The sequence below is a fragment of the Streptomyces sp. NPDC004435 genome, assembly GCF_042873895.1.
Taxonomy (GTDB): domain Bacteria; phylum Actinomycetota; class Actinomycetes; order Streptomycetales; family Streptomycetaceae; genus Streptomyces.
On the sequence record NZ_JBIAMB010000012.1, the window covers coordinates 55,311 to 167,524 of the forward strand.

The 112,214-nt window shown below is 72.8% G+C and carries 101 protein-coding genes, 2 tRNA genes and 1 pseudogene (2 of these 104 cut by a window edge); 59 read left to right on the forward strand and 45 right to left on the reverse strand.

Annotated features, from left to right (window positions below):
• The 3 genes and pseudogenes from ACFYT9_RS22225 to ACFYT9_RS22235 form a co-directional block, all read right to left on the reverse strand.
• Positions 1-444: the start of an isopenicillin N synthase family dioxygenase gene (locus ACFYT9_RS22225; protein WP_389166408.1), read on the reverse strand. 465 nt of this gene lie to the left of the window's left edge; only the first 444 of its 909 coding nucleotides appear in the window; the start codon lies at positions 442-444; its stop codon lies off the left edge, out of view.
• Entirely contained in the window at positions 437-889 is a 453-nt protein-coding gene (locus tag ACFYT9_RS22230; RefSeq protein WP_389166751.1) for a nucleoside deaminase, read from the reverse strand. Before ACFYT9_RS22230 ends, ACFYT9_RS22225 begins: the two co-directional genes overlap by 8 nt.
• Positions 890-967: 78 nt before the next feature.
• Positions 968-1,177: pseudogene (locus tag ACFYT9_RS22235) on the reverse strand (GntR family transcriptional regulator); the annotation flags it as partial.
• A gap of 163 nt (positions 1,178-1,340) precedes the next feature.
• Here ACFYT9_RS22235 and ACFYT9_RS22240 point away from each other — a divergent pair.
• Together ACFYT9_RS22240 and ACFYT9_RS22245 are read left to right on the forward strand one after the other, a co-directional pair.
• A complete protein-coding gene (locus tag ACFYT9_RS22240) occupies positions 1,341-1,499 on the forward strand; it encodes a hypothetical protein (protein ID WP_376596078.1) in 159 nt (52 codons plus the stop codon).
• Entirely contained in the window at positions 1,496-1,834 is a 339-nt protein-coding gene (locus ACFYT9_RS22245; RefSeq protein ID WP_389166410.1) for a hypothetical protein, read from the forward strand. The genes ACFYT9_RS22240 and ACFYT9_RS22245 overlap by 4 nt, the downstream gene beginning before the upstream one ends.
• Before the next feature lie 49 nt (positions 1,835-1,883).
• Here the strand turns inward: ACFYT9_RS22245 and ACFYT9_RS22250 are convergent, their stop codons facing one another.
• Positions 1,884-2,501 carry a flavodoxin family protein gene (locus tag ACFYT9_RS22250; RefSeq protein ID WP_389166412.1) on the reverse strand — a complete coding sequence of 206 codons (618 nt, stop codon included), beginning with the start codon at positions 2,499-2,501 and terminating at the stop codon, positions 1,884-1,886.
• Between the two features lie 196 nt (positions 2,502-2,697).
• Positions 2,698-3,174, reverse strand: a complete 477-nt coding sequence (locus tag ACFYT9_RS22255) for a PLDc N-terminal domain-containing protein (protein ID WP_389166414.1) — start codon at positions 3,172-3,174, stop codon at positions 2,698-2,700.
• A 90-nt stretch (positions 3,175-3,264) separates the two neighbouring features.
• Between ACFYT9_RS22255 and ACFYT9_RS22260 the strand changes: the two genes are divergently transcribed.
• Together ACFYT9_RS22260 and mqnP are read left to right on the forward strand one after the other, a co-directional pair.
• Entirely contained in the window at positions 3,265-4,722 is a 1,458-nt protein-coding gene (locus ACFYT9_RS22260; protein WP_376603597.1) for a menaquinone biosynthesis decarboxylase, read from the forward strand.
• Positions 4,719-5,621 carry a menaquinone biosynthesis prenyltransferase MqnP gene (mqnP, locus tag ACFYT9_RS22265; protein WP_376603595.1) on the forward strand — a complete coding sequence of 301 codons (903 nt, stop codon included), beginning with the start codon at positions 4,719-4,721 and terminating at the stop codon, positions 5,619-5,621. The genes ACFYT9_RS22260 and mqnP overlap by 4 nt, the downstream gene beginning before the upstream one ends.
• Positions 5,622-5,652: 31 nt before the next feature.
• Here the strand turns inward: mqnP and ACFYT9_RS22270 are convergent, their stop codons facing one another.
• Positions 5,653-6,279 (reverse strand): rhomboid family intramembrane serine protease, encoded by a 627-nt coding sequence (locus ACFYT9_RS22270; protein ID WP_389166417.1) that lies wholly within the window; start codon positions 6,277-6,279, stop codon positions 5,653-5,655.
• A gap of 95 nt (positions 6,280-6,374) precedes the next feature.
• Between ACFYT9_RS22270 and ACFYT9_RS22275 the strand changes: the two genes are divergently transcribed.
• Positions 6,375-7,067: a UbiX family flavin prenyltransferase gene (locus tag ACFYT9_RS22275; protein WP_376603591.1), complete on the forward strand. Its 693-nt coding sequence runs from the start codon at positions 6,375-6,377 to the stop codon at positions 7,065-7,067.
• Here ACFYT9_RS22275 and ACFYT9_RS22280 read toward each other — a convergent pair.
• A complete protein-coding gene (locus ACFYT9_RS22280) occupies positions 7,064-7,189 on the reverse strand; it encodes a hypothetical protein (RefSeq protein ID WP_360313107.1) in 126 nt (41 codons plus the stop codon). The two genes, ACFYT9_RS22275 and ACFYT9_RS22280, sit on opposite strands and share 4 nt — an antisense overlap.
• 124 nt (positions 7,190-7,313) lie before the next feature.
• Between ACFYT9_RS22280 and ACFYT9_RS22285 the strand changes: the two genes are divergently transcribed.
• Positions 7,314-7,769, forward strand: a complete 456-nt coding sequence (locus tag ACFYT9_RS22285; RefSeq protein WP_365717696.1) for an Lrp/AsnC family transcriptional regulator — start codon at positions 7,314-7,316, stop codon at positions 7,767-7,769.
• Positions 7,770-7,860: 91 nt separating this feature from the next.
• Complete coding sequence (gene mqnE / locus ACFYT9_RS22290) at positions 7,861-9,024, forward strand: aminofutalosine synthase MqnE (protein WP_389166420.1); 1,164 nt, start codon at positions 7,861-7,863, stop codon at positions 9,022-9,024.
• Between the two features lie 118 nt (positions 9,025-9,142).
• Here the strand turns inward: mqnE and ACFYT9_RS22295 are convergent, their stop codons facing one another.
• The gene (locus ACFYT9_RS22295; RefSeq protein WP_389166423.1) at positions 9,143-9,676 is read right to left on the reverse strand and encodes a GNAT family N-acetyltransferase; all 534 of its coding nucleotides are present in this window, start codon (positions 9,674-9,676) and stop codon (positions 9,143-9,145) included.
• A gap of 155 nt (positions 9,677-9,831) precedes the next feature.
• On the opposite strand from ACFYT9_RS22295, the gene ACFYT9_RS22300 reads away from it, so the two are divergent.
• The 4 genes from ACFYT9_RS22300 to ACFYT9_RS22315 all read left to right on the forward strand — a co-directional run bounded on the left by ACFYT9_RS22300 (position 9,832) and on the right by ACFYT9_RS22315 (position 14,593).
• On the forward strand, positions 9,832-10,098 hold the full coding sequence (locus tag ACFYT9_RS22300; RefSeq protein WP_387273408.1) for a DUF4229 domain-containing protein: 267 nt from the start codon (positions 9,832-9,834) through the stop codon (positions 10,096-10,098).
• A gap of 365 nt (positions 10,099-10,463) precedes the next feature.
• A complete protein-coding gene (locus tag ACFYT9_RS22305; RefSeq protein ID WP_389166426.1) occupies positions 10,464-11,798 on the forward strand; it encodes a dicarboxylate/amino acid:cation symporter in 1,335 nt (444 codons plus the stop codon).
• A 122-nt stretch (positions 11,799-11,920) separates the two neighbouring features.
• The gene (locus ACFYT9_RS22310) at positions 11,921-12,538 is read left to right on the forward strand and encodes a TetR/AcrR family transcriptional regulator (RefSeq protein ID WP_376601424.1); all 618 of its coding nucleotides are present in this window, start codon (positions 11,921-11,923) and stop codon (positions 12,536-12,538) included.
• A 192-nt stretch (positions 12,539-12,730) separates the two neighbouring features.
• Complete coding sequence (locus ACFYT9_RS22315; protein WP_389166429.1) at positions 12,731-14,593, forward strand: AMP-dependent synthetase/ligase; 1,863 nt, start codon at positions 12,731-12,733, stop codon at positions 14,591-14,593.
• A 73-nt stretch (positions 14,594-14,666) separates the two neighbouring features.
• Here the strand turns inward: ACFYT9_RS22315 and ACFYT9_RS22320 are convergent, their stop codons facing one another.
• Entirely contained in the window at positions 14,667-15,329 is a 663-nt protein-coding gene (locus ACFYT9_RS22320) for a pyridoxal 5'-phosphate synthase (RefSeq protein ID WP_389166432.1), read from the reverse strand.
• Between the two features lie 181 nt (positions 15,330-15,510).
• A complete protein-coding gene (locus ACFYT9_RS22325; protein WP_389166435.1) occupies positions 15,511-16,686 on the reverse strand; it encodes an acetyl-CoA acetyltransferase in 1,176 nt (391 codons plus the stop codon).
• 106 nt (positions 16,687-16,792) lie between these two features.
• Here ACFYT9_RS22325 and ACFYT9_RS22330 point away from each other — a divergent pair, with 106 nt between their 5' ends.
• Positions 16,793-17,971 carry an acyl-CoA dehydrogenase family protein gene (locus ACFYT9_RS22330; RefSeq protein ID WP_387273420.1) on the forward strand — a complete coding sequence of 393 codons (1,179 nt, stop codon included), beginning with the start codon at positions 16,793-16,795 and terminating at the stop codon, positions 17,969-17,971.
• Positions 17,971-18,444 (forward strand): nitroreductase/quinone reductase family protein, encoded by a 474-nt coding sequence (locus tag ACFYT9_RS22335; RefSeq protein WP_389166438.1) that lies wholly within the window; start codon positions 17,971-17,973, stop codon positions 18,442-18,444. The genes ACFYT9_RS22330 and ACFYT9_RS22335 overlap by 1 nt, the downstream gene beginning before the upstream one ends.
• Before the next feature lie 238 nt (positions 18,445-18,682).
• On the opposite strand, the gene ACFYT9_RS22340 is transcribed toward ACFYT9_RS22335, so the two are convergent.
• Complete coding sequence (locus ACFYT9_RS22340) at positions 18,683-19,330, reverse strand: TetR family transcriptional regulator (RefSeq protein WP_360313073.1); 648 nt, start codon at positions 19,328-19,330, stop codon at positions 18,683-18,685.
• A gap of 278 nt (positions 19,331-19,608) precedes the next feature.
• Between ACFYT9_RS22340 and ACFYT9_RS22345 the strand changes: the two genes are divergently transcribed.
• Both ACFYT9_RS22345 and ACFYT9_RS22350 read left to right on the forward strand, forming a co-directional pair.
• A complete protein-coding gene (locus ACFYT9_RS22345; protein WP_376603179.1) occupies positions 19,609-20,499 on the forward strand; it encodes a VOC family protein in 891 nt (296 codons plus the stop codon).
• Between the two features lie 125 nt (positions 20,500-20,624).
• The gene (locus ACFYT9_RS22350) at positions 20,625-22,982 is read left to right on the forward strand and encodes a PQQ-binding-like beta-propeller repeat protein (protein WP_387278309.1); all 2,358 of its coding nucleotides are present in this window, start codon (positions 20,625-20,627) and stop codon (positions 22,980-22,982) included.
• Between the two features lie 6 nt (positions 22,983-22,988).
• Here the strand turns inward: ACFYT9_RS22350 and ACFYT9_RS22355 are convergent, their stop codons facing one another.
• Positions 22,989-23,609 carry a hypothetical protein gene (locus ACFYT9_RS22355; protein ID WP_387278310.1) on the reverse strand — a complete coding sequence of 207 codons (621 nt, stop codon included), beginning with the start codon at positions 23,607-23,609 and terminating at the stop codon, positions 22,989-22,991.
• A gap of 164 nt (positions 23,610-23,773) precedes the next feature.
• On the opposite strand from ACFYT9_RS22355, the gene ACFYT9_RS22360 reads away from it, so the two are divergent.
• On the forward strand, positions 23,774-24,376 hold the full coding sequence (locus ACFYT9_RS22360; RefSeq protein WP_389166443.1) for a hypothetical protein: 603 nt from the start codon (positions 23,774-23,776) through the stop codon (positions 24,374-24,376).
• Here the strand turns inward: ACFYT9_RS22360 and ACFYT9_RS22365 are convergent.
• The 3 genes from ACFYT9_RS22365 to ACFYT9_RS22375 are packed head-to-tail and all read right to left on the reverse strand — an operon-like array spanning position 24,354 to position 26,728.
• Complete coding sequence (locus tag ACFYT9_RS22365; RefSeq protein WP_387278314.1) at positions 24,354-25,139, reverse strand: enoyl-CoA hydratase/isomerase family protein; 786 nt, start codon at positions 25,137-25,139, stop codon at positions 24,354-24,356. The genes ACFYT9_RS22360 and ACFYT9_RS22365 overlap by 23 nt on opposite strands.
• The gene (locus tag ACFYT9_RS22370) at positions 25,136-25,567 is read right to left on the reverse strand and encodes a Zn-ribbon domain-containing OB-fold protein (RefSeq protein ID WP_389166446.1); all 432 of its coding nucleotides are present in this window, start codon (positions 25,565-25,567) and stop codon (positions 25,136-25,138) included. Before ACFYT9_RS22370 ends, ACFYT9_RS22365 begins: the two co-directional genes overlap by 4 nt.
• Before the next feature lie 18 nt (positions 25,568-25,585).
• Complete coding sequence (locus ACFYT9_RS22375; protein ID WP_389166449.1) at positions 25,586-26,728, reverse strand: lipid-transfer protein; 1,143 nt, start codon at positions 26,726-26,728, stop codon at positions 25,586-25,588.
• Positions 26,729-26,829: 101 nt separating this feature from the next.
• Here ACFYT9_RS22375 and ACFYT9_RS22380 point away from each other — a divergent pair, with 101 nt between their 5' ends.
• Positions 26,830-28,380, forward strand: coding sequence for a FadD3 family acyl-CoA ligase (locus ACFYT9_RS22380; RefSeq protein WP_389166452.1), 1,551 nt, complete (start codon positions 26,830-26,832; stop codon positions 28,378-28,380).
• A 178-nt stretch (positions 28,381-28,558) separates the two neighbouring features.
• Positions 28,559-29,233 carry a hypothetical protein gene (locus tag ACFYT9_RS22385; protein ID WP_389166755.1) on the forward strand — a complete coding sequence of 225 codons (675 nt, stop codon included), beginning with the start codon at positions 28,559-28,561 and terminating at the stop codon, positions 29,231-29,233.
• 30 nt (positions 29,234-29,263) lie between these two features.
• Here the strand turns inward: ACFYT9_RS22385 and ACFYT9_RS22390 are convergent, their stop codons facing one another.
• On the reverse strand, positions 29,264-30,754 hold the full coding sequence (locus tag ACFYT9_RS22390) for a DUF2079 domain-containing protein (protein WP_389166455.1): 1,491 nt from the start codon (positions 30,752-30,754) through the stop codon (positions 29,264-29,266).
• A gap of 114 nt (positions 30,755-30,868) precedes the next feature.
• Between ACFYT9_RS22390 and ACFYT9_RS22395 the strand changes: the two genes are divergently transcribed.
• Positions 30,869-31,543, forward strand: coding sequence for a response regulator transcription factor (locus ACFYT9_RS22395; RefSeq protein ID WP_376599455.1), 675 nt, complete (start codon positions 30,869-30,871; stop codon positions 31,541-31,543).
• Positions 31,536-33,038, forward strand: coding sequence for a sensor histidine kinase (locus ACFYT9_RS22400; protein WP_389166458.1), 1,503 nt, complete (start codon positions 31,536-31,538; stop codon positions 33,036-33,038). The genes ACFYT9_RS22395 and ACFYT9_RS22400 overlap by 8 nt, the downstream gene beginning before the upstream one ends.
• On the opposite strand, the gene ACFYT9_RS22405 is transcribed toward ACFYT9_RS22400, so the two are convergent.
• From ACFYT9_RS22405 to ACFYT9_RS22415, 3 genes are all read right to left on the reverse strand, one after another.
• Positions 33,014-33,145 (reverse strand): hypothetical protein, encoded by a 132-nt coding sequence (locus ACFYT9_RS22405; protein ID WP_387278329.1) that lies wholly within the window; start codon positions 33,143-33,145, stop codon positions 33,014-33,016. The genes ACFYT9_RS22400 and ACFYT9_RS22405 overlap by 25 nt on opposite strands.
• A 305-nt stretch (positions 33,146-33,450) precedes the next feature.
• A complete protein-coding gene (locus ACFYT9_RS22410; RefSeq protein WP_389166461.1) occupies positions 33,451-33,651 on the reverse strand; it encodes a hypothetical protein in 201 nt (66 codons plus the stop codon).
• 215 nt (positions 33,652-33,866) lie between these two features.
• Complete coding sequence (locus ACFYT9_RS22415) at positions 33,867-37,172, reverse strand: BTAD domain-containing putative transcriptional regulator (protein WP_389166464.1); 3,306 nt, start codon at positions 37,170-37,172, stop codon at positions 33,867-33,869.
• Positions 37,173-37,346: 174 nt separating this feature from the next.
• On the opposite strand from ACFYT9_RS22415, the gene ACFYT9_RS22420 reads away from it, so the two are divergent.
• Positions 37,347-38,573 (forward strand): amidohydrolase family protein, encoded by a 1,227-nt coding sequence (locus ACFYT9_RS22420; RefSeq protein WP_389166467.1) that lies wholly within the window; start codon positions 37,347-37,349, stop codon positions 38,571-38,573.
• Positions 38,574-38,601: 28 nt separating this feature from the next.
• Here ACFYT9_RS22420 and ACFYT9_RS22425 read toward each other — a convergent pair whose 3' ends face one another.
• Together ACFYT9_RS22425 and ACFYT9_RS22430 are read right to left on the reverse strand one after the other, a co-directional pair.
• Positions 38,602-39,015 (reverse strand): PIN domain-containing protein, encoded by a 414-nt coding sequence (locus ACFYT9_RS22425; protein WP_389166470.1) that lies wholly within the window; start codon positions 39,013-39,015, stop codon positions 38,602-38,604.
• A complete protein-coding gene (locus tag ACFYT9_RS22430) occupies positions 39,012-39,233 on the reverse strand; it encodes a type II toxin-antitoxin system VapB family antitoxin (protein WP_376599468.1) in 222 nt (73 codons plus the stop codon). Before ACFYT9_RS22430 ends, ACFYT9_RS22425 begins: the two co-directional genes overlap by 4 nt.
• 160 nt (positions 39,234-39,393) lie before the next feature.
• Between ACFYT9_RS22430 and ACFYT9_RS22435 the strand changes: the two genes are divergently transcribed.
• From ACFYT9_RS22435 to ACFYT9_RS22460, 6 genes are all read left to right on the forward strand, one after another.
• Complete coding sequence (locus tag ACFYT9_RS22435; protein WP_389166757.1) at positions 39,394-40,311, forward strand: TIGR03619 family F420-dependent LLM class oxidoreductase; 918 nt, start codon at positions 39,394-39,396, stop codon at positions 40,309-40,311.
• Between the two features lie 11 nt (positions 40,312-40,322).
• Positions 40,323-41,084 carry an SDR family NAD(P)-dependent oxidoreductase gene (locus ACFYT9_RS22440; RefSeq protein ID WP_387278337.1) on the forward strand — a complete coding sequence of 254 codons (762 nt, stop codon included), beginning with the start codon at positions 40,323-40,325 and terminating at the stop codon, positions 41,082-41,084.
• A 102-nt stretch (positions 41,085-41,186) separates the two neighbouring features.
• Entirely contained in the window at positions 41,187-42,311 is a 1,125-nt protein-coding gene (locus ACFYT9_RS22445; protein WP_387278339.1) for an LLM class flavin-dependent oxidoreductase, read from the forward strand.
• A 194-nt stretch (positions 42,312-42,505) separates the two neighbouring features.
• Entirely contained in the window at positions 42,506-44,233 is a 1,728-nt protein-coding gene (locus tag ACFYT9_RS22450; RefSeq protein ID WP_376598785.1) for an amidohydrolase family protein, read from the forward strand.
• Positions 44,230-45,690 carry an aldehyde dehydrogenase family protein gene (locus ACFYT9_RS22455; protein WP_387278342.1) on the forward strand — a complete coding sequence of 487 codons (1,461 nt, stop codon included), beginning with the start codon at positions 44,230-44,232 and terminating at the stop codon, positions 45,688-45,690. The genes ACFYT9_RS22450 and ACFYT9_RS22455 overlap by 4 nt, the downstream gene beginning before the upstream one ends.
• 292 nt (positions 45,691-45,982) lie before the next feature.
• Positions 45,983-47,548, forward strand: coding sequence for an APC family permease (locus ACFYT9_RS22460; RefSeq protein WP_376598766.1), 1,566 nt, complete (start codon positions 45,983-45,985; stop codon positions 47,546-47,548).
• Positions 47,549-47,640: 92 nt separating this feature from the next.
• Here the strand turns inward: ACFYT9_RS22460 and ACFYT9_RS22465 are convergent, their stop codons facing one another.
• Entirely contained in the window at positions 47,641-47,856 is a 216-nt protein-coding gene (locus ACFYT9_RS22465) for a hypothetical protein (protein ID WP_376598768.1), read from the reverse strand.
• A 58-nt stretch (positions 47,857-47,914) separates the two neighbouring features.
• On the opposite strand from ACFYT9_RS22465, the gene ACFYT9_RS22470 reads away from it, so the two are divergent.
• From ACFYT9_RS22470 to ACFYT9_RS22480, 3 genes are all read left to right on the forward strand, one after another.
• Entirely contained in the window at positions 47,915-48,382 is a 468-nt protein-coding gene (locus ACFYT9_RS22470) for a GNAT family N-acetyltransferase (RefSeq protein WP_389166476.1), read from the forward strand.
• Between the two features lie 160 nt (positions 48,383-48,542).
• Positions 48,543-49,376, forward strand: a complete 834-nt coding sequence (locus ACFYT9_RS22475) for an LLM class F420-dependent oxidoreductase (RefSeq protein WP_387277358.1) — start codon at positions 48,543-48,545, stop codon at positions 49,374-49,376.
• Positions 49,377-49,518: 142 nt separating this feature from the next.
• Complete coding sequence (locus tag ACFYT9_RS22480) at positions 49,519-52,062, forward strand: bifunctional FO biosynthesis protein CofGH (protein ID WP_389166760.1); 2,544 nt, start codon at positions 49,519-49,521, stop codon at positions 52,060-52,062.
• 23 nt (positions 52,063-52,085) lie between these two features.
• Here the strand turns inward: ACFYT9_RS22480 and ACFYT9_RS22485 are convergent, their stop codons facing one another.
• The gene (locus tag ACFYT9_RS22485; protein ID WP_387277354.1) at positions 52,086-53,147 is read right to left on the reverse strand and encodes a tyrosine-protein phosphatase; all 1,062 of its coding nucleotides are present in this window, start codon (positions 53,145-53,147) and stop codon (positions 52,086-52,088) included.
• A 178-nt stretch (positions 53,148-53,325) separates the two neighbouring features.
• Here ACFYT9_RS22485 and ACFYT9_RS22490 point away from each other — a divergent pair, with 178 nt between their 5' ends.
• Positions 53,326-54,420: an ADP-ribosylglycohydrolase family protein gene (locus tag ACFYT9_RS22490; RefSeq protein WP_389166480.1), complete on the forward strand. Its 1,095-nt coding sequence runs from the start codon at positions 53,326-53,328 to the stop codon at positions 54,418-54,420.
• 93 nt (positions 54,421-54,513) lie between these two features.
• Here ACFYT9_RS22490 and ACFYT9_RS22495 read toward each other — a convergent pair whose 3' ends face one another.
• The gene (locus ACFYT9_RS22495) at positions 54,514-55,302 is read right to left on the reverse strand and encodes an SDR family oxidoreductase (protein WP_387277350.1); all 789 of its coding nucleotides are present in this window, start codon (positions 55,300-55,302) and stop codon (positions 54,514-54,516) included.
• 82 nt (positions 55,303-55,384) lie between these two features.
• Between ACFYT9_RS22495 and ACFYT9_RS22500 the strand changes: the two genes are divergently transcribed.
• Complete coding sequence (locus tag ACFYT9_RS22500) at positions 55,385-56,218, forward strand: hypothetical protein (protein ID WP_389166483.1); 834 nt, start codon at positions 55,385-55,387, stop codon at positions 56,216-56,218.
• A gap of 196 nt (positions 56,219-56,414) precedes the next feature.
• Here the strand turns inward: ACFYT9_RS22500 and ACFYT9_RS22505 are convergent, their stop codons facing one another.
• From ACFYT9_RS22505 to ACFYT9_RS22515, 3 genes are all read right to left on the reverse strand, one after another.
• On the reverse strand, positions 56,415-56,615 hold the full coding sequence (locus ACFYT9_RS22505; protein WP_376598780.1) for a DUF397 domain-containing protein: 201 nt from the start codon (positions 56,613-56,615) through the stop codon (positions 56,415-56,417).
• 335 nt (positions 56,616-56,950) lie between these two features.
• On the reverse strand, positions 56,951-57,811 hold the full coding sequence (locus ACFYT9_RS22510; RefSeq protein ID WP_389166486.1) for a helix-turn-helix domain-containing protein: 861 nt from the start codon (positions 57,809-57,811) through the stop codon (positions 56,951-56,953).
• Between the two features lie 364 nt (positions 57,812-58,175).
• Positions 58,176-58,874, reverse strand: a complete 699-nt coding sequence (locus ACFYT9_RS22515) for a GPP34 family phosphoprotein (RefSeq protein WP_376598784.1) — start codon at positions 58,872-58,874, stop codon at positions 58,176-58,178.
• A gap of 183 nt (positions 58,875-59,057) precedes the next feature.
• On the opposite strand from ACFYT9_RS22515, the gene ACFYT9_RS22520 reads away from it, so the two are divergent.
• The 3 genes from ACFYT9_RS22520 to lepB all read left to right on the forward strand — a co-directional run bounded on the left by ACFYT9_RS22520 (position 59,058) and on the right by lepB (position 64,873).
• Positions 59,058-61,550, forward strand: coding sequence for a serine hydrolase (locus tag ACFYT9_RS22520; protein WP_389166489.1), 2,493 nt, complete (start codon positions 59,058-59,060; stop codon positions 61,548-61,550).
• A gap of 477 nt (positions 61,551-62,027) precedes the next feature.
• Positions 62,028-64,007, forward strand: coding sequence for an MFS transporter (locus ACFYT9_RS22525; RefSeq protein ID WP_389166491.1), 1,980 nt, complete (start codon positions 62,028-62,030; stop codon positions 64,005-64,007).
• 89 nt (positions 64,008-64,096) lie between these two features.
• Positions 64,097-64,873, forward strand: a complete 777-nt coding sequence (lepB, locus tag ACFYT9_RS22530; protein WP_387277343.1) for a signal peptidase I — start codon at positions 64,097-64,099, stop codon at positions 64,871-64,873.
• 386 nt (positions 64,874-65,259) lie between these two features.
• Here lepB and ACFYT9_RS22535 read toward each other — a convergent pair whose 3' ends face one another.
• Both ACFYT9_RS22535 and ACFYT9_RS22540 read right to left on the reverse strand, forming a co-directional pair.
• Positions 65,260-65,712 carry a hypothetical protein gene (locus tag ACFYT9_RS22535; RefSeq protein WP_389166494.1) on the reverse strand — a complete coding sequence of 151 codons (453 nt, stop codon included), beginning with the start codon at positions 65,710-65,712 and terminating at the stop codon, positions 65,260-65,262.
• 144 nt (positions 65,713-65,856) lie between these two features.
• Positions 65,857-65,932, reverse strand: a tRNA-Arg gene (locus ACFYT9_RS22540).
• Positions 65,933-66,012: 80 nt separating this feature from the next.
• Between ACFYT9_RS22540 and ACFYT9_RS22545 the strand changes: the two genes are divergently transcribed.
• Entirely contained in the window at positions 66,013-67,698 is a 1,686-nt protein-coding gene (locus tag ACFYT9_RS22545; RefSeq protein WP_389166497.1) for a class I adenylate-forming enzyme family protein, read from the forward strand.
• Positions 67,699-67,707: 9 nt separating this feature from the next.
• On the opposite strand, the gene ACFYT9_RS22550 is transcribed toward ACFYT9_RS22545, so the two are convergent.
• Positions 67,708-68,979, reverse strand: coding sequence for a M6 family metalloprotease domain-containing protein (locus ACFYT9_RS22550; RefSeq protein ID WP_389166500.1), 1,272 nt, complete (start codon positions 68,977-68,979; stop codon positions 67,708-67,710).
• Positions 68,980-69,385: 406 nt separating this feature from the next.
• Between ACFYT9_RS22550 and ACFYT9_RS22555 the strand changes: the two genes are divergently transcribed.
• The gene (locus ACFYT9_RS22555; RefSeq protein ID WP_389166502.1) at positions 69,386-70,042 is read left to right on the forward strand and encodes a TetR/AcrR family transcriptional regulator; all 657 of its coding nucleotides are present in this window, start codon (positions 69,386-69,388) and stop codon (positions 70,040-70,042) included.
• 227 nt (positions 70,043-70,269) lie between these two features.
• Positions 70,270-71,814 carry an MFS transporter gene (locus tag ACFYT9_RS22560; protein ID WP_389166505.1) on the forward strand — a complete coding sequence of 515 codons (1,545 nt, stop codon included), beginning with the start codon at positions 70,270-70,272 and terminating at the stop codon, positions 71,812-71,814.
• 50 nt (positions 71,815-71,864) lie between these two features.
• Here ACFYT9_RS22560 and ACFYT9_RS22565 read toward each other — a convergent pair whose 3' ends face one another.
• On the reverse strand, positions 71,865-72,377 hold the full coding sequence (locus ACFYT9_RS22565) for a MarR family winged helix-turn-helix transcriptional regulator (protein WP_376600906.1): 513 nt from the start codon (positions 72,375-72,377) through the stop codon (positions 71,865-71,867).
• Positions 72,378-72,482: 105 nt separating this feature from the next.
• Here ACFYT9_RS22565 and ACFYT9_RS22570 point away from each other — a divergent pair, with 105 nt between their 5' ends.
• Positions 72,483-73,271 carry a dioxygenase gene (locus tag ACFYT9_RS22570; protein WP_389166508.1) on the forward strand — a complete coding sequence of 263 codons (789 nt, stop codon included), beginning with the start codon at positions 72,483-72,485 and terminating at the stop codon, positions 73,269-73,271.
• 65 nt (positions 73,272-73,336) lie between these two features.
• Here ACFYT9_RS22570 and ACFYT9_RS22575 read toward each other — a convergent pair whose 3' ends face one another.
• Positions 73,337-74,347 (reverse strand): questin oxidase family protein, encoded by a 1,011-nt coding sequence (locus ACFYT9_RS22575; RefSeq protein WP_389166510.1) that lies wholly within the window; start codon positions 74,345-74,347, stop codon positions 73,337-73,339.
• Positions 74,348-74,737: 390 nt separating this feature from the next.
• Between ACFYT9_RS22575 and ACFYT9_RS22580 the strand changes: the two genes are divergently transcribed.
• On the forward strand, positions 74,738-75,742 hold the full coding sequence (locus tag ACFYT9_RS22580) for an RNA polymerase sigma factor RpoD/SigA (protein WP_376600911.1): 1,005 nt from the start codon (positions 74,738-74,740) through the stop codon (positions 75,740-75,742).
• Between the two features lie 283 nt (positions 75,743-76,025).
• Here ACFYT9_RS22580 and ACFYT9_RS22585 read toward each other — a convergent pair whose 3' ends face one another.
• Positions 76,026-76,985 (reverse strand): helix-turn-helix transcriptional regulator, encoded by a 960-nt coding sequence (locus ACFYT9_RS22585; RefSeq protein ID WP_387280597.1) that lies wholly within the window; start codon positions 76,983-76,985, stop codon positions 76,026-76,028.
• A gap of 61 nt (positions 76,986-77,046) precedes the next feature.
• Between ACFYT9_RS22585 and ACFYT9_RS22590 the strand changes: the two genes are divergently transcribed.
• Positions 77,047-78,585: an MFS transporter gene (locus ACFYT9_RS22590; protein WP_387280598.1), complete on the forward strand. Its 1,539-nt coding sequence runs from the start codon at positions 77,047-77,049 to the stop codon at positions 78,583-78,585.
• Positions 78,586-78,660: 75 nt separating this feature from the next.
• Here ACFYT9_RS22590 and ACFYT9_RS22595 read toward each other — a convergent pair whose 3' ends face one another.
• The 4 genes from ACFYT9_RS22595 to ACFYT9_RS22610 form a co-directional block, all read right to left on the reverse strand.
• The gene (locus ACFYT9_RS22595) at positions 78,661-79,437 is read right to left on the reverse strand and encodes a DUF6227 family protein (RefSeq protein WP_389166515.1); all 777 of its coding nucleotides are present in this window, start codon (positions 79,435-79,437) and stop codon (positions 78,661-78,663) included.
• Between the two features lie 142 nt (positions 79,438-79,579).
• Complete coding sequence (locus ACFYT9_RS22600) at positions 79,580-80,665, reverse strand: P1 family peptidase (RefSeq protein ID WP_389166517.1); 1,086 nt, start codon at positions 80,663-80,665, stop codon at positions 79,580-79,582.
• 129 nt (positions 80,666-80,794) lie between these two features.
• Complete coding sequence (locus ACFYT9_RS22605) at positions 80,795-82,003, reverse strand: low temperature requirement protein A (RefSeq protein WP_389166520.1); 1,209 nt, start codon at positions 82,001-82,003, stop codon at positions 80,795-80,797.
• A gap of 34 nt (positions 82,004-82,037) precedes the next feature.
• Positions 82,038-82,736 (reverse strand): sirohydrochlorin chelatase, encoded by a 699-nt coding sequence (locus ACFYT9_RS22610; protein WP_389166523.1) that lies wholly within the window; start codon positions 82,734-82,736, stop codon positions 82,038-82,040.
• Positions 82,737-83,001: 265 nt separating this feature from the next.
• On the opposite strand from ACFYT9_RS22610, the gene nirB reads away from it, so the two are divergent.
• The 10 genes from nirB to ACFYT9_RS22660 all read left to right on the forward strand — a co-directional run bounded on the left by nirB (position 83,002) and on the right by ACFYT9_RS22660 (position 96,821).
• Positions 83,002-85,905, forward strand: a complete 2,904-nt coding sequence (gene nirB, locus ACFYT9_RS22615; protein ID WP_389166526.1) for a nitrite reductase large subunit NirB — start codon at positions 83,002-83,004, stop codon at positions 85,903-85,905.
• A gap of 464 nt (positions 85,906-86,369) precedes the next feature.
• Positions 86,370-87,791: a NarK family nitrate/nitrite MFS transporter gene (locus tag ACFYT9_RS22620; protein ID WP_376601507.1), complete on the forward strand. Its 1,422-nt coding sequence runs from the start codon at positions 86,370-86,372 to the stop codon at positions 87,789-87,791.
• A gap of 175 nt (positions 87,792-87,966) precedes the next feature.
• On the forward strand, positions 87,967-90,237 hold the full coding sequence (gene pflB / locus ACFYT9_RS22625; protein ID WP_389166529.1) for a formate C-acetyltransferase: 2,271 nt from the start codon (positions 87,967-87,969) through the stop codon (positions 90,235-90,237).
• Between the two features lie 265 nt (positions 90,238-90,502).
• Positions 90,503-91,333 carry a pyruvate formate-lyase-activating protein gene (gene pflA / locus ACFYT9_RS22630; RefSeq protein WP_389166532.1) on the forward strand — a complete coding sequence of 277 codons (831 nt, stop codon included), beginning with the start codon at positions 90,503-90,505 and terminating at the stop codon, positions 91,331-91,333.
• 87 nt (positions 91,334-91,420) lie between these two features.
• The gene (locus tag ACFYT9_RS22635; RefSeq protein ID WP_389166535.1) at positions 91,421-92,545 is read left to right on the forward strand and encodes an MFS transporter; all 1,125 of its coding nucleotides are present in this window, start codon (positions 91,421-91,423) and stop codon (positions 92,543-92,545) included.
• Positions 92,546-94,858, forward strand: a complete 2,313-nt coding sequence (locus ACFYT9_RS22640; RefSeq protein ID WP_389166537.1) for a molybdopterin oxidoreductase family protein — start codon at positions 92,546-92,548, stop codon at positions 94,856-94,858.
• Between the two features lie 6 nt (positions 94,859-94,864).
• Positions 94,865-95,509 (forward strand): 4Fe-4S dicluster domain-containing protein, encoded by a 645-nt coding sequence (locus tag ACFYT9_RS22645; protein WP_376597811.1) that lies wholly within the window; start codon positions 94,865-94,867, stop codon positions 95,507-95,509.
• The gene (locus tag ACFYT9_RS22650) at positions 95,506-96,147 is read left to right on the forward strand and encodes a ubiquinol-cytochrome c reductase iron-sulfur subunit (protein WP_387277228.1); all 642 of its coding nucleotides are present in this window, start codon (positions 95,506-95,508) and stop codon (positions 96,145-96,147) included. The genes ACFYT9_RS22645 and ACFYT9_RS22650 overlap by 4 nt, the downstream gene beginning before the upstream one ends.
• Positions 96,144-96,560, forward strand: coding sequence for a hypothetical protein (locus ACFYT9_RS22655; protein WP_389166540.1), 417 nt, complete (start codon positions 96,144-96,146; stop codon positions 96,558-96,560). Before ACFYT9_RS22650 ends, ACFYT9_RS22655 begins: the two co-directional genes overlap by 4 nt.
• A 42-nt stretch (positions 96,561-96,602) precedes the next feature.
• Positions 96,603-96,821, forward strand: a complete 219-nt coding sequence (locus ACFYT9_RS22660; RefSeq protein WP_389166542.1) for a hypothetical protein — start codon at positions 96,603-96,605, stop codon at positions 96,819-96,821.
• Positions 96,822-96,840: 19 nt separating this feature from the next.
• Here the strand turns inward: ACFYT9_RS22660 and mscL are convergent, their stop codons facing one another.
• The 6 genes from mscL to ACFYT9_RS22690 form a co-directional block, all read right to left on the reverse strand.
• A complete protein-coding gene (gene mscL, locus ACFYT9_RS22665) occupies positions 96,841-97,374 on the reverse strand; it encodes a large conductance mechanosensitive channel protein MscL (protein ID WP_376597804.1) in 534 nt (177 codons plus the stop codon).
• A gap of 72 nt (positions 97,375-97,446) precedes the next feature.
• Positions 97,447-98,031: a hypothetical protein gene (locus ACFYT9_RS22670; protein ID WP_389166544.1), complete on the reverse strand. Its 585-nt coding sequence runs from the start codon at positions 98,029-98,031 to the stop codon at positions 97,447-97,449.
• Between the two features lie 99 nt (positions 98,032-98,130).
• Positions 98,131-99,042 (reverse strand): S-methyl-5'-thioadenosine phosphorylase, encoded by a 912-nt coding sequence (locus tag ACFYT9_RS22675; RefSeq protein WP_389166546.1) that lies wholly within the window; start codon positions 99,040-99,042, stop codon positions 98,131-98,133.
• 284 nt (positions 99,043-99,326) lie between these two features.
• Complete coding sequence (locus ACFYT9_RS22680; RefSeq protein WP_376597800.1) at positions 99,327-99,644, reverse strand: FmdB family zinc ribbon protein; 318 nt, start codon at positions 99,642-99,644, stop codon at positions 99,327-99,329.
• A 68-nt stretch (positions 99,645-99,712) separates the two neighbouring features.
• Positions 99,713-101,029 carry an MFS transporter gene (locus ACFYT9_RS22685; RefSeq protein ID WP_389166549.1) on the reverse strand — a complete coding sequence of 439 codons (1,317 nt, stop codon included), beginning with the start codon at positions 101,027-101,029 and terminating at the stop codon, positions 99,713-99,715.
• Between the two features lie 275 nt (positions 101,030-101,304).
• A complete protein-coding gene (locus ACFYT9_RS22690; protein WP_387277217.1) occupies positions 101,305-102,831 on the reverse strand; it encodes a potassium/proton antiporter in 1,527 nt (508 codons plus the stop codon).
• Between the two features lie 269 nt (positions 102,832-103,100).
• On the opposite strand from ACFYT9_RS22690, the gene ACFYT9_RS22695 reads away from it, so the two are divergent.
• Entirely contained in the window at positions 103,101-105,830 is a 2,730-nt protein-coding gene (locus ACFYT9_RS22695; RefSeq protein WP_389166553.1) for a penicillin acylase family protein, read from the forward strand.
• On the opposite strand, the gene ACFYT9_RS22700 is transcribed toward ACFYT9_RS22695, so the two are convergent.
• A complete protein-coding gene (locus tag ACFYT9_RS22700) occupies positions 105,820-106,410 on the reverse strand; it encodes a 5-formyltetrahydrofolate cyclo-ligase (protein ID WP_389166555.1) in 591 nt (196 codons plus the stop codon). The two genes, ACFYT9_RS22695 and ACFYT9_RS22700, sit on opposite strands and share 11 nt — an antisense overlap.
• A 116-nt stretch (positions 106,411-106,526) precedes the next feature.
• Here ACFYT9_RS22700 and galU point away from each other — a divergent pair, with 116 nt between their 5' ends.
• The 7 genes from galU to ACFYT9_RS22735 all read left to right on the forward strand — a co-directional run bounded on the left by galU (position 106,527) and on the right by ACFYT9_RS22735 (position 111,980).
• Positions 106,527-107,438, forward strand: coding sequence for a UTP--glucose-1-phosphate uridylyltransferase GalU (gene galU / locus ACFYT9_RS22705; protein WP_389166558.1), 912 nt, complete (start codon positions 106,527-106,529; stop codon positions 107,436-107,438).
• Positions 107,439-107,628: 190 nt separating this feature from the next.
• Positions 107,629-108,876, forward strand: a complete 1,248-nt coding sequence (gene glp, locus ACFYT9_RS22710) for a gephyrin-like molybdotransferase Glp (protein ID WP_389166763.1) — start codon at positions 107,629-107,631, stop codon at positions 108,874-108,876.
• A 59-nt stretch (positions 108,877-108,935) separates the two neighbouring features.
• The gene (gene moaC, locus ACFYT9_RS22715) at positions 108,936-109,421 is read left to right on the forward strand and encodes a cyclic pyranopterin monophosphate synthase MoaC (RefSeq protein WP_376597788.1); all 486 of its coding nucleotides are present in this window, start codon (positions 108,936-108,938) and stop codon (positions 109,419-109,421) included.
• On the forward strand, positions 109,418-109,978 hold the full coding sequence (locus ACFYT9_RS22720) for a molybdenum cofactor biosynthesis protein B (protein ID WP_376597787.1): 561 nt from the start codon (positions 109,418-109,420) through the stop codon (positions 109,976-109,978). The genes moaC and ACFYT9_RS22720 overlap by 4 nt, the downstream gene beginning before the upstream one ends.
• Positions 109,975-110,595: a GNAT family N-acetyltransferase gene (locus tag ACFYT9_RS22725; protein WP_376597786.1), complete on the forward strand. Its 621-nt coding sequence runs from the start codon at positions 109,975-109,977 to the stop codon at positions 110,593-110,595. The genes ACFYT9_RS22720 and ACFYT9_RS22725 overlap by 4 nt, the downstream gene beginning before the upstream one ends.
• Before the next feature lie 177 nt (positions 110,596-110,772).
• Positions 110,773-111,819 carry a gephyrin-like molybdotransferase receptor GlpR gene (gene glpR, locus ACFYT9_RS22730; RefSeq protein ID WP_387277206.1) on the forward strand — a complete coding sequence of 349 codons (1,047 nt, stop codon included), beginning with the start codon at positions 110,773-110,775 and terminating at the stop codon, positions 111,817-111,819.
• Between the two features lie 87 nt (positions 111,820-111,906).
• Positions 111,907-111,980: transfer RNA gene (locus ACFYT9_RS22735), tRNA-Ala, on the forward strand.
• A 154-nt stretch (positions 111,981-112,134) separates the two neighbouring features.
• On the opposite strand, the gene ACFYT9_RS22740 is transcribed toward ACFYT9_RS22735, so the two are convergent.
• A protein-coding gene (locus ACFYT9_RS22740; RefSeq protein WP_389166562.1) for an FG-GAP repeat domain-containing protein crosses the window boundary here: on the reverse strand, positions 112,135-112,214 show its 3' portion. The gene runs 1,645 nt beyond the window's last position; only the last 80 of its 1,725 coding nucleotides appear in the window; its start codon lies beyond the right edge, outside the window; the stop codon is at positions 112,135-112,137.

Genomic DNA, 112,214 nt, shown 5'->3' on the forward strand with positions numbered 1-112,214 from the left:
GTCGAGCACCCGGTCGGACAGCGCCTTCATCTCCGCGAGGTACGTCTCCACCAGCGGCCGCAGCCCGGGCACCTGGGCGGGCCAGGTGTTCGGCAGGAACCACTCGGCGTCCACCGCGGGGTCGCCGGTCGGCTCCTCCGCCGCGAAGGACAGCGACTCCTTCAGGTCCGGCGGCGTCGCCGTGCCCTCCGCGTACCCGTTGGCCTCCGCGCCCGGCCCGAGCCAGCCGCGCCCGCCGACCCGTACGGCGTACGGCTCCTTGGCGGCGGCCGACAGGTGGAAGAAGGTCCGCGCCGTCTCGCGGATGGCGCCGCGCAGCCCGGGGTCCACCCCGTGCCCGGCGACGAGCAGGAACCCGGCCTCGCGCAGGGCGCGGTCCACGGCGGGCAGCTGCGGGCCCGGGTCGCGGGCCAGGTCGATGGTGGGGAGCCGTGCCTCAGTCATGGCCGATGTCCTCGTTCCACAGGTCGGGTCGGGCGGCGACGAACTCCCGCATCAGCCCGACGCACGCGGGGTCGTCCAGCACGACGACCTCGACGCCGTGTTCGGCCAGCCAGTCGTGCCCGCCGCGGAAGGTCTCGGCCTCCCCGACGACCACCCGCGAGATCCCGAACTGCCGGACGAGGCCGGAGCAGTACCAGCACGGCGACAGGGTGGTCACCATGGTCGTCCCCCGGTACGACCGCTGCCGCCCGGCCTTCCGGAACGCGTCGGTCTCCGCGTGCGCCGACGGGTCCCCGTCCTGCACGCGCCGGTTGTGCCCGCGCCCGAGCAGCGTCCCGTCCGCCCCGTAGAGCGCGGCGCCGATCGGGACCCCGCCCTCGCGGAGCCCGGCCCGCGCCTCGTCGAGCGCGGTGCGGAGCCAGTGGCGGGCCAGTTCTTGGTCCATGCGGGGAGCCTTCCCCGGCGGGGCGTCGGGATCACCCGGGGGCTGGGCGGTGTCCCCGACCGGTGTGACGTAGGACCCCTTGCCCGGCACGGTGTAGACGAGCCCGTGTCTGGCCAGCTCCCGTATGGCACGGCGGGCGGTGAGTACGGCGATGCCGTACTCCTCGGCGAGGCGAGCCGGTGCCGGAACCATCCGGTCGGGGGCGTACTCACCGCTCGCGATCTTTGCCGCGATCACGTCTGCCAGTTGCATGTACAGCGGGCGTCCCGACTGCGGGTCCAGGCTCATACGTCAACCTTAGATAGTCATACTAAGACACGTATGGATGGATCTAGCTGCATCACTGTGTAGCAAGGTGCAGTGCGGACTAGGTTGATGAGCACATCGAGAACCCCGGCGACCGCTGGAACGGCCCCGGGGCGCGGCCACCAACTTCCAAGGAGTTGACGACGTGCAGAACCTTATCGCGCACGCCCTGATCCCCTTCCTGCCTCTGCTCCTCCTCCTGCTCGTACCCTCGGCGCCACGGCGCCGCCGGTGGACCTTGTGGCTGGCCACGGTCGGGGTCGACGTCGACCGGCGGAACATCCACGCCGGGGTCGCCCGATGAGCCGCTGCGGGGCCCGGCGGTCCGTGTACGCCGTCGCGGAGACGGTCCGGCCCGTGTGGGGCGGCTCGGTCTGCGTGCTCGACGTGGGCCACGACGGGCTGCACCGCGACCGCGCGGGGGACGGCTGGTGGGTGACGCCGGAGATCGCCGACGCGGTGAGCGTGACCTTGGCGGCCCGCGCCCCGGCAGCGGAACCCGAGCCGGAGTTCCGCTCACCGCGCTGCGTCGTCGGCCGCCACGACCGCTGCCGTGACCACGCGCCCCGCGACAGCGGCGTACCGGGAGTCCGCTACCTCGTGTGCCGATGCGCGTGCCACCTCGGCGGACAGCCGTGAGGCGCCATGCCCCGAGCCGCCCCGGCCCCGGCCCGTGGCGTGGTCCGTCTTACGCCCCCACGCCCGCCGGCTCCTCGTACGGGAAGCGGGCGAAGGGGGCCTCGCGCTCGAAGAAGGTCTTCGCGTCGGTCATCGCGCGGGCGTCGGCGCGGACCCGGCCGGGGCGGGAGCCCGTGCCGGTGAGGACGCCGCCGAAGCGCATCCGCAGGTAGGCCGCCGACAGGCTCAGGCCGGTGACCAGGCCGTCCGCGACGGCGTGGTCGTCGTCGGACATGACCGTGACGCCCCACAGGGTGCCGCCCGCCATGCGCTCCTTGAAGTCCGAGTCCGGCACGTTCAGCCAGCCCGACCAGTAGTCGAGGTAGCGCTTGGTCTGCGCGGAGAGGCTGTACCAGTACAGCGGGGAGACGATCACGACGTCGGTGGCCTCCACCGTGGCCCGCAGCAGCTCCTCCTCGACGCCGCCGGGCCGGTGGTCGGCCTCGTGCCGGCCGTCCTGGAAGTCGGGCAGGTCCAGCCGGTTCAGATCCACCCAGTGCTGCCGGACCCCGGCCGGCAGGTGCGCGGCGGCCTCGCGGGCCAGCAGCTCGGAGTTGCCGTCGGCGCGTGAGCTGCCGAGGACGAAGAGGAACGAGCGGTCCGAGCCGGGGGTCGCGTCGGATGACATGGGGGCTCCTGGTTCGTGGACGTGCGCGGGCGGGCTGTTTCCCCTGCCAACTAGCCCTCGCACGCGGGTATTCCGCCCGCGCCCATCATTTTTTCCGAACGCGACCCCGCGAGCGCTGCGGCAGGGGTGGCGGACGTACTCCAGGAGCGGCGGCTCCGTCAGGCGCCGCGCCCGGAGGCGCGGCGCGGGGCGGGCGTCACGCGCCCCTCTCCTCCTCGCCGTCCTCGCGGCGCTTCGGCTCGTCCTCGCGGCGGCGCAGGTCCGCCTCCCAGTCCTCGAACAGGGCGTCGTCGTCCTGGTCCTTCTTCTCCGGTGTCTCGGCCTTCTCGGCCTTCTCCGGCGTCGCCGGCGTCTCCGGCGTCTCCGGCTTCTCCGCCTTCGCGGGCTTCTCCTCGGAGAGGGACTTCAGGAACTCCGGGTTGTCGTCCGGCGCCACCCAGCCGCCCCCGCGGCCGCCCCGGCCGCCGAAGCCCCCGAACCCGCCGCCGGCGGGCTGCCGCTTCTTGCCCGCGACGAGCCAGACCACCGGGCCGACCACCCAGAACAGCAGGATGATGATGACCCAGGCGACCTTGGGCAGGTGCTTGATCTCGTCCTCAGGAGTGTTCAGGCAGTCGATGAAGGCGTAGATCGTCAGCGCCAGCGGCAGAAGGATCATCAGTGCCCTGAGCATGTGGAGCGGCCCCCTGGAAACGGTGGCGGGGGCGCGTCGAGTCGGCCCCGGTGACACCTCCAGCGTAGCCGGTGACCGATACTTGCCCGTATGGCTTACGACGATCTCCGCTCGCTGCTCAGGGCGCTGGAGCGCGAGGGCGACCTCAAGCGCATCAAGGCCGAAGTCGATCCGTACCTGGAAGTCGGGGAGATCGTCGACCGGGTGAACAAGGCAGGAGGGCCCGCGCTTCTCTTCGAGAACGTGAAGGGCTCCGCCATGCCGCTCGCGATGAACGTGTTCGGCACCGACCGCCGGCTCCTCAAGGCCCTCGGCCTGAAGTCGTACGAGGAGATCAGCGAGAAGATCGGCGGGCTGCTCAAGCCCGAGCTTCCGCACGGCTTCGTCGGCGTCCGGGAGGCCTTCGGCAAGCTCGGCTCGATGGTCCACGTGCCGCCGAAGAAGGTGAAGTCCTCGGACGCGCCCGTGCAGGAGGTCGTCCTCACCGGCGACGACGTCGACCTGGACAAGCTGCCCGCGCTCTTCACCTGGCCCAAGGACGGCGGCTCCTTCTTCAACCTGGGCCTCACCCACACCAAGCACCCGGAGACCGGCGTGCGGAACCTGGGGCTCTACCGGCTCCAGCGCCACGACAAGCGCACCATCGGCATGCACTGGCAGATCCACAAGGACAGCCGGAACCACTACGCGGTCGCCGCCGAGCGCGGCGAGCGGCTGCCGGTCGCGATCGCCTTCGGCTGCCCGCCGGCCGTCACGTACGCCTCCACCGCCCCGCTCCCCGGCGACATCGACGAGTACCTCTTCGCCGGCTTCGTGCAGGGCAAGCGGATCGAGATGGTCGACTGCAAGACCGTGCCGCTCCAGGTCCCGGCCAACGCCGAGGTCGTCATCGAGGGCTGGCTGGAGCCGGGCGAGATGCTGCCGGAGGGCCCCTTCGGCGACCACACCGGCTTCTACACCCCGCAGGAACCGTTCCCCGCGCTGAAGATCGACTGCGTCACCATGCGGAAGCGCCCGCTGCTCCAGTCGATCGTGGTCGGCAGGCCGCCGACCGAGGACGGACCGCTGGGCCGGGCGACGGAGCGTTTCTTCCTGCCGCTCCTCAAGATCATCGTGCCGGACATCGTCGACTACCACCTGCCGGAGTCGGGCGGCTTCCACAACTGCGCGATCATCTCGATCGACAAGAAGTACCCGAAGCACGCGCAGAAGGTCATGCACGCCATCTGGGGCGCGCACATGATGTCGCTGACCAAGCTGATCGTCGTGGTCGACAAGGACTGCGACGTGCACGACCTGCACGAGGTGTCCTGGCGGGCCCTCGGCAACACGGACTACGCCCGTGACCTGACGGTCGTCGAGGGCCCGGTGGACCACCTGGACCACTCCTCGTACCAGCAGTTCTGGGGCGGCAAGGCGGGCATCGACGCCACGAAGAAGCTGCCGGAGGAGGGCTACACCCGGGACGGCGGCTGGCCGGACATGGTGGAGTCGGACCCGGCGACGGCGGCCCTGGTGGACCGCCGCTGGAAGGAGTACGGGCTGTGACCACCGCGGCCGTACCGGGCGCGCAGCCGGGGCGTACCAAGGCCTTCCTGCGGCTCGTGATGATCGAGCACTCGGTCTTCGCGCTGCCCTTCGCCTACATCGCCTCGCTCACCGCGATGTTCCGGCTGGACCGGAAGATCGACTGGTGGACGCTGTTCCTGGTGACGGTGTGCATGGTGGGGCTGCGGACCTTCGCGATGGCCTGCAACCGGATCATCGACCGGGAGATCGACGCGCGCAATCCGCGCACGGCGGGCCGGGAGCTGGTCACGGGCGCGGTGTCGGTGCGGTCGGCGTGGACCGGGGCCGGGATCGCGGTCGTCGTCTTCCTCGGCGCGGCCGCGCTGCTGAACCCGCTCTGCCTGGCGCTCGCGCCGCTGGCCGTCATCCCGATGGTCGTCTACCCGTACGGGAAGCGGTTCACGAACTTCCCGCACGCGATCCTCGGCCTCGCCCAGGCGATCGGCCCGATCGGCGCCTGGCTCGCGGTGACCGGCGAGTGGTCCTGGGACGCGGTGATCCTGGGCCTCGCGGTCGGCATCTGGATCGGCGGCTTCGACCTGATCTTCGCCTGCCAGGACGTGCAGGCGGACCGGGCGCACGGCGTGATGTCGGTGCCGGCCCGCTTCGGCATCCCGGCGGCGCTGTGGGGCGCCCGCGCCTCCGCGGTCGTCACCACGGGGCTGCTGGTCTGGTACGCGCTGGCCACCGACGCGGGGATCTTCTTCTGGGCCGGCCTGGTGATCGTGGTCGCGGCCTTCTGCTACGAGCACTCGATCGTGAAGCCGCACGACCTGTCGCGGCTGAACCGGGCGTTCTTCACGACCAACGGCTTCATCGGGATCTCGCTCTTCGTGTGCGCCCTGCTCGACCTGCTGGTCCGCGGGCTGACGCTCTGACCCCGGGCCCCGGGCCCCGGGGCCCGTGCGCTCAGGCCGGGAGCGCGGCCGGGCCCGGGCGGCGGCGCAGCAGGAAGGCCGCGCCCGCGCCCGCGAGCAGTCCGAAGAGGTGGGCCGCCCAGCTGACGCCGGCCTGGGGGACCAGGCCGGCGAGCATGGTGCCGCCCCACAGGGCGGCGACCGCGAGGCCGACGGCCACCTCCAGCGGGCGCCGGTTCACGAAGCCGCGGGTCACGAGGTAGCCGAACAGGCCGAAGACGACGCCGGAGGCGCCGGCCGTGTTGCTGTACGAGGGGGAGAAGAGCCAGACCCCGAGCCCGTCGGCGACCACGATCAGCGCCACGACGCCGAGGAAGCGCCGGATCCCGCCGAGTGCGGCGAGGACGCCGAGGACCAGCAGTGGGACGCTGTTCGAGGCGACGTGGCCGAAGTCGAAGTGGAGGAAGGCGGCGGGCACGAGGTGCGCGAGCTCGGAGGTCTCGCGCGGGGTGATGCCGTACGTGTCGAGGGCGCCGCCGGTGGCGAGGTCGACCGCCTCCAGGACCCACAGCAGCGCGACCCAGCCGGCCATCAGTCCGACGGCGGCCTTCGCCCGGTCGGCCCGACTCCACTGCGGTATCCGCGAGCCGCCGCCGGTCGCGCTTCCGTTCCAGGTCATCGCAGCCCCCCTGCGCGTCGCGTGTGCCCCCTGCGGCAGACGTCGGGGGCACCTTACCGACAGCCCGTCCCGCCCCGCCGGATAGGCTCGGCGGCGTGGAGCCGAACAACAGTGAGCAGCGTCGACCCTGGGTGGTAGGGGTGTCCGGGGCGTCGGGGACGCCGTACGCCGCTTCCGTGCTCAGGGGGCTGCTGGCCGCGGGGGAGAGCGTCGATCTGGTGGTGTCGCGGGCCTCGCGGCTCACGCTGCTCGACGAGACGGGGATCGCCTTCCGGGACGCGCACTGGCGGGAGGACCTGGCGGCGTGGCTGGCGCGGGGGGCGGACGGAAAGCCCGACGCGTACGGCGGCGTGGACGTGAGCGACGTGCGGTACTGGGCGGCCGGCGACCTGGCGGCGGGGCCGTCCTCGGGGTCGTACCCGGTGAAGGGGATGCTGATCGTGCCGGCCTCGACCGCCGCGGTGGCGGGAGTGGCGCTCGGTCTGTCGAAGGACCTCTTGCAGCGGGTGGCGAGCGTGACGCTCAAGGAGCGGCGTCCGCTGGTGGTCGCGGTGCGGGAGACCCCGCTGAGCGGGCAGACGCTGAAGCAGATGGTGGCGCTGGACGAGGCGGGCGCCGTGGTGCTGCCCGCCTCTCCGGCGTTCTACGCGGGGGCGACGCACATCCAGGATCTGGTGGACTTCGTCGCGGGGCGGGTGCTCGACGCGGCAGGGGTGCCGCACGAGCTGTACCGCCGGTGGCGGGGGGAACTCGGAGGAGGAGCTCCGGGGGTTCCCCGTGCCGGTTAGCGCTTCTTCGCGGCCTTCTTGCGGGCGCGCTTCGAGGCGTCGGTGGGCTGGTGGGCACGCGAGCGGTTGGCCAGGTCCTGCAGCTCGCGCATACGGGCGTAGGCCATCTCGATCGTGTACACGGTGTTCTCACTCCTGAAAGATCGTCTTTGATCTGCTGAAAGATTCGCAGGGTGTTGGCCCTGCATGCCTTAGATTCTACACCTAAACTTGCGGTATCGCTGGACAATGGAAGGTCGTATACCTATGGACGCCGTGGACAGGCAACTCATCCAGGCCCTGCGCGAGAACGGCCGCGCCTCGTACGCCGAGCTGGGCCGGCTCGTCGGGCTCTCCGGCCCCTCCGTCACCGACCGCATCAACCGCCTGGAGGCGGCCGGAGTCATCACGGGCTACCGCGCCACCGTGGACGCCGCCTCGCTCGGTCTGGGCGTCACCGCCCTCATCGGCATCTCGCTCTCCGACGCCGCCGACCACGAGGACGTGGCCCGCCGGCTGAAGGACCTCGCCGAGATCGAGGACTGCTGGTTCATCGCCGGCGACGACTCCTTCATGCTCAAGGTCCGCGCCAACGACGTCGACGGCCTGGAGAAGACGATCCGCCGCCTCAGCGGGACCAAGGGCGTCTCCCGCACGCGCACCACGATCGTGCTCTCCACCAAGTGGGAGAACCGGGTCGGGGACCTCCCCGAGGAGGACTGACGCGGAGCGGCAATGGCGGTCCCCCCGCCCGGAGGGCGGGGGAGTACGGTGGGCGGAGCCTGATTCACGGAGATATGGGAGGCGGCCGGAGATGGACGCTGGGCTCAAGCGGGAGCTGGAGCAGAAGGTGCTCGCCGGTGAGCGGCTGAGCCGCGAGGACGGCATCGCCCTCTACGACTCCGACGACCTCGCCTGGCTCGGCGGGCTGGCCCACGAGGTCAGGACCCGCAAGAACGGCGACGTGGTCCACTTCAATGTCAACCGGCATCTGAACATGACCAACGTCTGCACCGCCTCCTGCGCCTACTGCTCCTTCCAGCGCAAGCCGGGCGAGAAGGACGCCTACACGATGCGCATCGAGGAGGCCGTCCGCCTCGCCAAGGCGATGGAGAACGAGAACCTCACCGAGCTGCACATCGTCAACGGGCTCCACCCCAACCTGCCCTGGCGGTACTACCCGCGCTCGCTCTCCGAGCTGAAGAAGGCGCTGCCGAACGTCTCGCTGAAGGCCTTCACCGCCACCGAGATCCACCACTTCGAGACGATCTCGGGGATGTCGGCCTCCGACATCCTCGACGAGCTGATCGAGGCCGGTCTGGAGTCGCTGACCGGTGGCGGCGCCGAGATCTTCGACTGGGAGGTCCGGCAGCACATCGTGGACCACCGCACCCACTGGGAGGACTGGTCCCGGATCCACCGGCTCGCGCACTCCAAGGGCCTGAAGACCCCCTCGACGATGCTGTACGGGCACATCGAGGAGCCGCGCCACCGCGTCGACCACGTGCTGCGGCTGCGGGAGCTCCAGGACGAGACCAACGGCTTCCAGGTCTTCATCCCGCTGCGCTACCAGCACGACTTCGTGGACATGCAGGACGGCAAGGTCCGCAACAAGCTCCAGGCGCGGACGACGATGGCGACCGGTGCCGAGGCCCTGAAGACCTTCGCGGTCTCCCGGCTCCTCTTCGACAACGTGCCGCACGTCAAGGTCTTCTGGGTCATGCACGGCGTCCAGACCGCCCAGCTCGCGCTCCAGCACGGCGCCGACGACATGGACGGCTCGGTGGTCGAGTACAAGATCACGCACGACGCCGACAACTACGGCACGCCGAACAAGCTCACCCGCGACGACCTGCTGGAGCTGATCCGCGACGCCGGCTTCCGGCCGGTCGAGCGGAACACCCGGTACGAGATCATCCGCGAGTACCCGGGCCCGGACGCGGACCGGCGCGAGACGCCGCAGGCGATGCGGGTCTGAGTCCCGTGGTCCCGGTCCCGTAGGGGTCCCGGTCCCGTAGGGGTCCCGGTCCTGTAGTGGTTCCGTACGACGAGGAGGCCCGGTGGGGGACGCCCCCGCCGGGCCTCCTCGCGTGCGCTCAGGTCAGCGGCAGCACCATGGTGATGTCGTCGCGGTCGTCGCCGGGGGCCACGCGGATGGCGCCGGGGACGCGGCCGACCTCCTGGTAGCCGGCCTTGGCGTAGAAGCCGTCGACGCCGGTGCCGCCGCGGACGCCGAGCCGGATGGCCTCGATCGCCTCGAAGCCGGGGGCGGTACGGGCGGTGTGCTCGACGGCCGCCATCAGGTCGCGGCCGTACCCCTTGCCCTGGTGCCTCGGGTGGACCATCACGGTGTACAGCCACACCCAGTGGGTCATCAGGCGGTGGCTGTTGAAGCTGATGAAGGCGGTGGCGGCGACCTCGCCGTCCTCGCCCCGGCCGACGACCAGCCGCTGGGTGCCCTTGGCCATGTTGGCGAAGTGCTGGATGAGGGAGGGGCGGATCTCCTCGGAGGTGACGGGCGGGACGAAACCGACGGCGCCGCCCGCGTTGGAGACGTCGGTCCAGAGGGCGAGGATCCCGTCGGTCAGGGCCTGGTCGACAGCGGGGTCGGCCTCAAAGGTAAGGGTCATAGCTCCATAGTAACTATTACCCCCGGCGAGGCTCAAGGGATTTCGGCCGCGCTCGGCCCGGCCCCGCCTCCGGCGGGTTCCCGTCGCCGTGCTTCACTGGGGGGCGCTCGTCCCGTAATGGGAAGGTTCGGAACCTCGGAACGAAAGAGTGGGTCATGCTCCGCTACTCGCTGATGCGGCTCGGCATCTTCGCCGGGTGCTTCCTCGCCCTGTGGGGCCTCGTCTACGTCGGCGCGCTGCCGCGCGGCCTCGGCGACTCCAACCTCCTGTGGGTCCTCCTCCTCTCCGTCGTCGTCTCTGCCCCCCTGAGCTTCGTCCTGCTCCGCAAGCAGCGCGACAGCATGAGCGCCGGCATCGTCGAGAAGGTCGACCGCGCCAAGGGCCGCCTCCACGACAACCGCACCCGCGAGGACGCGCTCTGAGCCGCCCCGCCGTGTAGGGACCGCGTAAGGTTCCTCACAGATCCTGCACCCCTGGTGTGAGCTTCACGGCTCCCACCAGGGGTGTTGTACGTTCCGGGCGGGGGTGTCCGGAAGTCGATCTCAAAGAACAGCTTTGAGGTTCTCAAAGTTCAAGTGTTAACGTGTCGGCCATGACGACAGCAGTGCGCCTCTCCGACGCCCCGGGCATCCCGCTCGTGGCGCGCCTGCACGTCGATCTCTGCCGCTGTATGTCCGCGGCCTGTTGTCGCGTGCTCTGATCCGGCATCATGCAGCGGCCCGCGTGAAAACGCGTGTGTGCCGCACCCCCGTCCCCGTATTCCCCGATACGTACCTGTGGAGTGCCCGTGTCCGCGTCCGCCACCGAGGCCAAGCCCTCGTCCCGGATACCGAAGTTCCCCTTCTGGGCCCAGATCGTCGCCGGTCTCGTGCTGGGCGTCCTGCTCGGCTGGATCGCCCGCAGCCAGGACGTCTCCTGGCTCAAGGAGACGCTGATCCAGGTCGGCGGCATCTTCGTCCAGCTGCTCAAGCTGGCCGTCGCGCCGCTCGTCTTCTTCGCGATCCTGGTCTCGATCACCAACCTCCGGAAGGTCAACAACGCGGCCCGCCTCGCCGCGCAGACCCTCCTCTGGTTCATGATCACCTCGCTCGTCGCCGTGGCCATCGGCATCACGATCGGCCTGCTCACCAACCCCGGCGCCGGCACCGGCCTCACCCCGGCCGACGGCAAGGCCCCCGAGGGCCAGGGCAGCTGGATCGACTTCCTCACCGGCATCATCCCGACGGACGTCATCACGCCCTTCACCGAGCTGAACGTCCTCCAGATCGTCTTCATGGCCGCCGTCGCCGGCATCGCCGCCCTCCAGCTCGGCGAGAAGGCCCAGCCGATCCTCTCCCTCTCCGAGTCGATCCTGGAGCTGCTCCAGAAGGCCCTGTGGTGGGTCATCCGCCTCGCCCCGATCGGCACCGCCGGCCTCATCGGCAAGGCGATCGTCAACTACGGCTGGGACCTGCTCGGCAAGTACGCGACCTTCACCGCCGACGTCTACATCGGCTGCGCCCTGGTCCTCTTCGGCGTCTACCCGCTGCTGCTCGCCACGGTCGCCAAGGTCAACCCGCTCCAGTTCTTCAAGGGCGCCTGGCCCGCCATCCAGCTGGCCTTCGTCTCCCGCTCCTCGGTCGGCACCATGCCGGTCACCCAGAAGGTCACCGAGCGCCTCGGCGTCCCGAAGGAGTACGCCTCCTTCGCCGTCCCGTTCGGCGCCACGACCAAGATGGACGGCTGCGCCGCGATCTACCCGGCGCTCGCCGCGATCTTCATCGCGCAGATCTTCGACGTCCAGCTGGGCATCAAGGAGTACCTGCTCATCGCCTTCGTCTCGGTGATCGGCTCGGCCGCCACCGCCGGTCTCACCGGCGCGACGGTCATGCTGACGCTGACCCTCTCCACCCTGGGCCTCCCGCTGGAGGGCGTCGGCCTCCTCATGGCGATCGACCCGATCCTCGACATGATCCGGACCGCCACCAACGTCGCCGGCCAGGCGCTGGTCCCGGTGATCGTCTCCGCCCGCGAGAAGATCCTCGACCTCACCGCGTACGAGAACGCCTCGGCGTCCCCGATCGACGGCCCCGAGGACACCCGCGAGGCCGCCCCGGAGAAGGCGGTCGCGACCGCGGCCTGACCCCTCCCGGTACACCGCCGTGCCCCTCGCCCCCGTCCGGGCGGGGGGCACGTAGGCTTTTCGCGGGCGAAACAGTGGATCTCGGAAGCGGGGCGGACAGAGGCGTGGCGGGGACCAGGAGACTGCCGCGGGCCGTGCGGGAGCGCCAGATGATGGACGCCGCCGTGGCGTGCTTCGCCCGGCAGGGGTACCAGGCGGCGTCGATGGACGAGATCGCCGAGCTGGCCGGGGTGTCGAAGCCGCTGGTGTACCTGTACCTGAACTCCAAGGAAGACCTCTTCACCGCGTGCATCCGGCGGGAGGCCCAGGCGCTGCTCGCGGCGGTCGCCGAGGTCGTGGCCGACGCGTCGGCGCCGCCTGACGAGCGGCTGTGGGCGGGACTGCTCGCCTTCTTCGGGCACGCCGCCGACCATCCGGACGCCTGGGCGGTGCTCAGCCGGCACGCGCGGACGCAGGGCGAGCCGTTCGCGACCGAGGCGGCGCGGATGCGGGAGGAGATCGCCGACTTCGTGACCGGCCTGATCGGGGAGGCGGCGCGGGAGGCCCGGGGGCCGGTCGTCATCGGTGAGCGGGACGTGGCCGCCCTGGCGCAGGCCCTGGTGGGGTCGGCGGAGTCCCTGGCGACCTGGGCCAACGAGACGTCCGGGGTGACGGCGCGGGAGGCGGCGGCCACGCTGATGAACTTCGCCTGGTCCGGACTCGGGAACCTCATGAAAAACGAACGCTGGTCTCCCCGTTGAGCCTTACCGCACAGTAAGGTTACCCGCCGGTCATGCTTGCCGGCCCTCCGTGGCTCCGCATGCCCGACGCACCTCCGCACTTCCGCACCTCTGCGCGGCCGCACCTCCGTATGCCCGACGCACCTCCGCACGGCCGCACTTCCGCTCCACGACGTACGAATCTCGTCCAGCGCGCAGACCGAGGAGCCGCCCGTGCCGACCGACCTCGCCCTCATCCGCGTCGACGGCCGGGTGCGGGAGGTGTCCGCCCCGGCCCTCGTGCCCCGGGTGGACCGCGGCTCGCTCGCCGACCTCCCGTACGACAACGCCCGCCAGGCCCCCGACGACGTCGTCTTCTCCCGGAAGGACGAGGAGGGCGGCTGGCGCGACGTCACCGCCGCCCGCTTCGCCGCCGAGGTGCACGCCGTCGCCAAGGGGCTGATCGCCCACGGGCTGCGCCCCGGCGACCGGCTCGCGCTGATGGCCCGGACGACCTACGAGTGGACGCTCCTCGACTTCGCCGCCTGGGCCGCCGGGCTCGTCACCGTCCCCGTCTACCCCACCTCCTCCGCCTTCCAGACCCGCTGGATCCTCCAGGACTCCGGCGCCGTCGCTTGCGTCGTCGAGGACGCCGGGCAGGCGCGCACGGTCTCCGCCGAGCGCCGCCAACTGCCCGGCCTCACCCACCTGTGGGTCCTCGACGCCGGGGCGGTGGAGCAGCTGCGGAAGGCGGGGGCGCGGGTGCCGGACGAGACGGTGACCGCCCGGCGGGGGCTGCTCACCCCGGACGCGCTCGCCACCCTCGTCTACACCTCCGGCACCACCGGCCGGCCCAAGGGCTGCGCCCTCACCCACGCCAACTTCTTCGCCGAGGTCGACAACGCGGTGAAGCTCCTCCACCCGGTCTTCGCCCCCGAGGGCGCCGAGCCGCCGTCCACCCTGCTCTTCCTGCCGCTCTCGCACGTCTTCGGGCGGATGGTGGCGATCGGCTGCGTCCGGGCGCGGGTCCGGGTCGGGCACGCGCCGTCGGTGGAGGGCGACGCGCTCCTCGACGACCTGGCCTCCTTCCGGCCCACCTTCCTCCTGGCCATCCCCTTCGTGATGGAGAAGGTCTACAACCGTGCCCGGGCCACCGCCGAACGGGCCGGGAAGGGCGCCGCCTTCGACCGGGCCGCCCGCGCCGCCCGCCGCTTCGGGCAGAGCGAGGAGCCCTCGCTGTCGGTGCGGGCCGCGCGCGCCCTGTACGACCCGCTGGTCTACCGGCGGATCCGGGCGGCGCTGGGCGGGCGGGTGCGGTACGTGATCTGCGGCGGTTCGCCGCTGGGGGTGCGGCTCGCGGAGTTCTTCCGGGGCGCGGGGGTCGAGGTCTTCGAGGGGTACGGCCTGACGGAGACCACGGCGGCGTCGACGGTCACCCCGCCGCTCGCGCCGCGCACCGGCACGGTGGGGCTGCCGCTGCCCGGCACGGGGGTGCGGATCGCGGCCGACGGGGAGGTGTGGCTGCGCGGGGCGCACGTCTTCGCCGGCTACTGGGACGCGCAGCGCGGCTCGGCCGTGCCGTACACGGACGGGGGCTGGTTCCCCACGGGGGACCTCGGCTCGCTCGACGAGGACGGCTACCTCACCATCACCGGCCGCAAGAAGGACCTCCTGATCACCTCGGCGGGCAAGAACGTGGCACCGGCGCCGCTGGAGGACTGGCTGCGGGCCCATCCGCTGGTCGCCCAGTGCATGGTGGTCGGCGACAACCGGCCGTACGTCTCCGCGCTGATCACCCTGGACCACGAGGGGCTCGCCCACTGGCGGCGGATGCGTCAGAAGGACCATCTGGCGCTGTGGGAGCTGACCCGGGACGAGGAGCTGCTCGCGGTGGTGCGCAAGGCGGTGGACGACGCGAACCGGCTGGTCTCGCGGGCCGAGTCGATCCGCGCCTTCCGCGTGCTGACCACCGAGTTCTCCGAGACCTCGGGGCACCTCACGCCGTCGCTGAAGCTGCGGCGGCGCGCGGTGCTGCGGGACTTCGCGCGGGAGATCGAGGAGATGTACGGGCCGGAGCACGCGGAGGAGTACGAGTGAGGGGCGCCGGGCCGTGCCGTCCGGCACCCCGGCTCCCGCACCGCTCTCCCCCCTCCCTCTCCACGGTGCGCCCTCAGGGCCAGAGCAGCTCCCTGGCCCAGCCGGCGGGGGCGGCGGGGTCGCGGCGGTAGCGGAGGCGGAGGTGGCGGCGGCGGGCGTCGCCCTGGAAGAACTCGACCTCGGCCGGTTCGACGACGTAGAGGGTCCAGGTGGGGGCGTCGGCGTCCGGCTCGGCCTCGGCGCGGCGCCAGGCCGCGGCGCTCGCCTCCGCGAGGGTCTCCGGGGAGTCGAGGAGTTCGCTCTGGCGGCCGGTGAGGGCGGCGGCGAGGGCCCCGGTGGTGCGGGCGTGCAGGTCCGCGTACGCCTCCTCGTGGCTCGCGGTGGTGACGCGGCCCCGGATCCGGACCTGGCGCCCCTGGACCGGCCAGTAGAAGCCGAGCGCGGCCTCGGGGCGGGCGGCGAGCTGGCGCCCCTTGGCGCTGGTCGCGTGCGTGGCGAAGTGCCAGCCGCGGGCGTCGGCGTCGTGCAGCATCACGGTCCGCACGTCGGGCCGCCCGTCCTCGCCGGCGGTGGCGAGCGACAGCGTGTGCGGCTCGGTCTGGCCGGCGGCCACGGCGGCCAGGAACCACGTGTGGAAGAGGGGGAGCGGTTCGGCCGGCGCGGTGTCCGGGTCGAACGCGGGCAGCTCGGTGCCCCAGACGCGCAGCGAGCGCAGGGCGTGGTGGAAGTCGCTCATGGGGCGAGGGTAGGACGGGCGGCCGGACACGCGGTCGGCGGGCCCTCGGGCCCGGCGGGGGCGGTGAGCGCGTCGGGAGGGCGCCGGAGCCGCGGGTCCTCCGGGGGCCGCTGAGCGCGCTGGGGGGCGGACCGCTGCCGGGGGCGAGGGGCGGGGCCGGGCGGGCTTCCCGCAACACCCTTCAGTCGCGGCCCAGGACGACCGTGCCCGAGGAGCAGAACCAGCCGCCGGTGCCGGAGGCCAGGGCCAGGCGGGGGAGGGAGCCGTCGGGGCGGCGGACCTGGAGGCCGGGGGCCTCGCCGCGGAGCTGGCGGACGGCTTCGACGAGGAGGAAGAGGCCGCGCATGCCGGGGTGGCAGGCGGAGAGGCCGCCGCCGTCGGTGTTGACCGGCACGGCGTCCTTCTCGGCGAAGTAGGCCCCGCCCTCGCCCTTGGGGCAGAAGCCGAGGTCCTCCAGGGTCACCAGGGTCATGTAGGTGAAGGCGTCGTAGAGCTCGGCGACGTCGATGTCGGCGGGGGTGACGCCGGCGCGTTCCAGGGCGAGGCGGCCGCCGACGGCGGCGGGGGAGACGGTGAAGTCCTCCCACTCGGACATGGTGGTGTGCGAGACGTGGGTGCCGGTGCCGAGGACCCAGACGGGGGCCTTCGCGGTGTCGGGGACGTACTCCTCGGCGACCAGGAGCACCGCGCAGCCTCCGTCGCTGCGGATGCAGCAGTGCAGCTTGGTGAAGGGGTCGGCGATCATCGGGCCGGAGAGGACGTCGTCGGTGGTGACCGGCTCCCGGAACATGGCCTCGGGGTTGCGGGAGGCGTGGGCGCGGGCCCGTACGGCGACCTCCGCGAGCTGCTCCGGGGTGGTGCCGTACCGGTGCATGTGGCGGCGGGCGGCCATCGCGTACTTGGCGACGAGGGTGTGCCCGTAGGGGACCTCGAACTGGAGCGGGCCGCGCGCGCCGAAGGAGAGGTTCGAGGTGCGGCGGCGGGCCTTGATGTCGGCGCGGGCGGTGGAGCCGTACACCAGCAGCACCGCGTTGGCGTGGCCGGCGGCGATGGCGTCGGCGGCGTGGGCGGCCATGACCTCCCAGGTGGCGCCGCCGACGGCGGTGGAGTCCACCCAGGTGGGGCGCAGGCCCAGGTACTCGGCGACCTCGACGGGGGCGAGCGTGCCGAGTCCCGCGGAGGCGAGTCCGTCGACGAGGGAGCGGTCCAGGCCGCTGTCGGCGAGGGCGCGGCGCGCGGCCTGGGCGTGCAGGGCGTACGGGGTGGCCTCGTCGACCCGGCCGCAGTCGGAGAGCGCGACGCCGGCGACGGCGACCCGGCGGCGGCCGGGGGGAGCGGTGCGCGTGGAAGCGGTCATGAATCTGACGGTACATCAGATCGGTCCGATCGGAGCCCGCGTCGCTCTGGGCAACCGTCCCTTCTCCGCCCTAGCATGACGCACCGTCAGATACGGAGGGAGCCTCATGGACACCGCCGAAGGCGCGGACCCCGCCGCGCTCACCGAGGAACAGCGGGAGATCCGCCGCACGCTGCGGGACCTGCTCGACCAGCACACCGGCCCCCCGGCCGACACCACCGCCCCCCAGGGGTACGACCCCGCCCTCTGGGCCCGCATGGCGGGCGAACTCGGCCTCACCCGCCTCGCCCTCCCCGAGGAGTACGGCGGCACCGGCCGCGGCACCCCGGAACTCGCCCTCGCCTGCGAGGAGACCGGCCGCGCCCTCGCCCCCTCCCCGCTCCTCGCCACCAGCGTCCTCACCGCCCCCCTCGTCGCCGCCCTCGGCACCCCCGGGCAACGCGCCGAGCTGCTGCCCCGCATCGCCGACTCCACCCTCACCTGCGCGCTCGCCGTCCCCGGCGGCTCCCTCGGCCACGCCCTCGGGCTCACCGGCGACAACACCACCGGCGCCTGGTCCGGCGACGGCCGCGCCGGCGGCGTCCAGGCCCGCCCCGCCCCCGACGGCGGCGACGGCTGGCTCCTGTACGGCGAGGCCGAACAGGTCCTCGACGGACACAGCGCCGGACTCCTCCTCGTCGCCGCCCACACCGGCGGCTTCGCCCGCAGCCGTACGCTCCTCTACCTCGTCCGCCCCGACGACGCCGGACCCGGACTCGTCCGCACCCGCCGCGCCGGCCTCGACCCCACCCGCTCCCCGGCCCGCGTCCAGCTCCGCGACGTCCCCGCCGCCCTCCTCGGCGAGGACCCCGCCGACCCCGCCGACATCACCCGCGCCCTCGCCGCCGCCGGCCGCACCGCCGCCGTCCTCCTCGCCGCCGAGGCCGTCGGAGCCGCCCGCGGCGCCCTGGAACGCACCCGCGGACACCTGCGCACCGGCGCCACCGACGACGCCCGGCCGAGCGCCCGGTACCGCCTCGCCGACCTGTACGTCCAGGTCGAGGCCGCCCGGACGCTCACCTACTGCGCCGCCCGCGAACCCGGGCCCGGCCCCGAGAGCGGCCCCCTCGCCCTCGCCCAGGCCCTCGAAGCCCTCCGCGCCGCCGCGGGCGAATCCGTACCCGCCTACGACGCCCACCCCTACTTCCGCCGCGCCGCAGCCGACGAGCTGCTCTTCGGGCCCGCCGGCCGCCTCCGCGCCCGCGCGGCCGAACGCACCGGACTCCTCGGAGAGGCGGCCGCCTGATGCGCATCGGAGTGAAACTCGTCCAGAAGGTCTCCTCCACCCGGACCTTCGCCCGCGTCGCCCCCCACGTCATCCCCGCCCTCGACAAGGCCGTCCACCGGCTCAGCGGGGGAAAGACGCTGCTCAGCACCCAGATGCTGCCCGGCGTCGTCCTCACCGCGAAGGGCGCGAGAACCGGACGGGAGCGCACCACACCACTCGCCTGCATGCCGGAGCCCGACCGGGGGACCTGGCTGCTCATCGGCTCCAACTTCGGGCGCCCCGGCCACCCCGCCTGGACGGCCAACCTGCTCGCCCACCCGGAGGTCCGGATCAGCTGGAAGGGGGAGTCGATCCCCGTACGGGCCGAACGGCTGACGGGGGACGAGCGGGCCGCCGCCTGGGAGGCCGCCCTCGCCTTCTGGCCGCCCTACGCCTCCTACCAGGCCAGGATCGACCGGGAGATCCGGCTCTTCCGCCTGACCCGCAGGTGATACGGACCCGGTCCCGCGCCGGACGGCGCACACCGGAGCGCGCCGCCGCCCGCACACGGCATCGGGCGCTCGGGCCCGGACACGGCGCCGCCCGCACACGGCATCGGGTGATCCGGCCCCGGACACGGCGACGCCGACGGCGGTCGCGCCCCGCGAGGGGCGGCGGCCGGCGTCGGCGGCGACGACAGGACGGGTGAAGGAGAGGGCTCCGGCCGGGTCCGGCCGGGAGGTCCGAGGGCTATCTGACCGGCTTCTTGCCGGTGATGCCCAGATGCACCAACAGGGCGAGGTTCGGCTTGAGTTCGGCCTGCTTCACGCCCCAGGTGGTGAAGCCCTTCTGGTGGCCGGCGACCGAGGCCAGCATCGCCACGAGCGAGCCCGCCATCGCGGCCGCGCTGACCTCCTTGTCGACCTTGCCCTTGGCCTGGAGCTCCTTCACCGCGTCCGTCAGGGAGTTGGTGACCGAGTTCAGGATCTTCATGCGGATCTTGTAGAACCGCTTGTCGCCCTCCGCGGCGCCGAGGTCCACCACGCGCAGGATGGCGTCGTGCTTCCGCCAGAAGTCGAGGAAGCCGTCGACGAGTTCCTCGGAGGTCTGCCAGGCCGCCTTGCCGACCCAGGAACGGCCGGAGACCAGCTCGGTCAACCCGGCGCCCTCCTTCGCCATTTCCTCCGCGAGCTCCAGGACGGCGCCTTCGACGTCCGGGAAGTACTGATAGAACGTCGCGGGTGAAGTACCCGCCTTCCGGGCCACGTCGATCACCTTGACGTCCCGGTACGGCGAGGAGCTGAGCATCTCACCGAGGCAGTCGAGCAGCTTCTGCCGCGTCGCCTGGCCGCGTCGTCCGGCCACGCGGCCGTCGACGGTGCGTACTTGTCCTGTCATGCCGTCAGCTTACCGAGGGGGGATCAGCGCGCGATTCGGCCGACTGCAAATGGGGTGCACCCCGTTCCCCGAGGTCGGCAGGGGTGTCCTCGGCGCGTCGCGGGAGCGGGATCGCGCCAGGCGCCCGGGCCCGCTCCACCCCGACCCCCTTATGCACAGCCTGTGGGCAACTTCCGTGGACAACCCCACCGCCCCCACCCCACTCGGCATCACCCGGCCCCGCCCCGGACGGCGCACACCGGAGCGCGCCGCCGCCCCCGCCGCCCTAGCGTGGAGTCATGGCCGTATACACAGAGGGCACCCCCTGCTGGGTGGACGCGCAGCTCCCGGACCTGGAGGCGGGCAAGCGCTTCTACGGCGAGCTCTTCGGCTGGACCTTCGACGACGACCGCGACGAGGCCCTGCTCGCCGGGCGCCGGGTCGCCGGGCTCCTCCCCAAGCGGGACGGCCGCATGCCCACCACCTGGACCGTCTACCTCGCCACCAAGGACGCCGGCACCGTCGCCGCCCGGGTCAAGGCCGCCGGCGGGCAGATGGTCATGGAGCCGTACCCCGTCGGCCCGTTCGGCGTCCTCGCCCTCGCCGCCGACCCCGGCGGCGCCGTCGTCGGCCTGCGCCAGTCCGGCGAGGACGACGGCTTCGAGGTGATCAACGAACCCGGCTCCTTCTGCTGGATGGAGGTGTACACCCGCCGCCCCGAGCCCGTGGACACCTTCTACGCCTCCGTCTTCGGCTGGCTCGGCCGCCAGGCCGACCCCGCGGAGGAGGGCAAGGAACCGGGCTTCGACTACCGCGTCTGGTCCCCGCCCGGCTCCCGCCCCGACGACGACACCGCCTTCGGAGGCCGGGCCGTCATCACCGACGCCTTCCCCGCCGAGATGCCCGGCCACGTCCTCGTCTACTTCGCCGTCCACGACTGCGACGAGGCGTGCGCCATCACCGTCCGCCTCGGCGGCCGGGTCGCCGAGCCCCCCGTCGACACCCCCTACGGCCGGATCGCCGTCCTCCACGACAACCAGGGCGCCCGCTTCGCCGTCCTCGCCGAACCCGTCCCCACCGACCCCCTCCTCTCCACCCCCGAGCCCGCCGCCCTCTCCACCGACACCGTCCCCCTGAGCGTCCCGGCACCCCCGGGTTCCACCCTCTCGGAGCCCTCCTCGGACAGGTGAGCCTTCCGCTCCACATCTCCTGTGACACCCCGATCCGCCCCCGGGTTCGCAACCAGGGCTCCGGACAGGAAGAATCAGGGGCCCGGGCCGTACCGTCATGGCCCGTACGGGGAGGTGGCAGGCAAGTGGAACAGCTGACGCAGCACGACCCGAGACGCATCGGGCCCTTCGAGGTGCTGGGCCGGCTCGGCGCGGGCGGCATGGGGCTGGTCTATCTCGCGCGCTCGGCGTCCGGCCGGCGGGTGGCGATCAAGACCGTGCGTACGGAGCTCGCTGAGGACCAGCTGTTCCGGGTCCGCTTCACCCGGGAGGTCGAGGCCGCCCGGGCGGTGTCCGGGTTCTACACGGCCGCCGTCGTCGACGCCGACCCGCGCGCGGCCGTGCCGTGGCTGGCGACCGCGTACGTCCCGGCGCCCTCGCTGGAAGAGATAGTGAACGAGTGCGGGCCGCTGCCGGCCCAGGCCGTCCGCTGGCTCGCCGCCGGAGTCGCCGAGGCCCTCCAGTCCATCCACGGCGCCGGTCTCGTCCACCGCGACCTCAAGCCGTCCAACGTCCTCGTCGTCGAGGACGGCCCCCGGGTGATCGACTTCGGCATCGCGTCCGGTGTCTCCAACACGCGGCTGACGATGACCAACGTCGCCGTGGGCACCCCGGCCTACATGTCGCCCGAGCAGGCCCGCGACTCGCGCAGCGTCACCGGCGCCAGCGACGTCTTCTCGCTCGGCTCCATGCTGGTGTTCGCCGCGACCGGGCACGCGCCCTTCCACGGCGCCAACCCGGTGGAGACCGTCTTCATGCTGCTCCGCGACGGGCCGGACCTGGAGGGCCTGCCGGACGAGCTGCGGCCGCTCATCGACGCGTGCATGGAGATGGACGTGGCGCAGCGGCCCACGCCCGCCGACCTCCAGGCGATGCTCGCCCCGCACCTCTTCGGTCCCGGCAGCGACGACAGCGGCACCGCCTCCGCGTGGCTGCCGGAGAGCGCCGTCACCATGATCGAGACCCGGCGCGGCGGCCGGCCGACCCCGCCGCCGGTCACCCCGCCGCCCATGCCGCCGCGCCCGCCCGTCCCGTACGACCCGCGCGACCCGGAGCCCGCCCACGCGGGCGGCCGGCACGCGGGGCCGGCGGAGGAGTCCGGCGGGCCGGTGCGGCTCGGCGGCGCCACCGTGCCGATCGGTCCCGGCCCCCGGGTCGCCGACACCCGCGCGGCCCTCGCCCTCGGTCAGGCGTCCGACCCGCACGCCACCGGCTGGGTCCGCCCGCCCGGCGGCGAGCCCGCGCCCGCGCCCGTACCGTCACAGGCGCAGGCGCAGCCGCAGGGCCCGTCGCAGGCGGCGCCCGAGCCCGGTCCGTGGCGGCCGTGGCGGTTCCGCATGTCGAACGACGTGTGGGGGACGCCGGTCGTCGACGGCGACCTGCTCTACGTGACCTCCTTCGAGGTGCACGCGCTGGACACCGGCTCCGGCCGGCGCCAGTTCAAGACCCGGGACGTCGCCTGGTCGATGACCGTGGCGCAGGGCCGTATCCACGCCTCCGACGGGCCGACGCTGTACGCGCTGGACGCCGCCGACGGCAGCGAGCGCTGGCGGCTGCGCAGCGACGCCTGGGTGTACTCCCTCCAGGTGGACCGGGGCACCGTCGTCACCGGCACCCGGGGCGGCGGCGTGCAGGGCTGGGAGGCGTCCAACGGCGCCAAGCTGTGGGAGATCTCCGGCTGTCAGACGGACTTCGAGACCCCGGAGGCGGGTCCGGCCGTGCACGGCGACACCGTGTACGTGTGGCGGGACGCCCGGCTCCAGGCCCTCGACGCCCGGACGGGCACCGAGCGCTGGTCGTACCCGATCGGTGACGCCGCCTCCTGCGGGCACGTGCCGGTCCGGGTCGCCCCGGCCGAGGACGGCTGCGTGTACGTGTCCGCGGGCACCCGGGTCCTGTCGGTCGACATCGCCGGCGGGCACGTCCGCTGGCACTTCGAGGCGCCCGCCGTCTTCCTCTCGCCGCCCGTCTTCGCGCCCGGCCCGGCCGTGACCGGCGGCGGCGTGTACCTCGCCGACCACCTCGGCACGGTGTACGCCCTCGACGCCACCACGGGCCAGGACCGCTGGCGGATCGCGACCGAGCAGCGCCAGTCGTCCGAGCCGGTGCTCGTCGCGGACGGCAACGTGCACGTCGGCAGCGGCAGCGCGCTGTACACCCTGGACGCGGTCACCGGCACCCCGCGGTGGCGGTTCGCGGCCGGCGGCGAGCTGGTCGGCACCCCCGTAGTGGCGGACGGGCGGGTCCACTTCGGCTCCGCCGACCACGTCCTCTACACCCTGGACGCGACCGGCGGGCAGCTGCGCTGGAAGCTCGCCACGGGTGGCGAGATCACCGGATCGCCGGTGGTGAGGGGCGGGGTCGTGTACGCGTGCAGCAAGGACCGCTGTGTGTACGCGCTGGACGCGGCGAAGGGCACGGCCACCGGCCGGGGCAGGCCGTAGGGCCGGCTAGTACCGGGGGCGGTCGTCCCGGTCGCGCGGTGGCTCGACGGGGACGTCGAAGTGGCCGGGGGCGGCGTACGGCATCGAGCGGGTCTCGGTGTCGTACGGCTGCTGTCCGGCCAGGGGCTGGCCGTCCTGGGGCGGGCCGTCGGGCGGGGGGCCGTCGAGCGTCGGGTGCGTGGGCGGCGGCGCGGCGGGGACCAGGCGGTGGCTCTTCGGGCGGCCGGACATGACGAGGGCGCCGAGCAGGAGCAGCACCCCGCCGCCGAAGGCGTTGGCGACGCCGTCGCCGAGGCCGCGTCCGTCCCCGGAGACCACCAGGCTGCCCTCGGCCTGTCCGACCCGGACCATCCACAGGACCGTGAAGCCGAGCACGACGAGGCCGGCGACGGCGACGAGCAGCCGGGAGCGCAGCACCACGCCGAGGACGGTGACGAGGGCGGCGAAGGCGAACGGCAGCAGGATCGAGCCGACGACCCCGGACCCGGTGTCGGTGATGCCGGTGAAGAGGTCCCCGATCGGATAGTCGCTGCCGTGACGGCCGTCGTACCAGGCACGGAAGGGGCTCCAGACGGCGGCCGTCGCTCCGGCGAGGGCCAGGACCGAGCCGACGACGTTGCGGATCATCGATCGGCCTCCTCGGGGGGCTTTCGCGGTCCGGCTCTCTCGCTGTCGACGCTACGCCCGGTGGCGTGGACCCGCCATGCGGGCTGAGGGGCCCCGCTAGGGTGTGGCGCGCACACGACGGACCGGACGGGGAGACGGTGACGGTGGTACGGACCCGATTGAAGATGGCGGCCACGCTCACGGTGGTGGTGCTGGCGCTGACGGGCTTCCAGACGAGCTCCGGAGGCAAGGGCGGCAGTAGCGGCAAGAGCAAGAGCAAGAGCGGGGGCGGCTGCTCCAGCGACAAGAAGGACAACGACGACTACCAGGGCTCCGGTTCGAGCGGAGGTTACGGTGGAACCGGCGGCGACAGCGGATCCGGCACTGGTGACAGCGGATCCGGTGGCGAGTACACGCCGGAGCCGACGGTCACCGCCACCGCCACGGACGGCCTCGGTGTCGACGCCGTCGTCGTCGACTGCGTGAAGCCCGCGCAGAAGAAGCGCAAGGGGAAGCCCGCCCGCAAGGCGGACACCACGGCGACGCTGCGGATCGTCAACGAGGGGCCGTACAGCACCACCGACACCTATCGGGTGACCCTGGAGTTCAGGAGCGGCGCCGGTTCGGTCGTGGACACGGCGGAGACGGTCGTGACGGTCGGGAGCGGGCAGCGGAAGGACTTCGAGGTGAGGATGGCGAAGCCCCGGCTCGTCGACAAGGTGAAGAAGTGCGTGATCCGCGAGGCCCTCGAGATCGACGACCCGCCTATCGCGTCCGGTACCCCGTAGCCCTCCCCGTGAACAGCTCCGCCTGCCGCTCCGCCGGCAGGTTGCCGAGGGTGACCAGGTGCGGGGCCTGGGCGAGCGCCTGGGACCTGACGGCCTCCTTGGCGGTCCACAGGGCCCGTACGGTGCCCTGGACGGCGGCGGTCGGGCAGGCGGCGATGACGGCCGCCGCCTCCCGCGCCGCGGCCAGCGCGCCGCCCGCCGCCGTCACCTCGCTGACCAGGCCCGTCTCGTACGCCCGCCGGGCGGAGACCCGCTCGGCGGAGCCCATGAGGGCCATCCGGGCGACCTCGCCGAACGGCATCCGCTGCGCCATGTGGATGGTCTCGAAGGCGCTGACCATGCCGTAGGTGGTGTGCGGGTCGAAGAAGGCCGCGGTCTCGCCGGCGATCAGGAACTCGGCCTCGCCGAGCAGGTAGAAGGCCCCTCCGCAGGCCATCCCCTCGACGGCGGCGATCACCGGTTTCCACAGGTCGTTGGCCTTGGGGCCGATCGTGAGCAGCGGGTCGTCGATCGTGTACGGGGAGGAGGGCTGCGGCACCCGTCCGGCGTCGTCGCGGTCGATGCCGGTGCAGAAGGCGCGTCCGCCGGCGCCGGTGAGGACGATCGCCCGGACGTCGTCCTCGTACCGGAACGCCCGCCAGATCTCGCCGAGTTCGCGCGCCATGGCGAGGGTGATCGCGTTGAGCCGCTCGGGCCGGTCGAGGGTGACGACGGCGACGCCGGTCTCCTTGTCGCGCGCCACGGAGATCCCGGGGGCGCTCACCCGCGCTCCAGGATCCAGCGGGGGACGGCGACGCCGTCGATCTCGGTGAAGGCGACGCGGACGGGGGCGCCGATGCGGAGCCGGGCGGGGTCGACGGAGTCGAGGCGGGCGCCGGGTTCGGCGACGACGTTGCCGGCGAGGCGGATGCGGGGGGCGTCGGCGAGCTCGACGAGGACGGCGTTGTAGGGGGCCTGTTCGGCGTAGTCGGGCAGGAGCGGCGGGTGCGGGAGCACGTACGACCAGATCCGGCCGCGTCCGGACATGAGCCGCCAGTCGGTGGCGAAGGACTGGCAGTGGGGGCAGCAGGGGCGGGGCGGGAAGCGCGGCTCGCCGCACTCCGGCTCGGCGCACGCCTGGATCCTGAGTTCGCCGCGGGCGGTGAACTCCCAGAAGGGGGCGCCGTCTTCGTCGATGACGGGGTTCAGCACGGGGACCAGCTCCTCGGGTCAGGCGCGCAGCAGGAGGGCGGAGGTGGGGACGCATTCGCCCGCGGTGACGAGGCAGGTGGCGGCGTTCGGGACCTGGGCGGTGGAGGTGCCGCGGAGCTGCTTCACACCCTCGGTGATGAGGTTGAAGCCGTGGACGTAGCCCTCGGAGAGGCCGCCGCCGCCGGTGTTGAGGGGGAGCCGGCCGCCGAGTTCGAGGGCGCCGCCCTCGGTGAAGGCGGCGCCCTCGCCGCGGCCGCAGAAGCCGTACCCCTCCAGGGAGAGCGGGACGAGGGGGGTGAAGGCGTCGTAGATCTGGGCGACGTCGACGTCCTGGGGGCCGAAGTCGGCGGTCTTCCACAGGTGGCGGGCGGCGGTCCGGGCGGGGCCGGAGAGCGGGTCGTCGTTCCAGTAGTTGACCATGCCGTGGTGCTGGGCGGGCAGGCCCTGGGCGGCGGAGTGGACGTAGACGGGCTTCCGGCGGCAGTCGCGGGCGCGTTCGGCGGAGACGACGACGCAGGCGAGGGCGCCGTCGGTCTCCAGGCAGTTGTCGAAGAGGCAGAGGGGTTCGCTGATCCAGCGGGAGGTCATGTACATCTCCCGGGTCAGCGGGCGCTCGTACATGATCGCGTCGGGGTTCTGGTTGGCGCGGTTGCGGCAGGCGAGGGCGACGTTGAAGAGGTGGTCGCGGGTGGCGCCGTACTCGTGCATGTAGCGGCGGGCGAGCATGCCGATCTCGTCGGCGGGGCGGAGCAGCCCGTAGGGGCGGGTCCACTGGCCGGGGGTGGGCAGCTGGACGGCGGTGTTCTTCCAGGGGCGGGGGCCCGAGCCGCGTTTGCGGGAGCGCCAGGCGACGCCGACGCTCGCCTGGCCCGTGGCGATCGCGGCGGCGAGGTGTCCGACGGTGGCGCAGGAGCCGCCGCCGCCGTAGCCGACCTTGGAGAAGAAGGTGACGTCGCCGGCGCCGATGGCCTTGGCGACCTCGACCTCGTCGGTCTCCTCCATGGTGTAGGAGGCGAAGGCGTCGACCTCGGACGGGGCGATGCCGGCGTCGTCGAGGGCGGCGAGGATCGCCCGGCAGGCGAGTGCCCTCTCGGTCTCGGGGAGCTGTTTCGCGAAGGCTGTCTGGCCTATGCCGACGATGGCGGTGGCGTCCTTGAGCACCGGACCTCCTCATGGGGCAGCACTGCTGACAGCGCGTCAGGCTACAACTAATCTGACGGATAGTCAGCTACGGTGTGGCACCGGAACGGTGGAGGCATCAGATGCGCGGTGACCTGGAGTGGGGCACGATCCCGGGACTCGTCCGGACGGCGGGGGAGCGGTACGGCGAGCGGGAGGCGGTCGCCGACGGGCGCACCCGGGTCTCCTACGCCGAACTCGCCGCCCGCGTCGAGCGGTCCGCCGCGGGCTGTCTGGCCGCCGGGGTGCGGGCCGGGGACCGGGTCGCGATCTGGGCCCCCAATAGCCTCGACTGGATCGTCGCCGCCCTCGGCGCCGTCACCGCCGGCGCCGTCCTCGTCCCGCTCAACACCCGCTTCAAGGGCACCGAGGCCGCCGACGTCCTCGTCCGCTCCCGGGCCCGGCTCCTCTTCGTCACCGGCACCTTCCTCGGCACCTCGTACGTCGCCTCGCTGCGCCGTGCCGGGGTCCCCCTGCCCGACCTGGAGCGGGTGGTCGTCCTCGGCGACACCGCGCCCGACGAGGCCGAGTGGACCACCTGGAAGGCGTTCCTCGCCGAGGGCGACCGGATCCCCGCCGCCCGCGTCCGGGCCCGGGCCGACACCGTCGACCCCGACAGCCCCTCCGACATCGTCTACACCTCCGGTACCACCGGCCGCCCCAAGGGCGCTGTCATCAGCCACGCCCAGACCCTGCGCTGCTTCGAGGAGTGGGCCGCGCTCGCCGGCCTCGCGGAGGGCGACCGGTACCTGGTGGTGAACCCCTTCTTCCACACCTTCGGCTACAAGGCGGGCGTCCTCGCCTGCCTGATGCGCGGCGCGGTGATCGTGCCGCAGCCCGTCTTCACCGTCGACACCGTCCTCGCCAACATCGCCGCCGAGCGGATCAGCGTGCTCCCCGGCCCGCCCACCCTCCACCAGTCCCTCCTGGACCACCCGGCCCGCGCCGCCCACGACCTCTCCAGCCTCCGCCTGGTCGTCACCGGCGCCGCCGTCGTCCCGCTGCTGCTCGTCGAGCGCCTCCGCTCCGAGCTGGGCATCGGCACCGTCCTCACGGCGTACGGCCTCTCCGAGGCGAGCGGCCTCGTCACCATGTGCCGCCGCGACGACCCCGACGAGACGATCGCCACCACCTCCGGGCGGGCCGTCGCCGGTACCGAGGTCCGGATCTCCGGTGCGGGCGAGGTGCTGGTGAGGGGGCACAACGTGATGCGCGGCTACTTCGAGGACGAGGAGGCGACGGCCGCGGCGATCGACGCGGACGGCTGGCTGCGCACCGGCGACATCGGCGTCCTCGACGAGGCCGGGAACCTGCGGATCACCGACCGGCTGAAGGACATGTTCATCGTCGGCGGCTTCAACGCCTACCCCGCCGAGATCGAGCAGCTCCTGGGCCTCCACCCGGACATCGCCGACGTCGCCGTCGTCGGCGTCCCCGACCCCCGGCTCGGCGAGGTCGGCAAGGCGTTCGCGGTGCGGCGGCCGGGCGCACGGGTCACCGCCGACGACCTGATCGCCTGGTCACGGCGGGAGATGGCGAACTACAAGGTGCCCCGGCAGGTCGAGTTCGTGACCGAACTGCCCAGGAACGCGAGCGGGAAGGTGGTCAAGGGGGAGCTGAGGAAGCGGGGCTGACGCGGGGGCGACGCGGGGTGGCGCCGGGCGGCGCGGGCGGCAACCCGTCCGGCCTTCCGGAGGATTGGAATCCGTTTATGGAAATGAAGGGGGAGCGGCAACCGGACTGCGGCGTGTGCACGTCATACGGGCGCACCCCACCTCCCCCTCCCTCCGAACCGAGGAGCACCCGGTGTCCATGCAGGAGTTCCCGCTCACCCTCACCCCCCAGCAGGCCGCCACCGGCGTCGTCATCCCGGTCACCCTGCCCGGCAGCGTCGGCGGCCCGACCCGGCTGCACGTCCCGCCCTGCCGCCACGGCGACGTCATCCCCGTCCCGTTCGCGGGCACGACCGTCCTCCTCCGCATCACCGTCGCCGCCGGCCAGACCCCGCGGCAGCGGAGGTCCGGCGTCGCCGGCTGCCTCGTCCCGCTCCTCGTCATCGGCGCGATCGTCGGCGGCTCGTACCTGCTCGGCGCCAACGACAAGGACGAACCGGCCGACTCCCGGCCCACCATCCCCACCTTCTCCGTCTCGCCCTTCCCCAGCCTCGATCTCGGCCTCCCCACCGACCCCGCCGCCACCCCCACGGAGGAGGAGCCCGACCCGTACGAGAAGGGCACCTGCCTCAACGGCACCCTCCCGGACTCGGAGACCGCCCAGTCCGTCAGCGGCGTCGAGGAGGTCTCCTGCTCGGCATCCGACGCCCACTACAAGGTCATCCAGACCTTCCCCTTCACCTCCGACATGGACCGGTGCAACGCCAACCCCAAGACCCAGTACGCCTTCTCGCACCGCTACACGATGAACGGCACGACGATCAGCGAGTACGTCTACTGCCTGGTCGGCCTCGGCTCGTACGCGCGCGGCTAGCGCCCTCGTACGAGCCGAGGCCGGCGGGCGTCACCGCGTGCGGCGGAGGAGGACGATCCCGGCCTCCTCCCGCACCACCCGCCACCCCGGATCCGCCGCCGCCTCCCGCAGGGCGCCGTCCACCGCGCCCGCGGGGAAGCCGTCGAGCCGGTCCGCGACCAGCCACTCCACCGCCGGATCCCGGTCGAGCAGACCCGGCGCCGCGAGCCGCACCACCGCCCGGTCCGTGAGATGCGGGGCGAGCGTGTTGCTCGCCGCCACCCGCACCCCGTCCGGCACCAGCCCCACCGCCGCCCGCGCCGCCGCCTCGCGCGGACTCTCCCGCCAGAAGCCCGGCGTGGCGAGCTGGGCGGTGGGCTGGAGCGGCAGCAGCAGGAGCGCCACCCCCACCGGGACGAGCAGCGCAGCCCCCGCCCCACGCGGCACCGGCAGCCCCGCCCCGCGCGGCACCGGCAGCCCCGCCCCGCGCCGCACCGGCAGCCCCGCCCCGCGCCGCACCGCGTCCACCAGCGCCGCGAACGCCACCGGCACCAGCACCGCCGAGTAGTGCAGCCCCGGCTCCCAGTGCGACGGCACCGACGAGGTGAACCGCCACGCCAGCGTCGGCAGCAGCAGCCACGCCAGCGGACTGCGCACCACCAGGCCGCCCGTGACGGCCAGCAGCGCGAGGACCGTCAGCACCTTCACGGACCAGCCGTCCAGGAAGCCGTACGCGCCCCCCACCTGCTCCGCGTACAGATACCGCCCGTCCGGCGCGAACCCCGGGACCACCACCTTCACCACCAGCGCCGCCGCCAGCACCGACCCGCCGGCCAGCAGCCACCCCGCCCGCCAGGCGCGCCGCTCCCGCCGGTCCCGCCGGCCCCGCGCCCGGTGCGCGATCAGCAGCCCGAACACCGCCGATGTCGCCCCCAGGTCCTCCTTCACGAGCAGCAGCGCCGCCGCCCACCAGGCCGCTGCCCGCAGCCGACCGTCCAGATACGCCCGGCAGGCCAGCGCCAGGGGCGGCAGCGCGAACGCCACCTCGTGGAAGTCGAAGCCGATCAGCGCCTGCGTCCCCCAGGCCAGCCCGCACGCCACCCCGACCAGCGGGCCCGCCGACGGCCGCCCCGGCAGCTGCCGCTGCGCCGTCCGCCCCGTCACGTACACGGCCACCGCGACCAGCGCCGCCTGCGCCACCAGCAGCACCTCCACGTGCGGCACCAGCCGGTACACCGGCCCCAGCAGCGCGAGCACCGGATGGAAGTGGTCCCCGAGCAGCGGCAGCGCCTCCCCCTCGAAACCCGCCGGGGCCGTCGCCGTCCGTATCTCCGACGCGGGCAGCCGCCCCTCCGCCCAGGACCGCACCGCCTGCCCGAAGATCCCCAGGTCGTATCCGGTCGTCCGGAAGCGGGCGTGGTGGCGCAACGCGAACGCGCAGTGCAGGACGAAGAGGACGGCGGCGACGAGCGCGGGCCCCGTCCTGGACGGGGCGGCCGGCCGGAGGGGCGCGGGCGCCTCGGGAGCGGTGATCACGAACATGGGAGGCAGCCTCGGCGGGCACCCCTGAAGCCCCCCTGAAGCTCCCTGAGCAAACCCTCAGTTCCCTGAGGATTTCCTCAGGAAGCCCCGCCGGCGCGGGCGATACTCGGGGCCATGCGCATCCTGGCGATCGAGGACGAGGAACGGATAGCCGCCTCGCTCCGGCGCGGCCTCACGGCCGTCGGCTACACCGTCGACGTGGCCCACGACGGTGTCACCGGCCTCCACCTGGCCCGCGAGCACCGCTACTCCGCCGTCCTCCTCGACCTCATGCTGCCCGGCCTCAGCGGCTACCAGGTCTGCGCCCGGCTGCGCGCCGAGGGCAACGACGTGCCGGTGCTGATGCTGACCGCGAAGAACGGCGAGTACGACGAGGCCGAGGGCCTCGACACCGGAGCCGACGACTACCTCGCGAAACCCTTCTCGTACGTCGTCCTGGAAGCCCGGCTGCGCGCCCTCGTCCGCCGCGGCGGCGCCCGCGTCCCCGCCCTCCTGGGGGCCGGCGACCTCTGGCTCGACCCGGCCCGCCGCACCTGTGGCCGGGGGAGCGAACAGATCGCCCTCACGCCGAAGGAGTTCGCCGTCCTGCACTGCCTGCTGGGCCGCCTCGACGAGGTCGTGCCCCTCGTCGACATCCTCGACGAGGTGTGGTCCGCGGACTTCACCGGCGACCCGAACATCGTGCACGTCTACATCAGCGCCGTACGGAAGAAGATCGACGCCCCCTTCGGACGCGAGACGATCGAGACGGTACGCGGCGCGGGCTACCGGGTGAGCGGCCGTGCGTGACCCCGCGCGCCCCGCGTGGGCGACCCGCCCGGTCTGGGCCTCCGGCCTCGCCGCCGCGTTCGTCGTCGGCAGCGCGGTCGCGTGGCTCCAGTACGCGGACCGGGCCGCCGGCCCCCGCTCCACCTGGCCCGCGGTCCACCTCAACGACGACCGGGTCGGCCCGCAGATCGAGCAGATCACCACCTGGGGCACCTGGGCCGGAGCCCTGTACGTGGCCGCCGTCTGCCTCCTCGCGGGGAAGGGCGGACCCTGGTGGGTACGGCTCCGGGGCGCGGCCGTCGCCGCCGCCGTGACGGCCGCCCTCTACACCACCTACGGCGGCTGGCTCCTCAAGGAGAACGAGCACGGCAAGGTCGACGTCGCGGAGAAGGCGATCCGCTGGGCCGTCGCCTGCATCGGCCCCTCCGCCGGCCTCATCACGGCGGCGGCGGTCGCGGTCGCCGTGGGCAGGGGCGGCGCCCGGATCTCCTTCCGGGGCCGGGTGGCGCTCACCGCGGGGGCGGTCAGCGGCGCGCTCCTCCTCGCGGCCGTCCAGACCTTCCAGTCCCTGAACGACGCCCACGACACCCTCGACAAGGTCTACTGGATCGCCCTCACCACCGGCGTCCCGCTGGCGGCCGTCCTGACGGGCTTCCTGGTGCACCGCATGGTCGCCAGGGCGCTCAGGCCGGTGGAGGCGATCCGCCGCGAACTCGCCGACATCACGGGCCAGTCACTGGACCGCCGCGTCCCCGTCCCCCCGACGGCCGACGTCATCGCGGACCTCGCCCGCACCACGAACGCGACCCTGGACCGCCTGGAGGCGGCCTCCACCCGGCAGCGCGAGTTCACCGCCGACGCGGCCCACGAACTCCGCAGTCCGCTGGCCGCGTTGCGCGCCCAGCTGGAGTCGGCCCTGCGCCACCCGGAGTCGGTGGAGGACTGGCGGGAGGTGGTGACGGGGGCGGCGGCGGACGTCGTCCGCCTCCAGCGCCTCGCCGACGACCTGCTCCTGCTGGCCAGCCACGGCTCGGTCCCCCCGGTCCGCGAACCGGTCGACCTGTCGGCCCTGGCGGAGGACCTGGTCCGCGAGCACCAGCACCTCCCGGAGGCGGCCGCGCTCCGCCTGAACTGCGAGGCCCCCGCCCCGGCGGTCCTCCCGGGCAACCCCGGCCACCTCGACCGCCTCCTCCGAAACCTCCTGACGAACGCCTGCCGTCACGCGAGGTCCGAGGTCACGGTGGCCGTCCGCACCTCTCCGACGCATCTGACCCTCGCGGTCCGCGACGACGGCCCCGGCATCCCGCCCGCCGACCGCGCCCGCGTCTTCGCCCGCTTCACCCGCCTCGACGAGTCCCGCACCCGCGCCCAGGGCGGCGCCGGCCTGGGCCTCCCCATCGCGAGAGACCTCGCCACCGCCCACGCCGGCACCCTCACCATCGAGGACACGCCCACCGGCGCCCTGCTGGTGGCCCGGTTCCCGGCCGGGGGTCAGCCGGCGCGGAGGGTGTCGTAGGCGGTGGTGCCGGTGATGTGCACGTTCGCCGAGGCCGGAACGGCCGCGCCGAGGGAGAGCGCGGTCGCGATGACCGCGAGGACGACGAGACGTTTCGTACGGCTCATGGCGGACTCCTCGTGAAGGGGTGGGAATCGGGCGGATCGATCCTGGTGGCGGAACTTCACCGGCCGCGAAGCGGAAGGTTCTACTTCGTCAGGTGGCCGGAACAGGCGGAAGGGGCCGGGCAGATGCCCGACCCCTTCCTTCGGCGGCCCGATCGCGTCGCGCGCGGTCCCCGCCGGACGAATCCCCCCTGGTTCCGTCCGGAGTCCCCCGGGACCGTGTGCTCCCCCGTCGACCGGGCCCCTGCGGACGGCCCCGGCGGCTCCCCCGATGGCGCCGCCGGTGCCGATCTCCCCGTGGGAATGGTCTACTTGGCCGGCTCCGACGTGATGTGGATGTTGTCGGTCGTGGCCGTCCCGGTGCCGCTGCCGGCGGGAGCGACGGGCTCCTCGGGGCCACCGGTGATGTGGATGTTCTTGACGCCGATCTTCTCGGCTATCGCGGAGGCGTCCTCGCCCTCGGTGATGTGGATGTTCTTGGTGGTCACATCAGTGTTCTCGTCGCTCATTGCGTGCTACCTCTCGCTCATGGGTGGTCGTCAGGGCGGGACCGTCCGGCCGTTCCCCCGTTGGATGGCCGGACGGGCCCTGCGGGCCGCTCACCCTAGTGCGTCCGAGCGACGGCCTTTCAGGCGGTCCGTCTGCCCCCCGACGCGACGGATCGACTGCTGTAGAGCATGGCGGAGCGCGATAAACGAACGATGAACGACCAGCCCGCGGAGGGTCAGGCGACCGCCGACGGATTGAGCAGGGCGCGTACGGCAGCCCCTTCGGGGGATCCCAGGGCGTCGAAGATCTCCAGGGCGTCACGCCAGCAGACCTCGGCACGCCCGGTCTGACCGATGCCGATCAGGGCTCGGCCGAGCACGGTGAGCACGTTGCCGCGGCGCCACTCGCCGCCGATGCCGCGCAGGACGGTGAGAGCCGTTTCGGCGTTGGACGCGGCCTGCGCGTAGCGACGTTCCGTCACCTCCGCCTCGGCGAGACGGTAGAGCGTCATGCCTTCCCACAGCCGCTGGCGGCTGTCCTGGAAGACGGTCAGCGCCTCCCGCAGCCGCTCTGCGGCCAGGCCGAAGCGGCCGCTCTGGGCCAGTGCCATCCCCAGTGCGTAGCGCCCGTTGGCCCCCTTGAGCGCGTGCCCGAGGGCGTCGTACATGTCCGTGCCCTGCCGTGCCAGTCGGACCGCGCTGTCGGTACGTCCGGTGATCAGGTGGATGCGCGACAGGTTGCACAGGGCGCTCGCCTCGCCGGCGGCGTCCTCGCAGGTGCGGAAGTGCTCGATGGCACGGGCGAAGTGCTGCTCCGCCTCAGCGTGGTTGCTCTGGTAGAACGCCATGACCCCGAGGATGTTCGGAGCCCAGCACAAGGGGAGTGGGTCGTTCACCGAGTGGGCCAGTCGCATCGCGGCCCGCGCCTCCTCGTCCGCCTGGGCGAACCGCCCCGATACGTGGTGGCCATAGGCGAGGGAGATCGAAGCCCGGCATTCGGCACGGGTGTCGGCGGAGCGAACCGCCGCCCCCCGCAGCACCGTCGCCACCGCCTCGTACTCCTTGGAGTTGGCGCCCGACTCGGCCAGGTCGAGAGAGGCCCAGAGGAGGTCGACCGCGCGGCGGAGGGTGTCCGGGGCGGTGGCGGACTGGCGGACGCAGGCCAGGAGGCAGTGGGACTCGGCGTAGAGCCAGTCCTGGGCCGCGTGGCGGTCGGTGAAGGACAGGCCCTCGTACGTCGTCGGCTCCAGGTGGTCGACCAGGCGGTCGCCGGGACGCTCGATGGCGTACACCCGGGCCGCGGTCGACAGGTAGAAGTCGAGCAGGCGCGAGAGGGCCGCCTCCTTCTCGGTGGGCGGGTGCTCGTCGCGGTCGGCGCAGGCGCGGGCGTAGAGGCGCAGCAGGTCGTGGTAGCGGTAGCGGCCGGGGGCGGCCGATTCGAGGAGCGACGTGTCCACCAGGGCCTCCAGGAGGTCCTCGGTGTCCCAGAGCGGGAGGTCCAGGACGGCCGCGGCCGCCGCCAGGGAGATGTCCGGGCCGTCGGCGAGGCCCAGCAGGCGGAAGGCCCTCGCCTGGGCGGGCTCCAGCTGGCCGTAGCCCAGCTCGAACGTGGCCTTCACCGCGAGGTCGCCCGCCTGGAGCTCGTCGAGGCGCCGCCGCTCGTCGCCCAGCTTCGCGGCGAGGACCGACACCGTCCAGGTGCGCCGGGCGGCCAGCCGCGACGCGGCGATGCGGATCGCCAGCGGCAGGAAACCGCACGCGGCGACGACGTCGAGGGCCGCCTCCCGCTCCGCCCGCACCCGCTCCTCGCCGACGATCCGGGTGAAGAGCTGGAGGGCCTCCTCCGGGGACATCACGTCGAGGTCCACCAGGTGCGCGCCCGCCAGGTCCACCATGCGGATGCGGCTGGTGACGAGCGCCGCGCACCCCGCCGTACCGGGCAGCAGGGGCCGGATCTGGGCCGCGTCCCGCGCGTTGTCGAGCAGGATCAGGACCCGGCGGCCGTCCAGCGTCGAGCGGTAGAGGGCGGCGCGGTCCTCCAGCGAGTCGGGGATGGCCGAGTCGGGGGTGCCGAGGGCGCGGAGGAAGGAGCCGAGGACGGTCTCGGGCGCCGCCGCGCGCGCCCCGGCGCCCTGGAGGTCGACGTACAGCTGTCCGTCGGGGAAGTGCGGGCGGGCCTCGTGGGCCACGTGGACGGCGAGGGTGGTCTTGCCGACGCCGCCGATGCCGGCCAGCGCGGAGACCGCCATGACGGAGCCCTCGGCGGTGGAGAGCCGGGCGCCCAGCTCCCGTACGAAGGCGGCCCGGCCGGTGAAGTCAGCCACGGTCGCGGGGAGTTGGGCGGGGCGCGCGACCGGCGCCGCGGCCGGGGCCTGCTCCTCGACGGGGCGGGCCAGTTCGGCGTCGCCCTGGAGGATGCGCTGCTGGAGCCGGGAGAGTTCGGGGGTCGGGTCGACGCCGAGCTCGTCGGCGAGGAGCCGACGGGTGTCGGCGTACACGGCGAGGGCCTCCGCCTGCCGTCCGCCCCGGTAGAGCGCGAGCATCAGCAGTTCGCGGAGGCGTTCGCGCAGCGGGTGCGCGGCGGTGAGCGCGGTCAGTTCGGAGACGGCCTCGGCGTGCGCGCCGATCTCCAGGTCGACGTCGACGCGGGTCTCCAGGAGGGTGAGCCGCCACTCCTCCAGGCGGGTGCGCTGGGCGTCGGCGTACGGCCCGGGGACGGAGGCCAGGACCTCGCCGTCCCACAGGTCGAGGGCTTCGGCGAGCCGGTCGCGGGCCGCGGCCCGCTCGCCGCCCGCCCGCAGCTTCTCGGCCTCGGCGGCGAGCTCCCGGGCGCGCGTGAGGTCGAGTCCGGTGGCCGCGGTCCGCAGGGCGTAGCCGCCGGACTCGCTGACGAGCACCTCGGCGCCGAGGACCTTGCGGAGCCGGGAGGCGTACGTACGGAGCGCGGCGAGCGCCTGCGAGGGGGGTTCCTCGCCCCAGAGGGCGTCGATGAGCTCGGCGGCGGTGGCGGTACGCCCGCCGCGCAGGAGCAGCGCGGCGAGCAGCGCCCGCTGCTGGGGCGAGCCGGTGGCCAGTGCCTCCCCGTCCCGCCAGGCCCGCACGGGCCCGAGCACACCGAAGCGCAGACCGGCGGCGGCGCCCGCGCCCGTACCGGCTCCGGAGCCAGTGCCCGTGCCGATGACGCCGGTGGTGCCCGCGCCCGTGCCCGTACCGGCCCCGGTGTCCGAGTCTCCGGCCGCGCCCGCGCCTCCGGCCGCGCCCGCACCGGCTCCGGTGTCCGCGCCGACTCCCGCGCCCGTACCGGTTTCCGCGCCCGTCGCGGCTCCCGCGCCCGTACCGGCTCCGGTGTCCGAGTCTCCGACCGTGCCCGTGCCGGCTCCCGTCCCCGCTCCGTCGGGCGTCGGCGCCGGTGCCCGTTCCGTCGTCCGGGAGGTGTCGTCCTCCCCGGTCCGTGCCCGCTGCCGGGGCACGCCGACGTCCACCCCGGCCTCGTTCCCGCCGGGGCCCCGCGCCGGGACGCGCGGCCCGTTCTCCTGCCCCATGGCTCCCCCTGCCCTACCGGTGGTATCGCCCCGGACAGTCTGCCTTGTCCGGAGGGAGCGCGTCAGCATCGGGGCGCGGTTGTGGGAGACCTGTGACCGGGGGGCCTCTTCCTCGTCCCGATCCCGCCGCCACAGGAGCTGACGGTTCGTCAGATCAGCGCTACCGTGAAGGGCATGGAGACCCAGGAGACCTTCCCCAGGATCATCTCGGTGGACGACCACACCGTGGAGCCCCCGCACGTCTGGCGGGACCGGCTCCCGTCCCGGTACCACGACACCGGCCCCCGGATCGTCCGCGCCCCGCTGAAGGAGATGACCTTCCTCGGCGGCAAGTTCGCGCCCGTCATGGGCGCGCGGGGCGACGACGGGCCGATCGGCGACTGGTGGGTCTACGAGGATCTGCACAGGCCCCTCACCCGCCTCGACACGGCCGTCGGCTACGACCGCGACGAGATACGCCTCGAAGTCATCACCTACGAGCAGATGCGGCCGGGCTCCTTCTCCGTGCCCGACCGGCTCGCCGACATGGACGTCAACCACGTCCAGTCCGCGCTCTGCTTCCCGACCTTCCCGCGCTTCTGCGGCCAGACCTTCACCGAGGCGGCCGACCGCGAGCTCGGCCTGCTGTGCGTGCGCGCGTACAACGACTGGATGGTGGAGGAGTGGTGCGGGCCGGAGGCGCGCGGGCGGCTGATCCCGCTGACCCTCATCCCGCTCTGGGACCCGGAGCTGGCCGCCGCCGAGGTGCGGCGGAACGCCGCGCGCGGGGTGCGGGCGGTCGCCTTCTCCGAGATCCCGCCGCACCTGGGGCTGCCGTCGGTGCACACCGACCACTGGGACCCCTTCTTCCGGGCCTGCGACGACACCGGCACGGTCATCGCGATGCACATCGGCTCGTCCAGCCGGATGCCGTCCACCTCGGCGGACGCCCCGCCGGCGGTCGGCTCCACGATCACCTTCGCCAACTGCTGCTTCTCGATGGTCGACTGGCTGATGAGCGGCAAGTTCGAGCGCTTCCCGAACCTGCGGATCATGTACGCGGAGGGCCAGATCGGCTGGATCCCGTACATCCTGGAGCGGGCGGACGTGGTCTGGGAGGAGAACCGCGCCTGGGGCGGGGTCGCGGACAAGGTCACCCGGCCGCCGTCGGAGCTCTTCGCCGGGCATGTCTTCGGCTGCTTCTTCGACGACGCCTTCGGGCTGCGCAACCTCGACGCGATCGGCGCCGCGAACGTCCTCTACGAGACGGACTACCCGCACTCCGACTCGACCTGGCCCAAGTCCAAGGAGGTCGGCGAGGCACAGATGGGCCACCTGGCACCGGACGTCGTCGACCGGATCGTGCGCGGCAACGCCATCGACCTGCTGGGCCTGACCCCGGAGGGGCTCTGGCGGCCTTGAGGCGGGCGGCGGGCCCCGCCCCGCCGGGTCAGGCCAGGGCGTCCCGCACGCCCTGCTCGCTCAGATCGGGCGCGTGCCGGGCGACGGTCCGGTAGCCGTCATCGTCGTGCAGGACGGTCAGTCCGTGGTGGGCCGCCGTGGCCGCGATGATCAGATCGACGGCCGACGCGCTGCGGTGCTCCCCGGCCCGTGCCATGCGGCGCTGCACCGCGTCGATCCAGCGCCCGGCGTTCTTCGGTACCGCGACATCGGGGTAGAGGTCGGCGAACATCTCGGCGATCTCGTCGTACTCCCGCCCGTTCCGGGCGCTGTGCAGGAATTCGGCGCGCTGGGGGTAGCACGATGCGATCGCCTCGGCGTCGATCGCATCGTGCCAGGCGGCCTGGAGCGCCGGGTCCCCGAGCAGCCGGACGAGGCCGGAGGTGTCGAGGAGGTAGATCACCCGGCGTCCTTCTCGGCCCGATGGCGTCGCTCGGCGTCCTCGACCGCTCCCCAGTGGCGGGCCCGCTCGAAGTGGCGCCCGATGCGCGCGGCGCGCTCCTGTCGTTCGGCGTAGAAGCGCAGCGCGAGGTTGACGGCCTCTTTCTTGGTTCGCGCCTTGGAGAGGGCCATGGCCCGCTCCAGCGCGTCCTCGTCTATGTCGATCTGAGTGACGGCCATGGCGGGCCCTCCGTCTTGTGGGTCATGTACAAAGAATTGTACCTCTTACACATCGCGCTCGCCCGGCGATGCGTCGCCGCACCCCTTGCCTGACGACCCGTCAGGGTCCAGCATGGCCCCGGCGCCAGAACTGACGCAGCGTCAGATGGAGGGGGTCCCCATGGTGGTCTACGGCATGCAGCTGCCGGTCCAGTCCCAGTCCGTGATCTACGCCGAGCCCTGGGAGGCCACCGCGGGCCCCGCCGACCTGCTGGCCGTCGCCCGCGCCGCGGACGCGCACGGCTTCGACTACGTCGCCTGCTGCGACCACGTCGCCATCCCGCGCCGGCTCGCCGCCGGGATGAGCACGGTCTGGTACGACCCGGTCGCCACGCTGTCCTTCCTCGCCGCCGCCACCGAGCGGGTCCGGCTGCTCTCGCACGTCGCCGTCGTCGGGCTCCGGCACCCGCTGGTCACCGCCAAGGCGTACGCGACCGTCGACCACCTCTCCGGCGGCCGGCTGGTCCTCGGGGTGGGCGCCGGGCACGTGCAGGAGGAGTTCGAGGCGGTCGGGGCGGACTTCGCGGGCCGGGGCGGGGTCCTCGACGAGACGATCGACGCGCTGCGGGCGGCGCTCGGCCCGGAGGAGTACCCGGAGCACCTGGGGGAGCGCTTCGCCTTCAAGGACCTCGGGCAGCGGCCCCGGCCCGCGCAGGAGCGGGTCCCGGTCTGGGTGGGCGGCTCCTCCCCGGCGGCCGTGCGGCGGGCCGCGCTCAAGGGCGACGGCTGGCTGCCGCAGGGCGACCCCCGGGAGGTGCTGGCCCGCCGGATCGAGCGGATCGGGCGGCTGCGCGAGGAGGCGGGGCTCTCGGAGCCCTTCGTCTTCGGCGCGATCGCCGAGCCGCTGTACGTCGGTACCCCCGGCTGGGAGGTCGGGCGCCGCACGCTCACCGGCCGGCCGGAGGAGCTGGCGGCCTCGCTCCGGGAGTACGGGGCGATGGGCGTCGGCCAGATCCAGGTGCGGTTCCGCAGCCGGAGCCGCAGCGAACTCATCGACCAGATGGCGGCCTTCGGTTCGGAGGTCGCCCCGCGGCTGTAGGGAGTGTGGGCATGGGCAAGCTGGACGGGCGGGTCGTGATCGTCACGGGGGCGGCGCGCGGCCAGGGCGAGCAGGAGGCGCGGCTCTTCGCCGCCGAGGGGGCCCGGGTGGTCCTCGCGGACGTGCTGGACGGCCCCGGGGAGGCCCTGGCCAAGGAGCTGGGGGAGGAGCGGGCCGCCTACGTCCACCTGGACGTGACCCGCGAGGAGGAGTGGACGGCCGCGGTGGCCGCCGCCAAGGAGCGGTTCGGGAAGATCGACGGGCTGGTGAACAACGCCGGCATCCTCCGCTTCAACGCCCTGCTCACGACCCCGCCGGAGGAGTTCCGCGCGGTCGTCGAGGTCAACCAGACCGGCTGCTTCCTGGGGATCAGGGCGGTCGCCCCGGAGATCGCGGCGGCCGGTGGCGGCACGATCGTCAACACCGCCTCGTACACCGGTGTGACCGGCATGGCCGGGGTCGGCGCCTACGCGGCCTCCAAGCACGCGGTGGTGGGGCTGACCCGGGTGGCGGCCCTGGAGCTGGCGCCGAAGGGCATCCGGGTGAACGCGGTCTGCCCGGGCGCGATCGACACCCCGATGAGCAATCCGGAGGGCGTGGACCCGGCCGCCACCGCCGAGCTGTACCGCACGCTCGTGCCGCTCGGCCGGATCGGCCGCCCGGAGGAGGTGGCGACCCTCGCCCTCTTCCTGACCTCGGAGGACTCCTCGTACGTGACGGGCCAGCCCTTCGTCGTCGACGGCGGCTGGCTGGCCGGGGTCTCCCTCTTCTGATCCCGCCCCCCACCTCAGCTGACGGCTCGTCAGCTATTGACACGGCGCAGCACATCAAAGAATCTGACGGCACGTCAGAAACTCACGAGGACGGTGACTTCCGTGGAATTCGGGATCTTCGTACAGGGATACGTCGGCAAGCGCGCCGAGACCGATCCCGAAGCCGAGCACAAGGCCCTCATGGAGGAGACCGAGTACGTCATCCAGGCGGACAAGTCCCACTTCAAGTACGCCTGGGCCTCCGAGCACCACTTCCTGGAGGAGTACTCGCACCTCTCGGCCAACGACGTCTACCTGGGCTACCTCGCCCACGCCACCGAGCGCATCCACCTCGGCTCCGGCATCTTCAACCCGCTCGCCCCGGTCAACCACCCGGTCAAGGTCGCCGAGAAGGTCGCGATGCTCGACCACCTCTCCGAGGGCCGCTTCGAGTTCGGCTCCGGCCGCGGCGCGGGCAGCCACGAGATCCTCGGCTTCTTCCCGGGCATCACCGACATGAACCACACCAAGGAACTCTGGGAAGAGACCATCGCCGAGTTCCCCAAGATGTGGCTCCAGGACGAGTACGCCGGCTTCCAGGGCAAGCACTGGTCCCTGCCGCCCCGCAAGATCCTCCCCAAGCCGTACGGCGCCTCCCACCCCGCCATGTGGTACGCCGCCGGCTCCCCCTCCTCGTACGCCATGGCCGGGAAGATGGGCCTCGGCGTCCTCGGCTTCAGCGTCCAGAAGGTCTCCGACATGGAGTGGGTCGTCGAGTCCTACAAGAACGCCATCAAGGAGGCCAAGGCCGTCGGCGACTTCGTCAACGACAACGTCATGGTCACCTCCACCGCGATCTGCGCCGAGACCCACGACAAGGCCGTCGAGATCGCCGTCGGCGGCGGCCTCAACTACCTCCAGTCGCTGCTCTTCCGCTACCACGACACCTTCCCGCGCCCCGAGGGCGTCCCCGAGTGGCCGGAACTGCTCCCCGAGTACTCCGCGGAGATCATCGAACTCCTCATCGCCGAGGAGCTGATGATCTGCGGCGACCCCTCCGAGGTCCTCGCCCAGTGCCGCCGCTGGGAGCGCGCCGGCGCCGACCAGCTCTCCTTCGGCCTCCCGATCGGGATCTCCTACGAGGACACGATGAACACGATCAAGCTGATCGGCGAGCACGTGATCCCCGAGATCGACACCGACCCGGTCCACCGCACCACCCGCTTCCGCCAGGCGGCCGGCCGCTAGCCGCGCCCCGCGCCGTCCGTGTGGGCAGGCGTCCCTCCTCCCAGGGGGACGCCCGGCGGGACGCCCGCCCACACGGGCACAGCGCGAGGCGCCGGCTTCCCGGGCCGGCGTCTCGTCACCCGCCCCGGCCGGCGGCCGTTCCGCGGCGGCCCCGGCCGGGGCGCACGCGTGGCCACGTACAGAAAGGGATCGTCATGCTCGACCACCTGATCAAGGGCGCCACCGTCGTGGACGGCACCGGCGCCCCCGCCCGCGTCGCCGACGTCGGCATCCGCGACGGCCGGATCGTGTTCCCGCCCCCCGGCGCCGCCGCCCGCACCACCGAGGACGCCACCGGACTCGTCCTCGCCCCCGGCTTCGTCGACCCGCACACCCACTACGACGCCCAGCTCTTCTGGGACCCCTACGCCACCCCCTCCATGAACCACGGCGTCACCACCGTCGCCGGCGGCAACTGCGGCTTCACCCTCGCCCCGCTCCACCCGGACCGCCCCGAGGACGCCGACTACACCCGCCGCATGATGTCCAAGGTCGAGGGCATGGCCCTGGCCGCCCTCGAAGAGGGCGTCGACTGGAGCTGGTCCTCCTTCGGCGAGTACCTCGACGCCCTGGAGGGGCGGATCGCCGTCAACGCCGGCTTCATGGTCGGCCACTGCGCCCTGCGCCGGTACGTCATGGGCGAGGACGCCGTCGGCGGCCGGGCCACCCCCGAACAGCTCACGGCCATGACCACCCTCCTCAAGGAGGCCATGGAGGCCGGCGCCTGGGGCCTGTCCACCACCCAGTCCGCCACCCACTCCGACGGCGACGGCGCCCCCGTCGCCTCCCGCCACGCGACCCCCGACGAACTCATCGCCCTCGCCGCGGCGGTCGGCGAACACGAGGGCACCCAGATCGAGGCGATCCTCGCCGGCTGCCTCGACCAGTTCTCCGACGCCGAGATCGACCTCTTCGTCGAGATGTCCGCCGCCGCCGGGCGCCCCCTGAACTGGAACGTCCTCACCATCGACGCCGCCGTCCCCGAACGCGTCCCCCGCCAGCTCACCGCCTCCGAACGCGCCCGCAAGTCCGGCGGCCGGATCGTCGCCCTCACCATGCCGATCCTCACCCCGATGAACATGTCCCTCGGCACCTTCTGCGCCCTCAACCTCATCCCCGGCTGGGGCGAGGTCCTCGGCCTCCCCGTCCCCGAGCGGATCGAGCGGCTGCGCGACCCGGACGTCCGCGCCGAGCTGCTCCGCCGCGCCGACTCCAGGGAGGCCGGCGTCTTCCGCCGCCTCGCCCGCTTCGGCCGGTACGTCATCGGCGACACCTACAGCCGCGAGAACGAGGGCCTGACCGGCCGGGTCGTCGAGGACATCGCCGCCGAGCGCGGCCAGGACGCCTTCCAGTGCCTCGTCGAGATCTGCGCCAACGACGAGCTCAGGACCGTCCTGTGGCCGATGCCCACCGACAACGACCCGGCCTCCTGGGCGCTGCGCGCCGAGACCTGGCAGCACGAGGACGTCATGCTCGGCGGCTCCGACGCCGGCGCCCACCTGGACCGCATGTGCGGAGCCCCGTACACCACCCGCTTCCTCGGCGACTGCCTGCGCGGCCGGCGGCTGGTGCCGCTGGAGCGGGCCGTGCGGATGCTCAGCGACGACCCGGCCCGGCTCTTCGGGCTCCGCGAGCGCGGCCGGATCGCCGAGGGCTTCCACGCCGACCTGGTCCTCTTCGACCCCGAGCGGATCGACGCCGGCCCCGCCACCCTCGTCCACGACCTGCCCGGCGACAGCCCTCGCCTGGACTCCCGGGCGGTCGGCATCGTCTCCGTCCGCGTCAACGGCGTGGAGACGGTCAGGGACGACGAGGTCACCGGAGCCGTACCCGGGCGCGTCCTGCGCTCGGGCCGCGACACGAGGACGGTGAGCACCCGGTGAGCGGCATCACCGAGCGGCTGTACATAGGAGGGGAGTGGACCGAGCCCGACGGCGGCCACTACGAGGTGATCGACCCGGCCACCGAGGAGCTTGTCGGACTCGCCCCCGAGGCCTCCCGGGCCCAGGTGTACGAGGCGGCCGCCGCCGCCCGCGACGCCTTCGCGTCCTGGTCCCGGACGAAGCCCGAGGAGCGGGCCGTGCTCCTCGACCGGGCCGCCGCGATCATGGCCAGGGACGCCGACGCGCACACCGCCCTCGCCCGCGCCGAGACCGGCGCCACCACCGGCACCGCGCGCGGCATGCAGGTGGCCGTCGGCTCCGCACGCTTCCGGCGGTACGCCAAGGGAGCCCTGGAGCCGGTCGAGCAGCCCCTGCCGCCGCAGATCAACGAGGCGGGGCCGATGGGGAGGGCGGGCGTCTTCGGCGCGGTCGCGGTCCGCCGCCCGGTCGGCGTCGTCACCTGCGTCACCTCGTACAACAACCCCTGGGCCAACCCGGCCGGCAAGATCGCGCCGGCGCTCGCGATGGGCAACACCGTCGTGGTGAAGCCCGCCCCGCAGGACCCGCTGTCCGTCTTCGCCATGGTCCGCGCCCTGGAGGAGGCCGGTGTCCCGGCCGGGGTGGTCAACCTGGTCACCGGCTCGGCGCCCGCCGTCGGCGAGGCGGCCGTCGACTCCCCGGACGTCGACATGGTCTCCTTCACCGGCTCCACGGCCGTCGGCCAGGCGATCGGCGAGGTCTGCGGCCGGACCATGAAACGGCAGCTGATGGAACTGGGCGGCAAGGGCGCCGCGCTCGTCCTCGACGACGCCGACCTCGACTCGGCCGTGATGGGCATCGGCACGACCTTCTCCTTCTACAGCGGCCAGATCTGCACCGCCCCGACCCGGGTGCTCGCCCAGCGCGGGATCTACGAGCGCCTGGTCGAGAAGCTCACCGGCTACCTCGCCTTCATGAAGGTGGGGGACCCGGCCGCGCCGGGCACGGTCGTCGGTCCGGTGATCTCGGCCGCCCACCGCGACCGGATCGAGTCCTACGTCGAGCTGGGGCGCAAGGAGGGTGCCAGGGTCGTCGCCGGCGGCGAGCGTCCCGACCTCGACCGCGGCTTCTACGTCGCCCCGACGCTCCTCGCCGACTGCACCAACGAGATGCGGGTGGTGCGGGAGGAGATCTTCGGCCCGGTCGTCGTGGTCGTCCCCTTCGACGACGAGGAGGAGGGCATCGCGCTGGCCAACGACAGCGACTACGGCCTGCTCGACTACGTCTGGTCCGGGGACGTCGCCCGCGCCTTCCGGATCGCCGCGCGGCTGCGGGCCGGCGGGGTCGGGATCAACACCGTCGGCCGGAACATGGAGGCCCCCTTCGGCGGCTTCAAGAAGAGCGGGGTGGGCCGGGACGTGGGGTCCTACGCCCTCCACGCCTACAGCGAGCTCCAGGCGGTGGTCTGGCCCGGCTGACCGGCCGGTACAAAGGCCGGAACCCAGTCCTCCCAAGGGTTCCGGCCCGCCCGGAGACGCCCGGGAAAATTCCTCGGGAAAATTTCGAATCGGACATTTCGCCCTCGGCTGCGGTTCCCGCATATCGGACATCCGGCGGCCGACCTACCAGTTGGTCGGTAGGGTGGGGTGGTCGATCTTTCAATCATTGGCCGCTTGCCCGCTCTGGCCTCTCAATGCAAGGCGCCGAGCGATCAGCTGAGCGGACTTCGCCCCTCCGGATAAGGAAACCGCAGCACTTAACGTCCTGTTCATGACTCAGGTGGAAGCGCGGCCCCAGGCCGGAGACACGGTAAGGGGCGCCACCGCCCCCGGCGACACCCCCGGTGTGCGCAAGAAGGGCCTCGGCGGCAACTCCGTCGGCCTCTTCGGCAATGCCGTCATCGGCATCTCCACCGTCGCCCCGGTCTACTGCCTGACCTCCACGCTCGGCTCCACCGCCGGCGAGGTCGGCCTCCAGATGCCGGCCGTCTTCCTCGCGGGCTTCCTCCCGATGCTCCTCGTCGCCTTCGCGTACCGGGAGCTCAACCGGGCCATGCCCGACTGCGGCACCTCCTTCACCTGGACCGTGAAGGCCTTCGGCCCCAAGATCGGCTGGATGTGCGGCTGGGGCCTGGTGATCGCCACGATCATCGTGCTCTCCAACCTCGCGGGCGTCGCCACCTCGTACTTCTGGCTCCTCGCGGGCGAGATCACCGGCAGCGAGTCGATCGCCGCCCTCGACGGCAACAAGGCCGTCCACATCCTCACCTGCCTCGCCCTCATCGCCACCGCCACCGCGATCAGCTACCGCGGCATGACGGCCACCAAGGGCGTCCAGTACACCCTCGTCGGGCTCCAGCTCGTCGTCCTCGCCGTCTTCGTCGCCCTGGCCCTCTCCAAGGCCGGCTCCTTCGAGACCTCGGTCGACTTCTCCTGGTCCTGGATGAACCCCTTCGCGGTCCAGTCCTTCGCCGCCTTCACCGCCGGCCTCTCCCTCTCGATCTTCATGTACTGGGGATGGGACGCCTGCATGGCGACCAACGAGGAGACCACCGGCAGCGACAAGACGCCCGGCCGCGCCGCGCTCATCGCGATGGTCGTCCTCGTCGGCTCCTACCTCGCCACCGGCATCGCCGCGCAGATGGCCGTCGGCTCCGGCGACCAGGGCCTCGGCCTCGCCAACCCGGAGACCTCCGACAACGTCTTCGCCGCCCTCGCCGGCCCGGTCATGGGCCCCGTCCTCGGCGTCTTCCTCTTCGTCGCCGTCCTGGCCTCCGCCGCCGCGAGCCTCCAGACCACCTTCATCCCGGTCGCCCGCACGGTCCTCGCCATGTCCACCTACGAGGCCCTGCCGAAGTCCTTCACCAAGGTCCACCCGGTCTTCAAGACCCCCGGCAAGGCCACCGTCGTCGCGGGTGTCGCCACCGGCGCCTTCTACACCGTGATGACCCTGGTCAGCGAGCACGTCCTGGTCGACACCATCTACGCGCTCGGCCTCATGATCTGCTTCTACTACGGCATCACGGCCTTCGCCTGCGTGTGGTACTTCCGCGGCGAGCTCTTCCGCTCCTTCCGCGACTTCGCCTTCAAGGGCCTCATGCCGGCCCTCGGCGGCGTCATGCTCACCGCGGTCTTCGGCAAGACCCTCTACGACATGTGGGATCCGGCCTACGGCTCCGGCTCCGCCGTCTTCGGCGTCGGCTCCGTCTTCGTCATCGCCGTCGGCCTCCTCCTCCTCGGCGCCGTCATCATGCTCGTCATGCAGCGCCGCAGCCCCGCCTTCTTCCGCGGCGAGGTCCTGACGAAGGAGACCCCGTCCCTGGTGGTCGCCGACTGACCGCGCACACCTCTGCCTGAGTCATCCAGAACGCGAAAGCGGCGGTCCCGTGGGGGGTACCGCCGCTTTCGTACGCCGTCCCGCGCGCGGGACTACCGCTGCCCGGGCAGCAGCTTGTTCACGGCCTGGTTGGCGGGCGGCAGGTCCGCGGCCTGCGGCGGGAGGGGCTTCGGGTCGAGGACGCCGCTGAGGGGCACCACCGACGGCAGGTTCAGGCCGCCCGCGTCGGCGGCGGCGGTACCCGCAGAGGCGAGGCCGCCGGTGGCGGCGAAGGCGGTCAGGGCGGCTGCGGTGAGGAGCTTCTTCATGCCCGCTCCAACGGGGGGCGGCCGGGACCGGTTACGAACCGGCCCCTACCATCGCGCCATGCGCGTGAAGAGCGAATGGTCCCTGAGGCCCGGACGGGCCGAGGACGTCGAGCCGGTCGCCGAACTGCGCGCCCTCGTGATGCGCGCCGACCTGGAGCGGCTCGGACGGTACGACGAGGAGAAGGTCCGGCAGCGCCTCCGGGACGGCTTCTCACCCGCGTACACCTCGATCGTCGAGACCGACGGCGGGGCGCTCGCCGGCTGCGTCACGCTCCGCCCCGACACCGGAGGAGACGGCCTCCACCTGGAGCACTTCTACCTCTCCCCGGATCTCCAGGGCCGGGGCCTCGGCACGGCCGTCCTCGACCGGCTGCTGGCCCGCGCCGACGCGGCCGGCGCCCCCGTCCGCCTCAACGTCCTCCAGGGCAGCCCGGCCCGCCGCCTCTACGAGCGGGCCGGGTTCACCGTGGAGGCCGAGGACCCGGTGGACGTGTTCATGGTCAGGAAGCCGGCGCCTCCCCGATGAGGGCGGTCGCGACCGTACGGAAGCCGAGCCGCGCGCAGAGCCGCTCCACGCCCGCGTCCGAGGCCGCCAGAAGGACGAGACCGGCCCCGCCCGCCCGCGCCGTCCACCCCGACACGTCATGGGCCTCGGAATCCCGGCCCGCAGCCCCTACCGTGCCGTCATGCGGATCTCGACCACGATCTTCCTGACCGACGAGACCATCTCGCCCGTGCGGCTCGCCCGCGAGCTGGAGGCGCGCGGCTTCGCAGGCCTCTACCTGCCCGAGCACACCCACATCCCGGTCTCCCGCGAGACCCCCTACCCGCCCGGCGGGGAGCTGCCCCGCGAGTACGCGCGCACGCTGGACCCCTTCGTCGCGCTCGCCCAGGCCGCCGCCGTCACCGAACGGCTCGCGCTCGGCACCGGCATCACGCTGCTCGCACAGCACGACCCGATCGCGCTCGCCAAGCAGATCGCCACCCTCGACCACCTCTCCGGCGGCCGCTTCACCCTCGGCCTCGGCTACGGCTGGAACCGCGAGGAGGCCGCCGACCACGGCGTCGCCTGGCCCACCCGCCGCGAGCTCGTCCGCGACCGGCTGGCGCTCATGAGGGCCCTGTGGGCGCCGGAACCGACGGCGTACGAGGGCGGGTCCGGGTTCTCGGCGCGCGCCTCCGAGGTCTGGCCCAAGCCGGCCGGCGGCGCCCCGCGGATCCTCCTCGGCGGCGCCGCGGGACCGAAGCTCTTCGCGGCGATCGCCGAGCAGACGGACGGCTGGATGCCGATCGGCGGCGGCGGCCTCTCGGAGACCCTGCCGCCGCTCCGCACCGCCTGGGAGGAGGCGGGCCGCGACCCCAAGACGCTCCAGGTCGTCCCGTACGCCGTCCTCCCCACCCCCGGCAAGCTCGCCCACTACGCCGAACTCGGCTGCGAGGAGACCGTCCTCCAGCTCCCGCCCGCCGGCGAGTCCGAGGTCCTGCGGGTCCTGGACGCCTACGCGGCCTACCTGGGATGACGGAGGGACGACGAGCTGCGGGGACCCCGCTCCGGCGCGCGGGCCGCGCTCGTATGCTCGGGGGATGACGGACCAGCAGGTGGGCGACCGGGACCAGGGGCAGGGCGACGGGCAGAGCGGGGCGGCCCCGACCAGGAACGCGATGCGGCGCGCGCTGCGGCGGGCCAGGGACGGGGTCGCGCTCGACGTCGGCGAGGCGGCGGTGCTGCTGCGGGCGCGCGGGGAGGACCTGGCGGAGCTCGTGGCGGTCGCGGGGCGGGTCCGGGACGCCGGGCTCGAAGCCGCCGGGCGGCCGGGGGTGATCACGTACTCGAAGAGCGTGTTCATACCTCTCACCCGTCTCTGCCGCGACAAGTGCCACTACTGCACCTTCGTGACCGTGCCGGGGAAGCTGCGGCGCGAGGGCCACGGCATGTTCCTGTCGCCGGACGAGGTGCTGGACATCGCGCGCAAGGGCGCCGCGCTCGGCTGCAAGGAAGCCCTGATCACCCTCGGCGACAAGCCGGAGGACCGGTGGCCCGAGGCGCGCGAGTGGCTGGACGCGCACGGCTACGACGACACCCTCGCCTACGTACGGGCCATGTCGGTGCGGATCCTGGAGGAGACCGGGCTCCTGCCGCACCTCAACCCGGGCGTGATGTCCTGGACGGACTTCCAGCGGCTGAAGCCGGTGGCGCCGTCGATGGGCATGATGCTGGAGACCACCGCCACCCGGCTCTGGTCCGAGCCCGGCGGCCCGCACTTCGGCTCCCCGGACAAGGAGCCGGCCGTCCGGCTGCGGGTCCTGGAGGACGCGGGCCGCTCCTCCGTCCCCTTCACCTCGGGGCTGCTCCTCGGCATCGGGGAGACGTACGAGGAGCGGGCGGAGTCGCTGTTCGCGCTGCGCCGCGTCGCGCGGGCGTACCACGGCATCCAGGAACTGATCATCCAGAACTTCCGGGCGAAGCCGGACACGGCGATGCGCTCGATGCCGGACGCCGAACTCGACGACCTGGTCGCGGCCGTCGCCGTCGCCCGCCTCATCATGGGCCCGTCCGCCTGCCTCCAGGCGCCGCCGAACCTGGTGGACGCCGAGTACGAGCGGCTGATCGCCGCCGGCATCGACGACTGGGGCGGGGTCTCCCCGCTCACCATCGACCACGTCAACCCCGAGCGGCCCTGGCCCCGGATCGACGAGCTCGCCGAGCGCTCCGCCGCCGCCGGCTTCGAGCTGCGCGAACGGCTCTGCGTCTACCCGGAGTTCGTCCGCCGCGGCGAGCCGTGGCTGGACCCGCGGATCGTGCCGCACGTCCGCGCGCTCGCCGACCCGGAGACCGGTCTCGCGAACCCGGACGCGGTGGTCCGCGGCCTGCCGTGGCAGGAGCCGGACGAGGCGTTCACGTCCACCGGCCGCACCGACCTCCACACGGCCGTCGACACCGAGGGCCGCACCGGCGACCGACGGGCCGACTTCGACGAGGTCTACGGCGACTGGGAGGCGCTGCGGGAGGCCGCCGCGCCCGGCATGGTCCCGGAGCGGATCGACGCCGACGTCCGCGAGGCCCTCCGGGTCGCCGCCGACGACCCGACGCGCCTCACCGACCCCCAGGCCCTCGCCCTCCTCCACGCCGACGGCCCGGCGCTCGACGCGCTCTGCGCGGTCGCGGACGACGTGCGGAAGTCGGTCTCCGGCGACGAGGTGACGTACATCGTCACCCGGAACATCAACTTCACCAACGTCTGCTACACCGGCTGCCGCTTCTGCGCCTTCGCCCAGCGCCGCACCGACGCCGACGCGTACACCCTCTCCCTCGACCAGGTCGCCGACCGCGCACGGCAGGCGTGGGACGTCGGCGCGGTCGAGGTCTGCATGCAGGGCGGCATCCACCCCGACCTGCCCGGCACCGCCTACTTCGACATCGCGCGGGCGGTGAAGGCGCGCGTCCCCGGCATGCACGTGCACGCCTTCTCGCCGATGGAGGTCGTCAACGGCGCCACCCGCACCGGCCTGTCGATCCGCGAGTGGCTGACGGCGGCGAAGGAGGCGGGCCTCGACTCGATCCCCGGCACCGCCGCCGAGATCCTCGACGACGAGGTCCGCTGGGTGCTGACGAAGGGCAAGCTGCCCACCGCCACCTGGATCGAGGTGATCAGCACCGCGCACGAGCTGGGCATCCGCTCGTCCTCGACGATGATGTACGGGCACGTGGACCAGCCCCGGCACTGGCTCGGGCACCTGCGCACCCTGGCCTCGATCCAGCAGCGCACCGGCGGCTTCACGGAGTTCGTGACGCTCCCCTTCATCCACACCAACGCGCCCGTCTACCTCGCGGGCATCGCCCGCCCGGGCCCGACGGTCCGGGACAACCGCGCGGTGACGGCGATGGCACGGCTCCTCCTCCACCCCCACATCCCCAACATCCAGACCAGCTGGGTGAAGCTGGGCGCGGAGGGTGCGGCGGAGATGCTGCGCTCGGGCGCGAACGACCTCGGCGGGACGCTGATGGAGGAGACCATCTCGCGGATGGCGGGGTCGAGTTACGGCTCGTACCGCTCGATCCGGGACCTGGAGGCGATCGCCGAGGCCGCGGGCCGCCCGTCCCGCCCCCGGACGACCCTCTACGGCGAGGTCCCCGCCGAGCGCCAGGCCGCCGCCCGCGCCTCGGACGGCCACCTGCCGGAGCTGCTGCCGGTGATCGAGGGCTGAGCGGGGGTCCCCCGGCGCGGGCCTCAGCCGACCAGCAGGTCGCGCTCGAGGGACTTCAGCTCGCGCGGGGTGAGGTCGGCGCCCTTCCGCAGATAGGCGCGGAAGGAGCCGAACTCCCGCTCGACCTCGTCGAAGGAGGCGTTGAGGTACTGCGGGCGCACGTCGAGGAGCGGCTTGTAGACGGCGGCCTGCGCGGGCGGGAGGTGGGAGAGGACGGCCTCGTTGGCGGCGGCCCGGTAGGTGTTGCTGGCGAGGTAGTCGGCCATGACCGTCTCCTCGGGGACGCCGAGGGCGGTGAGGAGCGCGGCCTCGGCCCAGCCGGTGCGGTCCTTCCCGGCGGTGCAGTGGAAGAGGACGCCGTCCCCGTCGGCCACTTCGTCGAGGACGGTGGCGTACGCGGCCTGCGCCGTGTCCCCGCTCACCATGAAGCGGTTGCCCTCCACCATCATCGCCTCCGCCTCGGCCGGGGTCCCCGGCATCGCGGTGAAGGTGCCGCTGCCCGCCAGGACGTCGGCGACGACGTGCCGCGCGCCGGCCGGGACGCGGTCGGGGGCGGCGGCCCGCTCGGACTCCATGCGCAGGTCGAGGACGGTGCGGACGCCGAGGCGCCGCAGCTTGGCGAGGTCGGCGTCGGTGAGCTTGTCGAGGGCGTCGGAGCGGTAGACCTCGCCCATCCGGACCCACCGCCCGTCGCGGGTGCGGTAGCCGCCCGCGTCGCGGAGGTTGGCCGTGCCCTGGAGCCGTATCAGCCGGTCGGCGAGGCGGAGCGGCGTACCGCGGTCGGGCACGAGGTCGAACCAGCGCCGGTCGGCCGTGGTCCGGGTCGGGACGGTGACCGTGCCGGTGGCGCCGCCGCGGGCGACGGTGCGGCCCTCGGAGCGGATGGTGACGGTACGGGTGCCGGGCGCGGTCCACGTGACGGTGGAGGTGCCGTCGGCGTGGTCGGTGACGGTCGCGGCGGTGAAGGGCACCCGGTGCGCGTCGCGCCCGGGGGTGTGCGCGGCGGCGGCCGGGGTGCCGAGGCCCAGGAGGAGGGCGGCGGCGAGTGCCGCGGAGGAGTACTTGACTCGTGTCACGGGGGTCATGCGGCGGATGGTTCAGGCCAACCGCAAACCTCGGGTGAACTACGGTCAAAAGCGGCCTGAAGGGCGTCCGATCACATAAGGTTCCGACCCCCGAACGACCACACCCGGTCGATTACAGTGCTGCGGAGACCGGTGAGAGAACGGGACCTCGGAGACCTCGGACGGGGGAGGGCACGTGGTGACCACCACTGCCGCGGCCGTGTGGGGCCGCGCCGAACAGCAGGACTTCCGCTCGCGCGTGCGCGGCTGTCTGCTCGGCGCCGCCGTCGGCGACGCGTTCGGAGCGGGCGTGCACGAGCGGGCGCTGAAGGAGATCCGTACGGCGCACGGCGAGGCGGGCCTCCTGGAGCCCCCGGACGGCGACCTGCCCGTCACCGCCGCCACCCAGATGAGCCTCTTCACCGTCGACGGCCTCATCCGCGCGCACGTCCGCCGCGACAGCGGCGTCTGGCACCCGCCCACCGAGGTCCACCGCGCGCAGCTGCGCTGGGCCGCCACCCAGCGCGACTGGGGCCCGGACGAGCGCCGCCACGACAACGGCTGGCTCGGCCGCCAGGAATGGCTGTACGCCCGCCGCCGGCCGCCCCGCGCCTGCCTCTCCGGTCTCGGCGACGAGCGCCTCGGCACCCTGGACCAGCCCAAGAACCCGGACGCCGCCGACTCCGGCGCGCTCGTCCGCTCCGTCCCCTTCGGCCTGCTCGTCGGCTGGGAGCCCGCGCTCGTCTGCCAGCTGGCCGTCGAGTGCGCCGCCCAGACGCACGGCGCCCCGGCCGCCACGCTCGCCGCCGGCGCGCTCGCCGTCACCGTCCACGGGGTCGCCCGCGGCGCCTCCGTCGAAGCCGCCGCCGCCACGGCCCTGGAACTGCTGGCCGCCCGCCCCGGCCACGAGCCGGTGACCGAGGCCGTCACCCGCGCGCTCGCGGCCGTACGCGAGGGCGTGCCCGACGCGGACCGCGTCACGGCCCTCGGCGCCGACGAGGACCGCGCGGAGGGCCAGCTGGCCGCCGCCCTCTACTGCGCCCTCGTCGGCGAGGACGTCCGCCACGGGCTGCGCCTCGCCGCCAACCACGACGGCCCCTCCGCCGTCACCGCCGCCGTCACCGGCGCGCTCCTCGGCGCCCAGCACGGCGAGACGGCCCTCCCGCCGTCCTGGCTGGCGGCGCTCGAAGGCCGTGGCACGATCCTCGAACTCTCCGACGACCTGGCCCTCGAACTCACCCAGGCCGCCACCCTCCACACCCCCACCTGGCACACCCGCTACCCGACGCCCTGAGGGGCGGGGAGGGGCGGCGGAGCGGGGCGGGCAGGGACACGTGCACCATCCCGCCTCCGCCTCCGCCTCCGCCCCGCCTCCGCCCCCGCAGGGTCACCGCATCAGCTCGCCCGCGTTGACCAGCAGCGACTGCCCCGTGATCGCCCGCGCCCGTGCCGACGCGAGGAAGGCGACCGCGTCGGCCACGTCCCCGTCCGTCGCCAGGTCCGGCAGCGCCATCCGCGAGGTGAGCCGCGCGAGCACCTCCGCCTCGTCCACCCCCTCCGCCTGCGCCGTGAAACGGACGAACGCCTCCACCGGCGGCCCCCACATCCACCCCGGCAGCACCGTGTTGACCCGGATCCGCTCGGGCCCCAGCTCCCGGGCCAGCGAGTACATCGCGGAGGTCAGCGCCCCCTTGGACGCGGCGTACGCGGCCTGCTGCACCTGCGTCGGCGCGGCGACGGCCGACTGCGTCCCGATGAAGACGACGGACCCGCCGCCCCCCGCCCGCAGCGCCGGCAGGCACGCCCGGGTCATCCGCAGGGTGCCGAGCAGGTTGACGTCCAGGACCCCCTGCCAGGTGGCGAAGTCCGCGTCGGCGAGCCCCCCGAAGTACGAGTCCCAGGCCGCGACCTGCACGACCGCGTCGATCCCGCCGAACCGCTCGACGGCCAGCGCCGCCAGCGCCGCGCACTGCGCCTCGTCCGTGATGTCGGTGGCGAGGTGCGCGGTGCGCCGCCCGCCCGTCGGGTCGATCGCCGCCGCGGTCTTCACGAGGTTCGCCTCGGTGCGGGCGCCGAGGACCGCGTTGCCCCCGTCGCGTACCACCGCCTCCGCGACCCGGTGACCGAGTCCGGTCCCGACCCCCGACACGACGACCGTCTTCCCCTGGAGCAGCATCCGGGTGCCTCCCGCCTCTGGTCACACATCTGACGGTCCGTCAGAGTAGGTGCCCCGAGCCGCACTGGGAAGGGAGACGTCGATGAGCAGCGAACGACCGGCCGACGCGTACGGGGAGCTGGCCGCCTCCGGCCCGTACGGGATCCGCCCCGGCCACGCCCTGATCACCATGGTGGAGCCGCACCCGGGCCACGAGTACGCGTACAACCGCTGGTACGAGGACGACCACTACTACGCCGGCGCGATGGCGATGCCCTGGATGTACGCGGGCCGCCGCTGGGTCGCCACCCGCGACCTCCAGGAGCTGCGGACCCCCGAGAAGTCCGCCGTCGCGCAGCCGGTGACCGCCGGCTGCTACCTCTCCACGTACTGGATCACCGCCGGCCGCTACGACGAGCACATGAAGTGGACCGTCGCCATCAACAAGCGGCTCAACCGCGACGCCCGCGTCTACCACGACCGCACCCACGTCTTCACGTCGTTCCAGGACCACGAGACGACCGTGTACCGCGACGGCGCGGCCGGTCCGCGCGACTTCCACGCCCTCGACCACCCCTACGCGGGCCTGATCCTCCAGGTCGTGGACTGCGCGGGCCCGGAGGAGCGCGCCGCCCTCCTGGAGCGGCTCGCCGCCCGCGAACTCCCGCGCCGGCTGTCCGGCTCCCCGGCCGCGATGGTGACCGTCTTCCGCCCGACCCCGCTGCCCGGCGACCGCATGACGTACGTGAAGCAGGTGGAGGGCGTCGACACCCGGCTCACCCTGCTCTGGTTCCTTGAACGGGACCCGCGCGACTGCTGGGCCGGACACTTCGCGGACCTGCACGGCCTCGCGGGCGACGCGGGCCGGGTGGAACTGGTGGCGCCGTTCGTCCCCACGGTCCCGGGGACGGACCTGTACGTGGACCGGCTGAGGTGACGGACTCGCCCGGTGACCGGCTCAGGCGACGGATTCGCTCCTGCGCCCGGCTGAGGTGACGGACTCGCCCCGGTCCGGTCCCGGGTCCGCGCTCAGGCCCGCTTTCCGGTCCCGGGCATGAGCGAGCCCTCTCGGCCAGGACGGCGGACCGGACGAGAGGGCGGCGCTAAGCGTGGTTCGGGCGGTTCTGCGAGGCTCAGAGGGCCCCGTTGCTCACCTGGCCGACGAAGGAGTTCCACGAGCCCGGTCCGAAAGAGAGCGACGGACCCTCGGGGGCCTTGGAGTCGCGGACCGCGATGGCGGCGACGACCGGGGACTTCACCTCGACGCAGGCGCCGTTGCCGCCGGAGTAGGAGGACTTGGTCCAGTTGTCGGTGGCACCCTGGATGATGGCCATGATGTGCTCAGCTCCGGTTCTGCCCGCAGGGGCGTGAGAGTCGGTGCCGGCGTGGTCTCTCCACCGGCCTGATCGACGCTACTCGCCGGTCCCGAGCGGCGGGACCGGCGTTCACACGACCGGGTGGCATATTCCAACTGAGCTTCCGTCAGGCCGAGTCGGGGGTGTACGGTATCCGCCCCCAGTGGTTCAGACCTGTTCGCCCCGTCCGGCCTGACCGACCCGCCCGAACCGTCCGGCCCGCCCGAACCGTCCGGCCGGGCCCGGCCCGAGTGCCGGGGCCGTCGGTTCCGAGTGGCCGTCAGTCCCGGGCGGCGGTCAGCCCCAGGTGCCCGTCAGCCCAGGGTGTAGGTCTTCGCGATGTCGGCCACGAACTCCCGCGTCTGCTCCACGCCCAGCGCCTGCGCCCGCAGGTGCTCGTACATGTAGCTGTACTTCGACACGTCCGGCCCCTTCTCCAGGTACAGGTCGCTCGTCACGCCCTCGATGTAGACGACGCTGGAGTCGGAGGCGTCCGGGAACTCCAGGATCGAGTACTGGCCGCTGATACCCGGATGGGCGCCCGTGTCGAAGGGCAGCACCTGCACGGTGACGTGCGGCAGGTGCGACTGCTCGACCAGGTGCTCCAACTGCTCGATCATCACCTGCCGGTTGCCGACGACCCGGCGCAGCGCGGCCTCGTCGATGACGGCCCACAGGCGCAGCGGGCGCTCGTCGTCGCGGATCCGGTCCTGGCGGCGGGTGCGGACGGTGGCGCGCTTCTCGATGTCGGCCGGCGTCGACTCGGGGAGCGCGCCGGAGATCACGGCGGTGGCGTACGCGCGGGTCTGGAGCAGGCCGGGGATGATCTGCGGCTCGTAGACGCGCAGGCTCTGCGCGTCGGTCTCCAGACCGATGTAGACGCTGTACGGGATGTCGCCGAAGGCGTGCCACCAGCCCTGCTGCCGCGAGTCCTTGGCCATCTGCATGAGGGAGTTGACCATGGCCTCGTCCTCGACCTCGTACACCCCGCACAGGTCGCGCACATCGCGCTGGCTGATGGAGCGGCGGCCGTTCTCGAGGCGGCTGATCTTGGACTGGGAGACGAGGAGGCGCTCGGCGACCTGCTCGGCCGTCATGCCCTTGCCCTCGCGGAGCTTGCGCAGCTCCTGGCCCAATCGGCGTCGCCTGACGGTGGGGTTGACACTGGACGCCACGGAAACTGCACCTCCGGCTGCTGTCTGCGATGCGTAGCTGTGAGTATCTACTGCTTGGCAGACTGCCACCAAAGGTGTGGCGTGCGCTGGGAAAACGCGACAACGTCCGTGCGGGCGCGCGAATGTGGTGCGCTTGTGCCGACCATGCCCGGAGGCGTACGGAGTGTCCCGGACGAGCTTCGGATGTGCTTCGGATCCGCCTCGGACGCGCTTCGGGTGTGCCGTGGGTGTGCGGGACGCGTGGTGGCGCCCCGCACACCCACGAGCGGCTCCCGGATCGGTACGTGGGTGCGCGTGGTGCGGCGGTACGGTCGTGCGTGACGCGGCCGTGCGTGATGCGGCCGTACGGTTCCGCGCGTTCGCCTCAGTGGACGGCGGCGCGGGCCATGGTGCCGCGCGGCTGGGCGGGAACGCCCGGACCGCCTCGGCGCGGCTGTGCCGCCGCGCCGTTCTGGACGTCCATCACGGCGTGCGCCACGAGGCCGCCCATCGGGTCGTGCCGGATCAGGTCGCGCAGCCGGGACCGCGACGACCGACCTTCGTTGCCGGGGTACAGGTGCTTGCCGAGACCGACCGCGTGGGCCAGTGCGGCGAGCGCCGCGGTCCGCGGGTCCGGCGGTACGCCGGTGCGGATCGCACTGTCCAGCCGGGCTCTGATCTCCCGGCTGATCGCCGTGTCCGTCGCCTGGTAGCGAGTCGTCGGCAGCACCCCGCACATCTGGCCCTCCACGGCATGCACCATGCCGCATCGCTCCAGATGCGAGAGATACGTCTGGCGGAGCCCCAGTCGGGGTCCGCCGATCCAGTGGACGGCCCGGACCGGACTGCCGCGCCTGCGCAGCAGTTCCAGTGCGGAGTCCAGAGTCGGATCTCCGGTCGGCCGTGGCATCACCACGGCGATACGATCCCCGTCAGGGGCTATCCGTCCTGCCAGAGCCAGCTCCACTAGCTGTGCTCCGGCAAGGCCCAGATCGAGCGACTGCGGCTGCGCTGTGGTACCCGTGGCCGGGTCCAGAGCGAGCAACAGAAGCTCTTCCGGAATGGTTCTGCGGCTCCTGCCCATCCATGCCTCCCCGCGTGGATGAATGACAGGGTGACCCCTCTCACATTCATCTGTCGAGAGTGCCTGGGTGGTTCGTCATGGAACCAGTAGGTATGTCGTTCTCGTCTAGCACGGGAGCCAAGGGGTTCACACAGGACACTGGTAGACGGTTCGGACTTACGTATGACGTATGGAGGAGGCACGGTGGCGGGCGAGTCCCCCGACAGGGCGGAGCAGCAGGGGTCGTCGGAGGGGAAGACGACGGCGGCGACGCCGACGGTTGCGTCCCCCGACTCCCCGGCGTCCGCGGTGTCCGCGCCGGAGCGGGTGGACCAGCCGACGGCGGTGTTCAAGACCCTGGCGCCGCGCACCCCTGAGGACGACGCGGAGAAGCCCGCGGGCGGGTCCGGGGAGACGTCCGGGAAGTCGTCCGGGGCGGAACGTTCGGCCGAGGGGTCGGAGGAGGAGTCGGGCGACTCCTCGTCGGAGCCGTCGGTGTCGTCTGAGCCCTCGCAGCCGTCGCGGCCGGAGGGCGACCGCCTGAAGCAGGCGGTGGCGGCGTGGGTCGCGACGACGGCGGCGGACGAGGACGGTGCCGAGGACGGCGACCAGGACGGCACGGACGCCGGCGACGCGACCGGCGACGAGGCGCCTGAGACGCCCGAGGCGGCTGAGGCGGCCGAAGTGGCTGAGAGGCCGGAGGTGGCCGGGAAGCCCGTGGCGGCCCCCGAGGACGCCGACGAGCCCGCGGAGGCCCCTGCGGCGGCCGTGGAGGCGCCGAAGGCGCAGGAGCCGTCCTGGTTCGCCGCCAAGAAGCCCGCGGAGCCGGAGACGGCCCCGTCGAAGCCTGAGGCCGACACCCCGGAGCCCGCCTCGGACCCCGAGCCCGAGGCCACCGCCCCCGAGGCCACCGAACCCAAGGCCGCCGAACCCAAGGCCGCCGAACCCGCCAAGGCCACCGCGCCCAAGCCCAGGGCGGCCGATGAGCCGGTCGACCAGCCCACCACCATGTTCCGGGCCGTCCGGCCGCCGGCCGCGCCCGCCGTGGACCAGCCGACGACCGCGCTGAAGCTGCCGGCCGACCTGCCCGGCGCGGCCCGCCCCGCAGGCCGCGACTCCGACAGCGAGCGGACGAGCACCTTCGTACCGCTGCGCCCGGACATCCCGGACATCCCGGCCGACCGGAAGCCGGCCGGCGCCGACGCGCCCAAGGCCGACCCGGCACCGGCCGCCGCCGCGAAGCCGGCCGCCGCACAGCCGTCCGCTGCCAAGAAGGCCGCCGTCGACCCGGCCGCCGCCAAGCCGTCGGCAGCGGCCGGGGCGAAGGCGAAGGACCCCGTCACCGCCCCCACGCCCGCCCCTCTCCCCTCGCTGGGGGAGCCGGAGCGGACGCGGCAGCAGCCGCTCCCGCCGCTGCCCCCGCTCGACCTGCTGGCCGAGCTGACGAACACCCCGCCCCCGCCGCCGAACGCCTTGCGCACGACCATGCGCCGGGTCCGGATCTGGACCCCGCTGGTCCTGCTCCTCCTGATCGTCTTTGCGATCGTGCAGATGGTCCGGCCGCTTCCGGCGCCCGCGCTGAAGCTCTCCGGCTCGCCGACGTACACCTTCGACGGCGGCGCGCTCCAGATGCCGTGGCCCGGCGAGGGCCAGGGCGCGGTGGAGGTCGAGGGCGTCGGCTCCATGGGCACGTACGGGGCGCAGAAGCCGGCCCCGATCGCGTCCGTGACGAAGACGATGACCGCGTACGTGATCCTCCGCGACCACCCGATCAAGGGGAAGCAGCAGGGCCCCGAGATCACCATCGACAAGAAGGCCGCCGAGCAGGCGAAGGCGGCCCACGAGTCGACGGCGCCGGTGAAGGAGGGCCAGACCTACACGGAGAAGGAGCTCCTCCAGCTCCTGATGATCCCGTCGGCCAACAACGTGGCCCGGCTCCTCGCGCGCTGGGACGCGGGTTCGGAGCAGGCGTTCGTCGACAAGATGAACGCGGCCGCCAAGGACCTGGGCATGACCCAGACCCGCTACACCGACCCGTCCGGCCTGCTCGACTCGACCGTCTCGACCCCCAAGGACCAGCTGAAGCTGGCGAAGGCGGTCATGCAGTTCGACGTGTTCCGCGAGATCGTGGACATGCCGAACGCCACCATCGAGGGCGTCGGCTACATCGAGAACAACAACAGCCGGCTGCTGCTCAAGCCGGGTGTGAGCGGCATCAAGACCGGCTCCTCCACCCCCGCCGGCGGCAACCTGCTCTGGTCGGCCAACACGGTCGTCGACGGCAAGACCCGCCGCGTCCTGGGCATCGTGATGGGCGCGCAGAACGCCGAGCGGCTCGGCCAGAAGCTGGAGCTGTCGCTGGACTACAGCTACGAGCTGATCAAGAAGGCGCAGGAGGACGTGACCTCGGCGGTCGTGGTGAAGAAGGGCCAGGTCGTCGGCTACGTCGACGACGGTCTCGGCGGCCAGACCCCGGTCGTGGCGACGAAGGAGCTCAAGGCGGTCGGCTGGCCGGGCCTCAAGGTCAAGCTGGCGCTGACCGACGGCGGCAAGGCCGTCCCGCACTCCGGAAAGGCCGGGGACGTCGTCGGCACGGTCGCGATCGGCGAGGGCGCCGGCAAGGTCAGCGCCCCCGTGGCACTCGACTCCGACCTGGCGGAGCCCGGCTTCGACAAGAAGCTGACGCGGGTGAACTGACGCGGGTGAGCTGGTGCGGTCGGCCGCCCCGGTCAGGCCGCCCCGGTCAGGCCGCCCCGGTCAGGGCGCCCCGGCTGGGGCGGCCGGCCGGGTTGGCGGGCCGGGTTGGCGGACCGGGTTGGCGGGCCGGACCGTCAGGCGCGGCCCGCGGGGCCCGCGGCCCGCGGCCTTCTGGCTGCGGCGCGGGCGACGACGGACCACGAATCGGCGGCCGCTCCCCGACTGCCAGGCACATGCCAAAAGCATCGGCCCCGACCGCCAGGCGCCCGCCGGGCGAGGCGCGCCCGACCGTCAGGCACATGCCAAGCACATCGGCCCCCGGCCGCCGGCCGCCACCACCCGACGGGTACCCCGATCAGCGGGCGCCCCGGACGTCCGGGGCGCCCTGCTGTTAGCGTCTTCGGGGGACGAGACGCGACACGCGGAGCCGCGCGGGCGCGAGACGGACAGAGGGAAGCAGCACGGGAAAGGGCCGCAGTGACCACCGCCGAGCCGACACGCGCGGGCCGCAGCCCGGCCGACGCGCCCCTGCCCGAGCAGAATTCCCCCACCGGACCACCGCCGGAATCGCCCACCGCTCCCACCGCAGCCACCGAACCAGCCACCGAATCACCCACCCCCGGTTCACTTTCGCGAATAGTGCTCCCGAACCAGCGCTCCGCCACCGAGCGCGCCACGCTCCCGGCCCCGCAGCCGCCCACGCCCGCACCCACGCCCACACCCGCCCCCGCGCCCCCACCGCGACGGCGTAAGCGCCGCTACCCCGTGATGGTGGCGACGGGCGTCGCCGCGCTCCTCCACATCCTGTGGTTCTTCTACTTCGCGAACAGCGGAGGCGACCTCGCGGCGCAGGACGCGTGGGCCGAGTTCGTCGGACGGCACCCGGACTCCGCGTACAACCTGGCCTGGTACGGGGGCATGCACCCGGTCTCGTACAGCGTGGTCTCGCCGTACGTGATGTCGCTGCTCGGCGTCCGCTCGACGATGATGATCGCGGGGACGCTCTCCGCCGCGCTGACCGCGCTGATCCTCGTGCGGGTGCCGGCGGTCCGTAACCCCATGGCGTGCTCGCTCGCGGGCGTGTTCGCCTTCCTCTGCAACGCGCTGTCGGGCCGGGTCACCTTCGGGCTCGGCATGATGTTCGCGGTGGGCGCGGTCGCCGCCGTCTTCTGCTGGCCGCACCGCTGGCGCCGCAAGCGCTGGGCGAAGGCCGCCGTGGCGGCGCCGCTCGCCGGGCTCGCGACGGCGTGCAGCCCGGTCGCCGGCCTGTTCCTCGGCGTGGTCGCGGCGGCGCTCTTCCTCAACAAGCGGCGCCCGGGCGCGTACGCGATCGGCCTCGCCCCGGTCGTGGTCGTCGCACTCTCCTCCTGGCTCTTCCCCTTCTCCGGCACGCAGCCGATGGCCTTCGCCTCGACGGCGCTGCCACTGGCCTTCGGGCTCCTCGTCCTCTTCCTCGTGCCGAAGGACTGGCGGACGGTCCGCACCGCCGCCGCCTGCTACACCGTCGGGACCTTCCTGACCTGGGCGATCGACTCCCAGATCGGCTCAAACATCTCGCGGCTCCCGATGCTCTTCGCGGGCGTGGCGCTGCTCGCCGCCCTGCCGTACACGCGCCCGCGCTCGCGCCGCTGGTACGCGCTGGTCGTCGCCTTCCTCGGGCTGAACTTCTGGATCGGCTTCAAGGGCGTCGACGACGTGATCCGCACCCGCCCGGACGCCTCCTGGGCCTTCGAGGTGGCGCCGCTGATCAACCAGCTCCAGGTGCGGGAGGCGCGGAAGGCACGGGTCGAGGTCGTCCCGGCCTCCAGCCACCGCGAGTCCTCGGCGCTCAGCCCGTACATCAACCTGGCGCGCGGCTGGAACCGGCAGGCGGACATGGAGCGCAACCCGCTCTTCTACGACGACACGCTCAACGCCGTGAACTACCGCGAGTGGCTGCACCGCTGGTCGGTCCGGTACGTCGTCCTCCCGACCGGCGCCCCCGACTCGGGCGCGGAGCGGGAGGCGGAGCTCGTCGCCAAGGGCCTGCCGTACCTGAACCAGGTGTGGGCCGACGCGAACTGGCGCCTGTACGAGGTCGCCGACGCCACCCCGCTCGCCGACGCCCCGGCGGTGGTCGAGCGGGCCGCGGAGAACGAGGTCGTCCTCCACCTCGACCGCCCGGCGCGGATCAAGATCCGCGTCCCGTACTCGCCGTGGCTGGCGCTGATGGACGAGAACGGCGGCAAGGTGGAGCCCCCGCAGGAGACGGAGGAGTCGAAGCTCGCGCGGGAGGAGTCCGAGACGGAGCTCCCGAAGGTCTTCGCCAACGAGAACGGCTGCCTGCTGAAGGCCGAGCCGGACGAGGAGGGCGACGAGTGGACGGAGCTGATCGCCCCCGAGGCGGGCACGTACCGCCTGGCGGCCCCGTACAAGCTCTTCCCGCGCGGCACGGCCTGCCCGGAGGAACTCCGCTGACACGGCCGCGCGCCCTGACGGTCACTCATAAGGAGGGTGAACCGGCCACGGGACTGCGGAGGCACGGCTCCGGGCCCTAGGGTCGACCCATGCGGCAGGAACCAACTGAATCGGGGACGGCGGACGTGACGGACGCGGGAGACGTGGCGACGGAGCAGAGGCCCGAACCCGCGGGCGAGGCACCGGCGCCCGCCCGCCCCCCGAGGCGCCGCCGCCTCTCCCCGTGGGCGGAGTACCCGCTCCTGGCCGCGGTCGCGCTGGTCCTGGCCTTCCTGATCAAGACCTTCCTGGTGCAGGCGTTCCTGATCCCCTCGGGCTCCATGCAGAACACCCTCCAGGAGGACGACCGGGTCCTGGTCGACAAGCTCACCCCCTGGTTCGGCTCGGAGTCCGACCGGGGCGAGGTCGTCGTCTTCCGCGACCCCGCCGACTGGCTGGCCGGCCACGAGATGAAGCCGCCCACCACCACCCAGAAGGTCCTCGGCTTCGTCGGCCTGATGCCCGCCGCCGGCGAACAGCACCTCATCAAGCGCGTGATCGGCGTCGCGGGCGACACCGTCGAATGCCAGGGCACCGGCCCGGTCAAGCTCAACGGCCGCCCGCTCGACGAGCCGTACGTCTTCGAGGGCAACACCCCGTGCAGCAACGACGCGGGCGGCCAGTTCAAGGTCACCGTGCCCGCCGGCCACCTCTGGGTCATGGGCGACCACCGCCAGCACTCCCAGGACTCCCGCTACCACCAGAACGACGGCCAAGGCGGCATGGTCCCCCTCACCGATGTCGTCGGCCGAGCCATCGTCGTGGCCTGGCCCGTCCCCCACTGGTCCACCCTCCCGGTCCCCGACACCTTCACCCCCGACAACTGACCACCCCACCCCACCCCACACGAAAGGGCACCCACCGAACCGGTAGGTGCCCTTCCGTCTCTCACCCGCCGGCAGGATCGGACCCGCGGTCTCGGGCGGGCGAAGGCCGCTGCTGACGGCTGCGGCGGTGAACCAGGCAGGACGGCGACGGACCGCCTCCCCAAGCCCCGGCCAGGCTGTTCCTGACTGCCCCCGTCCACCGCCGTTGAATGTCAGACACGCATGTCAGACACGCATGTCAGGCCACCCTGACACCCTGCGCCCGTGAGAATGCCCGAGGCGGCAGGCCTTCCCGCAGTCGTCCGACGGTTTCTCCCGCCGGAGGCATCGCCCTCAAGTCGAAGCGGGCCTGGGACCGCCCCGACCCGCGTTCAGCGAGAGGCAAGTCAGTGGAACCAGACGACGAGACGGACGTTCTCCGCGCCGTGTACCTCGCTGAGGATGCGCATGACGCTCCAGACGCGGCCCCAGTCGGTGGCGTTCCCTGCGGCCGATGCACGGCTTCGTGTGCCGGAGGCGTTCGTCTCCTGCCAGTCGGTGGCGGACAGCTCGGCCCAGGTCACCCATGTCGTCCCGTACACGGAGCCGGGGCCGCCGTAGCCGGCGAACTCACGGCGCAGCCCTTCCGACGCGTCGTCCGGGAAGCCGCGGTCCTCGGCAAGCGGACGGAAGCCGAAGGAGTTGCGGATTCCGAAGAGGCACGCGAGGCCGTCGTAAGCGTTGCCCCTGTTCAGCAGGGAGAGCTCGATGCCCGCTTCCCAGACCGTGTCCTCATCGTCGAGGCCCCACAGACGGGCCCCTGGCCGGCACTCGATCATTCCGCTGACATCCGTCGACATGGCGCGATCCTGCCCGCCAGGCCCGGGGGCCGGCACCCGCATTTCGCTCCGCCCGCTCCCGGCGGTCCTCGGCCGACCGCCGCCGTTGACGTCAGCCGTGGATGCCGAAGACCCCCTACCAAGATCGGCAGAGGGTCTTCGCGCTGGTGCCCCCGGCAGGATTCGAACCTGCGACACCCGCTTTAGGAGAGCGGTGCTCTATCCCCTGAGCTACGGAGGCGGGGCCGGGGACAGCCTAGCGGATGGGGGGTTGGGGGTGGGGGTGTGGGTCAGACTGGGGGGCCGGATGGAGGAGGGGTTGTGGGGCGGAGTGGTGGTGTGGGGCGGCTGAGCGGGGCGGGGGCGCCGTTCGAGGTGCGGGACGGGGTGTATGTCGGGGGGCCTCGGACGCTGCGGGAGTTCGTCGAGGCGGTGTGGGCGTTCGGGGATCGGGATTTCCTGGTGGATGACGAGGGGGTTCTTTCGTACCGGGAGTTCTTCGACCGTGCTTGCGGGCTCGCCCGCGAGCTTGTGGGGGAGTACGGGCTGCGGCGGGGGGACCGGGTCGTCGTCGCCATGCGGAACGTGCCGGAGTGGCAGGTGGCGTTCTGGGCGGTGCAGCTCGCCGGGCTCGTCGCCGTGCCGCTGAACGCCTGGTGGACCGAGGAGGAGTTCGCGTACGCCCTCGACGACTGCGCGCCCGGGGTGCTGCTCGTCGACGGGGAGCGGGTGCCGCGGGTGCGGGCGTGGGCCCGGCGGGCCGGGGTGCCGGGGATCGTGTTCCGGGGGGAGGCGGAGGAGGGGTTCGCCGCGTACGAGGTCGACGACGATCCGCTGCTCGGGCCGCCGGACGTGGAGGTGGCGGCCGAGGACGACGCCACGATCTTCTACACCTCGGGCACCACCGGGCGGCCCAAGGGGGCCGTCGCCACGCAGCTCGCGCAGGCCGGGGCCGCCGTCCATCCGCGGTACTTCGCCGCGGCGGCCGCGCTGGCGCGCGGCGAGCTGCCGGGGGGCGGCGCGCCCGTGGTGTCGCTGACGACGTTCCCGTTCTTCCACGTCGCCGCCTTCACCTCGCTCTACGCCGTCATGGCGGGCGGCGGGACGCTCGTCATGATGCGGAAGTGGGATCCCGCCCGCGCCCTCGAACTGATCCGGGAACACCGCGTGACCCACTACGCGGGGGTGCCCACCACCGCCCTCCAGCTGCTCGCGCTCGCGCGCGAGACCGGTGATCCGCTGGAGAGCGTGGTGCTCGTCAGTACGGGCGGGGCCGCGGCGCCGCCCGGGATCACCCGGGAGCTGGCCGAGGGGTACGGGGAGCGGATCCAGCCGCGGAACGGGTACGGGCTCACCGAGACCTGCGGCGGTGTGCTCGCCAACGTGGGGGCCGAGTACCGGGACCATCCGGAGAGCGTCGGGCGGCCCTCGCCCGCCACCGAGGTCCGGATCGAGAACCGCCGGCGTGGGGGCGGGGGTGACGGTGTCGGGGAGTTGTGGCTGCGGGGGCAGTCGCTGTTCCGGGGGTACTGGGGGGACCCCGAGGCCACGCGTGCCGCGTTCGCGCCGGGCGGGTGGTTCCGTACCGGTGATCTCGCCCGGGTGGACGAGGAGGGGCGGGTCTCGATCGTCGACCGGCTCACCGACATGGTGATCCGGGGCGGCGAGAACGTGTACTGCGTGGAGGTCGAGCAGGTCCTCCAGGGGCATGCCGACGTGCTCGACGCGGCTGTCGTCGGGGTACCGCACCCGCTGCTGGGGGAGGAGGTCGGGGCGGTCGTACGGCTCCGGGCCGGCGCCGCCGTCGGAGCGGAGGAGCTGCGGGCGCACGTCGCCGCGCGCCTCGCCGCCTTCAAGGTGCCCGCGCACGTCCTCGTACTGGAGGGGGAGCTGCCCCGGAACCAGGCCGGGAAGCTGCTCAAGGGGCCGCTTCGGGAGCTGCTGGCCGGGGCCGACGAGGGCGAGGACGAGGCCGCGGACCCCGGCGCCGCCGGTGGCGCTCCGTGATCTTCGTCGTCAGTCTCTGGTGATTCTGACGCGGAAGGCGCCGTCCGGGTTCTCGTCCAGGACGCCTATCCGGATGCCGTGGGTGCGGTCGGTGAACGTCTCGCCGGGGCGGAAGGGGGCGTCGGAGAGTTCGGCGTGGACGTTGGGGCGGCGGGTGCAGCCCCCGCTGGCGTGGTCGCTGTCGGCGACCGTCACCGGGCCGTGGCCGGTGTCCACGTCGGACTCGACGCGGTAGACGAGGACGCCCGGCTCGCAGACGGCCTCGTCGTTGCCCTCGCGGGTGCGGACCTCGACGGCGTAGCCGGTGGTGTCGGACAGCGGGACGAAGACGAGCTTGGGGCCGCCGGCGAGGGCCAGCGGGGTGAGCAGGTGCTCGCTGGTGCCGGTGGCGGAGGCGCAGCGGATCTGGTCGTTGTCGAGCCAGCCGAGCTTCCACTTGTGCCAGCCGAGCAGGTCGTTGTTGGCCCCCCAGTCCTCGGACATGATGTCCCAGTGGCCGACCGTGCCGCCGCCGTCGGCGGTGTAGAGGTCGGGGAGGCCGAAGACGTGCCCGTTCTCGTGGGGGAGGACGCGGTAGCCGGTCTCCGCGAAGCTGCCCGAGCCGTCGTCCTGCCGGCTGTAGACGAAGGACGTGTTGGCGAGCGGGACGCCGTCGGCGTAGGGCGCGTCGTCGTTGCCGGAGAAGGTGACGGAGAGGACCGTGTCCAGGGCGGAGGGGCCGGCGTTCGGCGTGACCAGGACGTTGACCAGGTCGTACGCGCTGAAGTCGACCTTCGGGTCGGCCGCCTTCACGATGTCCTCGACGAAGGAGCGGTAGCCCGGCTCGTACGGGGCGCCGCGCTCGATCCCGTACGAGGAGAACGGCCGCGGCATCCGCAGCCAGTCCGGTATCGGCGCGTCTGCGTGGTACTGGAGCCGGCCGTAGGAGCTGACGTGGAACCAGTCCGAGGTCTGCGGGAAGAACTCGCGGAAGCGGGCCATCGCCGTGCCCTCACCGCGGACGTCGGGGAAGTCGACCATGAGCGTGAGGGCGCGGACCTGCCCGGTGGAGCGGGCGAACCCGGGGGCGGTCGGCAGCCCTTCCGACATCTGCACGCCCATGGTGGTGGCGATGCGGCACGGTCCGAGCCGGGTGGTGTCCGGCGCGGCGGCCACCGGGCCGGCCGAGGCCGGTGCGGGCCCGGGGAACGTGGTGCTCGCCGAGACGAGCACGGTGAGCAGAAGGGCCGCGGTCGCCGCGAGGGCGACCGGTCTGCGTATCCGCCGGCGGGTGTGCTGCATGCGGTCGCCTCTCCGGTCGGGGCCAGGTCAGCGGCGTGATGCCGTGCGATCAGCCTGTGCGGAGAGGTGCGGGGGCGCGCGCCGGGTGGACCGATCGTGGGTATCCGGCGACGGAGCGTGGCGTGTGAGCCAGCTCACAGGTGGGGTCGAAATAACCGGGGAGCGTCTCCCCGTTTAGGAGAGAGTTCGATGAAGTGGGGAGTCTTTCCCCGGATCGGATGGGACTCGGCCGGGTCCGTGTGGATTCCGGCGCGGAGTTCGGACGGCTCCTCTCGGCCGGAGGTCGGAGGCCGGTGGCCGGTGGCCGGTGGCCGGTGGAGCAAAGGAACGACGAGGAGGACGTGGCGTGATCCGCGACGACGCAGCAGAAGCTTCCGTGAGCGGGGCTTCCGTGGGCGGGGCTTCCGTGGGTGGGGCTTCCGCGGGTGACACGCCCGCGCGCCGCGTCCCGCGTCCGCGCGCCGACGCCGTGCGCAACCGCGAGCGGCTGGTGGCGGCGGCCCGCGAGATGTTCGTGGAGTTCGGCTGCTCCGTTCCGTACGACGAGATCGCGCGCCGGGCCGGAGTAGGCAACGCCACTCTCTATCGGAACTTTCCCGAGCGGCCCGAACTCGTCCACGAGGTCGTGCTCTCGATCCTCGCCCGGCTCACCGAGCGGGCCGAGCGCGCGGCCGCCGAGGAGGCCGACACCTTCGCCGCCCTCAGCCGCTTCGCGCACGCCGCCGCCGACGAGCGGGTCGGCGCGCTCTGCCCGATGCTCGACGGCACCTTCGACAAGGACCACCCCGATCTCGTCGTCGAGAGCGAGCGCCTGGAGGAGGCCGTGGAGGGCCTCGTCCGGCGGGCGCAGGCGGCCGGACGGCTCCGTCCCGACGTCGGCGTCGGCGACCTGATGGTCGGCGTCTCGCAGCTCACCCGGCCGCTGCCGGGCACCGGCTGCGAGGACTTCGCCCCCTTCGTGCACCGGCACCTCCAGCTCTTCCTCGACGGCCTGGAGGCGCCCGCCCGCTCCGAGCTGCCGGGGGCGGCGGCGACCTTGGAGGACCTGAGGCGCGACGCCTGACGGGACCCGCTCCTCCGCCCGGCTGCCTTCCCGGCCGCTCCTCCAGCCCGTTGCCTCCAGATCCCTCGTAGAACTTCAGAACTCCAGAACCCCAGAACCCGGGAACCCGGAACCCCGGAGCTCACGAACTTCAGAACCGCAGAACCCCAAAACCCCAGAACTTCAGAGTCTTCTCAGCCCAAGAACGTCCTTTTTCTTCGCTTACGCACCAAGAGGTGGCTACCCCCATGCCCGGAACAGCCGAGACCGCCCGGTCGACGGCCGCCCTTCAGCCCGACCCCGGTCGCTGGAAGGCCCTCGTCTTCATCGCCCTCGCCCAGCTGATGGTCGTGCTCGACGCGACCATCGTGAACATCGCCCTCCCCTCCGCCCAGCAGGACCTCGGCATCTCGGACGGCAACCGGCAGTGGGTCATCACGGCCTACGCCCTCGCCTTCGGCGGTCTGCTGCTCTTCGGTGGCCGCATCGCCGACCTCTGGGGCCGCAAGCGCACCTTCGTCGTCGGTCTGATCGGCTTCGCCGCGGCCTCCGCCCTCGGCGGAGCCGCGACCGGCGAGGCCATGATGCTCGGGGCCCGCGCGCTCCAGGGCGCCTTCGGCGCGCTGCTCGCGCCCGCCGCGCTCTCGCTGCTCGCGGTGACCTTCACCGACGCCAAGGAGCGCGCCAAGGCCTTCGGCATCTACGGCGCGATCGCCGGCGGCGGCGGCGCCGTGGGCCTGATCCTCGGCGGCTTCCTCACCGAGTACCTGAACTGGCGCTGGACCTTCTTCGTCAACATCCCGTTCGCGATCGTCGCCGCCGTCGGCGCGTACCTCGTGATCCGCGAGCCGGCCGGCGGCCGCAACCGCTCCGCGCTCGACATCCCCGGCGTGATCCTCTCGACCCTCGGTCTCGTCACGCTCGTCTACGGCTTCACCCGCGCCGAGTCCGAGGGCTGGAGCGACGCCGGCACGATCGGCCTGTTCGTGGGATCGGCGGTGCTGCTGGGCGCCTTCGTGCTCGTCGAGGCGAAGGTCAAGAGCCCGCTGCTGCCGCTCCGCGTCCTCACCGAGCGCAACCGCGGCGGCGTCTACCTCTCGCTCGGCCTCGCCGTCATCGCGATGTTCGGCCTCTTCCTCTTCCTGACCTACTACCTCCAGATCGTGCAGGGGTACTCGCCGGTCAAGACGGGCTTCGCGTTCCTGCCCATGATCGCGGGCATGATCATCGGCTCGACCCAGATCGGCACGCGGCTGATGACCCGGGTCCCGCCGCGGCTGCTCATGGCCCCCGGCTTCCTGACCGCGGCCGTCGGCATGCTGCTCCTGACGCAGCTGGAGGTCGGCACCTCGTACGCCGGTCTCATCCTTCCCGCGCAGCTGCTGCTCGGCCTCGGCATGGGCACCGCGTTCATGCCGGCCATGTCGCTCGCGACGCACGGCGTGGACCCGAAGGACGCCGGGGTGGCCTCCGCGATGGTGAACACCTCGCAGCAGGTCGGCGGCGCCATCGGTACGGCCCTGCTCAACACGATCGCCGCCTCGGCGACGACCGCGTACCTCGTCGACCACGCGGCCGGCGCGACCACCCCGGCCGCCCAGAAGCTGCTCCAGCTCCAGGGCATGGTCGAGGGCTACACCGCCGCGATCTGGTGGGCGGTCGGCATCCTCGTCGTCTCCGCGGCCATCGCGGCCGTGCTGATCACCACCGGGAAGCCGGACACGGGCGTGGTCGCGGGCGGCTCCGGCGCGGGCGCCGAGGACGAGGTGAAGGTTCCGGTCATCGCGCACTGACCCCGGCCAAGGCGCTCACCCGCGGCACGTCCCCCCTGCCCTGGTTCCGCTCAGCGGAGCCAGGGCAGGTCCGCGTCCGGGTCCGTCGGCTCCAGGCCCTCCGCCATCACCCGCATGATCGTGCCGAGCTGGTCGACCTGCTCGGGGCTGAGCCGGTCGAACATCGCCTGCCGCACCGCCGCCACGTGCCCGGGCGCGGTCCGCCGCAGCACCTCCAGGCCCTCCTCGGTGAGCTGCGCGAACTGGCCGCGCTTGTCGGAGGGGCAGTCCTCGCGCCGCACCCAGCCGTTCTTCTCCAGGCGGGCGACGGCGTGCGAGAGCCGGGAGCGGGTGATCTTGGCGCTCTTCGCCAGCTCGGTCATGCGGAGCCGGCGGCGCGGGGCCTGGGAGAGCTGGACGAGCAGGCCGTAGTAGACGTGCGGCATGCCCGCGTCGCGCTGCAACTGGCGGTCGAGGTGATCCTCCAGGAGCGTGGTGGCGTGGAGGTACGAGCGCCAGACGCGCTGTTCGCCGTCGCTGAGCCAGCGCGGTCCGGGTTCGGTCCTGTCTCCCATGTCACCCATCGTACGACCCATTCTTGAAAGTTGAACTATGTAGGTTTACGCTGCATGCATCAGCTTGAAGTTTCAAGAACTTCTCGCGTGTCTGCCGGACGAGGAGGCGTCACCATGGTCGCCACACAGGAACGGATGCCCGCGCTCTACCTGTCCCACGGTGCCCCGCCGCTCGCCGACGACCCCGTCTGGCCCGGCGAGCTCGCCGCCTGGTCGGCCGGGCTGCCCCGGCCCAAGGCGATCCTCATGGTCTCCGCCCACTGGGAGGAGGCCCCGCTCGCCCTCGGCGCCACCGAGACGATCCCCCTCGTGTACGACTTCTGGGGCTTCCCCGAGCATTACTACCGGGTACGGTACGACGCCCCCGGTGCGCCCGCGCTCGCCGAGGCGGTCCGCAAGCTGCTGCGCGCCCCCGGAACGCCCGTGCAGGACATCCCCGACCGGGGCCTCGACCACGGCGCGTACGTGCCGCTCGTCGAGATGTACCCCGGCGCGGACATCCCGGTCCTCCAGATCTCCATGCCGACCCTGGACCCGCGCCGGCTCATGGACATCGGCCGCAGGCTCGCCCCGCTGCGCGACGAGGGCGTGCTGATCGTCGGCAGCGGCTTCTTCACCCACAACCTCGCCGCCCTCCGCCACACCGGCGGCGGTGTGCCGGGCTGGTCCGCCGAGTTCGACGCCTGGGGGCGCGAGGCCCTCGCCGCCCAGGACGTGGACGCCCTGCTCGACTTCGAGTACAAGTCCCCGGCCGGCCGCCTCGCCCACCCCCGTACGGAGCACTTCGCCCCGCTCTTCGTCACGATGGGCGCGGCGGACGCGGCCGGCGACCTCGACGCCGAACGGTCGGTCATCGACGGCTTCTGGATGGGCCTGGCGAAGCGGTCGGTGCAGTTCGGCTGAGTGCAGCGCATGGAGTGTGCCGCTATCCGGGCAGTTCGGCTGAGTGGAGCGCATGGAGTGCGGCGCTATCCGTACGCGGGAGGGTTCAGCTCCACCGCGCGGAGGGCGGCGGCCAGCGCGAGCTCGTCGCCGACGTCCAGCGCGGTGTCGGCGAGCTTGATCGTGTGGTCGTCGCCGTGTGCCGCCGCCCGCGCGAAGACCTCCTCCGCGGTGAGGCCGGCCGGCGCGTACGCGACGGCTTCCCGCGGCGTGTACGCGGCCGTCACCACCGCCGAGGCCGACCAGGCCGCCGCCAGGCTCGCCGCCCACAGCTCACGGGGAAGGGCCGGCAGCGTCCGCAGGACGGCGTTGGGCGCGGTCGCCGCGTGCACCAGCATGATCGGCTCGCCGTGCCCGTGCGTCGCGTACCGGTGGACGGCCGCCGTCACCAGCTCCGCCAGCCGCTCCCGCGCCGCCTCCGGCTCGGTCTCCGTGCCCCAGGCGGGGACGGCCGTCAGCTGCGCGAACCGGTCCCTGAACCCGCCTTCCTGCTCGGGGACCCGAGGTACGGCGGCGAGCGCGCCGGCCGCGTCCGGCGCGGCGGGCAGCAGGGTGAGCGGCGGCAGCGGCTGGTGGCGGGCGGCCCAGTAGCCGAGCGCGTGCGCCAGCTCGGCCCGCCGGGGCGCCGTCTCCCCGCCGGGCGCCAGCAGGGTTCGTACGGCGTGCCCGGTGCGGATCACCGGGTGCGTGGCGCCGCCCGCGATGCCGGGCAGCAGGCGCGGCCACCACTCGGCCAGCACCTCCCGCCAGGGCCGGTCGGCCAGCTCGCGGGCGAAGTACCGCGCCCAGTCGGTGATCCGCCGCGGATCGCCCAGCGCCTCCTGCCAGTTCCCGGCGGTGACCGGGGCGTACGGGGCGGGCGCCTCCTCCAGCTTCGGCGCGTAGGCGTCCAGCCAGCGGTGCACGGAGGCGGTGTGCCCGTTCCGGGTCAGCGCCTCCACCGCCATGGGCGCGTGGTTGGTGAGCCAGCCGTTCCGCTCGGGTCCGGTGGTGTGGAGCCGTTCGAGTGCCTCGTCGAGGATGCCGGTGGTGTCCATGGAGGGGACGGTAGGGCGGCGCCGGGGTGGGCCGTAACGGGCTCGGGACCTACACCGGGGGGCGGACCCGGGCTCGGTCGCAGGTCCGGTGAGGCAACTTCCGGCCGCCGTCCGGCGTCGTATGGAGAGGGAAGGGCAGACGGCCAGTGATGTGACGGCCGTCTCACCGACAGTGCGGTCGGCGAAGGCCCGGAGGGGCGTCCCGTCGCCTCTGACCTGCGGATCCGCACCGATCGCGAGCCGTAGGGGCGGGGCGCGGGCCGCGCAGGATACTGCATGATCGCGAAAATCCTGAGCCTCCAGGGAATTCTGTCCCGATTCCGGTCGTTGTTTCCGTCGGATGCAGGGCACCCGGAAGGGTGTCGCGACCTACTCAGCAAGGGAGCACGCATGGCAACCCGTGCCGTCGCCCGTCGTCAGTCCACCGCCAAGAGCGGGGGCGGCCGGGCAAGCAGCGTTCGCGCCGTGGGCGGGGAGATCGCCGACCGCGACCTGGTCGGCATGTACCTCGACGAGATCGCGCGCACGCCCCTGCTCGACGCCGCCAAGGAGGTCGAGCTCTCCCAGGCCATCGAGGCGGGCGTGTACGCCCAGCAGATCCTCGACGGCGAGGTGGAGGACAGCGAGGCGGGCGGGGCGACCCGCGAGGAGCTGGAGGCGCTGGCCGCCGAGGGCGAGCGCGCCAAGGACCTCTTCATCAAGTCCAACCTGCGGCTCGTCGTCGCCGTGGCCCGGCGCTACCCCCGCAGCGGGCTGCCCCTGCTCGACCTGATCCAGGAGGGGAACGCGGGCCTGGTGCGCGCGGTCGAGAAGTTCGACTACGCGAAGGGCTTCAAGTTCTCCACGTACGCCACGTGGTGGATCCGCCAGGCCATCACCCGGTCCATCGCCGACCAGTCCCGCACCATCCGTCTCCCCGTCCACCTCGTGGAGGAGCTGGGCCGGATCCGCCGGGTCCAGCGCGAGTTCAACCGCGAGCACGGGCGCGAGCCGGAGCCCGCGGAGGTCGCGGAGGAGCTGGGCTCGACCCCGGAGCGGGTCACGGACGTCCTGGACTGGGCGCGGGACCCGGTCTCGCTGAACATGTCGGTCGACGACGAGGGCGAGACGCAGTTCGGCGACCTGCTGGAGGACACGTCGGCGATCTCGCCGGAGCAGTCCGTCCTCACGCTGCTGCGCAGCGAGGAGCTCGACGACCTCATCGACAAGCTCGACCACCGCACGGCGTCCATCATCCGGATGCGGTACGGCATCGAGGACGGGCGCGAGCGGACGCTGACGGAGGTCGGCAAGGAGCACGGCCTCACCCGTGAGCGGATCCGCCAGATCGAGAAGCACGCGCTCCTGGAACTGAAGAAGATGGCGCGCGACACGGGCTTCGACGCGGTGGCCTAGGACGGCCGGCGAGGGGGCGGTCCCGGCTGTGCGCCGGGACCGCCCCCCCCTCCGCCGCACCCCCGGCGGCAGCGGAGCGGCGGCACCGGCGCGGGGGGCCCCCCCGGGGGCGCCCGGCCAGCCACACCACCTCGACCCGGGCCCAAAACCCGGGTACGAAACGCAACCCCCCATGGCCGCCGCCCCCCCCCCCCCGGCGGCGGGGCGCGCGCGGGGGGGGGGGGGGGGGGGGGCGCCCCCCCCCGGCGCCCCGGCCCGCCCCCCCCCCCCCGCCGCCCCCTGGTCAGGTGAGGGAGGCCGTCAGGCGGGTCGTCAGGTGGTGGAGGTGGGTGCGCAGGGCGTCGGGGGCCCGCACCTTGAAGGGGGCGTCCGTCAGGGCCAGGCGGATCGCCAGCCAGTCGACCGAGTCGGTGACGCGGGCGCGCAGGCGGCACGTGTCGGGCCCGGTCGCGACGGGCGCCAGATGCGCCGGCAGCCGCCCCGCGACCGTCTCGGCGGGCGCCTCGAAGGTGACGTCCAGCTCCAGCTCCTCCCCCTGCGACCGTGACATCGACCGCAGCAGGTACGCCGCCGCGTCGCCCTCCGGCAGCTCCCGCGGCGTGAAGCGCGCGCCGGTCGCCAGCGGGTCGGTGACGCGGTCGACGCGGAAGACACGCCAGTCCTCGCGCCCGAGGTCGTACGCGACGAGGTACCAGCGCCAGCCCGTCGACACCAGCCGGTACGGCTCGACGAGCCGCTTCGTCTCGGCGCCGTCGGCCGCGCGGTAGGCGAACCGCAGCCGCTCGCGGCCGGTGACCGTGCCCGCGAGCGCCGTCAGCGTCGAGGGTGCGACGGTGGCGCCGTCGCCGCGCGTCAGCGGCAGGGTCGCGTTCTGGAGCGTCGAGACCCGGTGCCGCAGCCGCGCCGGAAGCACCTGCTCCAGCTTGGCCAGGGCCCGTACCGACGCCTCGTCGACGCCCTCGATGGCGTGCCCCGCGCCGGCCCGGAGGCCGACGGCGATGGCGACGGCCTCCTCGTCGTCGAGGAGCAGCGGGGGCATCGCCGTACCGGCGACGAGCCGGTAGCCGCCGATCGCCCCCTTGGTCGCCTCGACGGGATAGCCGAGGTCACGGAGCCGGTCGATGTCGCGGCGGATCGTGCGCGGGGAGACCGAGAGCCGGTCGGCGAGCTCGCTGCCGGGCCACTCGCGCGGGGTCTGGAGGAGCGAGAGCAGATTGAGGAGTCGTGCCGGGGAATCCGTCATGCCAGCATCATGCTCGGCAATTAGGACGTCATCTGGCCTACATCACTCTTATGGTCCTCTTATGAGCGCACACGAGACCGAAGCCGCCACGGGGGCGGACAGCACCACCACGGGGGACAGCAAGCGCTGGATCGCCCTGGCCATCGTCATGACGGCCGCCTTCATGGACCTGGTCGACGCCACGATCGTGAACATCGCGATCCCCAGCATCGAGCAGGACCTCGGCACCACGACCACCGCGATCCAGTGGATCACCGCCGGCTACGCGCTGGCCTTCGCCGCCGGCCTCATCACCGGCGGCCGCCTCGGCGACATCTACGGCCGCAAGCGGCTCTTCCTCCTCGGCACGGCCGGCTTCACCGTCGCCTCCGCGCTGTGCGGCCTCGCCGCCAGCCCGGAGATGCTGGTCGCCTCCCGCCTCCTCCAGGGCGCGATGGCGGCGATGATGGTGCCGCAGGTGCTGTCGATCGTCCACGTCACCTTCCCGGCGCACGAGCGCGGCAAGGTCTTCGGCCTCTTCGGCGCCATCGTCGGCCTGGGCGCGGTCTCGGGCCCCCTGCTGGGCGCGCTGCTCACCGAGTGGAACATCGCCGGCCTGGAATGGCGCCCGATCTTCCTCATCAACCTGCCGGTGGGCGTCGCCGCCCTCATCCTCGGGCGCAAGTTCATCACCGAGTCGAAGGCGCCGAAGGCGCTCCGCCTCGACCTCGTCGGCGTCGTCCTCGTCACCGCCGCGCTGCTCCTGCTGATCTACCCGCTGACCCGCGGCCGCGAGCTGGACTGGCCGCTCTGGGGCCACCTGATGATGGCGGCCAGCCCGGTGGTCTTCGCGGTGCTCGTCGCGTACGAGCGGTACAAGACGAAGAAGGACGGCTCGCCGCTCGTCGAGCTGTCGCTGTTCAAGGTGAAGTCGTTCGCGGCCGGCATCGCGGTGCAGCTGACCTTCGGCATCGTGCTCGGCATCTTCTTCCTGGTGTGGACGCTCTACATGCAGCTCGGCCTCGGCTGGACCGCCCTCCACGCGGGCCTGACCGGGGTGCCGTTCTCGATCGCGGTCTCCGCGGCGGCCGGCCTGTCGGTGCAGCTGCTCGTCCCGCGCTTCGGCCGCAAGGTCCTCCAGGCGGGCGCGCTGACCATGGCCGCGGGCATCCTGCTGTACTTCTTTGCCGCCGGGCGGTACGGGGCGGAGATCGCGTCCTGGCAGATGATCCCGGCGCTCGTGGTGATGGGTCTCGGCATGGGCCTGATCGTGGCGCCGCTGACCGACGCGGTGCTGTCCGAGGTCCCCAAGGAGCACGCGGGCTCGGCCTCCGGCCTGATCAACATGACGGGCCAGATGGGCAACGCGATCGGCCTCGGCCTGGTGTCGGTCGTCTTCTTCGGCACCTTCGACGAGGAGCGGCTGAAGACGGCCCCGCAGGAGATCACGACGGCCTTCACGGACGCCTTCCGCAACTCCCTCGGCTGGGCGGCCGTGGTCCTCGCCGGGATCTTCCTGGTGATGTTCGCCCTGCCGGCCCGGCCCAAGCAGCACCTGGAGGGCGGCGCGGGCGAGGACGAGCCCGGAGCGGTCGAGAAGGAGCCCGCGCTCGTCTCCTGACCCACCGCGCGCACGGACGAAGGGCCCCGGTCTCCCGACCGGGGCCCTTCGCCGTGTCCCCGGCGGGCGGAGGGTTCAGACGACGCGGGAGCGGGCCTCCATCGCTCCGCGGGCCGCGGCCTCCGACTCGTACACCTCGCACATGTGCCGGCCGTCGGGGGTGGCCGTGTGCTCGACCTCCCAGAGGCTCAGCTCGCTGCCGTCGAGGAGCAGGAACTGGTGCTCGTACAGGGTGAAGCCGGCGTCCCGGCCGCCCTCGACGGGGCAGTTCCGGCCGAAGACCTGGGTGATGTGGTGGGCGAAGGCGATGCGCAGCCGGCGGGCCGTCCGCTCGGTGGGGCGGTCCGCGTTCTCCGCGCGGCGCAGGACCCGGCGGGCGTGGTCCGCCGAGTTGTCCGGCACGTACATCCGGGGCTGGGCGGGTATCGGGCGGGCCAGCAGCGCGCTCAGCGCCGCCAGGTCGTCGTCGTCCCCGAGCGGACGCCCGTCGGCCCGCTCCACGGTCCACCCCGGCAGTGGGCCCGCGGGGAGCCGGGACGCGGCGAGCCGCGCCTCCGCCTCCTCCGTGTACAGCTCGTGCTGCTCGGTGCCGTCCCGGCCCGCGTTGTGCACGAGCTCCCACAGGGTGAGGGCGCTGCCGTCGGCCAGCAGGTAGGCGTGGCGGTAGGTGGAGCGGTGGAGCGAGGAACCGTGGTGCGAGGAGTGCAGCGCGGTGGAGTGGGCGAGCGCCGACTCCAGGCGCTCCACCATCGCGTCGGGCAGGTCGAAGGAGTTGAGCGCCCGGCCGAGAAGCCGCTCGACGTGCGTCTCGGTCGTCTCGTACGGATCGTGGTGATCCCGAGGATCGTTCAAGAGGGTCTCCAGGCCGTCGCCGCATGTCACTTGGTGCTTGCTTAACGTAGTCCCTGGGTCCGACAACGGGTCGGGGTTACGGAAAACGAGGGGTGGGCGACGGAAGTTCCCGCCCTCGCGCCGCCCTCCAACTCCCTTGCGGTTACCGGGAGTACGGGTCCTGGGGGAGGCCGTAGAGCTCCGCGTACGAGGGGAAGTCGCCGCCCGGGCCGCGCTGCCCTCCGGGGGCGGCCAGCACCGCGCGGACGATCGCCCGGGTCACCAGATCGGCACCGGCCGCGAGGACCTCGTTCAGGGCGAGCGGCCCCGGCGCGGCCGGCAGCTCCCGGGCGCCGGTGGCGAGCGCGAAGACCGTGTCGCCGTCGTTCATCAGGTGCACCGGCCGGATCGCCCGGGCGATGCCGTCGTGCGCCGTCCCCGCCACCTTCTGGGCCTGGGCGCGGGTCAGGACCGCGTCCGTGGCGACCACCGCCAGGGTGGTGTTCAGCGGCGGCCGGACCGAGGCCGCGCGGGCCTCGGCGAGCCGCCGCACCGCCGCCTCGTGCACCGCGCGCGACGGGCGGGCGGGCCCGTCGACACCGGCGGGACCCTCCTCGAAGAGGCTGCCGTACAGCACGCCGGTCGCCGGATCCACCGCCGAACCGACCGCGTTCACCACCGCCAGGGCGGCCACCGTGACGCCGGACTCCAGCCGCAGGCTCGCCGTGCCGACCCCGCCGCGCATCCCGCCGACGACCGCCCCCGTACCGGCGCCGACCGCGCCCGCCGCCACGCGCGCGTGGTCCCCGGACGCCTCCGCCGCCTCCACCGCGGCCCGGCCGGTCGCGGCGTCCGGGCGGGCCGCGAAGTCCCCGCCCCGGCCCAGGTCGAAGACGCACGCGGCCGGGACCACCGGCACCACGTGCGCCGGATCGGGACCGACCCGGACCCCGCGCCGCCGCTCCTCCAGCCAGGCCATCACCCCCGCGGCCGACTCCAGGCCGTAGGCGCTGCCGCCGGTCAGCACGAGGGCGTCGATCCGCTGGACCACGTTCCTCGGGTCGAGGGCGTCGGTCTCGCGGGTGCCCGGGCCCCCGCCGCGTACGTCCACGGCGGCCACCGCCCCGCCCTCCTGGGCGAGCACCACAGTGGTCCCCGACAGCGCCCGCGGCCCCGCCACGCGCGCGTGGCCCACCCGAATACCGGGCACGTCGGTCAGTCCGTCGGGGGAGAGCCACTCAGCTGTCATGTCCCCTTCCTACCGCAGAAGGGGCGGACCCACCTCAGGAGGCAAGGGCCCCACAGGGCGGAACAGAAAGGAACGGGCCGCCTCGGGGGGAGGGGCCCCACAGGGCGGAGCAGGAGAGAGCGGGCCGCCTCAGGAGGCGCGGGCGGTCCCGGCGGGCGGATTCCCGGCGCCCGGATTCCCGGCGGCCGGATTCCGCGCCGTGAGCGTCACACCGACCGCGACCGTGGCCGCCGCCACCAGACCGGCCGCGAGCACCGCCCAGCGGCCCGCGAACGAACACATCAGGATCACGAACGCCGACCCCGGCAGCACCGCCTGCTGGGCGATGCCCACCTTGAAGTAGCGGGCGTGCAGCAGCCACACCGACAACAGGAAGACCGCCGTCGGGATCGTCACCGAAGCCGAGGCGGCGAGCGTGCTGATGTGCGCCTTGCCGACGGACTGCTCGACCGCGATCTCCAGACCCGCGCCGATCGCCGCCGCCGACATGAAGATCACGTAGTGGCCGTACCCCCACAGGAAGCCCCGCCGGCTGTCCGTCAGCCGGTCGTGCGCCGGCACCACGAAGTAGATCCACCAAGCCGCGAAGACGATGAGCAGCCCGCCCGCCGCGATCGGCAGCAGCTCGTTCAGGGCGTCGTGCTCCACCACCCCCGACCTCACCGCCACCGTCGCCGCCGCCACCGACTCGCCCAGCACGATGATCGTGAACAGGCCGTACCGCTCCGCGATGTGATGCGGATGCCAGGTGCTCGGCGCGGCCTTCTCCGCGTACACCGGCACCGAGAGCTCCGCCAGCGCCAGCACCAGGAACACCCACGGCAGCGCCCCGTCCGGCACGAACAGCAGCGCCAGCCAGCCCAGCTGCACCGCGAGCACCCCGCCCGCGTACCGCCGGCACATCCTCCGCTCCTCCGCCGACACGGCGTGGTGCCCGGCCCGCAGCCACTGCGAGGCGAGCGCCACCCGCATCACCAGATAGCCCAGGTAGACGACGAGGAAGTCGTGCTCCTCGAACGCGCGCGACACGCCCGCGGCCAGGATCAGCACACCCGCGATCTGAACGAGCGTCACGACCCGGTACAGCACGTCGTCGTTGTCGTAGGCCGAGGCGAACCACGAGAAGTTCATCCACGCCCACCAGATGGCGAAGAACACCATCGCGTAGCTGACCACCCCCTCGCCCGCGTGCCCCTCCGCCACCGCGTGCACGAGCGCCGCGCCCGCCTGGGCGACGGCGACCACGAAGCACAGGTCGAAGAAGAGCTCCAGCGGTGTGGCGGTCCGGTGCGACTCCTCACGGGAGCGCGCGGTCAGCGGCAGGAAGGGTTGCGTCATGCAGCCAGCACAGCAGAGCCGCGCCCCACCGCTCTCAAGCCACGCGGAGCGGTACGGCCTCCGGGAACGCCACCGCCCCGTAGCGGGCCGCCACCAGCCGCGCCAGCCGAGGATGGTCCGCCAGCGGAGCCGACACCGCGTACGCCCCCGGCACCCCCTCCAGAGCGCGGGAGAACCGGCCCGGCGCCAGCAGATGCGCAGCGACCGCCACCCGCCGGAAACCGTCCCCACGCGCGCGTGCCACCGCCTCCGCCGGACCGGGCGCGGCCGCCGAGCAGTACGCCACCGTCACCGGCACCGGAAGGAGCCGCCCCAGCTGCTCCGCCGCCACCAGCGTCCCGTCGTTCCCGCCCGGACGGGAGGAGCCGGCCCCCGCGACGACGACCGCGTCCGCCGGGCCGCCCGCCGCCCGCTCGGCGGCGCGCAGCCGCTCGTACAGCGCCAGCGCCACCGCGCTCTCGCCCCGCAGCCCCGGCGTCACGGCGCAGTCGAACCGCCGGGCCACGGCCGGCACGTCCACCGTGCGGTGATAGCCGTCGCCCAGCAGCAGCGGCACGACGACCGCCCCCGGCCGGCCGGCCAGCACCGACGGAAGCGAGGGAAGCTGGTGGTCGAGGTGCGCCACGGTGACCGGCGCCCCCGTCAGGCGCCGTACGGCCGCCGCCAGCCGGGCCGTGGTCGCCGCCGCCTCGGGGACGGCGCTCCCGTGCGCCGCGAGGACGAGCTCACGCATCCTGCCGCTCCTTCCGGTCCGGTCGCCACGGCTCCCGGGGGTGCACCGTCCCCGGGAGTCGCCGACGGTCGGGCCCGGACCGGCGGTGTCGTACGTCGCCCGGACCCGCACCCCACGCTAGGCCCGCGACCGCCGCCGCCACCCCCGCCGTTCGGCCCCGCCGCGAGGGCCACAAGTCCCCTCTCCTCGGGCCTTTCCCGGGCCGGCGGGCGCCCCGCGCCGCCCTACCGTCGAAGACACGGATCCCCCACCACCCGGAGCCACCATGTCCTCCAGCCCGTCCCTCGTCCTCGTCGGCCACGGCATGGTCGGCCACCGGCTCCTGGAGGCCCTCGCCGAGCGAAAGGCACTCGCGGGCGGGGGCTCGCCCGCCGACGGGCGCGGGCTCGACGCCCCGACCGCCCCGACGACGACCGACCGCCCCGACGCGACCGACCGGACCACCCCGACCGACCGGACCACCCCGACGACGACCGACCACCCCGCCCCGACCGGCCCCGCCGCCGCACCCGGCTGGCGCGTCACCGTCCTGGCCGAGGAGGACGTGCCCGCGTACGACCGCGTCCACCTCTCCTCCGTCTTCGCCGGCACCGCCCCCGAACACCTCGGCCTCACCGAACCCGGCTTCCTCGCCGACCACGGCATCGACCTGCGGCTCGGCGACCCGGCCGAACACATCGACACCACCGCCCGCACCGTCACCACCACCTCCGGCACCGTCGTGCCCTACGACGCGCTGGTCCTCGCCACCGGCTCGTACCCCTTCGTCCCGCCGATCCCCGGCGCCGACGCCCCCGGCTGCTTCACGTACCGCACCCTCTACGACGTGGACGCCCTCACCGCCTACGCCGAACACGCCAGGACCGGCGTCGTCATCGGCGGCGGACTGCTCGGCCTGGAGGCGGCGGGCGCCCTGCGCACCCTCGGACTCGCCACCCACGTCGTCGAGTTCGCGCCCCGCCTGATGCCCCTCCAGGTCGACGACGGCGGCGCGGCCGCCCTGCGGGCCACCATCGAGTCGATGGGCGTGGCCGTGCACACCGGCGTCGGAGCCACCCGGGTCGAGACGGACGCCGACGGCCGCACCACCGCCCTCACCCTCTCGAACGGCGAACGGATCCCCGCCGACCTCGTCGTCTTCTCCGCCGGCGTGCGCCCCCGCGACCGGCTCGCCCGCGAGGCCGGGCTCGCCGTCGGCGACCGCGGCGGCGTCGCCGTCGACCCGCACTGCCGCACCACCGACCCCTGCGTGTACGCGATCGGCGAGTGCGCCCAGACCTCCGACGGACGCGTCTACGGCCTGGTCGCCCCCGGCTACCAGATGGCCGAGACCGTCGCCGACCAGCTCGCCGGCGACGGCGCGACGGAGTTCACCGGCGCGGACACCTCCACCAAGCTGAAGCTGATGGGCGCCGACGTGGCCTCCTTCGGCGACCCCTTCGCCGGCGACGCGGAAGCCACCGAGCTCGTCTTCTCGGACGGCCGCGAGGGCGTCTACAAGAAGCTGCTCCTCGGCCCGGACGGGCGACTGCTCGGCGGCATCCTGGTCGGCGACGCCGAGGCGTACGGCTCGCTGAAGCCGCACGCCGGGCGGCGGCTGCCCGCCCCGCCCGAAGCCTTCCTCCTGCCCGCCGCGGCCGGCACCGCCGCGCTCCCGGGCGCCGACGCCCTCCCCGACGACGCGGTCGTCTGCTCCTGCCACAACGTCACCAAGGGCGCCGTGAGCGCGGCGATCGCCGAGCACGGCCTCACCGACATCGGCGGGATCAAGCGCTGCACCAAGGCGGGCACCGGCTGCGGCGGCTGCGCCACCACCCTCCAGGCCGTCCTCGACGCCGCCGGCGTCGAGAAGCGCCGCGGCCTGTGCGAGCACTTCCCCGAGCTCACCCGGCCCGAGCTGTACGAACGGGTCCGCACCGAGCACATCCGCTCCTTCACCGAACTGATGGAGCGGTACGGGGCGGGAGGCGCCGGCTGCACCGTCTGCAAGCCCGTCGTCGCCAACGTCCTCGGCACCCTCGCCCCCGAACTCGGCCTGCGGCACGTCCTGGAGGGCGAACAGGCCACGCTCCAGGACTCCAACGACCTCTTCCTCGCCAACCTCCAGAAGGACGGCACCTACTCCGTCGTCCCCCGCGTCCCCGGCGGCGAGATCACCGCCGAACAGCTCATCGCCATCGGCGAGACGGCCCGCGACCACGGCCTCTACAGCAAGATCACCGGCGGTCAGCGGATCGACCTCTTCGGCGCCCGCAAGGAGGACCTGCCGGCGATCTGGCGCCGGCTCCTCGCGGCCGGCTTCGAGTCCGGACAGGCGTACGGCAAGTCGCTGCGGACCGTGAAGTCCTGCGTGGGCGCCAGGTTCTGCCGCTTCGGACAGGGCGACTCGGTGCAGCTCGCCATCGACCTGGAGCTCCGCTACCGGGGCCTGCGCGCCCCGCACAAGATCAAGGGCGGGGTCTCGGGCTGCCTGCGCGAGTGCGCGGAGGCCCGCGGCAAGGACCTCGGCGTCATCGCCACCGCCGGCGGCTGGAACCTGTACGTCTGCGGCAACGGCGGCGCCACCCCCCGCCACGCCGACCTGCTCGCCTCCGACCTGTCGGCCGCCGCGCTCTTCGCCCTCATAGACCGCTTCCTCATGTACTACCTCCGGACCGGCGAACGCCTGGAGCGCACCTCGGCCTGGCTCGAACGGCTCGGCGGCTCGGGCGCGGGCATCGCCCACCTCAAGGACGTGCTGATCGAGGACTCGCTCGGCATCGGCGCCGAGCTGGAGGCGCAGATGGAACGGCACGCGGCCGCGTACCGCGACGAGTGGCAGGCCGTCCTGGACGACCCGGGGGCCCTCGCCCGCTTCGCCCCGCACGTGACCGGCGTCGAGTTCCTGGAGCCGGGACGCGGACGCGCGGCGGTGCTGGCGGACGGGACGGAGGCGGCGCTCTTCAAGGACGCGGAGGGCGCGGTGTACGCGGTGGGCAACCGGGACCCGTACTCGGGCGCCGACGTCATCGCCGACGGCATCATGGGCAGCCGCGACGGTGTGCCGGTGGTGGCCTCCCCGATGCACAAGCAGGAGTTCGACCTGCGCACCGGCGCGAGCCTGGACGACCCGGAGGTCGCGCTGCCGCTGCTCCCGGTGCCGGAGGTGCCGAGCGCCGGCCGCGGCTGAGCCGTACGGGAGCGGCGCGGGCGTACGGGAGCGGCGCGGCCGTAGGGCTCAGCCGCGGCCGTGCGGCTCAGCCGCGGCCGTACGGGGAGCCGTGCGGCCGTACGGAATCCGTACGAGGCCCGCGCAGCCGTACAGGAGCCGTGCGGCCCCCCGTACCCGAGGCCCTTCCCCGCCCCCCCGAACTGCCCCCGGCCCGCCCCGACGGCCCCACACCCCTTCCAGGGGCCGTCGCACGGCCCGGGGGCACCCCCTTCCCCGCCCTCACTCCCACCACTCCCGCCCGCCCCGATGGCCCGTCAGACCCGCGCCCACCGGGACCTAGGACCGCTCAGGGACCCGACCTAGGCCCGCCCCCCGTCGCGACCATCGGCACTGACGACGCCCCTCCACCGAGGAGCAGCCTGGAAAGGCAAGGAAGAAGCCTCGAAAGGGCTCGTAAACGTCAGGGAAGTCAGGGAAGCGCCATGAGTTCCGTAGTCCAGGACAGCAGAACGACGGGCGGGTCGCCCGCCTCGTACGACACGGAGCAGTACCGCCCCGGCCGGACCATCAACGACTGGGAGCCGGAGAACGAGCTCTTCTGGAAGTCGATCGGCAAGAAGGTCGCCAACCGCAACCTGTGGATCGCGGTCCCCGCCCTCCTCGTTGCCTTCGTCGTCTGGCAGGTCTGGTCGGTCACGGCGACCAACCTGAAGGACGTCGGCTTCGGCTTCTCGACCTCGCAGCTGTTCTGGCTGACGGCCATCCCCGGCCTGACCGGCGGAACGGCCCGCATCCTCTACACCTTCCTCGGCCCGATGATCGGCCAGCGGCGGTTCACCGCCCTGTCGACCGTCGTCCTCGTGGTGCCGCTGATCTGGCTGGGCATCGCGATCCAGGACCCGACCACCCCGTACACCGTGATGGTCGTCATCGCCGCCCTCTGCGGCATCGGCGGCGCGAACTTCGCCTCCTCCCTCGCCAACATCGGCTTCTTCTTCCCCAAGGCGAAGAAGGGCAGCGCGACCGGCATCAACGGCGGTCTCGGCAACCTCGGCGTCTCCGTCGTCCAGCTGCTGACCCCGATCGTCATCACCTGGTCGACGATCGCGATCGGCTCCGCCCAGCACAAGGCCGACGGCACCCCCGTCCACCTCCAGAACGCCGCCTTCGTCTGGGTCCCCGTCGTCCTCGTCCTGGCCGCCGTCGCCTGGTTCGGCCAGAACGACCTGAAGGTCGCCTCCACACCCTTCAAGCAGCAGAAGATCATCTTCAAGCGCAAGCACAACTGGCTGATGACCTGGCTGTACGTCGGCACCTTCGGCTCCTTCATCGGCTTCGCCGCGGCCCTGCCGATGCTGATCAAGACCACCTTCCCCGACTACTCCGTCGCCACCTACGCCTGGATGGGCCCGGCCGTGGGTGCCCTCGCCCGCTGGGCCGGCGGCTGGATCGCCGACAAGTGGGGCGGCGCCCGCGTCACCATCCTGTCCTTCGTGGGCATGGCCGTCGCCATCATCGGCGTCATCAACTTCCTGCCCTCGGGCGGCGACGGCGGCAACTTCTACGGCTTCTTCTTCTGCTTCCTCGCCGCGTTCTTCTTCTCCGGCATCGGCAACGGCTCGACCTTCCGCCAGATCCCGGTCATCTTCCGCGGCACCCACCTGAAGGGCCTCACCGAAGGCACCCCCGAACACACCAGGGCCCTCAAGCAGGCCGAGATGGAATCGGGCGCCGTCACCGGCTTCACCTCCGCGATAGCCGCCTACGGATTCTTCTTCATCCCGGCACTCTTCGGCTCGGTCGCCGTCACCAGCGCGATGTGGGGCTTCGTCGCCTTCTACGTCAGCTGCATGGTCGTGACCTGGTGGTTCTACGCCCGCAAGGGCGCCGAGGCCCCCAGCTGAACCCCCGCGCCACACCGAGAAAGGTCCCGCCCCGGCGGGGCCTTTCCGCATGCCGGGAAAGGGGACCAAGGACCGTGGACCGGTGACCAATGCCGCCGCAAATGATCGATCAGAAGGAGTGAAATGAAAGTAAGCAACGACGCGATCGAATGACTCGAAGAAGGCGGTGCGGGCAGTGACTGCGACTCCTGCGGAAGCGACGGCGACCGAGCGGGCCTGGAAGGGCTTCAAGGGCGGACTCTGGCGCGACGCCATCGACGTCCGCGACTTCATCCAGCAGAACTACACCCCGTACGAGGGCGACGACTCCTTCCTCGCCGGCCCCACCCAGCGGACCACCGCCGTGTGGAAGGCGATCACGGACAAGTTCCCCCAGGAGCGCGCCAAGGGCGTCTACGACGTCGCCCACGACATCCCCTCCACCATCACCGCCCACGCCCCCGGCTACATCGACCGCGACAAGGACCTGATCGTCGGCCTCCAGACCGACGCCCCGCTCAAGCGGGCGATCATGCCCAACGGCGGCTGGCGGATGGTCGCCGGCGCCCTGGAGACCTACGGCTACCCCGTCTCCGAAGAGCTGGAGAAGGTCTTCACCGAGTACCGCAAGACCCACAACGCCGGCGTCTTCGACGCCTACACCCCCGAGATCCGCGCCGCCCGCAAGGCCGGCATCGTCACCGGCCTCCCCGACGCCTACGGCCGCGGCCGCATCATCGGCGACTACCGCCGCGTCGCCCTCTACGGCGTCGACCGCCTCATCGCCGTCAAGAAGGAGGAGAAGGCCGGGCTCGACGTCCTCCCGTCCGGCAACCGCTCCCTGGAGGAGACCATCCGGCTCCGCGAGGAGCTGTCCGAGCAGCTGCGCGCCCTCGGCGAGCTGAAGGCCATGGCCGCCTCGTACGGCCACGACATCTCCGGCCCCGCCACCACCGGCCGCGAGGCGATCCAGTGGCTGTACTTCGCCTACCTGGCCGCCGTGAAGGAGCAGAACGGCGCCGCGATGTCGCTGGGCCGCACCTCCACCTTCGTCGACGTCTACCTCCAGCGGGACATCGAGGCCGGACTCCTCACCGAGGAACAGGCCCAGGAACTCGTCGACGACTTCATCATCAAGCTCCGCATCGTCCGCTTCCTGCGCACCCCCGAGTACGACGAACTGTTCTCCGGCGACCCGACCTGGGTCACCGAGTCCCTCGCCGGCATGGGCGAGGACGGCCGCCCGCTCGTCACCAGGACCTCCTTCCGCTACCTCCAGACCCTGTACAACCTCGGCCCGGCCCCCGAGCCGAACATGACCGTCTTCTGGTCGCCGCGGCTGCCCCAGGGCTTCAAGGAGTTCTGCGCCCGCGTCTCGATCGACACCTCGTCCGTGCAGTACGAGTCGGACGAGCTGATGCGGCCCCGCTTCGGCGACGACACCGCGATCGCCTGCTGCGTCTCGGCGATGCCCGTCGGCAAGCAGATGCAGTTCTTCGGCGCCCGGGTGAACCTCGCCAAGACCCTGCTGTACGCGATCAACGGCGGCCGCGACGAGAAGTCCGGCGACCAGGTCGGCCCCGCCACCGGCGCCCTCACCTCCGAGGTCCTCGACTACGACGAGGTGATGGACAGGTTCGACGAGCAGATGGAGTGGCTCGCGAACGTCTACGTCCACGCGCTGAACGTCATCCACTACATGCACGACAAGTACGCGTACGAGCGCATCGAGATGGCGCTCCACGACCGTGACGTGCGCCGGACCATGGCCTGCGGCATCGCCGGCCTCTCGGTCGCCGCCGACTCGCTCGCCGCCATCAAGTACGCCAGGGTCAGCCCCGTTCGCGACGAGACCGGCCTCGCCACCGACTACGCGATCGAGGGCGACTTCCCGGCCTACGGCAACAACGACGAGCGGGCCGACGAGATCGCCGTCTGGCTGGTCGAGGAGTTCATGCGGAAGGTGCGCAAGCACCCCACCTACCGGAACGCCGAACACACCCAGTCCGTCCTGACCATCACCTCGAACGTGGTCTACGGCAAGAAGACCGGCAACACCCCCGACGGCCGCCGCGCCGGCGAACCGTTCTCCCCGGGCGCCAACCCGATGAACGGCCGCGACACCCACGGCTACGTGGCCTCCGCCCTGTCGGTCGCCAAGCTGCCCTACGAGGACGCCGAGGACGGCATCTCGCTCACCAACACCGTCACCCCCGACGGCCTGGGCCGCACCCCCGAGGAGCGGATCAGGAACCTGGCCGGCGTGCTCGACGGCTACATGGCGAGCGACGGTTTCCACATGAACGTCAACGTCCTCAACCGGGACGTGCTGATGGACGCCATGGAGCACCCGGAGAACTACCCCCAGCTCACCATCCGGGTCTCCGGCTACGCGGTCAACTTCGTCCGCCTCACCCGCGAACAGCAGCTCGACGTCCTCAACCGCACCTTCCACGGGACGCTCTGAGCGGCACCGCGAGCACGGGCGGCGTGGGCACGGGCGGCGCGGGCGCGGGCGTCGCGAGCGCGGGCGTCGCGAGCGCGGGCGGCGCGGGAGCGCACGCAGCGGGCGTGCGGCGCGGAACGCACAGCTCACCACGCAGAAGGGGGGGGAGGGGGCCCCTCCCCCCTCCCCCTCCCCGCCCCACCCCTCCCCCTCCTCCCGCCCCACCCCTCCCCCTCCTCCCGCCCCTCCCCACCACCCACCTCTTCCTCCCTCAGGAGGCCCTGCCATGGCCACGCTCCTCGGACCGGACATCCCCGTCCGCCCCGCCGCCGCTCCGGTCCGGGCGGTGCCCCCGGCCACCCCGGCCGCCGCCGCGACCCACCGTCCGTCCGAGGGCTCGGTGCACTCCTGGGACCTGTCCACCGGTGTCGACGGCCCCGGCACCCGCTTCGTCACCTTCCTCTCCGGCTGCCCGCTGACCTGCCTCTACTGTCACAACCCCGACACCTGGAGGATGCGGAACGGCAAGCGGACCTCCGCCGACGACGTGATCGCCGAGGCGGCCAAGTACGTCCGTTTCATCTCCGCCTCCGGCGGCGGTGCCACCGTCTCCGGTGGCGAACCGCTCCTCCAGCCCGTGTTCACCGGTGAGCTGCTGCACCGCATGAAGCACGAGCTCGGCCTGCACACCGCCCTCGACACCTCCGGCTTCCTCGGTGTCCGTGCCACCGACGCCCTGCTGCGCGACACGGACCTGGTCCTCCTCGACATCAAGTCCTGGGACCCGGAGACGTACCGGAAGGTCACCGGCCGGCCGTTGCAGCCCACCCTGGACTTCGCCCGCCGTCTCGCCGATCTCGGGCAGGACGTGCACGTCCGCTTCGTCCTCGTCCCCGGCCTCACCGACGACCCCGCGAACGTCGAGGGCGTCGCCGCCTTCGCCGGCGGTCTCGGCAACGTGTCCCGCGTCGACGTCCTCCCCTTCCACAAGCTGGGCGAGGCCAAATGGCAGGCGCTGGAGATGCCGTTCACCCTCCATGACACCCCGTCGCCCGACCCGGGGCAGGTCGCGGCCGTCCGCGAGGTCTTCCGGTCCCACGGCCTGAACGCGGTCTGAGTTCCCCGGCGCCGGCCGGGCGCGACGCGTTCACTCGCCAGGGGCTCAAAACGGGCCCAAAGGGTACATTCGTCCTACCGTGGCTCCGTGACCGAGCCACCGCAGACCGCCGAGCCCACCACCCCCGAGCCGGAGGCGCCCGCCCCGGTCCCGGACGGCCGCGCGCCCCAGACCCCCGCAGCCGTCCGCCGCCGCGCCGTCCTCGCCGGCACCGTCGTCTCCGCCCTCCTCATCCTCGCGATCGTCTTCGGCAGCCGGCTGCTCCGCGACTTCGACTCGGCGCTGCTGCCCTACGCCGTCGCCACCGTCTTCCTCGCCTTCGGCGTCGCCTACCGCTACACCGTCTGGATCTCCGCCCCCGGGGCCCGCCGCCTCTTCCGCCAGGGCTGGCGCTCGTTCTTCTCCGCCGCGAACTTCCGCAAGGCCCCCACCGCGCTGCCGAAGATGATCGCCACCTATCTCGGCTTCCAGAAGTTCCTCGGCGCCCGCTCGCACGCCCGCTGGGCCGCTCACCAGCTCCTCTTCTGGGGCTGCATCCTCGCCGCGCTCATCACCTTCCCGCTCACCTGGGGCTGGTTCACCTTCACCTCGAACACCGGCAGCGGGCCCGGCTACGAGATGCGGATCTGGGGCTTCAAGGTCCTCGGCTTCAACGCGCTCAACATCATCGGCTGGCTGATGTTCCACGGCCTGGACATCGCCGCCGTCCTCGTCATCGCCGGCGCCTCCTACTTCCTGTGGCGGCGCATGAAGGACCGCGGAGCCATCACCGGCCAGCGCTTCGCCTACGACCTGATCCCGCTGATCGCCCTCATCGTCATCTCGGTCACCGGCCTGCTGCTCACCTTCTCGTCGGTCTTCCTGCACGGCGGCGGCTACGAGTTCCTGGCGATCCTCCACATGGTCTCGGTCGTCTTCACCCTCATCTACATCCCCTTCGGGAAGTTCTTCCACATCGTCCAGCGCCCCGCCGCCGTCGGTATGCAGCTCTTCAAGTACACCTCCCGCCGCAAGGACGGCGCCGCGGAGGACCTCCAGACCTGCCGCCGCTGTCACGAGCCCATCGACACCCCCGACTACGTCGACAACCTGCGCGGCACCATGAAGGACCTCAAGCTCGACTTCGACGAATGGGCCGAGTACTGCCCCCGTTGCAAGCGCGTCCTCCGCGGCAACGCCTACCTCACCCACGTCAAGAAGGGCTTCAAGTAAGTGACCGCGACCGACCCCTCCCGCGCGCTGCCGCTCGACCCGTCCGTCGCGCCTCCCGGGACCCGGAACTTCCGTGACGCCGGCGGGATTCCCGCCGACCGCTGGCACGCCGACCAGAACGAGGAGACCCTCGTCCCCACCCACTGCTGCTTCTGCGGCGTGCAGTGCGGCATGTACCTGCGCGTCGACCGCGCGGGCAAGGTCTTCGGCGTCGAACCCCGCAACCACGACATCAACCGGATGCGGCTCTGCCCCAAGGGCATCAACGCCTACCAGCAGGTCAACCACCCGGACCGGCTCACCTCCCCGCTGATGCGGCGCAACCGGGACGAGGAGTTCCGGCCGGTCAGCTGGGAGGAGGCGCTCGACCACACCGTCTCCGAGATCCGCCGGATCCAGGGCGAGTACGGCAACGACGCCTTCGGGCTGCTCGGTGGCGCCAGCCTCTACTCGGAGAAGACCTACCTCGTCGGGAAGCTCGCCCGGGTCGCCCTCAAGACCAGGCACGTCGACTACAACGGCCGCCTCTGCATGGTCTCCGCCGCCGGCGCCAACAAGCTCGCCTTCGGTATCGACCGGGCCGGCAACCCCTTCTCCGACATCCTCCTCACCGACTGCCTCCTCATCGCCGGCTCCAACGTCGGCGAGTGCTTCCCGGTGATGACCCAGTACCTGTGGGGCGCCCGCGACCGGGGCGCGAGCCTGATCGTGGTGGACCCCCGGCAGACCGCCATCGCCCGCACCGCCGACGTCCACGTCGCCCTCAAGCCCGGCACCGACTCCGCCTTCTTCAACGCGGTGCTGCACGTGATCGTCTCCGAGGGGCTCACCGACGAGGCGTACCTCGCCGGCCACACCACCGGCTGGGACGAGGTCAGGGCCACCGTCGCCGAGTACCCGCCCTCCCGCTCCGCGAAGATCTGCGGCGTCCCCGAGGAACAGATCGTCCAGGTCGCCCGCATGTTCGCCGGTGCGGGGAAGGCCATGGCCTGGCACGCCCGCGGCGTCGAACACCACTCCCAGGGCGTCGAGAACTGCCTCACCATCATCAACCTCTGCGTCGCCACCGGGAACATCGGCAAGCCCGGCGCCGGCTACGGCACCATCACCGGCCAGGGCAACGGCCAGGGCGGCCGCGAGCACGGCCAGAAGTCCGACCTGCTCCCCGGCGGGCGGTCCATCTCCAACCCCGAGCACCGCCGCCAGATCTGCGAGATCTGGGGCATCGAGGAGTCCGAACTCCCGCCCGCAGGCACCTCCATGATGGAGATGGTCTGGCAGATGCAGCGCGCCGAGATCCGCGGCCTCATCGGCATCTGCAACAACCCCTTCGTCTCCCTGCCCAACTACGCCACGGTCAAGGAGGGCTACGACACCCTCCAGTTCCACGCCCAGTTCGACTTCTTCCTCTCCGAGACCGCCGCCAACGCCCACGTCGTCTTCCCCGTCACCGTCTGGGCCGAGGACGAGGGCGTGATGGCGAACGCCGAGGCCCGCGTCGTCAAGCACAACAAGGCCCAGGAACCCCCCGCCGGGGTCCGCACCGACACCTGGGTGATGTGCGAGCTCGCCAAGCGGCTCGGCGCCGGCGACAAGTTCGACTTCCCCGACTCCCGCTCCGTCTTCGAGGAGCTGCGGATCGCCTCCGCCGGCACCGTCAACGACTACTACGGCATCACCTACGAGCGCCTGGAGGAGACCGGCGGCATCGCCTGGCCCTGCCCGACCACCGAGCACCCCGGCACCCCCCGCCTCTTCGAGGACGGGCGCACCTACCATCCCGACGGCAAGATCCACATGCAGGTCGTCGAGTGGCACCCGCCGATGGACCCGTACAGCGAGGAGTACCCGCTCTCGCTCACCACCGGCCGCACCGTCGCCCACTTCCTCTCCGGCAACCAGACCCGCCGGCTCGGCGCCCTCGTCGAACAGACCCCCCGCCCCTGGGTCGAGGTGCATCCCTCCCACGGCTTCCGCAACGGCGATCCGGTACGGGTCGTCACCCGCCGCGGCAGCGAGGTCTTCCCCGCCCTGGTCACCGAGGCCATCCGCCCCGACACCGTCTTCGTCCCCTACCACTGGCCCGTCCCCACCGCCGCGAACGCCCTCACCATCGACGCCCTCGACCCCCGCTCGAAGATCCCCGAGTACAAGGTCTGCGCCGCCCGCATCGAGGCAGCCGAACGCGTCGACGAGGTGCCCGCGCCCCCGACCGCCCCGGGACAGCTCGCCTACCCCGAGACCCAGGTCTCCCGCACCGACCCCCTGCCGCCCACGTCCCCGCAGGGCCGTGGCACCGCGGAGAGGAGCTGACCGCACATGATGGGCCGCACGATCTTCATCGACCCTGGCCGCTGCATCGGCTGCCAGGCATGTGTCTCCGCCTGCCGCGAATGCGACTCGCACCGCGGCAAGTCGATGATCCATCTCGACTACCCCGACGAAGGTCACTCCGTCGCCTCCCTTCCCACCGTCTGCATGCACTGCGAGGACCCCGTCGCCCCCTGCGCCGAGGTCTGCCCCGCCGACGCGATCCTGGTGACCGCCGACGGCGTGGTGCAGCAGGCCGACACCACCCGCTGCATCGGCTGCGCCAACTGCGTCAACGCCTGCCCCTTCGGCGTGCCGAAGATCGACCTCCAGGCGAAGCTCCAGATGAAGTGCAACCTCTGCTACGACCGCACCGCCTACGGCCTCGCCCCCATGTGCGCCACCGTCTGCCCCACCGGCGCCCTCTTCTACGGCACCCTCGAAGAGCTCCGCGCCGAACGCCCCGGCGTCCAGGTCGCCGACTCCTTCACCTTCGGCAGCACCACCGTGACCACCGGCGTGGCGATGGTCGTGCCCGCCGACAAGGTCCAGTGGCCCGTCCCCGGCGGTCTGCCCGTCGTCGAGATCAATGGAGTGGACGTGAGCGAAGCGAACGCGAACCAGGGCGGCGGACGGGGGGAGGGCGTCCGATGAGCGTCACCGACCCGCAGCCGCCCGCGCCGGAGGCCGGCGCCGACGCGGCCCAGGAGGCGCTGCACGACCGGATCGCGGCCGACTCCCTCACCACCCGGCGCGACTACCTGAGGATCGTCGCCACCGTCTCCGGCGGGCTCGCCGTCGGCGGCGTCGGCGTCGCCTCCGGCATCCTGCACCGCCACGGCGACAGCGAGGGCGCCCCCGAGCCGAAGAAGATCGCCGACCAGATCCTGCCGGGCGAGTCGCTCGCCTTCCGCTACCCGGGCGACGAGGACCGGGCCATCGCCGTCCGTATGGAGGACGGCACCCTGGCCGGCTATTCCGCGGTCTGCACCCACCTCGCCTGCGCCGTCCTGTGGCGCAGTGACCGGGGCAGCGAGGGCGAGCTGTACTGCCCCTGCCACGAGGGTGTCTTCGATGCCCGTACGGGAGCGGTCACCGCCGGCCCGCCCCCGCGCGGCCTGCCCAAGGTGATCCTGATCGAGCAGGTCGACGGCAGCGTCTGGGCGATCGGCACCGCCCGCTCCGGCGAGACGCTGGAGGAGGGTCTGTGCCGCCAGCAGGGCGACGCCCTGCGGCTCTGCCGTGAGCGGTCCGGCGCCGGCGCGCCCGCCGAGAGGAGCGCACGCACATGACGGAGAGCTCCTTTCCGCAGGACCCGGAGGTCCCGCGCCCGGCGGGCACCCCGCCCCCGCCGGCCCCGCCGCCCTCGTACCGTCCGGGCAGCGCGCAGCCGCGGCTGAACCGGCCGGTGCGCGAGCGCTATCCGCAGATCCGCCCCACCAGCGGGTACGGCGACCCGCGGATCCGGCACACCGGACCGGGCCCCGGTGCGGGCACGGAACAGGAACCGGAGCGCTCCTCGAAGCTGTCGGCGCGGCTGGCGCTGGCGCTCACGGTGGTGATCGGCCAGCTGTGGGGGCTGACGATCGTGGTGGACGAGTGGATGTCGGGCGACACCGGCACCGCGTGGTGGGGCGCGGGCTTCCTCGTCCTGTCGTTCCTGGTGGTCCTCGGCCTGTGGGCGCTGGATCCGAAGGACCGCTGATCAGGCGGGTCCGGGGCGGGGCGGCGGGCGTACTCTGAAAGCATGAGCACCGCCCCCGCCCACGGACCGCGAGGCGCGAAGCCGAACGGCATTCGGCCGAATTCCGAGAACCCTCCGAAGCCGGTGATCGTCTTCGACGATCCGCTGGACGCGCAGTCCGCGGACGACACGGACCGCGGGTGGGGCGAGCGGCCTCCGGCCGGCGGCAGCGCCGCCGACCTCGCGCGCTTCCTCGACGAGAAGCCGCCGCACCACCTCTGACGCCGGAGCGTCCCTCCGGTCAGGAGGTGGAGTGCGTGCCCGTGCTGCTGCCGGAGCCGCGCTGCGCGATCAGGTGGTCGCGGATCTCCTTGAGCACCTCCAGCTCGCTGACTTCCATGGTCTCCTGGACGCCCTCCTTCGCCTTGTCGTGCGCGGCGCGCTTGGCGAGGACCTTGGCCATCGGCAGGACCATCAGGAAGTAGACGACGGCCGCGGTGATGATGAAGCTGAGGATGGCGCTCAGCACCAGGCCCCACTGGAGCTGGATGCCCTGCATCTCGCCGTTGACCATCTGGCACGGGTCCTTGATGCAGCTCGCGTAGCTCTCCAGGTCCTTCGTGCCGAAGGCGCCCACGATGGGGTTGATGATGCCCTTGACCACCGAGTTCACGATGTTCGTGAACGCGGCACCGATGACGACCGCCACCGCCAGGTCGATCACGTTTCCGCGCATGAGGAAGGCCTTGAAGCCCGCCATCACGCTTTCCTTCTTCTCGGCCACCAAGGTGCCTTTCTTCGGATGTGCTGCTGTTTGCGCTGTGTGCGCAGCCATTAGGCCGTGAAGCGCGCAGAGCCGTCCAATCCGTACACACGGGACGGTGACTTGACAGCCAATCAGTGCGAATCAGCACAGTGTCACCGCCAGTTGGGACGTGACACCGGCACCTGCCAGCGCTGTCGCGGTCGCCCGGGGCACGGCCAGGACGATCAGCGCCCCTCCGTCCGGACGAGTCTCGCCCGAGTGCGGGACTTCGGCCACCCGGGCGGACCGCGCCACGACCCTCACCGAGCTGTCGCCCTCGCCGGGCGCGGAGTTGACGGAGGGCGCGGCGATGACGTCCACGCGGTCACCGGTACGCAGGAGCCGTACGGCCTCCGCGTCCGCGATCCGCACGGGAGCGGAGACGAGCCGGACGGGAGCGGTCGAGGGGACGGCTGCGGGGGAGCGGGCCGCGGGGGCGGAGGCGGGGCGTGGTCCTGGGTCGTACCGGCCGGGTGTTCCGCCCGGCAGCGCGGCGGTCAGGGTCAGTGCGGCGGCGGTCAGGAGGAGGAGTGCGCCGGGCGCCCGGCGCAGCCGGGGCCGGAACCGGCCGCCGCGGACCCGCAGCGGGGCGAACGCCGGCACCTCGCACGGAGCGGGGACGGGGGTGGATGCGGGAGTGGATGTGAGGGGAGCGAGGGTGGGGACAGTGGTGTGCGTCGTGTTCATGCGGCCACTGTCCCGCTCGTCCTCCGATCCCGCTCCGGGCTGTGGACAGTCCACGATCTGTGGACAACTCGGCCACCCGTGCGAGGGGTTTGACGGGTTCTACGGCAGTTCGATGCCGAGGTTCCATCCATCGTGGGCATGAGTGCAGAGACAGTCGCGGTCCGCCGTGGCCGGGAGGGCGCCGATCGCGTCGAAGAGGACGTCGCGGAGCCGGCCGATGTTCTCGCCGAAGACGCGCAGGACCTCGGTGTGGGAGACGCCCTCGCCGGTCTCGGTGCCCGCGTCGAGGTCGGTGACGAGGGTGAGGGAGGTGTAGCAGAGGCCGAGTTCGCGGGCGAGGACGGCTTCGGGGTGGCCGGTCATGCCGACGACGGACCAGCCGTTGGCGGCGTGCCAGCGGGATTCGGCGCGGCTGGAGAAGCGGGGGCCCTCGACGACGACGAGGGTGCCGCCGTCGACGGCCTGCCAGTCGCGGCCGCGGGCGGCCTTGACGGCGGTCTGGCGTCCGTCGGGGCAGTAGGGGTCGGCGAAGGAGATGTGGACGACGCGGGGGACGGTGCCGTCGGGGAGGGGTTCGCCGTCGAAGTAGGTCTGGGCGCGGCTCTTCGTCCGGTCGACGAGCTGGTCGGGGACGAGGAGGGTGCCGGGGCCGTACTCGGGGCGCAGTCCGCCGACGGCGCAGGGGCCGAGGACCTGGCGGACGCCGACGGAGCGGAGGGCCCAGAGGTTGGCGCGGTAGTTGATCCGGTGCGGGGGGATGCGGTGGCCGCGTCCGTGGCGGGGGAGGAAGGCGACTCGGCGACCGGCCACCTCGCCGAGGAAGAGGGAATCGCTGGGGTCGCCGTAGGGCGTGGTGACGGGGACCTCGCGGACGTCGTCGAGGAAGGAGTAGAAGCCGGACCCGCCGATCACGCCGATCTCGGCGTAGTCGTCGGGGGAGGGGCCGCCGGGCAGCGGAGTTCCGTCGAGAGGGAGATCGAGGGGAAGGGAGTCACCAGGAGTCGTCGCCATACCGTCACCCTACGCAGCCGCCGGGCGGGCACCCCAGCCCCTTCCCGCATGCCCGCACGCGGGACTCCGCGTCGCCCGCGCAGTCGCTCCCCGCGACGCCGCGCACGCCGCTCCGCGCGACGCCGCGCACGCCGCTCCGCGCGACGCCCGCAAGCGCCGCGCACCCCGCCCGCACCCGCCGCTCCACGCCCCCACACCCGCCGCTCCACTCCCCCCGCCCCCGGACATGCCGCGGCCCCGGTCCCACGTGGGTGGGGCCGGGGCCGGGGGTGGTGCGGGGTGCCTCAGGCGGCGGGGGTGGAGGACGGCGACGAGGACGTCGAGGTGGACGTCGTCGAGGCCGGCTTCGCGTCCGACGCGGTCGAGGAGGTGGACGTCGTCGAGGACGTCGAGCTCTTCGAGGCCGGGGAGCTGCTGGACGAGGCGCCGCGGCTGTCGTTCCGGTAGAAGCCGGAGCCCTTGAAGACGATGCCGACGGCGGAGAACACCTTCTTGAGGCGGCCGTGGCAGGCGGGGCACTCGGTCAGTGCGTCATCCGTGAACTTCTGGACCGCCTCAAGGCCCTCGCCGCACTCGGTGCACTGGTACTGGTAGGTCGGCACTAGTCTTCCTCCTGGCACTCACACTCATCGAGTGCTAACGACGTTCCATAGTGACGTATTCCGCGGGTTCAGTCCACCGTCACCGGCACGCGGTGACCGACACCACGTGTCGCGGCCCGTGCCGTGGCCTGTGCCGTGACCCGTGCCGCGACCCGGCTCGCCTCGCGCGGCTTGAGCCTTCCGCGCAGGGCGACGAGCGTGACGAAGGCGAGCGCGGTTCCGGCGGCCGGGACGAGGAATCCGGCGGTGGAGCCGTGGGCGTCGGCGAGGCGGCCGGCGACCGTGACGGCCAGCGCCTGGCCGAGGGCGACGGCGCCGGTGAGCCAGGTGAAGGCCTCGGTGCGGGCCGAGGCCGGGATCAGGGTCTCGACGATGGTGTAGCCGGTGATCAGGGCCGGGGCGATGCAGAGGCCGACGACGAGGCCGAGGGCGGCGAGCAGCACCACGGAGTCCGCGGTCCACAGCAGGGTGGCGGCGAGGGTGAGGCCGGTGTAGCCGAGGATCAGGCGGCGGCGGGGGCCGGTCTTCCAGGCGATGGCGCCCATGGCGATGCCGGCGAGCATGTTGCCGGCCGCGAAGACGCCGTAGAGCAGGCCGTTGGCGCCGGGGTTGCCGATCTCCTCGCTGAAGGCGGTGAGCGAGACCTGCATGCCGCCGAAGACGGCGCCGATGCCGAGGAAGGCGACGATCAGGACGCGGACGCCGGGGACGGAGAGCGCGGAGCGGTGCGGTTCGGCGCCGGTGTGCCCGGCGGCGGCGAGGAGGCCGTACGCGGGCTGGGTGGCGCGCTGGGCGGCGAAGAAGAGGCCGCCGAAGAGGGTGAGGGCGGCTTCGGTGATCAGACCGGCGGCCGGGTGGACGCCGGTGCACAGGGCGGTGGCGAGGACCGGGCCGACGACGAAGGTGAACTCGTCGGTGACGGACTCGAAGGCCGCCGCGGTCGGCATCAGCGGGGTGCCGTCGAGCTTGGCCGCCCACCGGGCCCGGACCATGGGGCCGACCTGCGGGACGGACGCGCCGGCGGGCACGGCGGCGAGGAACAGCGCCCACAGCGGGGCGCCGGCCAGCGCCAGCACCACGAGGAGCGTGACGGCCGCGGAGTGGACGAGGACGCCCGGGACGAGGACGGCCCGCTGGCCGAAGCGGTCGGCGAGCTTGCCGCTCTGCGGGGCGAAGATCGCCATGGAGACACCGGTGACGGCGGCGACGGCGCCGGCGCTGCCGTAGGAACCGGTGGTGTGCTGGACGAGCAGGACGATGCCGATGGTCAGCATCGCGAAGGGCTGCCGTGCGGCGAACCCGGGGATCAGGAAGGAGAGCGCACCGGGGGTGCGCAGCAGCTGCCCGTAGCCGGGCCGCTTCTCGGAGACGACCGTGGACGCCACGGTCCTGGCCTTTCTGCCGCCTGGTAGCGCGCGGGCACGGTGGTGCCGGTCTCGCCGAGAGCTGTCCTCTTGCGCGGAACTGCGGTAGATACCGGGAGGGCCCCCACTGCGGGAGGGTGCACCGCGGCCGCCATACGGTCGCGCCAGCTCTGCGTCAGGCAGAGTTGGTTCGATCAAGTGTGCCTTCATGGTACAGGGAGGAGCGCCCTCCCGCCTGTGATTCCACAGGGGAGAACGCTCCTGACCCCGAAATAATGTCGGCGATTAGCGTTGGATCAAGGATTTGTTCGCTTGTTCTTCCCCGTCACCGACGCCGGCCGGTGGAAGCGGGTCGCGGTCGTCGTGACCGCCTTCCGCCCGTCCCCGGTCCCGAGCCAGCCGGCGAGCTTGCCGCCCTGGCCGACCGCGCGCAGCCGGCGCTCGGTGGCGTCGCGCACCGGGTCGGTGGCGACGACGAGGAGTTCGTCACCTCGCCGCAGCACGGTCGCCGGACCCGGTACGAAGCTGGTGTCCTCCCGTACGACGAGGGTGACGGCGGCGCCGGTGGGCAGCCGCAGCTCGGCGACCTCGACGCCGTGCATCCGGGAGCCCTCGGGGATGGCGACCGAGAGCAGGTGGCCGCGGAGCCGTTCCAGCGGGGCGGACTCGACGCCGAGGTCGGCGGCGCCGGAGGAGTCGCCGAGCTTCAGGGCCTTCGCCAGGTAGGGGAGGGTCGGGCCCTGGACGAGGGTGTAGACGACGACCAGGACGAAGACGATGTTGAAGATCCGCTCGCTGCCCTCGATCTGCCCCACCATCGGGATGGTGGCGAGGATGATGGGGACGGCTCCGCGCAGGCCGGCCCAGGACATGAGGGCCTGCTCCTGCCAGGGGATGCGGAAGGGCGCCAGGCTGACCAGGACCTCCATGGGGCGGGCCACCATGGTGAGGACGAGGCCGATGACGACGGCCGGCCAGAAGTCGCCCGCGAGCTCGTGCGGGGTGACGAGCAGGCCGAGCAGGACGAACATGCCGATCTGGGCGATCCAGCCGAGTCCCTCGGCGAAACCGCGGTTGGCGGGGGCGTGCGGCAGCTTGGCGTTGCCGAGGACCATCGAGGCCAGGTAGACGGCGAGGAAGCCGGAGCCGTGGGCGATCGCGCCGGCCGCGTAGGCGGTGACGGCGATGGCCATGACGGCGATCGGGTAGAGGCCGGAGGCGGGCAGGGCGACGTGGCGGAGCCCGTACGCGCCGACGAAGCCGACGGCGAGGCCGACGGCGGCGCCGATGGCGAGCTCCAGGGCGATCTTCCCGACGAGCAGGTACCACTCGTCGACGGGGCCCGCGGCCGAGAAGGCGACGACGAGGATGACGACCGGGGCGTCGTTGAAGCCGGACTCGGCCTCCAGCACACCGGTGACCCGGGACGGCAGCGGCACCTTGCGCAGGACGGAGAAGACGGCGGCGGCGTCGGTGGAGGAGACGACCGCGCCGATGATCAGCGCCTGCCGCCACTCCAGGCCGACGAGGTAGTGGGCGCCGGCGGCGGTGATGCCGACGGAGACGGCGACGCCGAGGGTGGAGAGGACGACCGCGGCCGGCAGGGCCGGCTTGATCTCCTTCCACTTCGTGCCGAGACCGCCCTCGGCGAGGATGACGACGAGGGCCGCGTATCCGATGACCTGGGTGAGTTCGGCGTTGTCGAAGGCGACGTTGCCGATGCCGTCCTGCCCGATGGCGACGCCGATGCCGAGGTACAGCAGCAGGCTGGGGAGCCCGCTCCGGGACGAGATCCGGACGGCGGCGACCGCGATCAGCAGCACGAGTGAGCTGATCAGCAGGAGTTCGTTGAGCTCGTGGACAGTCAGTGCGCCGTTCCTTCCCCTCGCACGCGCCGGATCGTTCCTCCACCGCGGGTACTTCGTTACCTTACCTAATCTTTAACGCTTTCTTGACGCCTTCTTTGCGTTCCGCCGTTCTGGGATGCGGTCATCAGTGCGGTTCCTCCCTGACACCGAGTCCAGGGCGCTCAGGCGCTGCGCCTAAGGTTGCTCCCGTACTCCAGGACCACCCTGCCCCTCGAAGGACAGCGATGCCCTCCAACACGACCGCGCCCCCCGCCAAGAAGAAAGGCAGGCGCGCCCGCCTGATCGTCCTGCTCCTGGTCCTTGCGCTGGTCGGGGCCGTCGCCTTCGGCGGCTGGTGGGGAGTGGGCACCGTCCGGGCCTCGTTCCCGCAGACCACCGGCGAGGTCCGGATCGACGCGCTCTCCGGCGACGTCGAGGTCAAGCGCGATGCCAACGGCATCCCGCAGATCTACGCGGACAACGAGACCGACCTCTTCCGCGCCCAGGGCTACGTCCAGGCGCAGGACCGCTTCTACGAGATGGACGTCCGCCGGCACATGACCGCCGGCCGGCTCTCCGAGATGTTCGGCGAGGGCCAGGTCGAGACCGACGCCTTCCTGCGCACCCTCGGCTGGCGCCAGACCGCGCAGCAGGAGTACGACAAGATCCTGACCCCGGAGACGAAGAAGTACCTCCAGGCGTACGCGGAAGGCGTCAACGCCTACCTGAAGGACCGGCAGCCGAAGGACGTCTCCGTCGAGTACGCGGCCCTCGCCTTCACCAACGACTACACCATCGAGCCGTGGACCCCGGTCGACTCGGTCGCCTGGCTCAAGGCCATGGCCTGGGACCTGCGCGGCAACATGCAGGACGAGATCGACCGCTCCCTGCTCACCAGCCGGCTGACCCCGGCCCAGATCAAGCAGCTCTACCCGGAGTACCCGTACGACCTGCACCAGCCGATCCTGGACCGCGGCACGGTCGACCCGGTGACGAAGAAGTTCGACCCGAAGGCCGGCAAGGACCAGGAGTCCGGCGACGGCACGGGCCCGGGCGACGGCTCCGGCGGCGCGAGCGCCCAGCTCGCCGCCCTCTCCGGCCTCTCCGACGTCCTCGACGAGGTCCCCGCGCTGCTCGGCCCCAACGGCAACGGCATCGGCTCCAACTCCTGGGTCGTCTCCGGGGACCTCACCACCTCCGGCAAGCCGCTGCTCGCCAACGACCCGCACCTCGCGCCGATGCTGCCGTCCCTCTGGTACCAGATGGGCCTGCACTGCCGCTCCGTCTCGGCCACCTGCCGCTACGACGTCGCCGGCTACACCTTCTCCGGCATGCCCGGCGTGATCATCGGCCACAACGACTCCATCGCCTGGGGCCTCACCAACCTCGGCGCCGACGTCACCGACCTCTACCTGGAGAAGGTCAGCCCCGAGGGGTACCTCGTCGACGGCAAGGTCAAGCCCTTCGACACCCGCGAGGAGACCATCAAGGTCGCCGGCGGCGACGACCGGACGATCACCGTCCGCTCCACCGACCACGGCCCGCTCGTCTCCGACCGCTCCTCCGAACTGGAGAAGGTCGGCCAGAAGGCCCCCGTCGGCAACGCCGCCCCCGACCGCGCCGAGGGCTACGGCGTCTCCCTCCAGTGGACCGCCCTCCAGCCCGGCAAGTCGATGGACGCGATCTTCGCGCTCAACCGCGCCCAGGACTTCGAGCAGTTCCGGGCCGCCGCGAAGAACTTCGAGGTCCCCTCGCAGAACCTCGTCTACGCCGACACCAAGGGCAACATCGGCTACCAGTCCCCGGGCAAGATCCCGCGCCGCGCCACCGGCGACGGCACCCTGCCCGCCCCCGGCTGGGACTCCCGCTACCGCTGGACCGGGTACATCCCCTTCGAGCAGCTGCCGTACGAGTACAACCCCGACCGCGGCTACATCGTCACCGCCAACCAGGCCGTGATCTCGCCGGAGCAGTACCCCGAACTGCTCACGAAGGACTGGGGCTACGGCTCCCGCAGCCAGCGGATCAACGACCTCATCGAGTCGAAGACCAAGGACGGCGGCAAGATCTCGCCGGACGACATGCGGACCATGCAGACCGACAACCGCAGCGAGATCGCCGCCCTGCTCAACCCGCTGCTGCTCAAGGTCGACATCTCCGACCCCTACGTCCGCGAGGCGCAGAAGCTCCTGGAGGGCTGGGACTACACCCAGGAGCCCGACTCGGCCGCCGCCGCCTACTTCAACGCGGTCTGGCGCAACGTCCTGAAGCTGTCCTTCGGCGACAAGCTGCCCAAGGAGGTGCGCGCCGAGGGCGACTGCATCAACGTGCGCCCGGTCGACGGCACCGGCCCGGTCGACGAGCAGAACAAGCTGGTCCGCGAGTGCGGCGAGCGCGACGCCGACTCGGCCCAGCCGGACGGCGGCGACCGCTGGTACGAGGTGGTCCGCCCGCTCCTCAAGCAGGACAAGAGCGAGTGGTGGAAGACCTCCGCCACCCGCACCGACCCGGCCACCGAGACCCGCGACCAGCTGCTCGCCCGGGCCATGAAGGACGCCCGCTGGGAGCTGACCGCCAAGCTCGGCAAGGACGTCTCCACCTGGAGCTGGGGCCGGCTGCACCAGCTGACCCTGAAGAACCAGACCCTCGGCACCGCCGGACCCGGCATGGTGCAGCACCTGCTCAACCGCGGCCCGTGGAATCTCGGCGGCGGCGAGGCCGCGGTCGACGCCACCGGCTGGAACGCGGCCGGCGGCTACGAGGTCATCTGGGTGCCGTCGATGCGGATGGTCGTGAACGTCGGCGACTGGGACAAGTCCCGCTGGATCAACCTGACCGGCGCCTCCGGCCACGCCTACCACGCCAACTACACGGACCAGACGGACGCCTGGGCCAGGGGCGAGCTGTACGACTGGGCCTACGGCAAGGCGGCGGTCGACGCGGCGGCGAAGGACACGCTGCTCCTCAAGCCGTAGCGGCACGGAAGCGGGTGATCCCCTCCGGGGTCACCACCGCCTGGACGGGGTGGTCGTGCGGTTCCTCCGGGACCCGCGCGACCACCTCGTCCGCGTAGAGGAGCACGACCAGGGCCGGCTCCACGCGCGCGCGTGCGAGGCGGGCGAGGACCCGGTCGTACGAGCCGCCGCCCCGCCCCAGCCGCATCCCGCGCGCGTCCACCGCGAGCCCCGGCAGCAGCACCGCGTCCGCCGCGCACACGGCGTCCGGGCCGAGCCGGGGCCCGGTCGGCTCCAGGAGGCCGCGGCCGGCCTGCGCCAGTGCCTCCCGGCCCTCGTACTCCGCCCAGTCCAGGTCGTTGTCGGACAGCAGCACCGGCAGCAGCACCCGGACCCCCCGCGCGCGCAGGACGTCGAGCAGCACGCGCGTGCCGGGCTCACGGCCGACCGAGACGTACGCGGCGACGGTGGCGGCACCCGCGAGCTCGGGCAGCTCGGCGCCGTGCCCGGCCAGTTCCCCGGCGGTGCGGGCGAGGACGTCGGGGGAGAGGGCGGCGCGGGCGTCGAGCAGCCGCCGGCGCAGCAGGGCCTTTTCGGACAAGTCCGGATTCTCTTTCTGCACAGGTGATCCCTGGAAACTCTCTTAGCGGTTCTTATGGGGAGAAAGTTAATCGGAGGCACATCTTTCTCTCATTCCCCAGCGGCTAAGGTGCCAGCATGAATGAGTCGTTCCCCCGCCCCGGCCGGATCAGCAAGGCTGTCATCCCGGCCGCCGGCCTCGGCACCCGCTTCCTGCCGGCGACGAAGGCGACGCCGAAGGAGATGCTGCCGGTCGTCGACAAGCCGGCGATCCAGTACGTCGTCGAGGAGGCCGTCGCGGCCGGGCTCTCCGACGTGCTCATGATCACAGGCCGGAACAAGCGGCCGCTGGAGGACCACTTCGACCGGAACTACGAGCTGGAGGAGGCGCTGAGCCGCAAGGGCGACGGCGAACGCCTCTCCAAGGTCCAGGAGTCGAACGACCTCGCCACGATGCACTACGTGCGCCAGGGCGCCCCCCGCGGCCTCGGCCACGCGGTGCTGTGCGCGGCCCCGCACGTCGGCGACCAGCCCTTCGCGGTCCTCCTCGGCGACGACCTGATCGATCCGCGCGACCCCCTCCTCGCGCGGATGGTCGAGATCCAGGAGCGCGAGGGCGGCAGCGTCATCGCGCTGATGGAGGTCGAGCCCTCGCAGATCCACATGTACGGCTGCGCGGCGGTCGAGGTGACCGCCGACGGCGACGTGGTGCGCGTGACGGACCTGGTGGAGAAGCCGGAACCGGCCGAGGCGCCCAGCAACTACGCGATCATCGGCCGCTATGTGCTCGACCCGGCGGTCTTCGACACGCTGCGGGAGACCGAGCCGGGCCGGGGCGGCGAGATCCAGCTGACCGACGCCCTGCAGAAGCTCGCGAGCGACGAGAAGCTGGGCGGTCCGGTGCACGGCGTCGTGTTCAAGGGCCGCCGTTATGACACCGGTGACCGCGGTGACTATCTGCGTGCCATTGTCAGACTCGCGTGCGAACGTGAAGATCTGGGACCGGACTTCCGGGCCTGGCTCCGGAGATACGTCAGCGAGGAGATGTAGGACCTTGAGCAGCGACACGGCACCGTCCCAGGACCCCCGGGAGCCCCAGGAGCAGGGCCGGGCCGGGGACCACGGCCACGGTCGGGACCACGGCCACGGTCAGGACCACGGCCATGGTCAGGACCATGGCCACGGGCCCGGCGACCCCTGCGCGGGGCCGGCCCGGGGACTCTGGTCGGTCGACGAGCACCTGGCCGACATCCTGGCGACCGTCCGCCCCCTGGACCCGATCGAGCTCCCGCTGCTCGACGCGCAGGGGTGCGTCCTGGTCGAGGACGTGACCGTGCCGGCGGCGCTGCCGCCGTTCGACAACAGCTCCATGGACGGGTACGCGGTCCGGGTCGCCGACGTCGCGGGCGCGACCGAGGAGTTCCCCGCGGTCCTCACCGTGGTCGGCGACGTCGCCGCGGGCGCCGGCGGGCTGCCGGAGGTCGGCCCCGGACAGGCCGCCCGGATCATGACCGGCGCCCCGCTGCCGCCGGGCGCCGAGGCGGTCGTCCCGGTCGAGTGGACCGACGGCGGCGCGGGCGAGGGCTCCGCCACCGGCATGCGGGCCGCCAGCACCGCCCCGGAGGGCGCCGCGGGCGAGGTGCGGGTGCACCGCGCGGCGGAGGCCGGCGCGCACGTCCGGCGGGCCGGCGGCGACGTGCGGGCCGGAGAGCTCGCCCTCGCCGCCGGCACGGTCCTCGGTCCGCCCCAGCTCGGCCTGCTCGCCGCGATCGGCCGGGGCACGGTCACCGTCCGCCCCCGCCCGCGCGTGGTCGTCCTCTCCACCGGCAGCGAACTGGTCCAGCCCGGCGAGGAACTGGGCCCCGGTCAGATCCACGACTCCAACAGCTTCGCGCTCGCCGCCGCCGCCCGGGACGCGGGCGCCCTGGCCTACCGCGTCGGCGCGGTCGCCGACGAGGCCGAGTCGCTCCGCGCCACCATCGAGGACCAGCTGATCCGGGCCGACCTCCTCGTCACCACCGGCGGCGTCAGCGTCGGCGCCTACGACGTGGTCAAGGAGGCGCTGAGCGCCGACGGGCAGGTCGACTTCCGCAAGCTGGCCATGCAGCCGGGCAAGCCGCAGGGCTTCGGCGCGATCGGCCCCGAGCAGATCCCCCTCCTCGCCCTGCCGGGCAACCCCGTCTCCTCCTACGTCTCCTTCGAGCTCTTCGTCCGCCCCGCGATCCGCGCCCTGATGGGCCTCGACGACCTGCACCGCCCGGTCGTCCGCGCCACCCTGAAGGCCGACGCCCCGCTCACCTCCCCGGCCGGCCGCCGGCAGTACCTCCGGGGGACGTACGACGCCGAGTCCGGCACCGTCACTCCCGTGGGCGGTGCCGGCTCCCATCTGATCGCCGCCCTCGCCCTCGCGGACTGCCTGCTCGTGGTCCCGGAGGACCGCACCGCGGCCGATCCGGGCGAGGAGCTGGACGTGGTCCTCCTCGGCTGAGGAGGCGCGGGCGGGGGTACGGTGTGTCGTCCCACACAGCGACCGGGAGTGTCACGGCGATGAGCACGCAGCAAGGTCTCACCCACATCGACGAGGCGGGCGCCGCCCGCATGGTCGACGTATCGGCGAAGGACGTCACGTCCCGCACGGCGCGCGCCAGCGGGCGGGTGCTCGTCTCGCCGCGCGTGATCGAGCTGCTGCGCGGCGAGGGCGTGCCGAAGGGCGACGCCCTGGCCACCGCGCGGATCGCCGGGATCATGGGAGCGAAGAAGACCCCCGACCTCATCCCGCTCTGCCACCCGCTGGCCGTCTCCGGGGTCACGCTGGACCTCACCGTGGCGGACGACGCCGTGGAGATCCTGGCGACCGTGAAGACCACCGACCGCACGGGCGTCGAGATGGAGGCGCTGACCGCCGTCTCGGTGGCCGCGCTGACGGTGGTGGACATGATCAAGGCGGTCGACAAGGGCGCGGTCATCTCCGACGTACGGGTGGAGGAGAAGACCGGCGGCAAGTCGGGGCACTGGACCCGGGACGACGCGTGACGGGCGACGGCCGGGCCGCGGGCGCGCACGACGCCCACGGCGGCGCGCTCACCACGCCGTACGCGGCGCTCGTCGTGACGGCCTCCAACCGGGCCTCCGCCGGGGTCTACGCCGACAAGGGCGGGCCGCTGATCGCCGCGGGGCTGCGCGCGATGGGCTTCGCCGTCGACGGGCCGCAGGTCGTGCCGGACGGGGCGCCCGTCGAGGCGGCCCTCCGCGCCGGGATCGCCGCCGGGTACGACGTGATCCTGACGACCGGCGGCACCGGCGTCTCGCCGACCGACGAGACGCCCGAGGTCACCGCCCGGCTCCTCGAACGGCAGATCCCGGGCATCCCGGAGGCGATCCGGGCGTACGGCCGGGAGAAGGTGCCGACGGCGGCGCTCTCGCGCGGACTCGCCGGCGTCGCGGGCACCACGCTGATCGTGAACCTGCCGGGCTCGACCGGCGGGGTACGGGACGGGCTCGCCGTCCTGGAGCCGCTGCTGCGCCACGCGGTGGACCAGATCCGCGGCGGCGACCACCCGAGACCGGCGGAAGCGGGCCCGGACTCATGACCACGGCCTGGCCGGCCGTCCTCGTCGACGGAGACGTGCTGCTCCGTCCGATAAGGATGCGCGACCAGCGGGAGTGGCGGGAGGTGAACCGCCGCAACCGCGACTGGCTGCGCCCCTGGGAGGCGACGGTGCCTCCGCCCGCGCCCGGCATGCCGCCCGCGCAGCGCCCCACGTACCGTCAGATGGTCCGCCATCTGCGGGCGGAGGCGAACGCCGGGCGGATGCTGCCGTTCGTCATCGAGTACCGGGGGCGGATGGCCGGGCAGTTGACGGTGGCCGGGATCACCTGGGGCTCGATGTGCTCGGGGCACGTGGGCTACTGGGTGGACCGCGAGGTCGCCGGGCGCGGGGTGATGCCGACGGCGGTCGCGCTCGCGACCGACCACTGCTTCCGGACGGTGGGGCTGCACCGCATGGAGGTGTGCATCCGGCCGGAGAACGGCCCTTCGCGCCGGGTGGCGGAGAAACTCGGTTTCCGGGAAGAGGGCGTGCGGCCGCGATATCTGCACATCGACGGCGCCTGGCGGGACCATCTGGTGTTCGCGCTGACGGCGGAGGAGATCCCGGAGGGTCTGCTCGCCCGCTGGCACCGCATCCGGCGCAGGGACGCGGCCTGAGGGCCCGCCCGGATCCCCACCCCCATCGAAATTCATATAACTGTTCGAATTCCAGCGGCATATGAACACCGATCGATCTGAACAATCACAAAAAAGTTCAGTGATATCAGCCAGATCGTGCGACACACCGGGCCAATTGGCCGATGCCCCGTCTCGAACCCCTCTACCGTGTGAGGCGTGAGCAGCAGCGGCCTCATCTACGCAGTCATCGTCGGGGCCTGGGCCGCCTACTTGGTGCCGATGTGGCTCCGCAGGCAGGACGAGCTGAACGAAGCCCGTCCGACGGAACGCTTCAGCACCGCCATCCGGCTGCTGTCCGGACGGGCGGGCATGGAGCGCCGGTACGCCAAGGAGCTGCGCGAGCGGGACCGTACGGCCCTGGACGTGGTTCCCGACGTGGACCCGGACGCGGCGACCGAGCATCTCAGCTCGGTCGACGTCCGGGCCTTCGCCGCGCCTCCGGCCAGGACCGAGGCGCGCCTCGAACTCCCCGGACCCGAGCGCGAGCCCGAGCCCGGACCGGCTCCCGCCCCGGCGCCCCGGCAGCCTTCGGCGGCCGCCGGCGGTGCCGCCGAGCGGGCCCGCCGCGGCAAGGCCCTGGCGCGCCGCCGGCGCACCACGATCGTGCTCTTCTCGGCCTTCACCCTCGGAGCCGTGGTCGCCGCCGTCGGCGGCGTCGCCTTCCTGTGGGCGCCGGCCGTCCCCGCGGTGCTGCTCAGCGCGTACATCGTCCACCTGCGCGGACAGGAGCGCCGCCGCTTCGTCTACGTGATGGACCGGCGCCGCGCCGAGGCCGCCGCCGCCCGGCTCCGCGAGAGCCGCCGCGCAGCCGCGCCCACGCCCGAGCCGGAGCCCACCCCCGCGCCGCCGGTCTCCCCTCAGGAGGCCGACCGGCGCGCGCTGGTCGAGCAGACCGACCACGCCGAGTGGGTGGACCAGCAGCGCGAGCGCGGCCCGGCCCGCGGCGACAGCTGGGACCCGGTGCCGGTGCCGCTGCCCACGTACGTCACCGCGCCGGTCGCCCCGCGCGCCTCCCACGGCGTGGACGTCACCGACCCGGAGACCTGGAGCGCCGCCCGCTCCTCCACCGCCGAGCAGCCGCCCGCCGCCTCGCCGGCCCCGCGCCGCCGCCCGGCCCCGCCGCGCCGCGGCCAGGACCACGGCCGGACCCCGCTCTTCGACCAGTACGCGGACGAGGACCGCCCCCGCGCCGCCAACGAATGACGGCGCCCCGGCGGGTCCTCTCCTGACCTGCGGTGAAAGCGATTTTTCTTCTCGCCGACCGGGATGCTAATGTTTCACACGTCGCAGGGGCCTGTGGCGCAGTCCGGTAGCGCACCTCGTTCGCATCGAGGGGGTCAGGGGTTCGAATCCCCTCAGGTCCACAAGTGACAAGATCCCGGTCAGTCGGTTCGACTGACCGGGATCTTCGTTTTCCCCGCACATGCTCAGGGCGCCGGGTCCCGCCGTCCGCAGGAGGGGACGCGACGGGGGCCCGGACCGTCTCCGCGGTCCGGGCCCCCTCACCTGCCGGTCGACTCAGAAGAGCAGGTTGTACATGTTCCAGCCGCCGCCGACCCTGACGCGGGCCGGGAACGGGCGGCTCGCGGTGCCGGTGC

Coding starts and splice junctions, on each gene's coding strand:
- ACFYT9_RS22565 (WP_376600906.1), bottom strand. CDS start 72,377: ATGGGTGACATGGGAGACAGGACCGAACCCGGACCGCGCTGGCTCAGC.
- ACFYT9_RS22645 (WP_376597811.1), top strand. CDS start 94,865: ATGATGGGCCGCACGATCTTCATCGACCCTGGCCGCTGCATCGGCTGC.
- ACFYT9_RS22395 (WP_376599455.1), top strand. CDS start 30,869: ATGCGCATCCTGGCGATCGAGGACGAGGAACGGATAGCCGCCTCGCTC.
- ACFYT9_RS22410 (WP_389166461.1), bottom strand. CDS start 33,651: ATGAGCGACGAGAACACTGATGTGACCACCAAGAACATCCACATCACC.
- ACFYT9_RS22650 (WP_387277228.1), top strand. CDS start 95,506: ATGAGCGTCACCGACCCGCAGCCGCCCGCGCCGGAGGCCGGCGCCGAC.
- ACFYT9_RS22420 (WP_389166467.1), top strand. CDS start 37,347: ATGGAGACCCAGGAGACCTTCCCCAGGATCATCTCGGTGGACGACCAC.
- ACFYT9_RS22675 (WP_389166546.1), bottom strand. CDS start 99,042: ATGGCGACGACTCCTGGTGACTCCCTTCCCCTCGATCTCCCTCTCGAC.
- ACFYT9_RS22505 (WP_376598780.1), bottom strand. CDS start 56,615: ATGGCCATCATCCAGGGTGCCACCGACAACTGGACCAAGTCCTCCTAC.
- ACFYT9_RS22535 (WP_389166494.1), bottom strand. CDS start 65,712: ATGTCGACGGATGTCAGCGGAATGATCGAGTGCCGGCCAGGGGCCCGT.
- ACFYT9_RS22430 (WP_376599468.1), bottom strand. CDS start 39,233: ATGGCCGTCACTCAGATCGACATAGACGAGGACGCGCTGGAGCGGGCC.
- ACFYT9_RS22285 (WP_365717696.1), top strand. CDS start 7,314: ATGGACGCCGTGGACAGGCAACTCATCCAGGCCCTGCGCGAGAACGGC.
- ACFYT9_RS22325 (WP_389166435.1), bottom strand. CDS start 16,686: ATGACCGCTTCCACGCGCACCGCTCCCCCCGGCCGCCGCCGGGTCGCC.
- ACFYT9_RS22655 (WP_389166540.1), top strand. CDS start 96,144: ATGACGGAGAGCTCCTTTCCGCAGGACCCGGAGGTCCCGCGCCCGGCG.
- ACFYT9_RS22575 (WP_389166510.1), bottom strand. CDS start 74,347: ATGGACACCACCGGCATCCTCGACGAGGCACTCGAACGGCTCCACACC.
- ACFYT9_RS22335 (WP_389166438.1), top strand. CDS start 17,971: ATGCGCATCGGAGTGAAACTCGTCCAGAAGGTCTCCTCCACCCGGACC.
- ACFYT9_RS22475 (WP_387277358.1), top strand. CDS start 48,543: ATGCGGATCTCGACCACGATCTTCCTGACCGACGAGACCATCTCGCCC.
- ACFYT9_RS22385 (WP_389166755.1), top strand. CDS start 28,559: ATGCAGGAGTTCCCGCTCACCCTCACCCCCCAGCAGGCCGCCACCGGC.
- ACFYT9_RS22405 (WP_387278329.1), bottom strand. CDS start 33,145: ATGAGCCGTACGAAACGTCTCGTCGTCCTCGCGGTCATCGCGACCGCG.
- ACFYT9_RS22450 (WP_376598785.1), top strand. CDS start 42,506: ATGCTCGACCACCTGATCAAGGGCGCCACCGTCGTGGACGGCACCGGC.
- ACFYT9_RS22255 (WP_389166414.1), bottom strand. CDS start 3,174: ATGCTCAGGGCACTGATGATCCTTCTGCCGCTGGCGCTGACGATCTAC.
- ACFYT9_RS22550 (WP_389166500.1), bottom strand. CDS start 68,979: ATGCAGCACACCCGCCGGCGGATACGCAGACCGGTCGCCCTCGCGGCG.
- ACFYT9_RS22725 (WP_376597786.1), top strand. CDS start 109,975: ATGACCACGGCCTGGCCGGCCGTCCTCGTCGACGGAGACGTGCTGCTC.
- ACFYT9_RS22435 (WP_389166757.1), top strand. CDS start 39,394: ATGGTGGTCTACGGCATGCAGCTGCCGGTCCAGTCCCAGTCCGTGATC.
- ACFYT9_RS22355 (WP_387278310.1), bottom strand. CDS start 23,609: ATGATCCGCAACGTCGTCGGCTCGGTCCTGGCCCTCGCCGGAGCGACG.
- ACFYT9_RS22380 (WP_389166452.1), top strand. CDS start 26,830: ATGCGCGGTGACCTGGAGTGGGGCACGATCCCGGGACTCGTCCGGACG.
- ACFYT9_RS22660 (WP_389166542.1), top strand. CDS start 96,603: ATGAGCACCGCCCCCGCCCACGGACCGCGAGGCGCGAAGCCGAACGGC.
- pflA (WP_389166532.1), top strand. CDS start 90,503: ATGGCCACGCTCCTCGGACCGGACATCCCCGTCCGCCCCGCCGCCGCT.
- lepB (WP_387277343.1), top strand. CDS start 64,097: ATGCGGCAGGAACCAACTGAATCGGGGACGGCGGACGTGACGGACGCG.
- ACFYT9_RS22295 (WP_389166423.1), bottom strand. CDS start 9,676: ATGACCCTTACCTTTGAGGCCGACCCCGCTGTCGACCAGGCCCTGACC.
- ACFYT9_RS22610 (WP_389166523.1), bottom strand. CDS start 82,736: ATGCGTGAGCTCGTCCTCGCGGCGCACGGGAGCGCCGTCCCCGAGGCG.
- ACFYT9_RS22600 (WP_389166517.1), bottom strand. CDS start 80,665: ATGACAGCTGAGTGGCTCTCCCCCGACGGACTGACCGACGTGCCCGGT.
- ACFYT9_RS22670 (WP_389166544.1), bottom strand. CDS start 98,031: ATGAACACGACGCACACCACTGTCCCCACCCTCGCTCCCCTCACATCC.
- ACFYT9_RS22320 (WP_389166432.1), bottom strand. CDS start 15,329: ATGAGCGACTTCCACCACGCCCTGCGCTCGCTGCGCGTCTGGGGCACC.
- ACFYT9_RS22470 (WP_389166476.1), top strand. CDS start 47,915: ATGCGCGTGAAGAGCGAATGGTCCCTGAGGCCCGGACGGGCCGAGGAC.
- moaC (WP_376597788.1), top strand. CDS start 108,936: ATGAGCACGCAGCAAGGTCTCACCCACATCGACGAGGCGGGCGCCGCC.
- mscL (WP_376597804.1), bottom strand. CDS start 97,374: ATGGCTGCGCACACAGCGCAAACAGCAGCACATCCGAAGAAAGGCACC.
- ACFYT9_RS22440 (WP_387278337.1), top strand. CDS start 40,323: ATGGGCAAGCTGGACGGGCGGGTCGTGATCGTCACGGGGGCGGCGCGC.
- ACFYT9_RS22300 (WP_387273408.1), top strand. CDS start 9,832: ATGCTCCGCTACTCGCTGATGCGGCTCGGCATCTTCGCCGGGTGCTTC.
- mqnE (WP_389166420.1), top strand. CDS start 7,861: ATGGACGCTGGGCTCAAGCGGGAGCTGGAGCAGAAGGTGCTCGCCGGT.
- ACFYT9_RS22345 (WP_376603179.1), top strand. CDS start 19,609: ATGGCCGTATACACAGAGGGCACCCCCTGCTGGGTGGACGCGCAGCTC.
- ACFYT9_RS22580 (WP_376600911.1), top strand. CDS start 74,738: ATGGCAACCCGTGCCGTCGCCCGTCGTCAGTCCACCGCCAAGAGCGGG.
- ACFYT9_RS22415 (WP_389166464.1), bottom strand. CDS start 37,172: ATGGGGCAGGAGAACGGGCCGCGCGTCCCGGCGCGGGGCCCCGGCGGG.
- nirB (WP_389166526.1), top strand. CDS start 83,002: ATGTCCTCCAGCCCGTCCCTCGTCCTCGTCGGCCACGGCATGGTCGGC.
- ACFYT9_RS22570 (WP_389166508.1), top strand. CDS start 72,483: ATGGTCGCCACACAGGAACGGATGCCCGCGCTCTACCTGTCCCACGGT.
- ACFYT9_RS22390 (WP_389166455.1), bottom strand. CDS start 30,754: ATGTTCGTGATCACCGCTCCCGAGGCGCCCGCGCCCCTCCGGCCGGCC.
- ACFYT9_RS22340 (WP_360313073.1), bottom strand. CDS start 19,330: ATGACAGGACAAGTACGCACCGTCGACGGCCGCGTGGCCGGACGACGC.
- galU (WP_389166558.1), top strand. CDS start 106,527: ATGAATGAGTCGTTCCCCCGCCCCGGCCGGATCAGCAAGGCTGTCATC.
- ACFYT9_RS22245 (WP_389166410.1), top strand. CDS start 1,496: ATGAGCCGCTGCGGGGCCCGGCGGTCCGTGTACGCCGTCGCGGAGACG.
- ACFYT9_RS22465 (WP_376598768.1), bottom strand. CDS start 47,856: ATGAAGAAGCTCCTCACCGCAGCCGCCCTGACCGCCTTCGCCGCCACC.
- ACFYT9_RS22620 (WP_376601507.1), top strand. CDS start 86,370: ATGAGTTCCGTAGTCCAGGACAGCAGAACGACGGGCGGGTCGCCCGCC.
- ACFYT9_RS22260 (WP_376603597.1), top strand. CDS start 3,265: ATGGCTTACGACGATCTCCGCTCGCTGCTCAGGGCGCTGGAGCGCGAG.
- ACFYT9_RS22695 (WP_389166553.1), top strand. CDS start 103,101: ATGCCCTCCAACACGACCGCGCCCCCCGCCAAGAAGAAAGGCAGGCGC.
- ACFYT9_RS22330 (WP_387273420.1), top strand. CDS start 16,793: ATGGACACCGCCGAAGGCGCGGACCCCGCCGCGCTCACCGAGGAACAG.
- ACFYT9_RS22250 (WP_389166412.1), bottom strand. CDS start 2,501: ATGTCATCCGACGCGACCCCCGGCTCGGACCGCTCGTTCCTCTTCGTC.
- ACFYT9_RS22360 (WP_389166443.1), top strand. CDS start 23,774: ATGGCGGCCACGCTCACGGTGGTGGTGCTGGCGCTGACGGGCTTCCAG.
- ACFYT9_RS22230 (WP_389166751.1), bottom strand. CDS start 889: ATGGACCAAGAACTGGCCCGCCACTGGCTCCGCACCGCGCTCGACGAG.
- ACFYT9_RS22480 (WP_389166760.1), top strand. CDS start 49,519: ATGCGGCGCGCGCTGCGGCGGGCCAGGGACGGGGTCGCGCTCGACGTC.
- ACFYT9_RS22515 (WP_376598784.1), bottom strand. CDS start 58,874: ATGGGCAGGAGCCGCAGAACCATTCCGGAAGAGCTTCTGTTGCTCGCT.
- ACFYT9_RS22485 (WP_387277354.1), bottom strand. CDS start 53,147: ATGACCCCCGTGACACGAGTCAAGTACTCCTCCGCGGCACTCGCCGCC.
- ACFYT9_RS22270 (WP_389166417.1), bottom strand. CDS start 6,279: ATGACCTGGAACGGAAGCGCGACCGGCGGCGGCTCGCGGATACCGCAG.
- ACFYT9_RS22495 (WP_387277350.1), bottom strand. CDS start 55,302: ATGCTGCTCCAGGGGAAGACGGTCGTCGTGTCGGGGGTCGGGACCGGA.
- ACFYT9_RS22585 (WP_387280597.1), bottom strand. CDS start 76,985: ATGACGGATTCCCCGGCACGACTCCTCAATCTGCTCTCGCTCCTCCAG.
- ACFYT9_RS22460 (WP_376598766.1), top strand. CDS start 45,983: ATGACTCAGGTGGAAGCGCGGCCCCAGGCCGGAGACACGGTAAGGGGC.
- ACFYT9_RS22605 (WP_389166520.1), bottom strand. CDS start 82,003: ATGACGCAACCCTTCCTGCCGCTGACCGCGCGCTCCCGTGAGGAGTCG.
- ACFYT9_RS22590 (WP_387280598.1), top strand. CDS start 77,047: ATGAGCGCACACGAGACCGAAGCCGCCACGGGGGCGGACAGCACCACC.
- ACFYT9_RS22500 (WP_389166483.1), top strand. CDS start 55,385: ATGAGCAGCGAACGACCGGCCGACGCGTACGGGGAGCTGGCCGCCTCC.
- ACFYT9_RS22560 (WP_389166505.1), top strand. CDS start 70,270: ATGCCCGGAACAGCCGAGACCGCCCGGTCGACGGCCGCCCTTCAGCCC.